This window comes from Paenibacillus oceani (assembly GCF_014705615.1).
In the GTDB taxonomy this organism is placed as follows: Bacteria; Bacillota; Bacilli; order Paenibacillales; family NBRC-103111; genus Paenibacillus_AB; species Paenibacillus_AB oceani.
Genome location: NZ_JACXJA010000014.1, coordinates 115,344 through 230,686, shown reverse-complemented (window position 1 = coordinate 230,686; position 115,343 = coordinate 115,344). Strand labels below are relative to the sequence as shown.

General features: G+C 54.6%; 117 protein-coding genes and 2 pseudogenes (2 of these 119 cut by a window edge). 14 read left to right on the top strand and 105 right to left on the bottom strand.

The genetic code is table 11. From position 1 onward, the window contains the following. The 56 genes from proS to IDH45_RS12165 all read right to left on the bottom strand — a co-directional run. Positions 1-257: the beginning of a proline--tRNA ligase gene (gene proS, locus IDH45_RS12440; protein ID WP_190927984.1), read on the bottom strand. The gene continues 1,192 nt to the left of window position 1, outside the view; the window shows 257 of its 1,449 coding nt (coding positions 1-257); its start codon is at positions 255-257; its stop codon lies beyond the left edge, outside the window. A gap of 310 nt (positions 258-567) precedes the next feature. Continuing rightward, the gene (gene rseP, locus IDH45_RS12435) at positions 568-1,827 is read right to left on the bottom strand and encodes an RIP metalloprotease RseP (protein WP_397327047.1); all 1,260 of its coding nucleotides are present in this window, start codon (positions 1,825-1,827) and stop codon (positions 568-570) included. Positions 1,828-1,972: 145 nt separating this feature from the next. Beyond that, positions 1,973-3,118 carry a 1-deoxy-D-xylulose-5-phosphate reductoisomerase gene (locus IDH45_RS12430; RefSeq protein ID WP_190927982.1) on the bottom strand — a complete coding sequence of 382 codons (1,146 nt, stop codon included), beginning with the start codon at positions 3,116-3,118 and terminating at the stop codon, positions 1,973-1,975. Between the two features lie 30 nt (positions 3,119-3,148). Continuing rightward, on the bottom strand, positions 3,149-3,949 hold the full coding sequence (locus IDH45_RS12425) for a phosphatidate cytidylyltransferase (protein WP_190927980.1): 801 nt from the start codon (positions 3,947-3,949) through the stop codon (positions 3,149-3,151). Positions 3,950-3,976: 27 nt separating this feature from the next. Beyond that, positions 3,977-4,741: an isoprenyl transferase gene (locus IDH45_RS12420; RefSeq protein ID WP_190927978.1), complete on the bottom strand. Its 765-nt coding sequence runs from the start codon at positions 4,739-4,741 to the stop codon at positions 3,977-3,979. A 73-nt stretch (positions 4,742-4,814) separates the two neighbouring features. Then, complete coding sequence (frr, locus tag IDH45_RS12415) at positions 4,815-5,369, bottom strand: ribosome recycling factor (RefSeq protein ID WP_190927976.1); 555 nt, start codon at positions 5,367-5,369, stop codon at positions 4,815-4,817. After that, positions 5,369-6,097: a UMP kinase gene (gene pyrH, locus IDH45_RS12410; RefSeq protein ID WP_190927974.1), complete on the bottom strand. Its 729-nt coding sequence runs from the start codon at positions 6,095-6,097 to the stop codon at positions 5,369-5,371. Before pyrH ends, frr begins: the two co-directional genes overlap by 1 nt. A 124-nt stretch (positions 6,098-6,221) precedes the next feature. Next, complete coding sequence (tsf, locus tag IDH45_RS12405) at positions 6,222-6,872, bottom strand: translation elongation factor Ts (RefSeq protein WP_190927972.1); 651 nt, start codon at positions 6,870-6,872, stop codon at positions 6,222-6,224. A gap of 311 nt (positions 6,873-7,183) precedes the next feature. After that, positions 7,184-7,882: a 30S ribosomal protein S2 gene (gene rpsB, locus IDH45_RS12400; RefSeq protein ID WP_190927970.1), complete on the bottom strand. Its 699-nt coding sequence runs from the start codon at positions 7,880-7,882 to the stop codon at positions 7,184-7,186. A gap of 192 nt (positions 7,883-8,074) precedes the next feature. Further along, positions 8,075-8,287 carry a hypothetical protein gene (locus IDH45_RS12395; protein ID WP_190927968.1) on the bottom strand — a complete coding sequence of 71 codons (213 nt, stop codon included), beginning with the start codon at positions 8,285-8,287 and terminating at the stop codon, positions 8,075-8,077. A gap of 128 nt (positions 8,288-8,415) precedes the next feature. Continuing rightward, positions 8,416-8,922, bottom strand: coding sequence for a hypothetical protein (locus IDH45_RS12390; RefSeq protein ID WP_190927966.1), 507 nt, complete (start codon positions 8,920-8,922; stop codon positions 8,416-8,418). After that, entirely contained in the window at positions 8,915-9,481 is a 567-nt protein-coding gene (locus tag IDH45_RS12385) for a DUF6115 domain-containing protein (RefSeq protein ID WP_223836584.1), read from the bottom strand. The genes IDH45_RS12390 and IDH45_RS12385 overlap by 8 nt, the downstream gene beginning before the upstream one ends. Before the next feature lie 212 nt (positions 9,482-9,693). Further along, entirely contained in the window at positions 9,694-10,020 is a 327-nt protein-coding gene (locus IDH45_RS12380) for a hypothetical protein (protein WP_190927964.1), read from the bottom strand. A 74-nt stretch (positions 10,021-10,094) separates the two neighbouring features. Further along, positions 10,095-11,501, bottom strand: a complete 1,407-nt coding sequence (locus IDH45_RS12375) for a DUF342 domain-containing protein (protein WP_190927962.1) — start codon at positions 11,499-11,501, stop codon at positions 10,095-10,097. A gap of 28 nt (positions 11,502-11,529) precedes the next feature. Continuing rightward, positions 11,530-12,315 (bottom strand): FliA/WhiG family RNA polymerase sigma factor, encoded by a 786-nt coding sequence (locus tag IDH45_RS12370; RefSeq protein ID WP_190927960.1) that lies wholly within the window; start codon positions 12,313-12,315, stop codon positions 11,530-11,532. 16 nt (positions 12,316-12,331) lie between these two features. Then, entirely contained in the window at positions 12,332-12,757 is a 426-nt protein-coding gene (locus IDH45_RS12365; RefSeq protein ID WP_190927958.1) for a hypothetical protein, read from the bottom strand. Positions 12,758-12,759: 2 nt separating this feature from the next. Beyond that, on the bottom strand, positions 12,760-13,251 hold the full coding sequence (locus IDH45_RS12360) for a chemotaxis protein CheD (RefSeq protein ID WP_190927956.1): 492 nt from the start codon (positions 13,249-13,251) through the stop codon (positions 12,760-12,762). Continuing rightward, positions 13,248-13,868, bottom strand: a complete 621-nt coding sequence (locus IDH45_RS12355) for a chemotaxis protein CheC (RefSeq protein ID WP_190927954.1) — start codon at positions 13,866-13,868, stop codon at positions 13,248-13,250. The genes IDH45_RS12360 and IDH45_RS12355 overlap by 4 nt, the downstream gene beginning before the upstream one ends. 7 nt (positions 13,869-13,875) lie before the next feature. Beyond that, positions 13,876-14,337 carry a chemotaxis protein CheW gene (locus IDH45_RS12350; RefSeq protein ID WP_190927952.1) on the bottom strand — a complete coding sequence of 154 codons (462 nt, stop codon included), beginning with the start codon at positions 14,335-14,337 and terminating at the stop codon, positions 13,876-13,878. Between the two features lie 15 nt (positions 14,338-14,352). Beyond that, positions 14,353-16,410: a chemotaxis protein CheA gene (locus IDH45_RS12345; protein WP_190927950.1), complete on the bottom strand. Its 2,058-nt coding sequence runs from the start codon at positions 16,408-16,410 to the stop codon at positions 14,353-14,355. Positions 16,411-16,511: 101 nt separating this feature from the next. Further along, a complete protein-coding gene (locus IDH45_RS12340) occupies positions 16,512-17,624 on the bottom strand; it encodes a protein-glutamate methylesterase/protein-glutamine glutaminase (RefSeq protein WP_190927948.1) in 1,113 nt (370 codons plus the stop codon). 47 nt (positions 17,625-17,671) lie between these two features. Beyond that, positions 17,672-18,544, bottom strand: a complete 873-nt coding sequence (locus tag IDH45_RS12335) for a MinD/ParA family protein (RefSeq protein ID WP_190927946.1) — start codon at positions 18,542-18,544, stop codon at positions 17,672-17,674. Continuing rightward, positions 18,544-19,830, bottom strand: coding sequence for a flagellar biosynthesis protein FlhF (flhF, locus tag IDH45_RS12330; protein ID WP_190927944.1), 1,287 nt, complete (start codon positions 19,828-19,830; stop codon positions 18,544-18,546). The genes IDH45_RS12335 and flhF overlap by 1 nt, the downstream gene beginning before the upstream one ends. After that, positions 19,827-21,860 (bottom strand): flagellar biosynthesis protein FlhA, encoded by a 2,034-nt coding sequence (gene flhA, locus IDH45_RS12325; protein ID WP_190927942.1) that lies wholly within the window; start codon positions 21,858-21,860, stop codon positions 19,827-19,829. Before flhA ends, flhF begins: the two co-directional genes overlap by 4 nt. Next, positions 21,857-22,969, bottom strand: a complete 1,113-nt coding sequence (gene flhB, locus IDH45_RS12320) for a flagellar biosynthesis protein FlhB (RefSeq protein ID WP_317891196.1) — start codon at positions 22,967-22,969, stop codon at positions 21,857-21,859. The genes flhA and flhB overlap by 4 nt, the downstream gene beginning before the upstream one ends. A gap of 26 nt (positions 22,970-22,995) precedes the next feature. Further along, positions 22,996-23,790 (bottom strand): flagellar biosynthetic protein FliR, encoded by a 795-nt coding sequence (gene fliR / locus IDH45_RS12315; RefSeq protein WP_190927938.1) that lies wholly within the window; start codon positions 23,788-23,790, stop codon positions 22,996-22,998. A 9-nt stretch (positions 23,791-23,799) separates the two neighbouring features. Next, complete coding sequence (gene fliQ, locus IDH45_RS12310) at positions 23,800-24,069, bottom strand: flagellar biosynthesis protein FliQ (RefSeq protein WP_190927936.1); 270 nt, start codon at positions 24,067-24,069, stop codon at positions 23,800-23,802. A 57-nt stretch (positions 24,070-24,126) separates the two neighbouring features. Next, complete coding sequence (gene fliP, locus IDH45_RS12305) at positions 24,127-24,861, bottom strand: flagellar type III secretion system pore protein FliP (RefSeq protein ID WP_379211607.1); 735 nt, start codon at positions 24,859-24,861, stop codon at positions 24,127-24,129. A gap of 26 nt (positions 24,862-24,887) precedes the next feature. After that, a complete protein-coding gene (locus IDH45_RS12300; RefSeq protein WP_190927933.1) occupies positions 24,888-25,532 on the bottom strand; it encodes a flagellar biosynthetic protein FliO in 645 nt (214 codons plus the stop codon). A gap of 29 nt (positions 25,533-25,561) precedes the next feature. Beyond that, entirely contained in the window at positions 25,562-25,924 is a 363-nt protein-coding gene (locus IDH45_RS12295; RefSeq protein WP_190927931.1) for a response regulator, read from the bottom strand. 22 nt (positions 25,925-25,946) lie between these two features. Further along, positions 25,947-27,266 (bottom strand): flagellar motor switch phosphatase FliY, encoded by a 1,320-nt coding sequence (gene fliY / locus IDH45_RS12290; protein WP_190927929.1) that lies wholly within the window; start codon positions 27,264-27,266, stop codon positions 25,947-25,949. Further along, positions 27,256-28,254 (bottom strand): flagellar motor switch protein FliM, encoded by a 999-nt coding sequence (fliM, locus tag IDH45_RS12285; protein WP_190928027.1) that lies wholly within the window; start codon positions 28,252-28,254, stop codon positions 27,256-27,258. The genes fliY and fliM overlap by 11 nt, the downstream gene beginning before the upstream one ends. A 30-nt stretch (positions 28,255-28,284) precedes the next feature. Further along, positions 28,285-28,767 carry a flagellar basal body-associated FliL family protein gene (locus IDH45_RS12280; RefSeq protein ID WP_223836583.1) on the bottom strand — a complete coding sequence of 161 codons (483 nt, stop codon included), beginning with the start codon at positions 28,765-28,767 and terminating at the stop codon, positions 28,285-28,287. A gap of 2 nt (positions 28,768-28,769) precedes the next feature. Further along, on the bottom strand, positions 28,770-28,991 hold the full coding sequence (locus IDH45_RS12275; RefSeq protein WP_190927927.1) for a flagellar FlbD family protein: 222 nt from the start codon (positions 28,989-28,991) through the stop codon (positions 28,770-28,772). 92 nt (positions 28,992-29,083) lie between these two features. Next, complete coding sequence (locus tag IDH45_RS12270) at positions 29,084-29,905, bottom strand: flagellar hook-basal body complex protein (protein WP_190927925.1); 822 nt, start codon at positions 29,903-29,905, stop codon at positions 29,084-29,086. A 115-nt stretch (positions 29,906-30,020) separates the two neighbouring features. After that, positions 30,021-30,407, bottom strand: coding sequence for a TIGR02530 family flagellar biosynthesis protein (locus IDH45_RS12265; RefSeq protein ID WP_190927923.1), 387 nt, complete (start codon positions 30,405-30,407; stop codon positions 30,021-30,023). A gap of 12 nt (positions 30,408-30,419) precedes the next feature. Next, positions 30,420-30,839 (bottom strand): flagellar hook capping FlgD N-terminal domain-containing protein, encoded by a 420-nt coding sequence (locus tag IDH45_RS12260; RefSeq protein WP_317891195.1) that lies wholly within the window; start codon positions 30,837-30,839, stop codon positions 30,420-30,422. Between the two features lie 28 nt (positions 30,840-30,867). After that, positions 30,868-32,340 (bottom strand): flagellar hook-length control protein FliK, encoded by a 1,473-nt coding sequence (locus IDH45_RS12255; RefSeq protein WP_190927919.1) that lies wholly within the window; start codon positions 32,338-32,340, stop codon positions 30,868-30,870. A gap of 54 nt (positions 32,341-32,394) precedes the next feature. Next, positions 32,395-33,318 carry a MotE family protein gene (locus IDH45_RS12250; protein WP_190927917.1) on the bottom strand — a complete coding sequence of 308 codons (924 nt, stop codon included), beginning with the start codon at positions 33,316-33,318 and terminating at the stop codon, positions 32,395-32,397. Positions 33,319-33,355: 37 nt separating this feature from the next. Further along, positions 33,356-33,796: a flagellar export protein FliJ gene (fliJ, locus tag IDH45_RS12245; protein ID WP_190927915.1), complete on the bottom strand. Its 441-nt coding sequence runs from the start codon at positions 33,794-33,796 to the stop codon at positions 33,356-33,358. A 4-nt stretch (positions 33,797-33,800) separates the two neighbouring features. After that, on the bottom strand, positions 33,801-35,120 hold the full coding sequence (gene fliI, locus IDH45_RS12240) for a flagellar protein export ATPase FliI (RefSeq protein ID WP_190927913.1): 1,320 nt from the start codon (positions 35,118-35,120) through the stop codon (positions 33,801-33,803). Beyond that, entirely contained in the window at positions 35,113-35,961 is an 849-nt protein-coding gene (locus IDH45_RS12235) for a FliH/SctL family protein (protein WP_190927912.1), read from the bottom strand. The genes fliI and IDH45_RS12235 overlap by 8 nt, the downstream gene beginning before the upstream one ends. Next, positions 35,954-36,970 carry a flagellar motor switch protein FliG gene (gene fliG / locus IDH45_RS12230; protein WP_190927910.1) on the bottom strand — a complete coding sequence of 339 codons (1,017 nt, stop codon included), beginning with the start codon at positions 36,968-36,970 and terminating at the stop codon, positions 35,954-35,956. The genes IDH45_RS12235 and fliG overlap by 8 nt, the downstream gene beginning before the upstream one ends. Before the next feature lie 12 nt (positions 36,971-36,982). Continuing rightward, complete coding sequence (fliF, locus tag IDH45_RS12225; protein ID WP_190927908.1) at positions 36,983-38,569, bottom strand: flagellar basal-body MS-ring/collar protein FliF; 1,587 nt, start codon at positions 38,567-38,569, stop codon at positions 36,983-36,985. A gap of 91 nt (positions 38,570-38,660) precedes the next feature. Then, the gene (gene fliE, locus IDH45_RS12220; RefSeq protein WP_190927906.1) at positions 38,661-38,969 is read right to left on the bottom strand and encodes a flagellar hook-basal body complex protein FliE; all 309 of its coding nucleotides are present in this window, start codon (positions 38,967-38,969) and stop codon (positions 38,661-38,663) included. Between the two features lie 28 nt (positions 38,970-38,997). Beyond that, entirely contained in the window at positions 38,998-39,447 is a 450-nt protein-coding gene (flgC, locus tag IDH45_RS12215; RefSeq protein ID WP_190927904.1) for a flagellar basal body rod protein FlgC, read from the bottom strand. A gap of 3 nt (positions 39,448-39,450) precedes the next feature. Beyond that, complete coding sequence (gene flgB, locus IDH45_RS12210; RefSeq protein WP_190927902.1) at positions 39,451-39,855, bottom strand: flagellar basal body rod protein FlgB; 405 nt, start codon at positions 39,853-39,855, stop codon at positions 39,451-39,453. Positions 39,856-40,080: 225 nt separating this feature from the next. Then, complete coding sequence (gene codY / locus IDH45_RS12205; RefSeq protein ID WP_190927900.1) at positions 40,081-40,860, bottom strand: GTP-sensing pleiotropic transcriptional regulator CodY; 780 nt, start codon at positions 40,858-40,860, stop codon at positions 40,081-40,083. Positions 40,861-40,896: 36 nt separating this feature from the next. After that, the gene (gene hslU / locus IDH45_RS12200) at positions 40,897-42,294 is read right to left on the bottom strand and encodes an ATP-dependent protease ATPase subunit HslU (RefSeq protein ID WP_190927898.1); all 1,398 of its coding nucleotides are present in this window, start codon (positions 42,292-42,294) and stop codon (positions 40,897-40,899) included. A gap of 26 nt (positions 42,295-42,320) precedes the next feature. Further along, positions 42,321-42,860, bottom strand: coding sequence for an ATP-dependent protease subunit HslV (hslV, locus tag IDH45_RS12195; RefSeq protein WP_190927896.1), 540 nt, complete (start codon positions 42,858-42,860; stop codon positions 42,321-42,323). A gap of 263 nt (positions 42,861-43,123) precedes the next feature. Beyond that, positions 43,124-44,452 (bottom strand): FADH(2)-oxidizing methylenetetrahydrofolate--tRNA-(uracil(54)-C(5))-methyltransferase TrmFO, encoded by a 1,329-nt coding sequence (gene trmFO, locus IDH45_RS12190; RefSeq protein ID WP_190927894.1) that lies wholly within the window; start codon positions 44,450-44,452, stop codon positions 43,124-43,126. 82 nt (positions 44,453-44,534) lie between these two features. Continuing rightward, complete coding sequence (gene topA / locus IDH45_RS12185) at positions 44,535-46,646, bottom strand: type I DNA topoisomerase (protein ID WP_190927893.1); 2,112 nt, start codon at positions 46,644-46,646, stop codon at positions 44,535-44,537. A 173-nt stretch (positions 46,647-46,819) separates the two neighbouring features. After that, positions 46,820-47,917: a DNA-processing protein DprA gene (gene dprA, locus IDH45_RS12180; RefSeq protein ID WP_190927891.1), complete on the bottom strand. Its 1,098-nt coding sequence runs from the start codon at positions 47,915-47,917 to the stop codon at positions 46,820-46,822. Between the two features lie 146 nt (positions 47,918-48,063). Then, positions 48,064-48,996: a succinate--CoA ligase subunit alpha gene (gene sucD, locus IDH45_RS12175; RefSeq protein WP_190927889.1), complete on the bottom strand. Its 933-nt coding sequence runs from the start codon at positions 48,994-48,996 to the stop codon at positions 48,064-48,066. Positions 48,997-49,017: 21 nt separating this feature from the next. Next, positions 49,018-50,178 (bottom strand): ADP-forming succinate--CoA ligase subunit beta, encoded by a 1,161-nt coding sequence (gene sucC, locus IDH45_RS12170; RefSeq protein ID WP_190927887.1) that lies wholly within the window; start codon positions 50,176-50,178, stop codon positions 49,018-49,020. A 313-nt stretch (positions 50,179-50,491) separates the two neighbouring features. Then, positions 50,492-50,749: a hypothetical protein gene (locus IDH45_RS12165; protein ID WP_190927885.1), complete on the bottom strand. Its 258-nt coding sequence runs from the start codon at positions 50,747-50,749 to the stop codon at positions 50,492-50,494. A gap of 230 nt (positions 50,750-50,979) precedes the next feature. On the opposite strand from IDH45_RS12165, the gene IDH45_RS12160 reads away from it, so the two are divergent. Together IDH45_RS12160 and IDH45_RS12155 are read left to right on the top strand one after the other, a co-directional pair. Continuing rightward, positions 50,980-52,539: a YifB family Mg chelatase-like AAA ATPase gene (locus tag IDH45_RS12160; RefSeq protein WP_190927883.1), complete on the top strand. Its 1,560-nt coding sequence runs from the start codon at positions 50,980-50,982 to the stop codon at positions 52,537-52,539. A 154-nt stretch (positions 52,540-52,693) separates the two neighbouring features. After that, positions 52,694-52,882, top strand: coding sequence for a DUF2524 domain-containing protein (locus tag IDH45_RS12155; protein ID WP_190927881.1), 189 nt, complete (start codon positions 52,694-52,696; stop codon positions 52,880-52,882). Between the two features lie 78 nt (positions 52,883-52,960). Here IDH45_RS12155 and IDH45_RS12150 read toward each other — a convergent pair whose 3' ends face one another. The 14 genes from IDH45_RS12150 to IDH45_RS12085 form a co-directional block, all read right to left on the bottom strand. Then, positions 52,961-53,341, bottom strand: a complete 381-nt coding sequence (locus IDH45_RS12150; protein WP_190927880.1) for a YraN family protein — start codon at positions 53,339-53,341, stop codon at positions 52,961-52,963. Further along, positions 53,338-53,649 (bottom strand): EscU/YscU/HrcU family type III secretion system export apparatus switch protein, encoded by a 312-nt coding sequence (locus IDH45_RS12145; RefSeq protein ID WP_190927878.1) that lies wholly within the window; start codon positions 53,647-53,649, stop codon positions 53,338-53,340. The genes IDH45_RS12150 and IDH45_RS12145 overlap by 4 nt, the downstream gene beginning before the upstream one ends. Further along, positions 53,646-55,496 (bottom strand): hypothetical protein, encoded by a 1,851-nt coding sequence (locus IDH45_RS12140; RefSeq protein ID WP_190927876.1) that lies wholly within the window; start codon positions 55,494-55,496, stop codon positions 53,646-53,648. Before IDH45_RS12140 ends, IDH45_RS12145 begins: the two co-directional genes overlap by 4 nt. 80 nt (positions 55,497-55,576) lie before the next feature. After that, positions 55,577-56,191, bottom strand: a complete 615-nt coding sequence (locus IDH45_RS12135) for a ribonuclease HII (protein ID WP_317891194.1) — start codon at positions 56,189-56,191, stop codon at positions 55,577-55,579. 171 nt (positions 56,192-56,362) lie between these two features. Then, on the bottom strand, positions 56,363-57,262 hold the full coding sequence (gene ylqF, locus IDH45_RS12130) for a ribosome biogenesis GTPase YlqF (protein ID WP_190927872.1): 900 nt from the start codon (positions 57,260-57,262) through the stop codon (positions 56,363-56,365). 31 nt (positions 57,263-57,293) lie between these two features. Then, positions 57,294-57,983 carry a signal peptidase I gene (gene lepB, locus IDH45_RS12125; RefSeq protein ID WP_190928023.1) on the bottom strand — a complete coding sequence of 230 codons (690 nt, stop codon included), beginning with the start codon at positions 57,981-57,983 and terminating at the stop codon, positions 57,294-57,296. Between the two features lie 196 nt (positions 57,984-58,179). Next, complete coding sequence (rplS, locus tag IDH45_RS12120; RefSeq protein WP_190927870.1) at positions 58,180-58,518, bottom strand: 50S ribosomal protein L19; 339 nt, start codon at positions 58,516-58,518, stop codon at positions 58,180-58,182. 183 nt (positions 58,519-58,701) lie between these two features. Continuing rightward, positions 58,702-59,442, bottom strand: coding sequence for a tRNA (guanosine(37)-N1)-methyltransferase TrmD (gene trmD, locus IDH45_RS12115; protein WP_190927868.1), 741 nt, complete (start codon positions 59,440-59,442; stop codon positions 58,702-58,704). Then, complete coding sequence (gene rimM, locus IDH45_RS12110; protein WP_190927866.1) at positions 59,442-59,966, bottom strand: ribosome maturation factor RimM; 525 nt, start codon at positions 59,964-59,966, stop codon at positions 59,442-59,444. Before rimM ends, trmD begins: the two co-directional genes overlap by 1 nt. Positions 59,967-60,186: 220 nt before the next feature. Next, positions 60,187-60,417: a KH domain-containing protein gene (locus tag IDH45_RS12105; protein WP_190927864.1), complete on the bottom strand. Its 231-nt coding sequence runs from the start codon at positions 60,415-60,417 to the stop codon at positions 60,187-60,189. A gap of 21 nt (positions 60,418-60,438) precedes the next feature. Further along, a complete protein-coding gene (gene rpsP, locus IDH45_RS12100) occupies positions 60,439-60,711 on the bottom strand; it encodes a 30S ribosomal protein S16 (RefSeq protein WP_190927862.1) in 273 nt (90 codons plus the stop codon). Positions 60,712-60,744: 33 nt separating this feature from the next. Next, the gene (gene ffh, locus IDH45_RS12095; protein ID WP_190927860.1) at positions 60,745-62,127 is read right to left on the bottom strand and encodes a signal recognition particle protein; all 1,383 of its coding nucleotides are present in this window, start codon (positions 62,125-62,127) and stop codon (positions 60,745-60,747) included. Between the two features lie 50 nt (positions 62,128-62,177). Beyond that, entirely contained in the window at positions 62,178-62,528 is a 351-nt protein-coding gene (locus IDH45_RS12090) for a putative DNA-binding protein (protein ID WP_190927858.1), read from the bottom strand. Between the two features lie 111 nt (positions 62,529-62,639). Continuing rightward, positions 62,640-64,400 carry a hypothetical protein gene (locus IDH45_RS12085; RefSeq protein ID WP_190927856.1) on the bottom strand — a complete coding sequence of 587 codons (1,761 nt, stop codon included), beginning with the start codon at positions 64,398-64,400 and terminating at the stop codon, positions 62,640-62,642. A gap of 135 nt (positions 64,401-64,535) precedes the next feature. Here IDH45_RS12085 and IDH45_RS12080 point away from each other — a divergent pair, with 135 nt between their 5' ends. Continuing rightward, positions 64,536-65,450, top strand: coding sequence for an AraC family transcriptional regulator (locus IDH45_RS12080; RefSeq protein WP_190927855.1), 915 nt, complete (start codon positions 64,536-64,538; stop codon positions 65,448-65,450). A gap of 164 nt (positions 65,451-65,614) precedes the next feature. Here IDH45_RS12080 and csaA read toward each other — a convergent pair whose 3' ends face one another. From csaA to IDH45_RS12015, 13 genes are all read right to left on the bottom strand, one after another. Then, positions 65,615-65,965 (bottom strand): chaperone CsaA, encoded by a 351-nt coding sequence (gene csaA / locus IDH45_RS12075; protein ID WP_190927853.1) that lies wholly within the window; start codon positions 65,963-65,965, stop codon positions 65,615-65,617. 229 nt (positions 65,966-66,194) lie between these two features. Then, entirely contained in the window at positions 66,195-67,187 is a 993-nt protein-coding gene (ftsY, locus tag IDH45_RS12070) for a signal recognition particle-docking protein FtsY (RefSeq protein WP_190927851.1), read from the bottom strand. A 44-nt stretch (positions 67,188-67,231) separates the two neighbouring features. Continuing rightward, on the bottom strand, positions 67,232-70,804 hold the full coding sequence (gene smc, locus IDH45_RS12065) for a chromosome segregation protein SMC (protein WP_190927849.1): 3,573 nt from the start codon (positions 70,802-70,804) through the stop codon (positions 67,232-67,234). Positions 70,805-71,500: 696 nt separating this feature from the next. Then, positions 71,501-72,199, bottom strand: a complete 699-nt coding sequence (gene rnc / locus IDH45_RS12060; RefSeq protein ID WP_223836581.1) for a ribonuclease III — start codon at positions 72,197-72,199, stop codon at positions 71,501-71,503. A gap of 95 nt (positions 72,200-72,294) precedes the next feature. Beyond that, positions 72,295-73,533 carry a beta-ketoacyl-ACP synthase II gene (gene fabF / locus IDH45_RS12055; protein ID WP_190927847.1) on the bottom strand — a complete coding sequence of 413 codons (1,239 nt, stop codon included), beginning with the start codon at positions 73,531-73,533 and terminating at the stop codon, positions 72,295-72,297. A gap of 141 nt (positions 73,534-73,674) precedes the next feature. Continuing rightward, positions 73,675-73,908, bottom strand: coding sequence for an acyl carrier protein (gene acpP, locus IDH45_RS12050; RefSeq protein ID WP_138877913.1), 234 nt, complete (start codon positions 73,906-73,908; stop codon positions 73,675-73,677). A 108-nt stretch (positions 73,909-74,016) separates the two neighbouring features. Then, positions 74,017-74,757 (bottom strand): 3-oxoacyl-[acyl-carrier-protein] reductase, encoded by a 741-nt coding sequence (gene fabG, locus IDH45_RS12045; RefSeq protein WP_190927845.1) that lies wholly within the window; start codon positions 74,755-74,757, stop codon positions 74,017-74,019. A 14-nt stretch (positions 74,758-74,771) separates the two neighbouring features. Next, the gene (gene fabD, locus IDH45_RS12040; RefSeq protein WP_190927844.1) at positions 74,772-75,725 is read right to left on the bottom strand and encodes an ACP S-malonyltransferase; all 954 of its coding nucleotides are present in this window, start codon (positions 75,723-75,725) and stop codon (positions 74,772-74,774) included. Positions 75,726-75,766: 41 nt separating this feature from the next. Further along, entirely contained in the window at positions 75,767-76,753 is a 987-nt protein-coding gene (locus IDH45_RS12035; protein WP_223836580.1) for a beta-ketoacyl-ACP synthase III, read from the bottom strand. Continuing rightward, entirely contained in the window at positions 76,750-77,757 is a 1,008-nt protein-coding gene (gene plsX, locus IDH45_RS12030; protein ID WP_190927842.1) for a phosphate acyltransferase PlsX, read from the bottom strand. The genes IDH45_RS12035 and plsX overlap by 4 nt, the downstream gene beginning before the upstream one ends. Continuing rightward, entirely contained in the window at positions 77,741-78,337 is a 597-nt protein-coding gene (gene fapR / locus IDH45_RS12025; RefSeq protein ID WP_190928017.1) for a transcription factor FapR, read from the bottom strand. Before fapR ends, plsX begins: the two co-directional genes overlap by 17 nt. A 248-nt stretch (positions 78,338-78,585) precedes the next feature. Then, positions 78,586-78,759 (bottom strand): 50S ribosomal protein L32, encoded by a 174-nt coding sequence (gene rpmF, locus IDH45_RS12020; RefSeq protein WP_190927840.1) that lies wholly within the window; start codon positions 78,757-78,759, stop codon positions 78,586-78,588. Between the two features lie 23 nt (positions 78,760-78,782). Further along, positions 78,783-79,307: a YceD family protein gene (locus IDH45_RS12015; protein WP_190927838.1), complete on the bottom strand. Its 525-nt coding sequence runs from the start codon at positions 79,305-79,307 to the stop codon at positions 78,783-78,785. Between the two features lie 125 nt (positions 79,308-79,432). Here IDH45_RS12015 and IDH45_RS12010 point away from each other — a divergent pair, with 125 nt between their 5' ends. Beyond that, the gene (locus tag IDH45_RS12010; RefSeq protein WP_190927836.1) at positions 79,433-80,692 is read left to right on the top strand and encodes a nucleotidyltransferase; all 1,260 of its coding nucleotides are present in this window, start codon (positions 79,433-79,435) and stop codon (positions 80,690-80,692) included. Between the two features lie 59 nt (positions 80,693-80,751). On the opposite strand, the gene IDH45_RS12005 is transcribed toward IDH45_RS12010, so the two are convergent. Beyond that, positions 80,752-81,876, bottom strand: coding sequence for a SepM family pheromone-processing serine protease (locus IDH45_RS12005; RefSeq protein WP_190927834.1), 1,125 nt, complete (start codon positions 81,874-81,876; stop codon positions 80,752-80,754). A gap of 108 nt (positions 81,877-81,984) precedes the next feature. Here IDH45_RS12005 and IDH45_RS12000 point away from each other — a divergent pair, with 108 nt between their 5' ends. Then, entirely contained in the window at positions 81,985-83,289 is a 1,305-nt protein-coding gene (locus IDH45_RS12000; protein WP_190927832.1) for a hypothetical protein, read from the top strand. A 158-nt stretch (positions 83,290-83,447) separates the two neighbouring features. Here the strand turns inward: IDH45_RS12000 and coaD are convergent, their stop codons facing one another. The 3 genes from coaD to IDH45_RS11985 form a co-directional block, all read right to left on the bottom strand. After that, a complete protein-coding gene (gene coaD, locus IDH45_RS11995) occupies positions 83,448-83,945 on the bottom strand; it encodes a pantetheine-phosphate adenylyltransferase (RefSeq protein ID WP_190927831.1) in 498 nt (165 codons plus the stop codon). Between the two features lie 62 nt (positions 83,946-84,007). Next, on the bottom strand, positions 84,008-84,571 hold the full coding sequence (rsmD, locus tag IDH45_RS11990; RefSeq protein ID WP_190927829.1) for a 16S rRNA (guanine(966)-N(2))-methyltransferase RsmD: 564 nt from the start codon (positions 84,569-84,571) through the stop codon (positions 84,008-84,010). Positions 84,572-85,256: 685 nt separating this feature from the next. Then, entirely contained in the window at positions 85,257-86,012 is a 756-nt protein-coding gene (locus IDH45_RS11985; protein WP_190927827.1) for a DUF1906 domain-containing protein, read from the bottom strand. Positions 86,013-86,230: 218 nt separating this feature from the next. Here IDH45_RS11985 and IDH45_RS11980 point away from each other — a divergent pair, with 218 nt between their 5' ends. Both IDH45_RS11980 and IDH45_RS11975 read left to right on the top strand, forming a co-directional pair. Then, a complete protein-coding gene (locus IDH45_RS11980) occupies positions 86,231-86,470 on the top strand; it encodes a hypothetical protein (protein ID WP_190927825.1) in 240 nt (79 codons plus the stop codon). Positions 86,471-86,677: 207 nt separating this feature from the next. After that, positions 86,678-86,884, top strand: coding sequence for a hypothetical protein (locus IDH45_RS11975; protein ID WP_190927823.1), 207 nt, complete (start codon positions 86,678-86,680; stop codon positions 86,882-86,884). Positions 86,885-87,105: 221 nt separating this feature from the next. Here the strand turns inward: IDH45_RS11975 and IDH45_RS11970 are convergent, their stop codons facing one another. The 10 genes and pseudogenes from IDH45_RS11970 to IDH45_RS11930 all read right to left on the bottom strand — a co-directional run bounded on the left by IDH45_RS11970 (position 87,106) and on the right by IDH45_RS11930 (position 92,864). Continuing rightward, positions 87,106-87,642, bottom strand: coding sequence for an HAD family hydrolase (locus IDH45_RS11970; RefSeq protein ID WP_190927822.1), 537 nt, complete (start codon positions 87,640-87,642; stop codon positions 87,106-87,108). 48 nt (positions 87,643-87,690) lie between these two features. Further along, on the bottom strand, positions 87,691-88,335 hold the full coding sequence (locus IDH45_RS11965; protein ID WP_190927820.1) for an HAD family hydrolase: 645 nt from the start codon (positions 88,333-88,335) through the stop codon (positions 87,691-87,693). A 39-nt stretch (positions 88,336-88,374) separates the two neighbouring features. Continuing rightward, positions 88,375-88,917, bottom strand: a complete 543-nt coding sequence (locus IDH45_RS11960; RefSeq protein ID WP_223836579.1) for a DUF4269 domain-containing protein — start codon at positions 88,915-88,917, stop codon at positions 88,375-88,377. 72 nt (positions 88,918-88,989) lie between these two features. After that, positions 88,990-89,508, bottom strand: coding sequence for an NUDIX hydrolase (locus IDH45_RS11955; RefSeq protein WP_190927817.1), 519 nt, complete (start codon positions 89,506-89,508; stop codon positions 88,990-88,992). A gap of 222 nt (positions 89,509-89,730) precedes the next feature. Further along, on the bottom strand, positions 89,731-90,210 hold the full coding sequence (locus tag IDH45_RS11950) for a hypothetical protein (RefSeq protein ID WP_190927815.1): 480 nt from the start codon (positions 90,208-90,210) through the stop codon (positions 89,731-89,733). 24 nt (positions 90,211-90,234) lie between these two features. Then, positions 90,235-90,627 carry an NUDIX domain-containing protein gene (locus IDH45_RS11945; RefSeq protein WP_317891197.1) on the bottom strand — a complete coding sequence of 131 codons (393 nt, stop codon included), beginning with the start codon at positions 90,625-90,627 and terminating at the stop codon, positions 90,235-90,237. A gap of 27 nt (positions 90,628-90,654) precedes the next feature. Beyond that, positions 90,655-91,140 (bottom strand): class I SAM-dependent methyltransferase, encoded by a 486-nt coding sequence (locus tag IDH45_RS11940; protein WP_190927811.1) that lies wholly within the window; start codon positions 91,138-91,140, stop codon positions 90,655-90,657. Between the two features lie 13 nt (positions 91,141-91,153). After that, positions 91,154-91,392: pseudogene (locus IDH45_RS35420) on the bottom strand (DUF3024 domain-containing protein). A 154-nt stretch (positions 91,393-91,546) separates the two neighbouring features. After that, the gene (locus IDH45_RS11935) at positions 91,547-92,068 is read right to left on the bottom strand and encodes a GNAT family N-acetyltransferase (protein WP_190927809.1); all 522 of its coding nucleotides are present in this window, start codon (positions 92,066-92,068) and stop codon (positions 91,547-91,549) included. Positions 92,069-92,375: 307 nt separating this feature from the next. Beyond that, the gene (locus IDH45_RS11930; RefSeq protein WP_190927807.1) at positions 92,376-92,864 is read right to left on the bottom strand and encodes a hypothetical protein; all 489 of its coding nucleotides are present in this window, start codon (positions 92,862-92,864) and stop codon (positions 92,376-92,378) included. Positions 92,865-92,930: 66 nt separating this feature from the next. Here IDH45_RS11930 and IDH45_RS11925 point away from each other — a divergent pair. Beyond that, positions 92,931-94,079 (top strand): annotated as a pseudogene (locus tag IDH45_RS11925) (IS3 family transposase). Between the two features lie 1,643 nt (positions 94,080-95,722). Here the strand turns inward: IDH45_RS11925 and IDH45_RS11920 are convergent. The 5 genes from IDH45_RS11920 to IDH45_RS11900 all read right to left on the bottom strand — a co-directional run bounded on the left by IDH45_RS11920 (position 95,723) and on the right by IDH45_RS11900 (position 101,169). Next, positions 95,723-96,028 (bottom strand): hypothetical protein, encoded by a 306-nt coding sequence (locus tag IDH45_RS11920; protein ID WP_190927805.1) that lies wholly within the window; start codon positions 96,026-96,028, stop codon positions 95,723-95,725. A 104-nt stretch (positions 96,029-96,132) separates the two neighbouring features. After that, complete coding sequence (locus tag IDH45_RS11915; RefSeq protein ID WP_190927803.1) at positions 96,133-96,435, bottom strand: hypothetical protein; 303 nt, start codon at positions 96,433-96,435, stop codon at positions 96,133-96,135. Next, positions 96,432-98,507 (bottom strand): beta-galactosidase, encoded by a 2,076-nt coding sequence (locus IDH45_RS11910; protein ID WP_190927801.1) that lies wholly within the window; start codon positions 98,505-98,507, stop codon positions 96,432-96,434. The genes IDH45_RS11915 and IDH45_RS11910 overlap by 4 nt, the downstream gene beginning before the upstream one ends. Before the next feature lie 60 nt (positions 98,508-98,567). Beyond that, positions 98,568-99,875 carry a twin-arginine translocation signal domain-containing protein gene (locus IDH45_RS11905; protein ID WP_190927799.1) on the bottom strand — a complete coding sequence of 436 codons (1,308 nt, stop codon included), beginning with the start codon at positions 99,873-99,875 and terminating at the stop codon, positions 98,568-98,570. A 19-nt stretch (positions 99,876-99,894) separates the two neighbouring features. Continuing rightward, positions 99,895-101,169, bottom strand: a complete 1,275-nt coding sequence (locus IDH45_RS11900; RefSeq protein WP_190927797.1) for an ABC transporter substrate-binding protein — start codon at positions 101,167-101,169, stop codon at positions 99,895-99,897. Positions 101,170-101,492: 323 nt separating this feature from the next. On the opposite strand from IDH45_RS11900, the gene IDH45_RS11895 reads away from it, so the two are divergent. The 6 genes from IDH45_RS11895 (at position 101,493) to IDH45_RS11870 (ending at position 110,058) form a co-directional block, all read left to right on the top strand. Beyond that, positions 101,493-103,802: a helix-turn-helix domain-containing protein gene (locus IDH45_RS11895; RefSeq protein WP_190927795.1), complete on the top strand. Its 2,310-nt coding sequence runs from the start codon at positions 101,493-101,495 to the stop codon at positions 103,800-103,802. Positions 103,803-104,052: 250 nt separating this feature from the next. After that, positions 104,053-105,693 carry an ABC transporter substrate-binding protein gene (locus IDH45_RS11890; protein ID WP_190927793.1) on the top strand — a complete coding sequence of 547 codons (1,641 nt, stop codon included), beginning with the start codon at positions 104,053-104,055 and terminating at the stop codon, positions 105,691-105,693. Positions 105,694-105,717: 24 nt separating this feature from the next. Beyond that, positions 105,718-107,016, top strand: coding sequence for an alpha-L-fucosidase (locus IDH45_RS11885; RefSeq protein WP_190927792.1), 1,299 nt, complete (start codon positions 105,718-105,720; stop codon positions 107,014-107,016). Positions 107,017-107,036: 20 nt separating this feature from the next. Continuing rightward, on the top strand, positions 107,037-107,855 hold the full coding sequence (locus IDH45_RS11880; RefSeq protein ID WP_190927790.1) for an SDR family NAD(P)-dependent oxidoreductase: 819 nt from the start codon (positions 107,037-107,039) through the stop codon (positions 107,853-107,855). Then, positions 107,852-108,880 (top strand): ureidoglycolate dehydrogenase, encoded by a 1,029-nt coding sequence (allD, locus tag IDH45_RS11875; RefSeq protein ID WP_190927788.1) that lies wholly within the window; start codon positions 107,852-107,854, stop codon positions 108,878-108,880. The genes IDH45_RS11880 and allD overlap by 4 nt, the downstream gene beginning before the upstream one ends. Beyond that, positions 108,877-110,058 carry an ABC transporter substrate-binding protein gene (locus IDH45_RS11870; RefSeq protein ID WP_190927786.1) on the top strand — a complete coding sequence of 394 codons (1,182 nt, stop codon included), beginning with the start codon at positions 108,877-108,879 and terminating at the stop codon, positions 110,056-110,058. The genes allD and IDH45_RS11870 overlap by 4 nt, the downstream gene beginning before the upstream one ends. Positions 110,059-110,446: 388 nt before the next feature. Here the strand turns inward: IDH45_RS11870 and IDH45_RS11865 are convergent, their stop codons facing one another. The 3 genes from IDH45_RS11865 to IDH45_RS11855 all read right to left on the bottom strand — a co-directional run. Continuing rightward, complete coding sequence (locus IDH45_RS11865) at positions 110,447-113,677, bottom strand: family 78 glycoside hydrolase catalytic domain (RefSeq protein WP_190927784.1); 3,231 nt, start codon at positions 113,675-113,677, stop codon at positions 110,447-110,449. Beyond that, positions 113,674-115,068: a sialate O-acetylesterase gene (locus tag IDH45_RS11860; RefSeq protein WP_190927782.1), complete on the bottom strand. Its 1,395-nt coding sequence runs from the start codon at positions 115,066-115,068 to the stop codon at positions 113,674-113,676. The genes IDH45_RS11865 and IDH45_RS11860 overlap by 4 nt, the downstream gene beginning before the upstream one ends. Positions 115,069-115,172: 104 nt before the next feature. Continuing rightward, positions 115,173-115,343, bottom strand: the 3' portion of a protein-coding gene (locus IDH45_RS11855) for a hypothetical protein (protein WP_190927780.1). Its footprint extends 1,746 nt past the window's final position; the window shows 171 of its 1,917 coding nt (coding positions 1,747-1,917); its start codon lies beyond the right edge, outside the window — the gene reads right to left on this strand; the stop codon is at positions 115,173-115,175.

Here is a 115,343-nt window from a genome sequence, read left to right as displayed (position 1 = left end):
TCTTTCTCTTTCTGAAAGAAGCTCTCCGGAATGAACAGCGGGAAGTAAGCGTTGCGGTGGCCGGTTTCTTTGAACTTGCGGTCCAGCTCGCGCTGTATATGTTCCCAAATCTCGTAACCGTCGGGACGAAGAACGACGCAACCGCGAACCGGCGAATAACTCATCAGTTCCGCTTTGCTGATCGTGTCGAGATACCAGCGGGAGAAATCTTCGGCTTGAGGCGTAATTTCTTTAACAAATTGTTTTTCTTTGGACATGAGCGACTGGGCCTCCTGAGGGCTTTTTTGTAAAAAAAGCCTGCTTCGTAAGGATAAACTGAGCTTTTTGAAGAAAAGCTGGCGTCTTAAAGATAATCGGAGCTTTTCGTAAAAAAGCTGCGTCGTGAAGACGATGGAAAGTGACTCTATTACGCCATTTTAGCATATCTCGGCTTGATCGTCATAAAAAGCTTCGTGAGACCAAAGATAGCAATAAATGGTCTTCCAGTTTGCCGCTAAACGTAAGGTAGTGCCCGCATTGCCGGAAACCGGCAACAGGACACAATCGCTTGTGTCCTGCCGGATGGCCTCAGCCTTTGATCAAGCGCAAAATGTCGTTGTACGTAACGGCAATCATGAGCAGCATCATCATCGCAAAGCCAACGAAATGGACCATGCTCTCCCGGTTCGGATCGACCGGCTTTCCCCGGACTGCTTCGAGGCCGAGAAAAACAAGTCGGCTGCCGTCCAGTGCAGGGAACGGCAATAAATTGAATATCCCCAAATACAAGCTAAAGACCGCACACCAGAACGTATACTGCGGAAGGCCCGCTCTTGCATGCTCCCCGGTAACTTCAACAATCCGGACAGGACCTCCGAGATCGTCGAGCTTAAACTGTCCCGTGACTAGCATCTTAAATCCGATCATGATTTGCTTTGTTGCCTCGACCATATTGTTCCAGCCGCCCGACAACGCCTCTCCGATCGTCGGATTTCGCGAATCTGCGGTCATGCGTATACCGACTGCCACGGTATTCCCTCTTAATTCCGGGGTTACTTGAAGTTGCTTTTCAGCACCGCCCCGTATTACTGTCCAATCCATCTTTTTGTTCGCCGAATCTCGGATGAGGCCCATTAACTCGGTCCGTTCAGGGCTGATCTGCTGCCCATTTACTCGGGCAATGATATCACCCGCCATCAAGCCCCCTTTTAATGCAGGGGAATCGGGCTCGACGCTCTCAATTTTGACGTTAGTCGGCATCCCCGCCAAAAACAAGACAGTCATGAACAAAACGAATGCCAAAATGAAGTTCATGAGCGGTCCCGCGAATATCGACAACGCCCGCTGTCCGACCGTCTTGCTCCCGAACTGCCGGTCCCAAGGCGCGATTTGCGCTTCTTTCCCTTTTGTGATCATAAACGCGGCGGGATGTACCGCATAGGTTAGCTTCTCCCCGTCTACATCCAGCTTCACGCTGAGCTGATGCTCCAGGTCGATCTGCTCTACCGTTCCTTGCACCACACCCGTCCTCTGATCCAGCTGATCGAGGTAAATCCGGCTTACGCGTCCTTGCTCGAGGCCGACGGCGATCGTCTGGCCCGGCTGAATCTGGACAATCTCCGGATCTTCGCCCGCCATCCGTACGAAACCGCCGATCGGAAGCAAACGAAGCGTGTAGCGAGTCTCCCCGCGCGTGAATGAAAACAGCTTAGGACCGAAACCAATAGCGAATTCGCGCACGAGAATACCGGCCCGTTTCGCGAAGTAATAATGTCCCCATTCATGGATCGTCACAAGTACGAAAAACATAAGCACAATCTGAAATATGACCTGAGGTGACAACAGCATCTTCCTCCCGCGGCGCTTATCCCGTAAAGCTCGGGCTGCGATCGTATCGCAGTTTCTTGTTTCAGCCTGTACTAAGATTAACATTATTCTTTACTATAATACAAGCTAGCCGCAAGGATCAGAACCTGAAGTCGGAGGTCTTTCCCTACACCCGTATTTCACCGGCAGCCAGGCGGGCCCAGCTGTCCGCTTCGTCGATTTCTTCCAGAGCCGGAAGCCGGACCGGCTGATGGCGCCCGATCACCGATTCGATCACTTCCTCAATGCCGAGGAACGTGATTTCACCCGCCAGAAACCGGGCTACGGCGACCTCGTTCGCCGCATTAAAGACCGTCGTCATCGTTCCACCCGTTTTTCCGCATTCAAAAGCCATGCGCAGGCAAGGAAAACGATCGAAATTCATCGTACGGAAATGCAGCTTGCCAAGCTCCGTCAAATCGAGAGACTGAACGGGAGAGACGTACCGGTCCGGATATGTAAGCGCATACTGGATCGGAACCCGCATATCGGGAAGTCCCATCTGAGCGATGATGCTGCGATCCTCGTATTCGACGAACGAATGGATGATGCTTTCCGGATGGATAAGCACCTCGATCTGGTCGTACGCAAGCCCGAACAGCCAGTGCGCTTCGATAACCTCCAGCCCTTTATTGACCATCGTAGCCGAATCGATCGTTATTTTCGCTCCCATCGACCAGTTCGGATGGGCAAGCGCTTCCTGCACCGTAACGTTTGCGAGCTGCTCCCGCGTACGGTCACGGAAGGAACCGCCCGAAGCCGTCAGAACGATCTTCCGGACCGACTTCACCGATTCGCCGTTTAAGCATTGAAAAATCGCGGAATGCTCGCTGTCTACCGGCAATATTTGCACGCTTCTGCGTTTCGCCGCAGCCGAGACGAGATGCCCTCCGCTCACCAGCGTTTCTTTGTTGGCGAGACCGATCTGTTTCCCGGCTTCGATTGCGGCTAGCGTCGGCTTTAATCCCTGGCTTCCGACAATCGCCGTGACGACTATATCCGCATCGTTATGCGCAGCCGCCTCGATCAGCCCCTGCTCCCCGTACACAACGGCCGTTCCGGCTGGAAGGCGGGGGGCTACCGCATCTGCAAGCTCCTTCGAGGAAACGGATACCAGTTTAGGCCGGAATCGGTTCGCTTGCTCGACCAGCAGATCTCCGTTCTGCCCCGCTGCGAGCGCTTCGACTTGAAACTGCTCGGGATAGCGGGATATGACGTCCAGTGTTTGCGTGCCGATCGATCCGGTGCTGCCCAGCAAAGAGATTCGTTTCATACTTCTATGGCACCTCCGTTAAATGGCCGGTTACTGCGGGATAAGAGACAGCAGGTGGACGAACGGGAAGACGATCAGCCAGCTGTCGCAGCGGTCTAGCACGCCTCCGTGCCCCGGCAGGATAGCGCCGGTATCTTTAATATTGCGGATTCGTTTATAGGCGGACTGGATCAGATCGCCCATCTGACCGACGACCGCGATCGCGAGCCCGAGACCGATGGCGCTTCCCCAAAACAACAGAGCAGGAGCATATAAAGAAAAGCAGAGCGCGGCAATAATTGAGACGACGATTCCTCCCAAAGCTCCCTCCACCGTTTTTTTGGGGCTGATGGTAGGCCACAAGGGACGCTTCCCAAAAGCGCGCCCTGTGAAATAAGCACCCGTGTCGGACGCCACCACGCATACGAACAGAAGCAACGTCCAGTAAAGGCCGTTCGTGCCCAGAAGCGTCGCAATCATGTAATGAAAGCCTGTACCGATATACAAAGCGCCAAGCAGCACGAGCGCGATCTGGTCGATCGTCACTTTGTTTTTGGATATAACCGTCACCGCGAACATGAGAAATAGAGCCAGCCACGCCGTCGATTCATAGGAGAGTGCCTTCCACTCGGCAAATTGCTCCTGCTCCCAAGGAAACGCGATATACAGCGTAGTTATGTATCCGAGCAACGTAATTAAGCGTATTTGCGGCTGACCGTTCATACGCGTATATTCGAAATAAGCGACAGCTGCGAGCAGCAAAATCAAGGCGGTATAATAAAAACCGCCTAGAACGAGAAATAGTAAAAACCCGGCACCTGCGACGACGCCGGTAATAATTCGTTGTTTCAAACCGATTTCCTCCGTCCGAAAAACGTGCTACAGGCCTCCGTACCGCCTAGCCCGGCGCTGGTATTCGCCGATCGCCTGCATCAGATGCCGCTCGGTGAACTCCGGCCAATAAATGTCGGTAAACCAAAGCTCGGAATAGGCCATCTGCCATAACATGAAGTTGCTGATCCGAATTTCTCCGCTCGTCCGGATGATCAGGTCGGGATCAGGCAAATTGCCTGTAAGCAGCTTGCTGGAGAGAATCGATTCGGATATGTCCTCTTCGTTCAGATCTCCCCGCTTCACTTGCTCGGCGATTTCACGGACGGCATTTACGATTTCGTGGCGGCTTCCATAATTGAGCGCAAAATTAAGGATAAGGCCGTTGTTGCCTTGCGTTCGTTCGATCGCCGTTTCCACCGCTTCCAGCGTGTGGCCGGGAAGCCCTTCCTTCCATCCGGTCAGTCGGACCTGAACGTTTTTCTCGACCAGTTCATCGAGTTCAAGCGCCAAAAATTCCTGAGGCAGCTTCATCAAAAAGTCGACTTCTTCGCGGGGACGTTTCCAGTTTTCCGTGGAAAAGGCGTACAGTGTCAACACTTTAACTCCCAGTTCGTCCGCCGCGACCGTAGTCCGTTTTACGGCTTTCATGCCCGCATGATGCCCGGCGATGCGGGGCAAGCCCCGTTTTTTGGCCCATCTGCCGTTTCCGTCCATAATAATCGCGATATGACCCGGAATATTGTCCGGCTGCAATTGCCCGATATTGTTTACGCTCCGGTCGGATTGCGCCTTTTTGAAAAGATGGAACATAGTACCCACACACCCCTGTTCGAAGCGAACACAAAAATCCCCCTTCGATACCGGGGGGCCTTGATCCCTGCTGTTACACTTCCATAATCTCTTTCTCTTTGGCCGCCAGCACTTTATCCGTTTCAGCAATGAACTTGTCTGTGGATTTTTGAATATCGTCCTGATGACGGCGGGATTCGTCCTCGGAAATCGTCGTTTTCTCGAGTTTTTTAATCTCATCGTTAGCGTCGCGCCGAATATTGCGGATCGCCACTTTCGCTTCTTCGCCATATTTCTTCGTCATTTTGACGAGTTCCCCGCGGCGTTCTTCCGTAAGCGGTGGAATGCTTAGACGAATCGCACTGCCGTCGTTGGAAGGAGTAAGACCCAGCTCCGACTTTAAGATCGCCTTCTCGATCGCGCCCATGGAAGACTTGTCCCACGGCTGAATCATAAGCGTGCGGGAATCGGGCGTATTAATGTTCGCAAGCTGATTGACCGGCGTCATCGAACCGTAATATTCGACTTGGATGCGATCCAGCAGAGCCGGGGTGGCGCGTCCTGCGCGCAGAGCAGCCAGTTCTCTTTTGAGCGCTCCAATCGCTTTCTCCATACGTTCTTCCGCATTTTTCTTAATGGACTGCGGCATCAATGTGCACTCCCTTTCACAATCGTTCCGATTTTCTCGCCCAATACGGCCCGTTTAATATTTCCGCGTTCGGTGATGGAAAATACGAGCAAAGGAATATTATTATCCATACAGAGCGACGATGCTGTTGAATCCATTACACCCAAGTTTTTGTTGAGCATCTCCATATAAGTGAGGGTTTCGAATTTCTCGGCATTCGAATCTTTGAACGGATCTGCGCTGTAGACGCCATCCACTTTATTTTTGGCCATAAGGATAACTTCCGCTTCGATCTCAGCCGCACGGAGCGCTGCAGTCGTATCCGTCGAGAAGTAAGGATTGCCGGTTCCCGCTGCAAAGATAACGACGCGGCCTTTCTCGAGATGGCGAATCGCTCTGCGGCGAATGTATGGCTCCGCTACTTGCTGCATCGTGATCGACGTTTGAACACGGGTCGGAACTTCGATTTGCTCCAGGGCGTCTTGCAGCGCCAGCGAGTTCATCACCGTTGCCAGCATCCCCATGTAGTCCGCAGTAGCCCGATCGATTCCTTTGGCACTGCCGGCGATGCCTCTCCAGATATTGCCCCCACCGACGACGATAGCCACTTCCACGTTCAATTCGTGTATATCTTTCACCTGAGCAGCGATTTCTGAAATCATGGCGGAGTCGATTCCGTATCCTTGTTGACCAGCGAGCGCTTCCCCGCTAAGCTTCAACACCACTCGTTTGTACTTCGGTCGTTCCAATATGGTCTCCTCCTATGCCGGTTCCGTTAAAAAAGAAGGAACACGCTGTATCTGTGTTCCTTTTGTCGGGCAGTTATGGGACAACCAATACCGAATCTCTGGTATTGGTTGTCCGGACGCTACCTTATTGTTTGACTTGAGCCATAACTTCTTCCACGAAGTTGTCTTGCTTTTTCTCCATACCTTCGCCGAGCTCATAACGAACGAAACGGCGGATCGCGATTTTCTCGCCGATCGTAGCCACTTTTTCATTCAGCAGCATGCTGACCGTTTTGTCCTGATCCTTAATGTATGGCTGCTCGAGCAAGCAGTATTCTTCGTAATATTTCGAAAGACGGCCTTCTACCATTTTGTCGACGATATGAGCCGGCTTGCCTTCGTTCAGAGCCTGGTTTCTCAAAATTTCGCGCTCTTTGTCCAGCGCCTCTTGCGGAACTTCCTCACGACCTACGTACAGCGGGCTTGTAGCTGCGATTTGCATCGCGATGCTGCGGACGAATTCGCGGAACGAATCCGTATTGGCAACGAAGTCGGTTTCGCAGTTGACTTCGACAAGCACGCCGATCCGGCCGCCTGCATGAATATAAGATTCCACGAGACCTTCGGTTGCGATGCGGTCGCCTTTTTTAGCTGCTGCGGACAACCCTTTCTCACGAAGGAGCTCGGCTGCTTTTGTCAGATCTCCATTTGCTTCTTCCAAAGCTTTTTTGCAATCGAGCATACCTGCTCCGGTTTTTTCGCGCAATTCTTTAACTGCTTGTGCCGATACTGCCATTTCCGTCGTACCTCCCTTAAATTACCCCGTTCTGCCCGGAGTTGTAAACGATCGAATATTTCTCTTTAAAAGGTTGTTCAAAAAGTCCACTTTTGATCACGATGCTGACCAGGAAGCCTGTTCGACATCGAATATGGAATTCAGCCGGAACTTCCGGTGCTCACGTAGCTTTCACTACGCTCCGCTCCTCATTTCCTTGCTTCATCCCATCTTCTCGGTGCTGAAAACCGGACTTTTTGAACTCGCACTTTAAAAAAAGGGCGGCGAGAGGTTATATAACCTTCTAACCACCCTTTCGTTGTACCGATCAATTAAGCTGTCGTTTGCTCGCCTTGATGAGCTTCGATAACGGCGTCGGCCATTTTGCCTGTCAGCAGCTTCACGGCGCGGATCGCGTCGTCGTTGCCCGGAATGACGTAGTCGATTTCGTCCGGATCGCAGTTCGTGTCAACAATACCGACGATCGGAATACCCAATTTGCGTGCTTCAGCAACTGCAATGCGCTCTTTACGCGGGTCGATAACGAACAGCGCGCTTGGCAATTGCTTCATATGTTTGATGCCGCCGAGGAATTTCTCCAGGCGTTCCATTTCTTTGCGGAGAATGATAACTTCTTTTTTAGGAAGCAGATCGAACGTTCCGTCGCTTTCCATACGATCCAGCTCATGCAGACGGTTAACCCGTTTTTGGATCGTGGAGAAGTTCGTCAGAGTGCCGCCGAGCCAACGCTGGTTGATGTAGTACATGCCGCTGCGCTCTGCTTCTTCTTTAACGGAATCTTGAGCTTGCTTCTTCGTTCCTACGAACAGGATCGTGCCGCCTTCTTCAGCGACCGATTTTACGAAGTTGTACGCTTCTTCCACTTTTTTGACCGTTTTTTGCAGGTCGATAATGTAAATGCCGTTTCTTTCGGTGAAGATGTAACGATCCATTTTCGGGTTCCAGCGACGGGTTTGATGACCGAAGTGTACCCCAGCTTCCAGAAGCTGTTTCATGGAGATTACTGCCATCTTCACACACCTCCTCTAAATTGGTTTTGGGTTTCCTCCGCCAGTCGCATCTTTCTTTGAGACTCATCTCCCGGACAGGAGCGTGAGCACCTTCAAAGAAATTGAATGGCGTGCGTGGTTTAACACCGTCAATTACTATACCATATCCGAAATAGGGTTTGCAACCGAATCCGCTAGCTTTCGACAAAGCGGCTAAAACCTGCCCGTTCTGGGGCGGCCGTCGTCCGACTCGGCAATCTGGACACGCTCCACATTGCGCAAATGAATCAAGTCCCCTTGCTTGCCGAACCACCCGTCGCGGTTATGCGTAATGCTCATCGATACTTGCGAAAAAGTATCAGCCTGAACTTCCATCTGGTGGCTTCCTCCGCCGATAAAATAAAAATGAACGGTATACACAGCCATCGTACATCCTCCTCCCGACTTCACCTTCCTACCCTAGCGGTTCGACGCGAGCTGCGGATTTCCTGCTTCAGCCCGCTCCCGGATCGTACGGCGAATAGACCGGATTCGCTTGCAAGGCGAAAAACGGTCTATGGATTCGCTATCGTTATCCTTGAAATAATATCGTCCACCGAGGCGCCGCCCTCAAACGAGTACGACCCTGCACGTATGCGCGTCGTTAACTTTTTGTCCCGCAAAGCGGTGACAAAGCCGTTCGAATCCGCGATCAGATTCGCTTTGAGCAGCATATCGGCCACATGATATGCGTTCATCTGCTCCGTAATGTACACCGAGCTTACCGTTTTCGGCGGAACCTGCTGCGGAACCGGCTGTGCGGCGAGCTTCGAGCGTTCTTCCTCGGACGCCTTCTGACGGATCGCTTCGATGTCTTTGTCGGAGTACGTCTTCTGGTCTTTAGGAACAACCTTGTAGTTCAGCTTGTCCGCCTCGGCCTGAAGCTGATCGACAGCGACGGGGCCCCCTTGCCGGATCGTGCGGTTTTCCATCTCGTCCACCTTGAACATCAGCTGCAGCATAACCGCTCCGGCGATGAGGCCGATCCCTAGGCCGTACACGAAACCTTTATTTTTAAACACGGCTCTGATCCTCCTGCTTCGCGAGCTGGATGATCAGCATAACCTCGCCTTTGTTCATTTCCAGCTTCTTGGCGATATATTCGGTCGATTTGCCCTGCTCGTATAACCGGAAAACGTCGGGATACCGATCGCGGATACTTGCGGGCACCGGTTCCGGCTGAACGGCCGGTTCCTCGGCCTGCTGCGCCAAAGGAGCGGCAACCGTAAGGGCGTCCAGGACAGGAGCTTCTGCGCCGGCGGCAGCCGGGACTGGTTCTTTCCGCATTCGCTGGTCCAGCAGGATGCTTAATTGCTCGTTAACCGCTTTATTTTGCTGTTCGAGCGCTTCGATCCGGCCGAGCAAAGTCGCGGTATGGGCTTCGTGCTCTTGTTTCATCCCGGAGACGAGCCCGAGAAGCTGCTTATTCTCCTCTTCCAGCTCTGCGGAGAAAAGCTCCATCGTGTCTTCGATTTCTTTCATTACATTCGTCTGCTTTGCCGCGGGCTCTTTCTTCGGAACAAGCTTCGCATAGACGATGAGGACCAATCCGAGCAACACGATATACAACCAGGGATCCATGCTGCTTGTTCACCTTCTTCTGACCAATTATAAGAGGTTGTTCATACAAGTCCACTTTTGATCACGAAGCCGATCAGGAAGCCTGCTCGACATCGAATATGGAATTCAGCCGGAACTTCCGGTGCTCACGTAGGTCCCACTACGCTCCGCTCCTCATTTCCTAGCTTCATCCCATCTTCTCGGTGCTGAAAACCGGACTTTTTGAACTCGCATTATAAAGAAAAATCAATATGATGTCCCTTGTACGGATGACCGCTCCCAGGGGAGCTTCCGGCCTGATTATTCTTGCCTGTATTGGACTTGGCGCCTGAACGGTCCCTTCTTCCCTTCGAGCCTCTCTGCTGGTCGTCTCGGATTTGCGGCTCCGCTGCCTCGTCCACTTTGGCGCTTTGCTGAAGCTGACGTTCCTTTTGTTCCGTCGATTTGGCAGCCAGCGCCGCCTGATCATACATCGGCTTTTGCGACAACTGGTTTTGCACGCTGGCCGCTTCGCTTGTGCGCGGTATCGCGATTTGCATCTCAACTGATCTAAGGCTCATGCTTTCCCCTCCAGTGCGGAGTATTGGCTTTCTGTGGGCCGTGGACGCCTTCAGTTCAGGCTGTACGGGAGAAGTTACCCGTTAGGCAGCATCGATATATCGCCTTCGGAGTACATGAAATGGACTCTGGGCGTAGCGTCCTTAACAAAGCGGGTGTATCGGCCGATTACGATTTTCGTCCCGCCGTATACCATGGAGATCACTTCCACCTTGGCGCGTTCCGTGTCTTCGAGCGTTTTTTCAATTTCGAGAATGCGCTCGCGGTAAGCGATTTGTTCGTCAGCCGCTTGTTTCTTCGTATGGGACAGCTTGATCCGCATAGCCAACTTCTCAGGCGTCAGCGATCCGGCGGCGGCAAGCTGGTCAAGCAGCGTTAATGCCTTGTCCGTCTTATCCAGACCGTCCTGCACATTTCGAAGCTGCTGACGCAGCGTAGAGAGCTCGTTGCGCAGCTCCGGCAACACGCCGACTTCTATCGCCGTCGGTGTGGACATGGAGTTGCCGATCGTTCGGGCAACCACCTTCTCCCCCGCCTGGATCGTCCCGCCTACGATCAGTCCTTTCGGGCCGGTACAATATACGTGCTGCCCTGCCCGGACTTGGGAGTGCAGGATGCTTTGCGAGACGTGAACGTTGCCTCCAGCCTCGATAACTGCGTCCTGAATAAACGAGCTCTTTAGATTGACGCCTGCGCGAATAACCGCTTTATTATGACCCAGAACACCGGCGCTGATCTCAATCGAGCCGAGGGCTTCCACTTCGGCCCCTTCAACGCCGCCAGTAATGCGGATGTCGCCGGCCGCCTTCACTTTGAAGCCCGACAGGACGTTGCCCCGAATGACGACGGTTCCCAGAAAATCGATATTCCCGATCCGGTAATCGACGTCCCCGTTCACTTCAAATACGGGAAACACGTTGATTTTGTCGTGATCGGTCTTGACGACCATCCCATCTATTGCGGCATAAAGCGCTTTCTGCTCGCCGTCGGCTACGACATTTTTGCCGATTTTGAACCGGCTTTCTTTGCCCGCCTGGCCCGGAATCGGCTCGCCCGTCACCGTCTTGCCGGGGGTTCCTTCCTTGGGAGGAACCCGCTCGGCGATCAGTTGCCCTTTGCGGACGTTCGACAGCCGGGTCACTTCCTTATAATCGACGGTTCCATCCTCTAGCTCCGCCGGTTTTGTCGCTGCTGCATCCATTTCATACAGGCTTCGCACGTATCCGTCAATTCCGGCTCCCGGAAGTTCGCCGGTGGCTATTACGGTTTTGGTCTGAAAGAACGGCTTCGGATCTTGGATGAGTCGATTGACGATATCTGGCTGAATTCCGCTACGCACGTCATTCTTATGAAGAAAAGCAATTATGTCGTTAACCGTATAAAGAAAAGAACCCGGAAGCGAAACGACTTGGATGGAGGCTGACATTTTGTCCTCGGCTAGGCTCACAGTTAATAAGTGGTCCAAAGACTTTTCGGTGGACAATGTGATTCCTCCTTGGTTTTACTTCCCGCTATTGCTGGAGCAATTGATTTTTCCATCTTCCCAGCGATCCTCTCAGCCTCAGCACCGCTTTGGAATGAAGCTGGGAGATGCGCGACGGAGATAACGACATCACTTCCGCAATCTCGCTCAACGAAAGCTCCTCGTAATAAAACAGCGAAACGACGGTGCGCTCCTTCTCCGTCAGCTTATCGATCGCTTTCGCAAGTGACTCCTTCAGAAAAAATTCGTTGACTTTGTATTCGGGGTTTTTCGCCTTTTCATCGACCATCAGCGATAACCGGGTTTCTGAATCTTCTTCCTTAATCGGGTCGTCGAACGAGCATACCGTCGTAATCGAGATTTCCTGGAGCATCTGCTGAAACTCCTTCTCGCTGACTTCCAAATAAGCGCTGATCTCTGCATCGGTCACAGAGCGCAAGTAGTGCTGTTCGAGCTTCTGATAGGCATCCTCGATTTTTTTGGCCTTTTCCCGGACGGACCGCGGGACCCAATCTCCCTGCCTCAGCCCGTCGATGATCGCGCCGCGAATGCGCCAAGACGCGTACGTCTCGAACTGCAATCCGCGTTCGTAGTCAAACTTCTCGATCGCGTCGATCAATCCCATTATACCATAGCTCGATAAATCGTCCCTAGAGACGGTTTTGGGCAATCCGATGAGGAGGCGGCCGACCACATAATCCACGAGCGGCAAATAATGCTCGATCAGCGCCTGCTTCGCCGAAAGCAAACCGTCACTTTTCCATTGTTTCCATACGCCGATATTGGACAAGGGGGATTGCTTCAGTGCAATCATTCCGCACGCACTCCTCTTACTTTTCTGTCAAATGCCTTACGGCTTGCGCCAGCTCCTGAGCTTCCGTCTCCTGCACCGTGGCCAGTTTCTTGGGCTGAAGCGGCACAAAAGGTTCCGAATCGGAGCGGTTTAACTGTTCCTTCAACATTTCGTTTAATTGGTCCTGATCGTCCGGAGTCGCCGTATCCACCGTCTGGCCGACGGGTTCGTCCGGAAGCTGCGATTCCATAGGCTGCCCGGAATCCGAAACGGGCTGCGGCTTCAACCCGATGAGCGTTCCCAGTATCCAGCGCAGCGCGAAGGCTGCAACGAATATAATGAAGAAACTGTAAACGCTGCTCATCAGCGTCCGCCAAAAAAAGTTGTATTCGATTGAAAGGATAAACGTCAGCGCAAAACCGAGCGTTCCTAAAACCAGGTTCCATCGATACGATCCGATCATAGCTACAGTTCCTTTACTCCTTGTTGTACGGTGCGCAGGACGAGAACTCCGGTGTCCGTATGAAACTCGATCGTCCGGCCGAAGTTGCCTCCCGTATCCTCCGCCAGTACCGGTATGGAAAACAGTTTGAGTTGTTCCTTGCAGGATTCGACATTGCGCGGCCCGATCCGCATCGTGTCGTTGGACGTGCTAAACGCGAACATCTGAGCGCCGCCGGCCATCTTCGCGACGAGCCGCGAGTTGACCGCACCGAGATTGAGCATTCTTTTCACCATCTCGGGGATTGCCGTGTCGGCGTATTTGGCGATATTAAGACTGCCTTCCTTGGCAATATCCGAGGAAGGCAGCATGACGTGGGCCATACCGGCCACCTTCGCCTTCGGATCGTAAATCGTTACGCCTACGCAGGACCCGAGCCCGGTCGTTTTGAGAACGCCCGTTCCGGTCGTTACATTTAAATCAGCCATTCCCACCTTTATGAGCAGTTCGGTCATTCCACGGGTACTCCCAACGCTGTAAAAATTTTGTGGAACGACTCGGGATCGGGCACGAGGAAAAATCGTCCTTCTACGGCGTCGCTGCCGTCAAAAAACTTCGTATCGATAAACAAAGCCTTGTCCCCCATCTCCCCGTACTGCATAAGACCGTAGCTGATTACGGCACCCAGCATGTCGATCGCAAGCGAGGGGACGGAGGGCGACATGTTCAGCTTCGTGAAGTCCGCGAGCGAAGACAAGTACGATCCCGCCAAAATATTGCCGATTTCGTTCAAGGCAGACAGTTCCATCTCCGAATACTGCTCTTCGTCCTCCACTTCGATTCCCGCCAAGTTTTGAAGCAGCAGCTTGGCTGACGATTGGGTCAGTATGAAGAACATATTGCCCGGAGCTTCGCCGGTAACCCGCAGGAAGATGGCGAGCACGATCTGCTCCGACCCGCCAAGCGCTTCGATAATATCTTCGAAAGGAAGCATGTTGACTTGGGGCACCTGCATGTCGACAGGTTTATCGAGCAGCTTGGACAACGCCGTCGCAGCGTTGCCCGCACCAATATTTCCGATTTCTTTAAGAACGTCAAGTTGATAGTCTGCGATGCTGCCAAATTCTGTCATAGGTCGTTTAGTCTCCAAGCTGTTCCAGCTGTACAATCTCCGCTTTATTCAGCACTTCCTCCAAATTAAGCAGCACTAGCAGCCGGTCGTCCTTCAGCTTGGCAAGCCCGTGCAAATATTTGGCCCGGATTCCGCCGACGATCTCCGGAGGCTGTTCGATTGCATCGCTGTCCACATCGACAACGTCGTTCGCCGTATCGACAATCATCCCGACTTCCAGGTCTTTGACGGCTACGATAATAATCCGCGAGTTGTCAGTGTAATCGGCCTCCGGCAAATTGAAACGGCCGCGCAGATCGATAACAGGAACGACGACCCCGCGCAGATTGATAACTCCTTTGACAAATGCCGGCGTTTTCGGCACGCGCGTCAACGGCTGCATCCGTTCGATCGTTTTGACCTTATCCACTTCGACGCCGTACTGCTCATGAGCAAGCGAGAATACGATAACTTTTAACTCTTCTCCCATGATAGGTGCCTCCTTTTATTTGATTAACGCGTTCGGATCGATAATAAGCGCGACTTGCCCGTCGCCCAGTATCGTCGCTCCGGATACGGCGAAAAGATTCGTCAAATATTTGCCTAACGATTTGAGCACGATTTCCTGCTGACCGATAAATTCGTCCACCATGAGTGCGGCCAGCTTGTCCCCTTTGCGGATTACGACGATCTCCGTCTCCGTCTCATCGTCTTCCGAGTAACTCGTAACTTCAAACAACTTGCTGATAGAGAGCAGCGGAATAAACCCTCCGCGAAAATCCATCATTTTGTTGCCGTGTACGCTGCGGATGTCCTCTTTTTGAATGACGGCCGTCTCTACGATGGAGGAAAGCGGAATCGCATATTTCTCGTCCCCAAGACGAATCAGCATCGCCGAAATGATCGACAGCGTCAAAGGAAGCTGTACCGAAAACTTCGTGCCCGCGCCAGGCTTGGAATCAATCTGTACGTGGCCGCCGAGCGACTCGATTTTCGTCTTGACGACGTCCAGCCCGACGCCCCGGCCGGATACGTCCGATATTTTGTCCGCCGTACTGAATCCGGCGGCGAATAAGAGCCGGTACACTTCTTCGTCCGTTAACGTCTTGGCCTGCTCCGGCGTGACGATTCCCCTTTTCAGCGCGGTAGCGAGCACCTTGTCGCGGTTAATGCCTTTGCCGTCTTCTTCAATCTCGATAAAGACGTGGTTGCCGCTGTGGAACGCACGCAAGTTGACCGTACCCGTCTCCGGTTTGCCGGCGGCGATTCTCTCCGGTACCGTCTCCACGCCATGATCAACGGCGTTGCGCAGCAGATGGACGAGCGGATCGCCGATCTCGTCGATGACCGTGCGATCAAGCTCGGTCTCCGCTCCGGTAATGATCAGATCGACCTTCTTGTCGAGCGATTTGGCCAGATCCCGCACCATCCGGGGGAACCTGTTAAATACGTTGTCGACCGGCACCATCCGCAGCTTCAGCACGATATTTTGCAGATCGCTGCTGACCCGGGCCATATGCTCCACTGTCTCGGTCAAATCGCTTCTGTGAATCTCGCTGGCCAACTGCTCCAGCCGGACCCGGTCGATCAGCAGCTCGCTGAACAGGTTCATCAGGACATCGAGCCGCTCGATATCGACGCGGATTGTCCGCGAGGCAACTGCTCCGCCGCCGCTAGGGGCGGCCTTCGGCGCCGATGCTTCCGGCTTCGCCGCTACCGCCGTCGCTGCAGTTTGCTGCGAGGCTTCGGCGATTTGCGATGCCGCCGCTGCAGACGCCTGAGCCTGCGACTGCTGCATTTTCAGCTTCAGGCTGTTCTCATCCAGCTTCTCCGCAATAACGGACTGGATCTCGCTGATGTTGCCGACCTGCTTCTCCAACTCTTCCTTGCTGAGCTGGGATAAGTAGTAGACGGTGAACGAGTTGTCGAACTTCTCCTTCTCGATGTCTTCCACGGATGGAGTCGATTTGACGATTTCTCCGTTTTGCTCCAGCAAATTAAATACCATATAAGAGCGTGCCGCTTTTAAAACGCAAGTTTCTTCAATCGATACTTGTATGTAATAGACCTGATGTCCGGATTCCAGCGATTGCAGAAGGATCGAATATTGGAACTCGTCCAGCTCGGCTTCAGCCGGCGCGCTTGCCGCCGGGCTCCCGCCGCTTGAGCCGCTTCTTTCGTAATCGCCGGACACGATCGATTTCAGCGTAGCGACGATCGCGCTGACGTCGGCCTGCCCCGTTCCGCCATTAATGATGTCTTCCACCATCGCTTCCAGCGAGTCCAAACTTTTAAATATCGCGTCGAAAATAAACGGGTTCATCGCCAGCTTGTGGTTGCGGACGAGGTCGAGCACGTTCTCCATCTCGTGCGTGAGCGAAGCGAGATCCTCGAATCCCATCGTCGCGGACATCCCCTTCAGCGTATGCGCCGAACGGAAAATACTTTGCACGATGCCGATATCCTCCGGGTTAGCTTCCAGCTTCAGCATATTTTCGTTCATCGCCTGCAAGTGCTCACGGGATTCATCGATAAACATGCTCAAGTATTGATTCATTTCCATTCGTCGTACACCCCCTGTTAACGGTATAGTGTTGCAGCACCCGGTTTGGTGCTGTGCGTTGAAAATGAGTTCCCGCGGCCAGCAGGCCTCTTCCGAGGCACTCAGCTCTGACTTTGTACAAGCTCGTTTAGCTTTGCGGCAATCTGATACAACGGAAGCTGGTGAGTCAGACAGTTCAATTCCGCTGCGGCTCGCGGCATCCCGTATACGACACACGTTTCGCTGGATTCCGCAATCGTGGATACGGCTCCGGCCTGTCTGAGCGCCTGCATCCCTTTAGCGCCGTCACTGCCCATGCCGGTCATGAGCACGATATGGCGCTTCAGCTCCCGGAACGGCAGCAGCGATTCGAATAACATATCGACCGACGGCCGATGGCCGCTTCGGGGATCGTCTTTCGTCAATCGGACTTTGTAACCGGCATCGTCCCTCTTGACGATCATATGCCATCCCCCTGGAGCTATATAAGCAACGCCGTTTCGCAGCCGGTCGCCGTCCGACGCTTCAACTACCCGGATCCGGGATGTCGCGTCGAGACGATTCGCCAGCGATTTCGTGAAATTCGGCGGCATATGCTGAACGATAAGAATCGGAGCGGGAAACTTCTCCGGCAGACCGGTCACGACTTGCTGCAGCGCCCGGGGGCCGCCTGTCGACGTTCCGATCGCAACCAGCTTGTCAATCCGCGAAGCAGGCATCGAATCGATCAGTTCCTTCGAGCCGGCGGAGACGGGCGGCTTCATGGCCGGCGCGGATATGGAAGCCCGATTCGAAGCCGGAGTCTGGCGCGGAGCGGGCATCGCCCTGGACACCCGCGTCTGAACGGCGATCGACAATTTTTCCATCAACAAAGACTTCACTTTAAACAAATCAAGCGAGATCGAGCCCGACGGCTTTCGTACGAAATCGATCGCTCCCAGCTCCAGAGCGGCGATCGTTTCCTTCGCCCCTTCCTCGGTCAAGCTGCTGAGCATAATGACCGGAACGGGATGCTCCGCCATGATCCGCTTTAAAGCTTCCAGTCCGTTCATCTCGGGCATTTCGATATCGAGCGTAATAACGTCGGGATTTAACCGTTTCGTTTTGTCGACGGCTTCCAAGCCGTTTTTGGCGGTGTCCACCACTTCGAACCTGGCGTCCTCTTGAATCATGTCGGTAATAATTTTGCGCATGAAGACGGAATCGTCGACAACCAACACCCTAATCTTGCTCACGAGCCTCACCTCATCCTGATGTCATCGGTATCGCGGTAGACTTGATTTCATTTCAGAAGTTTCCTCATTTTGTTGAAAAAAGCTTTAACACCGCTTTGCTGCTGCGGCTCCGGTGCCATCTGCCCGGTCACGTATCGGCTGACCAGCCGTTCGATGCTTCTCGACGCGGCGCTGCCGGGATAAGCGACGGTAAACGGCGTTTGCTGCTTCACCGCTTTCATGACATTCGGATCGTCCTCCACAAAACCTAGAGTCGGGATGTGAATGCCCAGAAACCGTTTGGCGACCAGACTGATCTTGTCGGCCGTCTGCTTCCCCTCGTGCAGCTCAGTAACCCGGTTGATGACCAGCTTGAAGTCTACTTCGTGTCCGAGCGAATGAACCATTTTAATAATTGCATAAGCATCGGTGATCGCGGTAGGCTCCGGTGTCGTCACTACTATCGTTTCGTCGGCGGCGACAATAAACCGGAGCGTCTCCTTGGACAAGCCGGCGCCTGTATCGAAGATGATGTAATCGACATAACCGTTCAACAGATTGACCTGCTCGGCAAAATAATCGATCTCCGCCTCCGTAAGCCGCATCAAATCGTTGAAGCCGGAGCCTCCCGCAATATATTCCAAACCGTTGCTGCCTTTATTGATAATTTCCCATATCGTTTTCTCGCGTTTGAGCAGGTGGTACAAGCTGTAGGTGGAGTTGATCCCCATCAATACATCGATATTGGCCAGGCCGATATCGGCATCGAACACCAATACCCGGTACCCGCTCTTTTGCAAGGTAAGCGCGAAGTTCAGGGTGAAGTTCGATTTGCCGACTCCGCCTTTGCCGCTCGTGACGGTAAGAATCCGGGTTGATGACGACTGTGGCTCCGCTTGGGAACGAATCAGATTGCGCAGTCTTTGCGCCTGGTCGCTCATCACTCGCGGTCCTCCAGCAGCAGATCGATCAACCGGTCTTCGTTCGTCTCTACGATGTCGTCCGGCACATTTTGGCCGTTTGTGATGTATGACAGCTGCAGCGGGAAATCGTAAAGCAGGTTGACGATCGAACCGTAAGAGTTCGTCTCGTCCATCTTGGTAAACAATACTTTGTCCAACCGGAACTTGGCGAAATTGTCCGTGATCGCCTTCATGTCCTTATACTTCGAAGATAAGCTCAGCACAAGGAACGTCTCGCTTTTGCCCTTGGACTGGAGCAGCGCGTTCAACTCCGATACGTACATCTGGTTGCGGAAATTGCGTCCGGCCGTATCCATAAAGATGATGTCGCAATCCTGCAGCGACTGAAACGCTCTTGCCAGCTCCTGAGGCGAAAACACGACTTCCAGCGGCACATTCAAGATGTTGGCGTACGTTTTGAGCTGCTCGACGGCCGCAATCCGGTACGTGTCGGACGTAATAAAGCCTACTTTACGTTTTTCCTTCAGCACTTGCTCCGCGGCCAGCTTGGCAATTGTAGTCGTCTTGCCGACGCCGGTCGGGCCGACGAAATGAGCGATCCGCGTATCGCTTGCAATCCCTTTGTTATACGGCGTATACAAAATCTGTTTCAATTGCTGCTTGATCAGCTCATAGGCGTACTCGTCGGTTTTCGGAGAAAACTCGCCTTCAAACTCCTCCGCCGCTTTGCCGAGCAGCTTCTCAACCAGATCGGGCGATACCTCGTGCTCAAGCAGCAGCCGCTCGAACTTGAGAAGCCGTTCCGGATATCGGGGTCTTTCTGCGGCTGAAGCCGTCAACCTGCTCATCATCTCTTTCATCGATTTGATCTCGTCGAGCAGCAGATCCTCTTTGCCGCGCTCCCGCACTTCGCGGATCTCTCGACCTTCTCGAACCTCACGGACCGGAGAAGGCCTCGCTACGGGGGGGATCACCGGCTCTTCCATCAACGCTGTTGGGGCGGAAGGAACGGCTGCCGACTTTTTGGCAGCTGCCGCGCTCGCTTCCTCAATCAGTTTGGCCAACTGAGCCCCCGCTGCAGGAGGCGTCTTGAAGGCGGCCGGGGACATCGCCGGCGGTGCCGGCTGAGCTTGACCGGCATCGGTGGCGGCGATGACCTCGATCTTCTTTTTGCCGAACAGGCCGAGAAACCCTCCGGAGCGAATTTCTTTCGTATTCAGAATGACGGCGTCCTTGCCGAGGTCTGTGCGAATTTTTTGCAGGGCATCCGGCATCGAGTCGACCACATATCGTTTTACCCTCATAAATTCACCACCCCTACGCTCTGAATTTCAGCTTGCGGCTCCAGCTCGCTGTAAGACAACACCGTAATATCCTGCATCGTGCGCTCCAGCAGCTGCCGCAAGTACATCCGGATCGTAGGCGAGGCCAGAATGACCGGCTGCTGTCCTTGCTGAACGAGTTTCGTCAGCTGTTCCGATACTTTCTGATGAATCGTCTGGGAAGCGACCGGGTCAAGCGCCAAATAAGAACCGTGCTCCGTCTGCTGAACGCTGTCGGCAATTTTCTTCTCCAGCGAAGGTCCGATCGTGACTACTTTGAGGGAATCCAGACCGTTCGCGTATTGGTTCGTAATTTGTCTCGACAACGCCTGACGGACATATTCGGTCAAAATATCGGGGTCCTTGGTATACGTTCCGTAATCGGCCAACGTTTCGAAAATGGTGACAAGATCGCGGATCGATATTTTCTCCTTCAGCAGCTTGGCGAGCACCTTTTGAATGTCGCCCACGTTCAGCACGTTCGGTACGAGATCGTCCACCAGCGCCGGGTACGTTTCCTTGACGTTTTCGATCAGCAGCTTCGTCTCTTGGCGGCCCAGCAGCTCATGGGCGTGGCGTTTCACAATCTCGGTTAAATGAGTGGCGACTACCGAAGGAGGATCAACGACCGTATAACCGGACAGTTCCGCCCGCTCCTTCATATTCTCATCGATCCACAATGCCGGAAGGCCGAACGCCGGCTCCGTCGTATCGATTCCCGTAATGGAATCGTCGTCGATGCCCGGGCTCATAGCCAAATAATGATTGAGCAGCAGCTCGCCGCGGGCTACCGTATTCCCTTTAATCTTAATGACGTATTCGTTCGGTCTAAGCTGGATGTTGTCGCGAATCCGGATGACCGGCACGACCAGTCCGAGCTCGAGCGCACACTGTCTGCGGATCATAATGATCCGGTCGAGCAAGTCGCCGCCCTGGTTCGTATCGGCAAGCGGAATCAGTCCATAACCGAATTCGAACTCGATTGGATCGACCTGCAGCAGCGTCACGACGCTTTCCGGACTGCGCACTTCCTCAATCTGCTGCTCTTCTACGAGCTGCTCCGTCTCCGCAGCCTTCTGCGACAAATTCCGCTGCATCCGGTAAGCCGCTAAAGCTAGCAGACCGGCGATCGGAGCTGTAGTGAGCAGATGGATCGGGGTGAACAGGCCGAGAAAAAGCACAGTGCCCGCCACAATGTACAACAGCTTCGGATAACTGAACAACTGAGCCGTCAAGTCTGTCGCCAGGTTGCCTTCCGAAGCGGCGCGAGTGACGATAATGCCTGCCGCGGACGAGATCAGCAGCGCCGGAATCTGGCTGACGAGACCGTCCCCGATCGTAAGTACGGAGAACGTCTGTAGCGATTCCATCATGCTCATGTCGTGATACGTAGCTCCGATAATGAAACCGCCGATCAGGTTGATGAGCAAAATAATAATTCCCGCGATGGCGTCCCCTTTAACGAACTTGCTCGCTCCGTCCATCGCTCCGTAGAAATCCGCTTCCCGTTCGATTTTTTTACGACGGTCCTTCGCTTCCTGTTCGTTAATCAGACCGGAGTTGAGGTCCGCATCAATCGCCATCTGTTTACCGGGCATGGCATCGAGCGTAAATCTCGCTCCGACTTCCGCAACCCGCTCAGAACCTTTCGTAATAACGATGAACTGAACGACAACGAGAATAAGGAAGACGACGAACCCGATGACCAGATTGCCCCCGGCCACAAACGAACCGAATGTGCCGACTACGCTTCCCGCTTCCGCTTCACTTAAAATAATACGGGTCGTCGATACGTTAAGCGCCAGCCGGAACAAGGTCGTAATCAGCAGCAAGGTCGGAAAGATCGAGAAGTCGAGAGCATCCTGCGTATTCATCGCAATTAATATAATAATGAGAGCAATCGAGATATTAATGATAAGCAAAAAGTCTAGCAGCATGATCGGAATCGGGACAACCATCATGAGAATGATCCCGATGATGCCTGTTAGGATGATTAGATCTCTCGTCTTCATGGCTTGGTCCTCCTCCCCGGTTGATCTTTGCCTTTCAGCTTATACACGTATGCCAGCACTTCCGCGACCGCTTGAAACAGCTCCGCCGGTATCGATTGTCCGATCTCCACCTGATTGTACAAAGCGCGCGCGAGAGGTTTGTTCTCCATCCGGACAATGCCGTGTTCTTCGGCAACCTCCCTGATTTTGAGCGCGATATAATCCATCCCCTTTGCAATCACTACGGGAGCTTCCGCTTTTTTCGGATCATACCGGATCGCAACCGCAAAGTGCGTCGGGTTCGTGATGACTACGTCGGCCTTGGGAACGTCCTGCATCATCCGCTGCAGCGCCATACGCCTCTGCTTCTCGCGGATTTTCCCTTTGATCAGAGGATCTCCCTCGGTATTTTTGTATTCCTGCTTCACTTCGTCCTTGGACATCTTCAAGTTTTTTTCCATTTCATAACGCTGGTAGATGAAGTCAAACAGCGCGAGAATGAGCAGGAGTACGGCGATTTGGACGCCTAGCATCAGAATAAGCCTGGCCGTATAAGAGAACGTATGGATGACCGGCCAAGACGCCATCTGAATAAACTGATCTTTTTCGTTCCATATCGTAAAAAAGACGACAAGCCCGATGACGGTGAGCTTCAAAATCGATTTCAGCAGCTCCACCAAAGCGCGAATCTTGAACATGTTGGCGAGCCCTTTAATCGGATCGAGCTTGTTGAACTGCATTTTAAGCGTTTCTGTCGTTACTAAAAAGCCAATTTGCGAGAAGGTCGCCACGACTGCCATTACGACGGCTATTCCGAATATCGGTGCGAGCAGCAGCAGTCCCTCGAATATAAGCCGGCCGAATATAATCGAAATATTGTCCGTCGTCATCTCCATGTTGATATAGTCGTAAAACGAGACAACGAACATATTTTCGATTTTGTCCCTCATAATCGTGCCGTATCCGAACAAGAGCAGCATGACCGAAAACAGGATCATCGCGGAAGGAAGCTCCATGCTTTTGGCGACCTGCCCTTTTTTTCGGGCATCCTGCCGCTTTTTCGGGGTTGCTTTTTCCGTTTTTTCACCGGCGAACAGCTGCAAGTCGAGAGGTAACGCAAATCGCGGCACGGTCGTCATTTTCCCCCAGTGCTAAGCTAAGATGGTTCCGGCGCAGTGCCGATTACGTTCACGAGCTGTTCGAGCGCCCGGAACAGCATGCCGAATAAATCCTGAAACAAAAATATAAATCCGGGCAATACAAGAATCAGCAGCAAAAAACCGGCAATGATTTTGATCGGCACGCCTACGACGAAGATGTTGAACTGCGGCGCCGTCTTGGACAAAATCCCGAGTCCCACGTCCGTCAGAAACAATGCGACTACGAGCGGCGCTGACATTTGCAAAGCAAGTCCGAAAACGTCGGAGAACGAGCGAAGCAGAAATTCGTGAACCGCTCCCTGCTGAATGCGGGCGAACAGTTCGTTCGTAAGCGGAATCCATTGATAGCTTTTGATAATGCCGTCGAACAAGTAATGGTGACCATTAAAAGACAAAAAGAGAAGGATCGAGATAATAAACTTAAAATTGCCGATAATCGGGCTTTGCGCGCCGGTCATGGGATCGATTACGTTGGCGATGCCAAGCCCCATCTGAATATCGATGAACGCTCCAGCGATCTGCACGACCGTAAAAAACAAATAAGCGGTGAAACCGAGAAGCAGTCCGACCAGCACTTCCCGAATGATCGATACGACGAACAATCCGTCAATGTCTGCCGGTTCCTTCAGTCCGACAGAGGCAAACGTCAGAAATGCGATTAGCGCCGCCAAGCCGATCTTCCATTGGGCGGGAACGCCGCGGGTGGAGAATACGGGCGATGCGAGCAGAAAAGCGGTAATCCTGCAAAATATAAGCAGCCAGTTGGGCAGAAACGGAATCCATGCTTCCATAAAATCGCCTTACCCTATAAACTTGTACAAGTTGTCCAGCAAATTGTACGTGTAGTCGATCAGTGTTTGTAAAATCCACGGTCCGAACACGAGAACGGACAGCAGGACGATCACAATTTTCGGAACGAATGCAAGGGTCTGTTCCTGAATTTGCGTTGCCGCCTGGAAGACACTGACGATGAGACCGACGACCAGCGCCAAAACCAACATCGGAGCACTGGCCTTCAGCACGGTGTACACGGCTTCTCCGGCTAAACGTATGACGAACTCGGAACTCACCGTACTTCGCTTCCTTTCCTATCCGATTGGTGTCGCCGCAATGTTCGCTTAGCCGTTTCAGACAGGCGGATGAAAACTAAGCAGCAGCGACTTGACGACCAAATACCAGCCGTCCACAAGAACGAACAACAAAATTTTGAACGGCAGCGATATCATAATCGGGGGAAGCATCATCATCCCCATCGACATGAGAGTACTGGCCACGATCATATCGATGACGAGAAACGGAATAAAGATCATAAAACCCATCTGAAAAGCCGTTTTCAGCTCACTGATGGCGAAAGCCGGCAAAAGCGCAGTCAGCGGAGTATCCTCCACCCCTGTAGGCTTTTCCGCCTTCGAGTAGTTCAGAAACAGCATTAAATCTTTTTCGCGCGTCTGCGCCATCATGAACTTTTTGAGCGGCAGCACCGCTTTGTCCAGCGCTTCGGCCTGCTGAATCTCACCCCTCAGGAACGGCTGGATCGCCGTCTCGTTCATCGTGCCAATCGTAGGCGACATGACGAACAAGGTGAGAAACAAGGCGATGCCGATCAGCACCTGGTTCGGAGGCATCTGCTGCGTGCCTAGCGCCGTCCTGACGAAGCTAAGAACGATGACGATACGGGTGAAGCTTGTCATGAGCACCAGAATCGAAGGAGCTAGGCTCAATATCGTGACGAGCAAAATGAGAGTTACCGTATTAGCCGTGCCCGCCGGGCCTTCCCCGTTGCCAATCTCCAGGTTGATGCCTGGAATCGGGAGGGCGGCGTAGGCTGGAGCGGGCGACCAGACCAGCAGCAGGACGATCATCGCCCCCAGAAGAACGAAGGATCGTTTCATGAGTCCGCCTTCCCGTCCGGCTTGTCGTTTTGGCTAAGCAAATCTTCAATCATCTTTTTCCGCCCCGACATATTTTTCATTTTCGACTGGAACACATCCTGGAACGAAGCGGTCATTTCGTCTTCCCGGGCAGGTTCCTTCTTCCGCTTGGTCCATCCGCCAATCAGCTCGCCCAGCTTTTGCATGCCTTGCCCGCTTCCGGTCGAATCGGAAGTGAGGGAAGCCGTAATGATTGCGACTTCCTCCGGGTCGTCGATTCTCTGAATCAGATTGACGTCGCCCCCTACCCCGACAACATAAATGGACCTGCCGATTTCAACAATCTGCACGGACTTGTTCGGTCCCAAAGGAACTCCGCCGAGCGACTTCACCGCCCGCCCCTGCATCCAGCTTAATTTTTTTTTGGATAAAAACTTAATAATCAGCAAGAAAAATCCGATAATAAGAATAAGGAAAAACAGCACTTTCACCATCATTAGAAAAACCGCGCCCGAATCCGCCTGAACTCCGCCAGTGTTCGTCACGCCCGGAAAACTGTCCGGGCCCGATCGGTCTTCCGCGTTTGCAGACGGCACGGCGTACCCCAATACCGGAATGGTCAGGACGGCCAAAGCGGCAAGATGCCTATAGATGCTTTGCAACTTCAATCGTCCCCCCGCTGCCCCAGCCATTATCCTAACGTTTTCTTGATTGCTTCAATAACACGGTCCGCCTGGAAAGGCTTTACGATAAAATCTTTGGCGCCTGCTTGAATCGCGTCGATAACCATCGCCTGTTGGCCCATAGCCGAGCACATAATCACTTTGGCGTTGGCGTCGAACTTTTTGATTTCTTTGAGTGCGGCGATTCCGTCCATCTCCGGCATCGTAATATCCATCGTGACGAGATCCGGCTTCAATTCTTTGTATTTTTCAACTGCGACGGAGCCGTCTTGCGCTTCCCCGACAACCTCATATCCGTTCTTGCTGAGAATATCCTTTATCATCATCCGCATGAATGCTGCATCGTCTACGATCAAAATTTTGTTAGCCATTGAGTAGTCAATCCTCCCGGGATTATTGTAATTTTTGAATGCGGTCCATCTGACTTATGATGTCGGTCACCCGCACACCGAAATTCTCATCGATAACCACGACCTCGCCTTTGGCGATCAGCTTGTTGTTAACCAAAATATCAACCGGTTCGCCGGCCAGTTTATCCAGCTCGATAATCGAACCTTGAGAAAATTCCAAAATATCTTTGATCAGTTTCTTGGTCCGGCCGAGCTCGACTGTAACCTTTAGCGGAATATCGAGCAGCAAGTTTAAATTCGAATCGTCCGGCTGCATCGAGGCGCCCGTCAAATTGCCGAACTGCGCCGGTGCCACGTTAACGCTGCGTCCCGGAATTCCGCCATAGTTTTGCGGTATCGGCGGTTGCTGCGGCGGGTACATCGGCTGCTGATACATCGGCTGCTGGTAAGGCTGTTGATAAGGCTGGCCCATCGGCGGCTGCTGATGCATCATCGGAGGCTGACCGTAGGGATCGTACTGCGGCATCGGCATCTGCGGAGCCATCGGCGCGTGATTGTACCCTGCCATCGGGTCCGGCTCCTGCCTCATCGGCGGCTGTTCATAATGCTGCTGCGGCTCCTGGGCCGGGGCTGGCGGCGAGACCGGTGCCGGCTCAGGCTGAACATCAGTTCCGCCGAGCAGAATGTTGACCATTTCTTTGGAAAAGGAAACAGCGAGCAGCTGCATCAAGGTAGAGTCGATCAAATCCCCAATAATCAGGCGGAACGAGATTTTGACGAACACTTCCTCGCGAGGGAGCTGGTCTTTTCCTTCCCCGTTCGGCAAATCCAAAATGTTGATGCCCGGCGGAGATATATTGACAAACCGATTGAAGATCGTGGACATCGAGGTGGCGGATGAGCCCATCATTTGGTTCATCGCTTCCTGAACGGCGCTGATATGAATATCCGACAGCTCCGAGTCCTCCGCAACGTTGCCGGTTCCCCCCATCATCAGATCGGCGATCACTTGCGCGTCTTTCGTCTTAATGACCAGCAAGTTGATCCCGTCGAAACCGTCCACGTAATTGACGTGAATCGCCACATGCGGCCTCGGAAACTCCCGCTCCAATTCCTCCCGGGCGATGATCGACACTTTCGGCGTCGTGATATCCACCTTTTTCCCCAACAGGGTGGAAAGTGCGGTTGCCGCGCTGCCGAACGTGATGTTGCCGATCTCCCCAAGAGCGTCCTGCTCGATCGGGCTTAAGTAATCGTCAACGGAAGGTGGGCCGTCTGACGACGAAGCGCCGCTGAAATCTTCGCTCGTTTGCCGAAGCAGCGCGTCGATCTCTTCCTGAGATAAATAATCTTTACTCGTCATGTTCTTCTTCCCCTTCGCTGACAATCTCCGTCACTTGAACGGCAAGTTTGTCTTTTACGGTTCCAGGACTTGCTATGAATTTTAACTTTTCCCCTACTTTGATGTGCAGTCCATCGTCAACCGGCTTGTTGAGCGTAATGACGTCGCCCACAGCCAGGTTCAGAAATTCTTTGACGGTAATAACCGATTCGCCGAGCTCCGCGATAACCGGAAGCTTCGCCTTGTGCACGCGCTCCTGAAGTGCTTCCACTTCTTCCGGAGCCCTGCTCTTGCGCTGAGCCAAAAATTGGTGATGCACGGATAATCGCGGCATGATCGGTTCAAGGACTACATGAGGGATACATAAATTGATCATCCCCGTCGTATCGCCGATTTTGGTCGTAAGCGAAATAAGTGCGATCGTTTCATTAGGCGAAACGATTTGCATAAACTGCGGATTCGTTTCGAGCGCTTCGAGTCTGGGAGCCAGATCGATAACCGTTTTCCAAGCTTCCTGCAAGCTCTCGAACGCCCTGCTGAATATCCGCTCGATAATAATCGTTTCGATTTCAGTGAGCGCATTAACTTTAGGAGGAGAGCTTCCAGGACCTCCCAGCAGACGGTCCAGCATCGCAAACGCGACGTTCGGATGCACCTCCAGTACCATCCGGCCTTCGAGAGGTTCGGCCTCGAATATATTTAAAATCGTCATTTTCGGAATTGAACGGATAAATTCGTCGTAAGGCAGCTGCTCTACTTGGACGACGTTAATTTGCACGAAAGTGCGAAGCTGAGCTGAGAAATACGTAGTCAAGTATCGCGCGAAATTTTCGTGTATCCGAGTCAAGCTGCGAATATGATCTTTGGAAAAACGGACGGCACGCTTAAAGTCGTATGCCTTTACCCGTTTTTGGGTTTCTTCTTTTTTGAGCTCCTCGGCGTCCATTTCGCCCGATGACAGTGCGGCGAGCAGGGCGTCAATCTCATTCTGCGAGAGCACGTCTACCAATTCCATCACCCCCTTATCCGCGGCATTCGATTAATTATTCGTGATGTTAATGTCTGTAATATCGACACGCACCAGTTTACCTTTAGATAAAATGGGATTGATTTTATTGATTAGCATCGTGCTGATCAGATCTTGTCCCTTGGAGCCTCCGGCTTGCTCAGCCGTCATATCGGCCAGCGTCTGCAGGATGATCGATCTCACCCGGGTCGACAGCAGTTCGAACTCTTCTTTCGCCTTGGAATCTTCCAGCAAAAAAGCAAAGTTAATTTTCACATAATTTTTGCCGGCCAAATTGGTCGTAATATCTTTGAACTCAACTGTGTTCGCTTTCTCTTCCTTCGCCGACATTTTTCTCGGTTTCACGTTCTCGACGGAGTTAGCCGCTTGCTGGGTCGGGTCGCCGGATTGAGACTTCTTGTCCAAATATTCCCACAAAATAAAACTTGCGAGTGCGATCAGCGTGATCGCGATGAGGATCATGATTAACCATTGCACCATTTTGTTCTTGAACATGACTACGAGCCCTCCGGGACAATATTCTTAGTAGCTACCCTGATCGATCCGGCCTGTTGCATGTAGGCTTTCACCATGCTCACCACGTCCGATACCGTTTCGGTTACGATGAATTTTTTTCCCGTACTCAGCGTAATGAGCGTATCCGGGGTTTCTTCAATCGTTTCGATCAACAAAGCGTTGATCGTCAGCTTACTGCCGTTCAACCGCGTAACAGGTATCACAAGGTTCCCTCCCGAGATATTGCTTGCTTCATCCGCGGTCAGGCGCAAAGGGGAAGAAAAAATCCCCTTCGACGCCCTTCCCGTGTTTCAAATTAACGTTTTAGGCTTAATATTTCCTGAAGCACTTCATCCGACGTCGTTATGATCTTGGAGTTGGCCTGGAAACCGCGCTGCGCTACGATCATTTCCGTAAACTCACCGGTCAGGTCGACGTTCGACATCTCCAACTGACCGGAGATGATGGCTCCGGTGCCCGTCTCCGGATCGTTAGGAATGGAGAATACCATATCTTCAAGCGAAGCGTTTGGCGTCATACGATACAGGTTTCCACCCATTTTCTCAAGTCCCGCCGGGTTAAGCACCTTCACAACGGCGAGCTGCATGCCGTCGATCGGCGCCGAAGTACCGTCTACGTTTACGCCGACAAATTGGCCGTTTTGATCGATAGAGAAAGCTGTAGTCTCAGCCGGATCGATTGCAGCCAGCGGCGCTCCATCAGCCCCTACAACCCGGTACCCGTCCGCCGTCACTACTTGTCCTGCGGCATCCACCTTGAAGTTACCGTCACGCGTCAGGAATATGCCGCCGTCTTCGCCTGCCTGTACCGCAAAAAATCCGTCTCCGTCGATCCGCACGTCGGTTACGACGTTCGTTGTCATTGCACTACCTGGAGTATGCAGCGTGTCGATCGCGGCCAGCGTTACTCCGAGTCCGATTTGCTTGGCGTTGATTCCACCGTTGCCGTCAAGCGGAGCCGTAACGCCGGCGACCGTCTGACTTAAAATATCTTTGAACATCGCGCGGCTGCCTTTAAAACCGATCGTGTTTACGTTGGCGATGTTATTTCCGATGACGTCCAGCTTCGTTTGAAAGCCTCTCATCCCGGAAACGCCAGAGTACAGGGATCTTAACATGCTCGTTCCTCCTTGAGAACTGTAGGAGCCATAGTGGGTATAGCGTTGTTTGTCCGAGCCGCTTCAAGCGGTCCACGGCCCGCGGGCTTCCGGATAGGGCCAGCCCGGATTACGATTATAAAATGACGGCACTGTCGATCTGAGTAAACAAGTTATCTCTCATCGCATCGCCATCGATGGCGGTCACGATCGTTTTGCTTTTGACGTTCACGATCATCGCCATACTGTCCATCAACACTAGCGATTCTTTGGCGCCTTTGGCAGCGGCCTTGTCGATAGCCGACGATAGTTTAGCCAACTGCTCCGGCTTCAGCTCAATCCCCCGCTGCTGCATGCGCAGTCCGGCATGGTGGCTGATGCGGACAAGGCTGTCCCGGAACACGTCCTGAAACGATTTCGTTCCAGCTGGGAGCTGTCCGGTATTCGGTTCAACGCGTTTAGCGGGTGCTGCCGGCGGAATCGCATTCGGATATAAATGTCCGACCGTTATTCGATCTGCCATGGCAAATCCCTTCTAATTTTTAATCTCGACAATGTTTTCAAGCTGGACATCCATACTGTCGACTACGGCAAACTGTTTGCCGTCCTTGATCTTGATCGACTCCACCGTACCGGATTTCACTTCCTGCTCTTTACTTGCATTCGTGTGCGTCCAACTGATCGACTTGCCGATCAGCGAAGAGCTGAACCCGATCGACTGGCGCAGCAGTTTCATCTCGCCGGCCATATTGGTGAGCTGCTCGACCGAAGTAAATTGCGCCATCTGAGCGATAAACTCTTTATCCTGCAGCGGCTGGGTTGGGTCTTGATTGGACATTTGGGCGACCAATATTTTAAGGAAATCGTCCCGTCCTAAATTGCTGCTTCCCGTTTTTTGTTTCTCAACCGCATTTTTGTAATAATAGGTTCCCATCGATACGCCAACGTTGGCCACCCGGAATTCCTCCATTTTGGTGCTGCTTTTATGCTGTGACGTCGAACGATCCGTCTGCAGACTGCGATTTGCGTTCCGTTACGCCTTCCAGCTCAGTCAAGAAATCGACCGGCTCCTGTTCGAAGTCATCCGGTTTTCCTTTGCCCCGGCGATCGGATTGCTGGGACTGCTGCTGTCCGCGCGAATCCTGGAACAAGCCCGGATATTGCGGGTTCGTTTGCGCCACTTCCAGTCTCTCAACCTGCAGCCCCTGCGTAATCAGCAATGTTCTTAGCTGCGACAGCTGGCTTTCCAGCATTTCTTTGCCGTGCGCGGTATCTGCCATAAATTGGGCAACGATATAACCGTTTTGCATCGTAACTTTAACATCGACTTGTCCAAGGTGTTCCGGCATCAGCGTAAGACGAACTTCCGACAATCCGTTGGCACCGGACACTTTCATGCTTCGAAGTACTTGCGCCATCTCATCCGCAAACCGATCCGCATGCACTACAGGTTGCGATTGCTGGGCAGGCTGCTGGTGTCCGGCCGGCTGACGCACCAGATGATTCATCTGCTGCACGGGCGAACCGTTGTCGATGCCTTCCTCCGGTATTCTCGTCTCTGCCGTCATCGGATCAGAAGCAGATTCTTTTCCGGATACGATAGCGCTAAGCTGGTTCTGAACGCCTGCTCGCGCAGCGATTTCCTCCAGACGGCTTCTTACTTCCGCGCCGCGCACCAGAAGGTTTGCCGCAGCCGCCAATTTTACGCCAGCGCCGTCATTTGCCGTTTCCGTCTGTCTGGAGCGGCTATGCTGCGCGATTGCAGGTTGTACGACGGTCTGAACGGTACCAGCGGAAGATGCTCCGACGGTTGACTGCTGGGCTGAACTCGGCATGTCCCCGGCCTTCATCGGGTCCTGACCATTAGCAGCTTGGACGACAGGGGCGAGCAGCCGCTCGAACGCTTGCACGACATGCGCGATTTCCGGCTGATCCGGATTTTGCTTCATCAGTTCTACGAGTGTCTCGAAAGTATGTATCCATGATTTCGCTTTGCCGTTCTGTCCAGTTAAGGAGTCACCTGGTTGCACCAAATCGTCCGGCAACACATTTGTTTGCTGTACGTCCTCGCTAGGCTTCCACTGTTGAATGACCGCTTGCGCCAGTTCCATAAGCGCCAACAATCCGGCCAACAGCTCCTCCTGTCCATCCAGAGCGGTATCCGTGTCCATCGTTCCGAGCCATTGCAGCAACAGGTCACCCGGAAGACTTGTCTCCCCTTCGGCGGCTTGTACAGCTGCCAGACCTGCAAGCAGATCGCTGGCCACCATGTTGGACTGCGCCGGAGCGCCAGCGCCGTTCTGGCCAAGCAGAGCTTGTACGAGCGTACCTGCAAATGGTGTACTGCCTCCCGCGTCGCCCGTACCGGCTCCCGCTGCAGCTTTGGCGGCTATTGCGCCATTCTGGGCCGCTCCGCCTGACGGCATTGAGGTGACCAAATTAAAAGGAATGCTCATATAAGTTTCACCTCCTTTCCTTAGAAGGTCATCGGCTCCTACCGCGTCGCTCGGCTATTCGCTAAGCTTCGCGCTTAACGCGGCCGCCGTCGGCTTCGACGAATCGGATATGGCCGCCAACACCTTGGCTCTTCCGGCGCTGTCCATCGATTTTAATATATCGACAACCCTGGCCGGGTTCGCTGTGTTCATCTCGATCAGAATCGCAGCCGCGCTTTTGGGAACCATCTGCGAGAAGGTTTGGCCGATATCCTCCTTTGTAATCGAAGGCAAAGCTTTTTGCTGTTCCTGCTTATTGATGTCGAGCCGTTCTTGAAGGGCCGCAATCTGCACGTCTTTGGCCGGAATAACATCCTTCATCTGGATCGACGTTTCAGCGGCTACGGCCGGATTCATCCTCTCCAGCACTTTACCGCGGTCCGCCGTCCTCATCTCGCCTAATACGAGCGCCCGCTCCTTCAAGGTCATCGCTTCGAGAATCGGAGCCGCTTTGCTGGGCATCATACCGGCATAGATGGAGGCGAGCTGTTGAATCTGCGCCCGGTATTCCTCATCCGTCTGTGTTTTCGACTTTGTCCTCTCCTCCGCCGTTTCAAGCTGCGCCTTTAAATCCTGGATCGTCTGGTCTTTTTGCTGCGACTGGCTGTTAGCTGCCTGAAGATCGGCCTGCATTTGCGCGAGCTGGGATTTCAACTGCTCGATCGAGGCTGCTTCCCCCGCGGCATTAGCCGTCCCTGCCGATCCGCCCGCTGTCGCATCCGAAGGAAGCGTGATCCGCTCTTTCGTTTTCGGGTCCGGAATGAACGTCTCCAGAACGGGCACTTTGTTCGCCGCCTTCAGAATGCCGTTCATAAAGCTGGAATCGAACATCGCGAACAAAACCAGAAGCAGGACGATCGTAAAAATAATCGGCGTAGCGAAAAACAAAAACCGTTCGAAAGCTCCGTACGAAGATTTTTCCGTGTCCGTATTCGCCATGTAGAGGAGCCTCCTTTCCGCTTATCGGGTAACACGTTCAAATCGTCTGGAATCGGCGGTTCAGCGCAAGCTCGTCCAATTCATCCTGTTCTTTTTTCAGAACGAAGGCGGTGAATTGGGATTGCGCTTTTTCTTTCGCTTTCGTCCATACTTTTTCTTCTTTTAGCTTCTCCGTTAAATATTGCTGTTTCTCCGAAACGTTGGCTTGCGCACGGCCGACATCCTCACATTTGGAATGGATTTGCCGATCCAGGTGCTGCAAGTACAACTGCAGCATTTGCATTTGCGAGATCGTCGTCCTGCGAATGGAAGCCTGCTCCAATTCGGCGGCAAGCCGTCCTTGCTCCGCTCTCAACTCCGACAGCGCAAGCTCCTCCCGCTGCAAATCGGCGATCGCTTCGGACAGCATCCATTCGGCCTGTTCTTTTTGGTTCGTTTTTAAATCGACCAGCTTTTGCAAAGGATACCGGAATCGCATGACCTCAACCTCCGAAATGTTCGATTAATTGGTTTAATGCGTCTTTGTATCCAACTTTTTCACTTGTTTTTTGCTGAAGAAAATCCCATATCGACTGGATGTTGTCTAAGGATAAATCAATTTCCGGATTTGACCCTCTCTGGTACGCCCCAATATTGATTAAGTCTTCCGAATCTTTGTAAATGGAAAGCAAACGTTTCAACCGGTCGGCCGCATTCGTCTGCTCTTCCGGCACGATCTCCTTCATACAGCGGCTGACGCTGGCCAGTACGTTAATCGCCGGATAATGACCTTTATGAGCTAGACTGCGGTCCAGCACGATATGACCGTCCAATATTCCCCGGACCGTATCCGCGATCGGTTCGTTCATATCGTCGCCATCAACGAGCACGGTGTAGAAAGCGGTGATGGAGCCTTTTGGCCCTGTGCCTGCTCTCTCCAGCAGCTTGGGCAAGTTGGCAAATACCGACGGCGTGTAGCCGCGGGTCGCAGGCGGTTCACCGATCGCCAGTCCGACTTCGCGCAGCGCCATCGCATAACGGGTGACGGAGTCCATCATCAGCATGACGTTCAGACCGCGGTCCCTGAAGTATTCGGCAATGCTGGTCGCGATCAACGCGCCTTTCATCCGGATCAGGGCCGGCTGGTCGGAAGTAGCCACCACCACGACCGAGCGGGCTAACCCTTCCGGACCGAGGTCTCGTTCGATAAAATCGAGAACTTCGCGGCCGCGCTCTCCGATCAGACCGATGACGTTCACATCGGCGGACGTATTACGGGCGATCATCCCCATCAAGGTGCTTTTGCCGACGCCCGAACCTGCGAAGATGCCGACGCGCTGACCTTTGCCGAGAGTAAGCAGCCCGTCGATACAACGGACGCCGACACTGATCGGCTCCTGAACCCGCGGTCGCTTGAGCGGGTTATTAACCGAGCTGTTAGTCGAATAATGCGCCATCCGGGTCGGCAAAAAAGATCCATCAAGCGGCTGGCCCAACCCGTCGAGCACTTTTCCCAGCAGCTCGTGACCCGCTTGAACGGTAAGCGGTTTGCCCGTGCTGACGACATCGCAGCCGGGACCGATCGAAGTTAATTCCCCGAGCGGCATAAGAAGCACCTTGTTGTCGCGGAAGCCGACGACTTCGGCTTTAAGGGGCTTGGCCGACTTGTACGGGTAAATGTAGCACACATCGCCGACACTGGCATCCGGTCCCTCGGATTCCACCGTCAGTCCGATGACTTGGGTTACTTTCCCGTTCACGCGAACCGGATCGATATGACGAAGCTGCTCTACATATTTGGCGACATCTGGAAGGCTATTCATATTTATCAGCTCCTTCGCTACTAAGAGCAACGTGAGCCACATGCTGTAATCCTTTTTTGATCTCGTCCAGTTGGGTATCGATCCGGGCGTCGATGCTGCCGAACGAAGAACGGACGACGCAACCATGATCCCGTACGGTCGGGTCCGGAATAATTTGCAGCTCCGCCTGCGAATCGATGGCCAGCATAAGTTCTTCTCTGGCATCCAGGACGAACTGGAAATGGTCCGGCGAGACGCAAAGCGTAATGATTCCTTGCTCCCTGCGGCGCATCAGAACTTTTCGGATCAGTTCAATCGACCATTCCGACTCGAGCGATAACTGCCTTCCGATAATCTTCTCGGCGATCGAGCAGCTCAGCTCAATCAGAAAAGGTTCGGATTCCTGGATCAGCTGGTGCTTCATCCGAACGGCGCTCTCAATAATCGACTGAGCTTCACTTAGCATCAATTCGTATTGCTGGCGCATCGCCGCTTCGGCCGTTTCCATGCCTTCCCGGTACCCTTCGTCCCGGCCCGACTCGCGGCACTCGGCGATCAGTTGCTCATCTTCGGAACGACGCTGCTGCCACCAGCTTTCGATTTCGGCTGCCGCTTCGCTGCGGAGCTTCTGCGCTTCTTCCGATGCTGCAGTTACGACGGAGTCGGCATACGCTTCGGCATCGCGGATGATCCGCTCTTTCGCTTCGAGTGCGGCCGCTTCTTCAGCCGATATGCGCCCCTCATCCGCGGATTCCGCATCTAAACTTGGATCCGGTTCGGAAATTGGCGCGGAAAGTGAAACCTGTATCAACTTTTTATCGTCTATAGGGATATACTGGGTCGCCTTAATGACGTTAGACAATGATATCGTCTCCTCCGCCGCGAGCGATAATGATTTCTCCCGCTTCTTCCAGGCGTCGGATCGTAGCTACGATGCGGGTTTGCGCCTCTTCGACGTCGCGAAGCCGGACAGGACCCATATATTCCATCTCTTCGCGGAACGTTTCCGCCATCCGTTTGGACATATTCCGGAAAATGACTTCGCGAACTTCTTCACTGGCGACTTTAAGCGCAAGCTGCAGGTCGGCATTCTCGATATCCCGAATGATCCGCTGGATCGAACGGTTGTCGATATTGACGATATCTTCGAATACGAACATCCGCTTTTTGATTTCTTCGGCAAGTTCCGGGTCCTGAATTTCGAGCGAATCGAGAATCGTCCGTTCGGTACCGCGGTCTACACCGTTTAATATCTGAACGATTGCCTCGATGCCGCCGGCCGTCGTATAGTCCTGAGTTACAGTAGAAGACAGCTTCTGCTCCAGCACACGCTCGACTTGATTAATAACTTCGGGCGACGTGCTGTCCATCTGGGCGATCCGTTTGGCGACGTCGGCCTGCTTGTCCTGCGGCAGGGAAGATAGAATAATGGCCGCCTGGTCCGATTGAAGATAAGATAATATAAGTGCAATCGTCTGCGAATTTTCGTTTTGAATGAAATTCAATATTTGAGCCGGGTCCGCTTTGCGGGCGAAGTCGAAAGGACGTACTTGAAGCGTCGCCGTCAGCCGGTTAATAATGTCCATCGCCTTCGAGCTGCCGAGTGCTTTCTCCAGAATTTCCTTGGCATATTGAATGCCGCCCTGCGAGATGTATTCCTGGACAAGACAGATTTGATGAAATTCGGCTAGGATCGCTTCCTTTTCCGCACTATCCACCTTTCTTACATTGGCGATTTCAAGCGTCAGCTGCTCAATTTCTTCTTCGCGCAAATGTTTAAAGATTTGGGCGGATACTTCCGGCCCGAGGCTAATCAATAAAATGGCAGCCTTTTGTCGTCCTGTTAAGCCTTGCTGGACCGCTTTCGCCACGGAAGTCCCCCCTTAATCATCTACTAGCCAAGTGCGCAGCAAATTGACGAACTCTTCCGGCTTTTTCTTGGCCAGACCTTCAAGCTGCTTGCGAACCTGGTTCTCGTTGCCGACCGTTTCGATATCGATCGTTGGCATCTCGACCTTCGTTGGTGCCGGCAATTCTTCCTCGACATAATCCAGCTCTTTTTGCTTTCTGCGGCGGAGCATATACCCGGCAGCTCCGGCAAGCGCCATCGCGGCCAACCCGATTCCGCCCCACATCCAATAATTAATACCGGCTTGCTCGGTCGCTGCCGTTGCTGCGAACGGTTGGGCGAACAGCGTTACTTTTCTGGCAATCTCCTCTGCCGTATACGTCTGACCGCTATCAGCAAGCGATGCCGATACGATGCTTGCCAGCGTCCGTTGGATGTTGTCTCTCATTTCCTGTGTCAAGGAGTTCGGGTCATCTTTGATCGGCGGTTCGATGCCGACACTAATCGACAAATCTTTAACGACAAACGGACTGGATACGATATCGTTCGTAATCCGGTTCACTTCGAAATTGACGATTCGGTTCGTTTCTTCCGACTGCGATTGTCCGGCCGCATTTTGCCCGCCTTGGTAGGTCGGAACGTCCGTCGTACCTGTCCCCGGCACTCCGCCGTTGGCCGCTCCGGAATTGGTGGCCGACTTGTTGTTCTCTTGCAGGCTGATTTCGATTCCCCGGTTGTCTACCGTATTGACCGGCGAAACCAGATTTTGCTTGCTTGTTTTTTGATCGAAGTTAAGAGTGGAGATTACGCTGACAACGACTTTATTCGGAGCGTAGATTTTGCCCAGAAGACTCATTATGTTTTTTTGCAGCTCGTTCTGGAACTGATTTTTCACCTGGAACTGCTGTTGAATTTGTCCGGCCGCTCCCGCAACCGCCCCGTTCGTCTTGGAATAAGGCAGCGGTTCCCCGTTCTGGTTCGAGATAGTAATATTCTCATATTTCAGTTTCGGAATCGTCTTGGCGACCAGATTATACATCGTATCGATCTGGGTTTGATCGAACCGGTACCCGTTCTGGATGTTCAGTACGACCGATGCGGTCGATTCCTGAGGGTCTGTCGTAATAAACGCCGTTTCCTTCGGTACCGTGATCAACACCTTGGAGCTGGCTACCCCGTTGATCTGGTTAAACATTTGCTGAATTTCGCCTTGTACGGCATTGATCAGTTTGACGTTAAATTCGTTATCCGACATCCCGAACGTATTGCTTCCGGCAAATGCCGCGTAACCGAGCGATCCGCTGTTATTCAGCCCTTGCGATTCTACCTCCAGCTTGATCGATGCTGCTTGGCTGGCCGGAACCGCGATCGTTTTACCGTCGGCGCCTAATTGATAGGGTACTTTCGAATCATCCAAATATTTTTTAATGCTCGCCGCATCGTTTGGCTGCAGGTTGGAGAACGCCGTGACGTATTCGGTTTTTGATAAATTGACGGAGGTCAATATAATTACCGCGATCAGAATCACGACGGTACCCAGCACCATAAACTTTTGATTTTTGCTCAGCTGCTTCCAATACTGAGTCGTTTTGTCTCGATATTGGACAAGTGTCTCGTTCACTATGTCACCCCGTCCGGGAATCTGCTGCGATTGCTGGTGTGTTTCTGAATGCTTCTATGAAGTTCGCAATCTTTCATAAATCTATGTACGATCAGATCTGTGTTCTCATAATCTCCTGGTAAGCTTCAATAACCTTGTTGCGCATCACGACCGTCATTTCCAGACTAAGGGCCAACTTCTCGGCCGCAATCGTCAGCTGGTGCGCATCAGCGATTTCCCCGACGATAAATTTATCGTTGAGCGTCTCCACAGTTGTCTGCTGTTTGTTCAGGTTGTTCATAGCATCGTTCAGAAACGAGCCGAACTGTTTGCCGATTTGAGCCGCTCCGGCTTCGCCGTTTGTTTTGTCGCTTAAGGAAACGAGCGGTTTTTTGGGTAAAAAGCCAATTTGTTCGATCATGCAGCGTCCCCCCGATTAATGAAATTATCTATTTCCCGATCTCCAGCGCTTTGGAGACCATTGCTTTCGTAGCATTTAGAGCCGTGACGTTCGCCTCATACGAACGGGTCGCCGACATCAGATCGACCATCTCTTTTAAAATATCGACATTCGGCATCTGCACATAACCGCGCTCGTCGGCATCCGGATGAGTAGGATTATATACCTGCTTGAACGGGGCCTCATCATCGAACACCCGGGATACTCTTACCCCTTCGCCCGTCAAATCCCGCATCGACTGATTCAAGTATTGCGAAAAGGGTGCCTGCTCCTTCGCTTCCATCGTCACCATTTTGCGTTGATAAGGCACCCATCGGCCGTCCACCAGCTTGCCGCGGGTCGTATCCGCGTTCGCCATATTCGAAGAGATGACGTCCATCCGAAACCGCTGGGCGGTTAGAGCGGAAGCGCTAATGTCGAAGCCGTTAGTCAATTTCACTTATCATCTTCCTCCATTCAATGCGGTTCTGTAGTGCTTCAGATCGGAATTGACCTGGCCTACGATAACGTTGTAACGAAGCTGGTTTTTGGCGAGCAGCGCCATTTCGTAGTCGATATCGACGTTGTTGAGGTTGTTGTTCATCAATGTTGTTTCGTCAGTGACCACTTTCGGAGCGACTGGCGCCGCCGGAACCCCGATCGGAATGTGCCGCGGATCGGTCCTTCGACCCTGGAGACTGTTTTTTATCAATTCCTTCTCCAGAAGCTCCTCGAACTGCACATCGGACCTTTTAAAATAAGGCGTGTCGACATTTGCCACATTGTTGGACATCACTTTTTGTCGAAAGGAGGCGGCGTCCAACGTACGTTCCATTAGCCCTAGGCTCGGAGTGTCCCAAAAAGCCATTCCATTTTACCCACTTTCCCGTGAAAAGTTTTATGTAATGTTATTCTTCACGCCTTTGTCGATTCCTTCTTTATTCGACTTCTTTACTAAAAAAAATAAAGAATTTGTCTAAATTTGTTGCATACGAACCATATATATATTCTATCTATACCGAAAAGTTTACAATAAGCAAAAAGCCCTATCTTTAGGAAGACAGGGCTGTTTTTATGGCGTCTGCCGGCCGCTTTACGCTCTGGCGTTGGCTACGCTTTGGACAAGCTGTTCATTTAATATTTTGATATAGGTCCCCTTCATCCCAAGCGAACGCGTCTCGATCACTCCCGCGCTTTCCAGCTTGCGCAGCGCGTTCACGATCACCGAACGGGTAATTCCGACTCTGTCGGCGATTTTGCTTGCGACGAGCAATCCCTCTTTTTCCTTCAGCTCTTCAATAATATGATCGACGGCCTCCATCTCGCTGTACGACAACGAGTTGACCGCCACTTGCACAGCCGCCTTGGTACGCGCGTCCTGCTCGATTTCTTCGGCGTGCTCGCGCAATATCTCCATGCCTACAATGGTCGAGCCGTATTCGGCCATAATCAAATCGTCGTCGATAAAGGAATTGCCGCTGCGCGTCAGCACAACCGTTCCGAGCCGGTCTCCCCCTCCGATGATCGGGATGATCGTTACGTGAGAATTGTCGAAAAATGCATTTATTTTTTCGGTAAACATCTGATAAGGACTGTCGGTCTCCCCGTTCGAAGATGTCTCCTCGATTCGTTTCAACACATTGTTATATTCCTCGGGCAGCCTGCGGTTCAGTACGATCATCTCGTGCATCGGCTCCGACAACGGCTCGCCGGTCGTCGCGTATCCGAGTATTTTGCCTTTTCGGCTGATGACGTATACGCTCGCTGCAATCAGATCCCGCAGCACTTCCGACATCTCCATAAAGCTGACGGCATTACCGGCAGCCTTCTGCAGCAATCGGTTCAAACTTCTTGTCTTGCTCAATAAACTCATAGCATAAGCCTCCCGGTGTATTGCAGAACATGCGCCCTACAAAATGTATTGGCTCAGGTCGCGGTTCTGCGCGATTCCAGCCACTTTCTCTCGCACGTACTCGGGCGTAATTTCGATATGGTCAAGCGTGATGTCCGGCGCTTCGAACGACAGATCCTCAAGCAGCTTCTCCAAAATCGTATGAAGTCTTCGCGCTCCGATGTTGTCTGTATTCTGGTTGACTTCCGCCGCGATTTTGGCAAGCTCCGCGATCGCTTCGTCCGAAAATTCGACACGAATGCCTTCGGTTTCAAGCAGCGCCGTATATTGCTTGGTCAGCGCATTTTGCGGTTCTTTCAAAATAAGAACGAAATCGTCCTGGGTCAAATTCGTCAGCTCGACGCGGATCGGGAACCGTCCCTGAAGCTCGGGGATCAGATCGGACGGCTTGGCGATATGGAACGCGCCTGCGGCGATAAACAGCACGTAATCGGTTTTCACAGGTCCGTACTTGGTCATGATCGTCGAACCTTCTACGATAGGTAAAATATCGCGCTGCACGCCCTCGCGGGACACGTCGGGGCCGCCCCCCCGGCCGGAGCTGGCGATTTTATCGATCTCGTCGATAAAAATAATGCCGGTCTGTTCCGCTCGCTTGACCGACTCCTGCACCACTTCGTCCATGTCGATCAGCTTTTGCGCTTCTTCCTGAATCAGCGCCTGACGGGCTTCCTTGATCGGCAGCTTGCGCTTTTTCGTCCGTTTCGGCATCAGGTTTCCGAACATTTCCTGCATGTTCATTCCCATCTGCTCGTTGCCTTGCCCCGCAAACATATCCAGCATCGACGGCGCGGCATCCTCCACCTCGATCTCGATCATCTGCTCCTCCAGCTCTCCGCGGCCCAGCTTCTCCTTCGCTTCCTGACGGCGCTGGATGATATTGTGATCAGTCTCTTCCTTCTCGGCAGCCGGCTGCTGCTGGGAACCGCCGAACAGCATCTCCAGCGGATTGCGCTGCGACTTCGGAGGAGTTGAGGACGGTACGAGAATCGCCACGATCCGTTCGTTGGCAAGCTGTTCCGCTTTATCTTTCACGGTTTCCGTTCTCTCCGCCTTGACCATGCGGATCGACGTTTCCACGAGATCGCGGACCATCGATTCCACGTCGCGGCCGACGTATCCGACTTCGGTGAACTTGGTCGCTTCCACCTTGACGAACGGCGCGCCGACCAGCTTGGCCAGACGTCTGGCGATTTCCGTTTTGCCGACACCGGTCGGACCAATCATCAAAATGTTTTTCGGGACAATCTCGTCCCGCATCGATTCGCTGAGCAGACTTCGGCGGTACCGGTTGCGCAGTGCGATCGCCACCGATTTTTTGGCTTGCTTTTGTCCGACGATATACTTATCAAGCTCCGATACGATTTGTCTGGGCGTCAGAGCGCGATTGTTCATGGAAGTCCCTCCCGGTTATAGCGCGATTATATTTCTTCCACAATAATGTTCCGGTTTGTAAATACGCAGATGTCGGCAGCCGTTTCCAGCGATGCCTTGGCGATCTCGTTAGCGGCCAGATGCGGGGCGTACTGTTTCAAGGCGCGTCCGGCGGCCAGCGCGAAGCTCCCCCCGGAACCGATCGCAAGAATACCGTCGTCCGGCTCGATAATCTCGCCATTCCCGGAAATAAGCAGCAGGCTTTGCGAATCCATGACGATCATCATCGCCTCCAGCCTGCGAAGCACCCGGTCGGAGCGCCAGTCTTTGGCCAGCTCGACGGCCGCGCGAAGCAAATTGCCCTGGTGTTCCTCTAGCTTCGCCTCGAATTTCTCGAACAACGTCACCGCGTCCGCCACGGAGCCTGCGAATCCGGCTATTACTTTGCCCCGGTACAAGCGCCTTACTTTTTTGGCTTTCGACTTCATCACCATGCTGTTCCCGAACGTCACTTGTCCGTCTCCCGCTATGGCGCCTTTACCTTCATGCCTGATGGCAAATATCGTAGTCGCGTGAAAGTCACCCACCGTGATCCCCCCTTATCTGTGCTAACCTGTATACCGCTATACCGCTGCTATGTACGTTCAGGTCCATAAACGGCTTCAGCCGGTATTTCCATTTGCCGGAAACGTCGGAACCCGTATAAACGGCAGGAAACAGCACCAAATGTTCGATCTGCTGCTGTTTCCCGTATTTTGCTAAAAGGTTGTCGTCTGAATCGAAACGAGCTTGCAGCTCCGAAAATGGGTTTCACTTATGAAAACATGTTCATCGTACCATAGCGGAGCTTTTACATACAAGTCAAATTGTGTACATTATATGAAAAATTCTGAATTGTTTGCAGCGCACGTTCGACAAGCAGCTCATTTTTACGTTTTTTGTCGCGAATTTTCTCTCCAAGCGGAGGAAGCAGACCGAAATTGGCGTTCATCGGCTGAAAATGTTTCGGGTCGGTAGTCGTAATGTAATGCGCCATACTGCCAAGGGTCGTTTCCGGCGGCACTACGACGCATTCTTGTCCGAGCGCCATCCTCCCTGCGTTGATCCCGGCAATCATCCCCGAAGCCGCAGACTCCACGTATCCTTCGACTCCGGTCATCTGCCCGGCGAAGAACAGATCGTGACGGCCTTTAAACTGGTACGTCGGATGAAGCAGCTTGGGCGAGCTGATAAACGTATTACGATGCATGACGCCATAGCGGACGAATTCCGCGTTTTCCAGACCGGGGATAAGCGAGAACACCCGCTTCTGCTCCCCCCACTTCAGATGGGTCTGGAAGCCGACGAGATTGTATAACGTTCCTGCGGCGTTATCCTGGCGCAGTTGAACGACGGCGTACGGCAGTTTGCCGGTATGCGGATTAACCAGTCCGACCGGCTTCATCGGGCCGAACAGCGCCGTTTGCTTGCCGCGTCTGGCCATCACCTCGATCGGCATGCAGCCTTCGAAGTAAATCTCTTTCTCGAACTCTTTCATAGGCGCCGTCTCGGCACTGATCAGAGCTTCATGGAAGGCGTCGAACTGCTCCTCCGTCATCGGGCAATTCAAATAAGCGGCCTCCCCTTTGTCGTAACGGGAAGCCAAATACACTTTGCTCATATCGATCGAATCTTTGTCCACAATCGGGGCGGCCGCATCGTAGAAATACAAATATTCTTCGCCTGTGAGCCGCTTCAGCTCGTCCGACAAGGACGGGGACGTCAGCGGACCGGTCGCCACCACCGTAATCCCTTCCGGCAGCGCCGGCAGCTCCTCGTTGCGGACTTCGATCAGCGGATGATTCCGCAGCGCCATAGTCACCTCTCCCGAGAAGCCGTCGCGGTCAACCGCAAGCGCGCCTCCGGCCGGAACCGCATGTTTGTCGGCACAGCTCATGATAAGGGAGTTCATCCGGCGCATTTCTTCTTTTAATACCCCTACCGCATTCGTCAGTCCGTTGGCCCGCAACGAATTGCTGCATACCAGTTCAGCGAATTGATCCGTGATGTGGGCAGGTGTTTTGCGGACCGGCCGCATCTCGTACAACACGACCGGAACGCCCTGGCTGGCAATCTGCCAGGCTGCCTCGCTGCCGGCCAGGCCGGCGCCGATCACCGTTACTTTGCTAGCGTTAGTCAATGGTAAGCTCCTCCTGTTATCACGATCCGCGCTTTACCTGTCCAAGCTCTGCCGCATCATGACAGCAGAGCTCGGGATTCCATCAATCCGCGTCGGTATCGCCGTCGCCGTCCGTTTGCTGCATCTCTTCCTTGTATCCGCAATCCGGACATTGAAGGTGGGAGCCGGATTTGGCGTACTTCTCAACCAGCATGGTGCTGCAGTTCGGGCACGGCTTGCCGGACGGTTTATCCCAGGAGACGTAATCGCAGCCCGGGTACTGATCGCAGCCGTAGAAGATGCGCCCTTTTTTGCTTCGCCGTTCGACGACGTTGCCTTCTTTGCATTTCGGGCAAGTAACGCCAACCTCTTTGACGATCGGCTTCGCGTTCCGGCAGTCCGGAAAACCGGAACAAGCCAGAAACTTGCCGAATCTGCCCATCTTGATGACCATGTTGCGGCCGCACTTCTCACACAAGATGTCGGTTACTTCGTCCTGAATCTCGACTTCCTTCATTTCTTCCTCGGCTACTTCAAGCCGCTTCTCGAACGTGACGTAAAATTCGTCCAGCACCTTGACCCAGTCGACCTTGCCTTCTTCGACAAAATCGAGTTCTTCCTCCATATGGGCGGTGAATTCGACGTTTAAAATTTCCGGGAAAAATTCCGCCATCAACTGGATGACCAGATCGCCGAGCTCCGTCGGGACGAACCGTTTCTCCTCCATCGCGACGTAACCGCGCTTCTGAATCGTCTCCAGCGTCGGCGCGTACGTGCTCGGTCTTCCGATTCCCATCTCCTCCAGCGCCCGGACCAGTCGAGCTTCCGAGTAACGGGGAGGCGGCTGGGTAAAATGCTGCTTCGGCTCGATACCTTGGTTGCCCAGCTTGTCGTCCGGTTGTAGCGGCGGCAAAAACTTGTCGTCCTCGTTCGTACTGCCGTCGTCGTTGCCCTCCACGTACACTTTCATGAAGCCGGGAAACTTCACTTTGGAGCCGGCGGCGCGGAACGTCACATCGCCTGCCTTTATGTCGACGGTCATCGTATCCAACACGGCCGAAGCCATCTGGCTGGCGACGAAGCGTTCCCATACCAGCTTGTAAAGACGAAACTGATCTCGGCTCAAATACCCCTTCATTTCTTCCGGCGTTTTGGCTACGGACGTAGGCCGAATCGCTTCGTGAGCGTCTTGGGCGTTGGCTCCCTTTTTTAAATAAACACGCGGCGTTTCCGGGTAATAATCCGCTCCGTAGGCTTGCTGTATATATTCTTTGGCTTCTTCCTGCGCAACTGGCGAAATCCGGGTCGAGTCGGTACGCATGTACGTGATCAAACCGACCGTGCCCTCTTTGCCGATATCGACGCCCTCGTACAGCTGCTGCGCCACCTGCATCGTTTTGGCCGCCCGGAAATTCAGCTTGCGGGCCGCCTCCTGCTGCAAGGAGCTCGTAATGAACGGCGGCGCGGGATTGCGCTGACGCTCCTTCTCCTTCACTTCGTTGACCGTGAACGTCTCCTGTTCAATCCGTTTCAGGATGTCCTGGACTTCGGCTTCGCGGTTCAGTTCTTTCTTCTCTCCGCCGATTCCGTAAAATTTCGCCTCGAACGCCGAACCGTTCACATCCAGCATCGCCGTGATCGACCAATACTCTTCCGGAACGAAAAGCTTGATCTCGTTCTCGCGGTCGATAATAAGCTTTACGGCGACGGACTGCACGCGGCCGGCCGAAAGTCCCTTCTTTACCTTTTTCCACAGCAGAGGGCTGATTTTGTAGCCCACAAGGCGGTCCAAAATACGGCGCGCCTGTTGAGCGTTCACCAAATCCATATCGATAGGCCGCGGCTGCTTGAATGCATCCTTCACCGCTTGTTTCGTTATCTCATTAAAAACAACACGACAAGGCTCCTTCTCGCTCAGTTCGAGGTAATGCGCCAAGTGCCAGGCGATCGCCTCCCCCTCGCGATCGGGGTCAGCCGCTAGATAGATGTTTTTCACTTTGCGGCTTGCATCTTTCAATTCTTTCAGAACGGAGCCTTTGCCCCGGATCGTTATATATTTCGGTTCGAACTTGTTTTCAACTTCGACGCCGATCTGACTTTTTGGAAGGTCCCGGATATGGCCCATGGACGCTTTCACGATAAACTTGCTTCCCAAATATTTGCCGATCGTTTTTGCTTTTGCGGGTGACTCCACAATGACTAACGAATCCGCCATAGGCTCGCCGTCCTCCCCTCGTAAGTGGCTGTTCCATTGTATGCGTATGCCCGGACCGTTCGTCACCACCGCTATAAGAGGTTGTTCAAAAAGTCCACTTTCGATCACGAGGCCGATCAGGAAGCCTACTCGTCATCGAATATGGAATGAAAACCGGACTTTTTGAACTCGCACTATAAAGCGATGTAAGACGAGCCGGGCAAGGGCGTAATCCTTTTTATCAAAATTAAATTTAACAGAACTGAATGCAAATGTCCAAATTCGAATCCGGATAGCTCCAACAATTCGTCGAACGTTACCGGAACGGCGGTCATCCAGCCGAGCAGTTTTCGCTCGTCTTCGCTTAAGGACGGACCGGGCTCGGAAGCCTCTTTGCGGCCCTCGTTCCCCCGCCTCATCAGGTGCCGGTACTCTTCCAGAACATGGTCCGCGCTTGCGATCATCTTCGCCCCCTGGCGGATGAGCTCCAAAGCTCCCTCGCTTTTAGGCGACGAGATCGGTCCCGGAACCGCAAATACGTCTCTCGACTGCTCCAGCGCCATATCCGCCGTAATCAAAGAACCGCTTCGCGACGCCGCCTCCACCACGATCGTCCCGAGGCTTAACCCGGAGATGATCCGGTTGCGCTGCGGAAACAGGCCCGGATGGAGCTGGGTGCCCAGCGGATATTCCGTCAACAAAACCCCTTTCTTCGTTACATCGTCATACAGGGAAGCGTTTTCAGGGGGATACACCGTATCCAGGCCGCATCCGAGTACAGCGGCCGTCCCTCCTTCTCCCGTCAAAGCTCCGCGATGTGCACAGCTGTCGATCCCGCGCGCCAGTCCGCTCACTACACATACGCCTGCGGCGGACAAATCCCGGGCCAGATCAAAGGCGGCCTTTCTCCCGTACGCAGTAGGAGAACGTGTACCGACAATGGCAATCGCCGCCTGCTCAAGCACGCTCAGATCTCCCTTGCAATAAAGCACCCACGGAGGCTGGGCGATTTCTCTCAGCAGTGCGGGATAATGCGGATCAAGGACCGTGACGATCGATATGCGGCGGCTCGCGTACTCCCCGGCTCTTTTGTCGATCGAAGCTTCGTCGCGAAGGCGCGCATAAACGTTCTCGGCTGCAGTTGCCCTAAGCCCGGCCGCTTTCATCTCCTCCGTGCTCATGTGACGCAATTCCGACCAGGCTCCGGATACGGCCGATTCCAGAAGCTTTATCGATTTCCAGCCAATCCCCTCTAACTCGTGCAATCCAAATAATACCTTACGATCGTTCATGAAGTAAAGCACCTCCTATTTTGTAGACCCGATGGGAACCGGGCATCCTTTGCGGATTTTTGTCGAAAAAACAAAAAACCTTCCGTACCCGGAACCGGGATGCGGAAGGTTGCTTACCTTCATTAAATACATATTATTGTATATATTTATCTTTTAACGGTGCATTTCTCGAGCAGTCCTTTTTCCTCCAGAACGCTGACGAGCGTGGAGCCCATCTCGGAAGGCGTAGGAGCAACCTTGATGCCGCAAGCCTCAAGCGTCGATACTTTCTCTGCAGCCGTTCCTTTGCCGCCGGAGATGATCGCGCCGGCATGTCCCATCCGTTTTCCCGGAGGCGCCGTTTGGCCGCCGATAAAGCCGACGACAGGTTTCGTCATGTTCGCTTTAATCCATTCGGCCGCTTCTTCTTCCGCCGTACCGCCGATCTCGCCGATCATAATAACCGCATACGTATCCGGATCTTCGTTGAACAGTTTGAGGATGTCGATAAACTCGGAGCCTTTAACCGGGTCTCCGCCGATCCCTACAGCCGTCGATTGGCCGATGCCGCGGGTCGTCAGCTGATGAACCGCTTCGTACGTAAGCGTACCGCTGCGGGATACGACGCCCACATGACCTTTCAAATGGATGTAACCCGGCATGATGCCGATTTTGCACTCATCCGGAGTGATGACACCCGGGCAGTTCGGGCCGATCAGACGGGTTTTCTTGCCTTCCATATAACGGCTGACTCGAACCATGTCGAGTACAGGAATACCTTCGGTAATACAGATGGCCAAATCCATCTCCGCGTCGACCGCTTCCATAATCGAATCCGCAGCGAAAGCCGGAGGAACGAAAATGAGCGATACAGTTGCACCCGTCGCTTTTTTGGCTTCGATAGCCGTGTTGAATACAGGCAATTTTACGGTCGTGCCGTTCTCCAGCGAGAACTCGACTTCCGTACCGCCTTTGCCCGGCGTTACTCCGCCGACGAATTGCGAGCCGTACTCGAGTCCGCCTTGAGTGTGGAACTTCCCTTGCGAACCGGTGATGCCATGCGTAATGATTTTCGTATTTTTATCGATCAAAATGCTCATCGTTGTCCATCTCCTCTCGAATTACTTCACCAGCGAAACGATTTTTTGCGCGCCGTCCGCCATCGAGTCGGCCGCCACAATGTTCAGACCGGATTCATTCAGCTTCTTCTTGCCAAGCTCGACGTTCGTACCTTCCAGACGCACGACAAGAGGACGATCCAAGCCGATTTGCTTAGCTGCCTCAATTACGCCGTCTGCGATCACGTCGCATTTCATGATGCCGCCGAAAATATTGACGAAGATGCCTTTTACTTTCGGGTCGGACAAAATGATTTTGAACGCTTCGGTAACTTTCTCGGTCGTTGCGCCGCCGCCTACGTCGAGGAAGTTCGCCGGCTCGCCGCCGTAATATTTGATAATATCCATCGTCGACATGGCAAGACCCGCGCCGTTAACCATGCAACCGATGTTGCCGTCAAGCGCAATGTAGCTCAGGTCGAATTTGGATGCTTGGATTTCTTTCTCGTCTTCTTCGTCCAGGTCGCGAAGCTCCAAAATGTCTTTATGACGGAACAAAGCGTTGGAGTCGAAATTCAGCTTGGCGTCAAGCGCCATCACATTGCCGTCACCGGTTACGACGAGCGGGTTGATCTCCGCGATCGAGCAGTCCTTGTCCACAAATGCGGTATACAAAGCTGTCATGAACTGAACCGCTTTATTGACCAGCGGAGCCGGGATGTTGATCGCATAAGCCAGCTTGCGGGCTTGGAAAGGCATCAAGCCGATTGCAGGATCGATCACTTCTTTGAAAATTTTCTCCGGGGTATGTGCGGCAACTTCCTCAATCTCGGTACCGCCTTCTTCGGAAGCCATCATGACGACACGGCCGGTAGCGCGGTCTACGACCACGCCCACATAGTACTCTTTCTTGATGTCGCAGCCCTCTTCGATGAGTAAACGCTTCACTTCTTTGCCTTCCGGCCCGGTTTGGTGCGTTACGAGTACTTTCCCGAGAATTTGCTCGGCATATGTACGCACTTCGTCGAGGTTTTTAGCCACTTTGACGCCGCCCGCTTTACCGCGGCCGCCTGCATGGATTTGAGCTTTGACGACGACCACCTGGGTGCCGAGAGCTTTTGCCGCTTCGACGGCTTCGTCGACGGTAAACGCCACTTTGCCCTGAGGAACCGCAACGCCATATTGTCTCAGGACTTCTTTGCCTTGATACTCATGGATATTCATTCTCGAATCCTCCTATCAACTGTCTTGGGTGAGTTTGTATGCAAAAAAAGGCAAATTGCCCTCTCCCGACCGAACGTAAAGCAACTCCGTCGATTCGGTGTATCCCCAAAAATGCCCTACTCATTGTATCACGTTTCATCGACACTTTCCTGAATTTTTTGTGAACAATGTACGTTTTTTTGATTAAGACGACAAAAAGACAGCCGGAACGTTAGGAGGCGTTCCATACGCTTAGACATGCAAATAGCGCTGCTCCCGAATTCGGAAAGCTCGCGCTATCGCTAAGGGGCCGGTCTGTACGCGGACCCGTCCTTCAATACGCCGGATTCGTCGGGGAAGCCATTCGGGGCTCGCGCTCCGCCTGCTTGACGAACCGCATCTCATTGCCGGCAAAGCCGCACACGAGACAACCGATCGTCGGCTCGGCATCCTCAACCGGAACGGGATCGGCCATGCTGTAGATTTCCCCGGTCACCGGTTCTTTCATAAACGATTGGGACGTTGTCGCATAAACCCGGAACTTCGTCCGATTTGAACGGCAGTTGGGACAAAAGTACGCTTTTTCCTCCATGTAGTCTCACCTCATTTCCGCTACATTCCAGTATCTCCAATGGATCGGATTTTAATAAAAATGTTGGACCGGGAAGGAAAACGGCGGCGCAGCGGCGAATAACTACTTCTGACAATCTGAGTATATTTCGGTAATACGGACGATAAGGAAGCACCTTTTCCGGCAACCGACCCGCTTGGCCTATCTATGCCCGGTGCGGGTTTTAATTCCGAGAAGAGGTGTTTTTTGTTATGTACGACAACCGGTATGGCGCTTGCCTGCAAGGGATAGACGGTACGATCGTCGATGTGGAGATTGATATTAGCAACGGCTTGCCGTTTTTTCAAATCGTCGGACTTCCGGACAGCTCCGTGCGGGAATCTGCGGAAAGGGTGCGATCGGCGATCAAAAATACGGGAGCCGCCTTTCCGATGGAACGGATTACGGTCAATCTGGCTCCGGCCGACGTCCGCAAGGAAGGCGCCTCGTTCGATTTGGCCATTGCCGCAGGCATCCTCACGGCAAGCGGCCAGCTGTCGCTGCCGGGTCTGGACCGCTGCCTGACGATCGGCGAGCTGTCGCTCGACGGCCGGCTGCGGCCTGTGCACGGCGTGCTGCCGATGGTCGATGCAGCCAGACGCAGGGGGCTAACGAACGTGCTGCTGCCTGCGGAGAATGCGGAGGAGGCCGCCCTGATCGAAGGCATGCGGATCGCAGGCATTCACAATTTGAAGGAACTGCTTCAGTATAGGGGGAACGACCTATTTAAAAGTCTATCGGATTCACGGCGCCCGTCAAAAGATCAATTGCAGCCGCAGTTTGTCGAAACATGGGCCGAAGATTTTGTCGATGTATGCGGTCAGCATCAGGCGAAACGCGCTCTAACGATCGCTGCGGCCGGGATGCATAATCTGATTTTCGTCGGACCGCCAGGCTCCGGAAAAACGATGCTGATCCGCAGGCTGCCCTCCATCCTCCCCGTCTTGTCGGAGGAGGAATCTCTTGAAGTAACGAAAATCTATAGTGCTGCCGGCCAGTTAAAGGACCGCACGACGCTGATCCGGGCAAGACCGTTTCGCAATCCGCATCACACCGTATCGATGGGCGGACTTGTCGGCGCAGGCAGCGTTCCGAGGCCGGGCGAAGTCAGCTTGGCCCATCGCGGCGTCCTGTTTCTCGACGAGCTGCCGGAATTTCCGCGGAATGTGCTGGAGGTGCTGCGTCAGCCGATCGAAGACCGGCGCGTGACGATCAGCCGGGCGAAAGCGGTGTTTACGTTCCCAACCCATTTTATGCTGGCGGGTTCGATGAATCCGTGTCCGTGCGGATTTTATGGCTTCTCCGGACCGGCAGCGGCCTGTTCGTGCAGTCTGCCTCAAGTTCAGCGTTACCGTTCCCGAATATCCGGCCCTCTGCTTGACCGGATCGATATTCATGTGGAGGTTCCGCGCATCGATTTCGATTCGATGAAGCGGACGGAGGGCAACGTCTCCTCGGAACAGATCCGCCAGTCGGTGGAATGCGCCATGCTGCTCCAGGCGGAGCGTTATGCGGGCAAGGGAATCCGGTTTAACGGCGAGTTGTCCGGCCGCTTGCTGCGTGAATACTGCCGGCTCCCCCCGGACGGAGACAAGCTGCTGGCCGAGTCGTTCGAAGCTTTAAGCTTAAGCGTACGGGCTCACGACCGCATTCTCAAAATAGCCCGAACGATTGCCGATCTGGACGGCAGCGGAGCAATCCGGACGGCACACCTCGCCGAAGCGCTTCAATACCGCTGTCTCGACCGAAGTATGGAGGACAAATTCGGATGATTCGGGTGTAACGTGATTTCCGTTCGTCGCGCTTTTACGATTATCCGGGCCGACATCGATGCATAATAGTGTTGCACCGCCCATTACCGTATGAGCCAGCCCCTTCTGCGAGGCTTGCTGGCTGCACGGGCAATACGACACTATGGAGGCTACTATGCTGGATCAATTGGAAAGCAACTATAACTGCTCGAACGCCGGCGAAGATTTGCACAACCTGTTGCAGGAGGCGGAGCAATTGCGCAGCCGCAGCGGGGCATCACCGGAAGATCAGGAGCATCTGAACCGAATCGAAAATCAGATCCGGTTTATCCGCAACAAATGCTCCATTCCCGGCGAAGGCTGATCGCATCGCCCTCAGCCTTACGAAAAAGCCGTCGTAGACCGGAACCGGTCTTGACGGCTTTTTCCCTTACGTATTCCATTAAAAAGCGTATGGAATGTGATTGATTCGGTGCAGCTCCCCGCCGGTCGTAAACGCGACCGCAATGACGTCATACCGCGTCTTTCTATCGAAAGCCCGATTGCGGTACAAGTAAACATTCGCCGTCTCCCGTACCTTGTTCCGTTTGCGGGCGTCGACGGATTCCTCCGCCGTTCCGAACGTCCCGGTATCGCGGCGGGAACGCACTTCCACGAAAACAATGACTCCATCCGTCTCCGTGATCAGGTCAAGCTCCCCGCTCGGACAACGCCAGTTCCGTTCCAGTATCCGGTACCCTGCCGCTTCCAGGTAAGCGGCGGCTGCCTCTTCCCCTTTGCGCCCCAGCGCACGTCTGCCGTCTGCCATTCTTCCGCCCGTCATTTCGCTTCTTCCCTTCCCGCCTTGGCGCGCGAATCGGTCCGGTACACGAAGCTTAATATTTCGGCGACCAGCTGGTATAGCTCGGGAGGGATTTCCTGCTTCAGATCCAGCTTGGACAACACTTCGACGAGCGACGGATCTTCCTGCAGCGGGACGCCGTGCTCCTTCGCCTTCTCCATGATCGTCTCCGCGATGTGGCCCTTCCCTTTGGCTACGACGACTGGGGAAGTGTTCTCGCCGGGCATGTAGCGGAGTGCTACCGCTTTTTTGATGCTGCTGTTCCGATCCTTCTTATTGTTTCCGTTCATACTTTCACGTCCACACCTTTATACGGCTTTACGCGGAATCCGGATGCTGCCGCAGCTCTGTCTGGATTCAAGACGGCCATACCAGAGGAGTCGGAATCCGCCTGCGCGGGCTGAGGAAAAGGGCTGCATTTAAGCGCCATGAACTGGTATCCGTTCTGCCTTAGCCCGTCTTCAATCTCATCGCGGTACTGCTGGAGCAGCGGTCCGAGAAACGGCATATCATTATGCACCTGCAGATGCACTTTTTTATCGAACACCTGAACGTCGACAAGAGTCAAACCAAGCGTCTGCATGTTCAAGTCGAACAGCAGCCGGCAATTTTGCGCGTCGATTTCCCCCCGTTTTCCTTTTCTCGACTGGACGTGAATCGCGGCCGTCTGCTCGCCTCCTTCATGACGCACCGGCAGCAATAAAGTGACATGGCTGAATACGGACCCCCGGTCGGGCGATAACAGCAGCTGCTGCCCGGTAATTTGCTGCAAAGTCTGCTGCGCTTGCTCGCGTAAAGGCTCCGGTGCGGAGCTCGAACTGATCACCTGCAGCAGGACGCTTTTGAGGCTGTCAGCCGCCGCGTGACGGCCCGGATCGGATGGAACGGCTCTAGCCTCCGGTTCCTGCGCTGCAAGCCGCACAGAGGCCGGGTCGTGCGTCATAGGCGTTCCTCCCGGCTTCGGCTCCGCCTTCTCGATCGCTTTGGCGAGCTGATGCTCGTGATCCATGCCTACCGCCTTCAGAACGCGCGATATCCAATTGTCGTCGGCTCTAGCTGCCGGCCGGCCGGAGGAGGACGGATCGTGCTCTACGTATGGTTGGGGCGCAGCGGGAATTGCGGACGCGGCCGGATTCGCCGCTTTGGGGATAGCCGAATCCCGGCTTACAGCGGCTTCCGTCCCTGCTGCCGTCCCCGGCGCCCTCCCGTCCCCGGCTTGTCCTGCACCATTTGCCCCGGTTGCAGCACCTCCGCTTCCTGGACCCGAAGCCGGCACCGCCGTAGAGGCAGCGCCCACACTCTGCGACCATGGAATCGGCTCGCGTGCGGGAGCATTTGCCATTCCCGGCGCCGGATTCGCCGCAGATGTCTGCGGTCTTGCCGGCACGTCCGGCGCGGCTTGTTCCGCCGGCAGCGCCGCCGGCACAGTCGACGCAGCTGCCGGCATACGTCCTGCCGCCTCGCGGACTTGGCCGATCGCCTGCTGCAGCTTGTCCAGAAGCGGCTTCAGCTCTGCGGCCGTACCGCTTGCGGCAAGCGTGCGTGACGCTTCCGAAGCTCTCGCCTCGAGTCCGTCCAGCCTCTCCTGCAGCGCCGGACCGAACATCGCCTCCCGAAGGCCGGCTACCGTTTCCCGGGATAAGGGCAAATTCCGGTCGTTTGCCACGACAGCCGCTTCCAGCCATTGATTGGCCGGAACCTGGGCAGGCGCCTGAGTCATGATTTTATGAAACGATTGCAGATTCGCTTTCGTGGGAGGCACATCCGCCTGCTGCAGTTGCTTCGCCAATTCTTTCAGCGCAGGCTGGTCTTTGGAAGGAAATCCTTTGACAAGCTCGGACAACGCCCCTTCATCAAGCGGCAGCGCCGACCCGTTTACCGGCTTCAGCACCAATTGGCTGCCGTTCGAATCGGGCATCACCTGCAGAAACGTCACTAATCCCTGGCGCAGTGGAATTTCCAGCTTGGCCCTCATATGGACCCCGCCTATATTAACAATCGCATCCTGCTCACCGAGCAACTGCAGCACCATGCCTTTGACGATTTGGCCGACTTTCAGCTCCAGCGATTTGGCATCTGCCGCCGGCTGCATCTCGCCAAGCAAATTCCGCATCATTTGACCGATCTGCATGCTCATATCGCCGACTCCTTTACCGTCATATCTGTTTCTTATGTATATCGGCTTGATACGGATTTATTGTTAATAGGCCTATGGAGTCAGAACAGCTCCAGTTGCTCGTTTAACAACCCTTTCAAAAACGTTTTGCGGTGCAGCGGGCAAGCCCCGTATTCGAGTATCGCTTCCCTGTGCGCTTTCGTAGCGTATCCTTTATGCGCAGCGATTCCGTATTCGGGAAATTCCATATCCCACTGAAGACAGAGGCGGTCCCGGGTTACTTTGGCGATGATCGAAGCGGCCGCAATCGACTGGCTAAGCGCATCCCCGTGTATAACCGCGAGCTGCCGGATCGAGCTGTCCACCTTCTCCGCATCGACCAGCAGATAGTCCGGCACGACCGATTCGCTTAGCTGCTCCAGCGCCTTCTTCATTGCCAGTCTGGCCGCCTGCTTAATGTTGATCGAATCGACTACCGAAGCGCTCACGCAGCCGATCCCGATCCCGAGCGCCCGCTCCGTAATGATCGGATACAGCTCCTCGCGTTTTTTCTCGCTTAACTTTTTCGAATCGTTAATTCCTTCAATTTCGCAGCCCTCCGGCAAAATCACCGCTGCGGCAACTACGTCGCCGAACAGACAGCCGCGTCCGACCTCGTCGATCCCCGCGACGAACCGGATGCCGCTTTGCCATAAATCGCGTTCATATTCCAGCACCTTGCGTTCCCCCATGATCGGTCGTTTGTATGTTCCATTGTACCGGGAATACGGACAAGTGGGAAGACCGCATCTGATCCCTCCCGCAAAATCCCCCTATACATTCGCTGGAAATCGCTCAGCCTAAATCCCCCGGTAACGACAAAAAAGCACCCTCGGGCGGCGTAACGTTCAGCCGTCAAGAGTGCTTGTCATATACTGCATCTGATTCGGGCTTTCCAGACTGATCCGGCCCAGCTTACCGCCTCGCAGATCCCGCAGGATGACCATCGACGCCTTCTCCAGGTTGATCGTCCCCCCGCTTTGCAGGCAGCCCCGCTTGCGGCCGATCCGTTCCATCACGTCGACGAACGCATTCGGCTCCGACTGTCCGGACGGAAGCTCGTCCAGCTCGTACCGCTGCTGCAACTCGCCTGGATACCCGGCAATCAGAAACCGGATCGCATGATACGCCACATCTTCCACCTGCAAAATCTGATCGCTGATCGACCCGATCGCCGCCAGCTTGTAGCCCACCTGCTGATCCTCGAACTTCGGCCACAATATCCCCGGCGTATCGAGCAGTTCCAGATCCCCGCCTGCCTTGATCCACTGCTGCCCCTTCGTCACTCCCGGCTTGTCTCCGGTCGCCGCAATATGCTTGCCTGCGAGACGGTTGATCAAGGTCGACTTCCCTACGTTCGGGATACCGACGATCAGCGCCCGTACCGCACGCGGGTTCATTCCTTTGCTGAGCTGCTTCTCGATCTTGTCCTTCAGCGCATGCTTCGCCCGCTCCGGGATGGCCCGTACGCCCTCGCCCGATACACAGTCTATCGGCAGCGCCTCGATGCCGATGCCGGCAAAATATTGAACCCATTCCCGGGTAACGCTCGGATCGGCCAAATCCGCTTTGTTCAACAAAACGAGCCGAGGCTTGTTCATCAATATTTCATCGATCATCGGATTGCGGCTGGAGAGCGGAACCCGAGCGTCCAGCAGTTCGATCGCAAGATCAATCAACTTCAGCTTCTCCTGGATTTGCCGCTTCGCCCGCGTCATATGACCGGGAAACCATTGGATCGTCGCCATGCCGTCACCTCCCGACTGTCCGTTCATTTCTTTAATGAATCCATTGCCAATCTTTCACCGGCCAAAAAACGATATCCGCCCGCCCGACGATATTGTCAAACGGCACAGGCCCGATCATCCGGCTATCCGTGCTGTCCGAGCGGTTGTCCCCCATGACGAAAACGGTCCCTTCCGGAACTTTGGATTCCGGCCAGTTCAGATCGTTATACGTTCTGCCCGATTGCTTCGCTTTCTCTATAACATCCCGCAAAAACGGCTCGTCCACCGCTTGTCCGTTAACAAAAACGGTATCGCCCTGCACTTTAACGGTCTCGCCCGGGAGCGCCACTACGCGTTTGATGAAATCTTTATTGCCCGGAGCGTGGAACACGATCACTTCGCCGCGTTTCGGCTCACGGAACTTGTACAGCAGTTTGTTGACGATAATTCGCTCGCCGGTGTGAAAATTCGGTTTCATCGACGGGCCGTCCACGATGTAGGAGCCGAACAGGAAGTAGCGGATCAAAAAGGCGAGCGCGAACGCAATCAGCAGCGCCTTGGTCCATTCCCACACTTCGTTTTTCGCTTTCGCGGCGGCGGTGCCGCCGGTCTGCGTCGCTGCTTGGACGTCGGCCCCATCCGTTTCACGTGCCGGCTCAACTTGTCCATTCGCCGGCGGCGCATCGCTCCGGTTCAGGCCCTCTTCGGCGCTTGCCGCTTCCGGAGCTGTGGAGCGCTCCATGTCTGAATCCGACTGCTTGCTCTCGTCCGGCATATCGTTTGCATTCGCTGGAACCGGACGTTTCGCTTGATCGTTATCGCTCATAGCCTCCCCCTTCTGCTCCGGAATTACGCTTCCTTCTGCATGGTACTGAAGTCGTCCTATCTCTATTCGGGTAAACGAAAAGGGACTTGTTTGCGACAAGCCCCCATTCCGATTAACGAATTTCTTGAATTCTAGCTGCTTTACCGCGCAGTCCGCGCAAGTAGTAGAGCTTCGCGCGGCGAACTTTACCCCGGCGAGCCACCTCGATTTTCTCGAGCTTAGGCGAATGCAGCGGGAATGTTCTTTCCACGCCTACGCCATACGAAACTTTGCGAACGGTAAACGTTTCGCTGATTCCGCCGCCACGACGCTTGATCACAACACCTTCAAACAGCTGGATCCGTTCGCGCGAGCCCTCGATAACCTTAACATGCACTTTCAACGTGTCGCCTGGACGAAAGCTTGGTACTTGACGAAGCTGTTCTTGCGTAATTTCACGTAAAAGATTCATAGGTTGACTTCCTCCTTCCACTCAGATGTTCGTACTCGCTCCGAAAGCCCTATATGGCTGACATCATGGCGCGCAGAGGACCACCGAACTAAAAACTACAACAGGTGATATTTTACCATACCCGCCCTAATGAATGCAAGCAACTCTTCTAAAATATCAATTGAAAGCTCTAGCTTTCCCCCGCTACGACTCCGGCTCACTCCGCTGCTTCTCCAACCACGCCCGTTCCTTCGGCGTCAAGTCGGCATCCTCCAGCAAATCCGGCCGTCTCCTCAGCGTCCGGAGCAGCGACTGCTCGCGTCTCCAGCGGGCTATGTTGTCGTGATGACCGGATAACAGCACGTCCGGCACCGGCCACTCCCGAAACTGAGCAGGCCGCGTATAATGCGGATATTCCAGCAGCCCCGTACTGAACGAATCAGTGACAGCGGACAGTTCGTTGCCGAGCACGCCGGGAAGCAGTCTGACGACGCTGTCGATCACAACCATCGCCGGCAGCTCGCCGCCGGTCAGCACGTAGTCGCCGATCGAGAGCTCGTCTGTGATCAAGTGCTCGCGAATCCGCTCGTCGTACCCCTCGTAGTGTCCGCAAACGAACACGAGATGGCTTTCCCGCGACAATTCCTCCGCTTTGCGCTGTGTAAACGTTTCGCCCTGCGGGCACATGAGAATAACCCGCGGGCGATCTCCTCCGGGCGGCGCCAGCTCTTCCACGGCGCTGAAGATCGGTTCCGCCTTCAGCACCATGCCTCCCCCGCCGCCGAACGGGTAATCGTCCACCGTATTGTGCTTGTTGTTCGCATAATCGCGAAAGTTAACCGTTTGCAGCGAAACGATTCCTTTATCCCGCGCTTTGCCCAATATACTCGAACCGAAGACGCCTTCAAACATACTCGGAAAAAGAGTCAGCACCTCAATCCGCATCAGTCGATCAAACCTTCCATCAGATGAACCCGGATCCGTTTCGCTTCCACATCCACGTCGAGAATGACGTCGTCAATGACCGGCAATAATACCTGCTTGCCTTTGGGACGTTCGACGACCCACACGTGGTTCGCTCCGGGAGCCAGTATTTCGCTTACCGCTCCAAGCTCTTCCCCGTCCTCTGTAACGACGGTGCAGCCGATAATCTCATGATAATAATATTCGCCTTCGTCCAGCGGCTTCCGCTCTTCTTCGGCCACTTTCAACTCCCAGCCTTTGTAAGGCAGTACTTCATTAATGTTAACGTGCCCTTTCAGCTTGACGATATACACGTTTTTGTTGAGACGGGCCGACTCCACCTGAACGGCCATACGATCGGCTTCGTTCTGTGGGTTTACCACGATCAGCCGGCTGCCTTTGGCAAACCGTTCTTCGGGAAAGTCCGTTTGCGGCACAACTTTAAGCTCTCCGCGAACGCCGTGCGTATTGACCACTTTACCGACACTGTACAGTTTTCCGCTCATCCATGTCCCTCCATGTAACCGGTATTCATTTGTATATTCCGAGCTTTCGAAGCAGAGCAGGACAGCGGACAGCGGACCGCCGTCCTCCGGATTTGGAAAAAGGGCTAGGCGCGAGCGGCCTAACCCTTCCTGCCTGCAGCTTGCGCTCCCGTTCCAACCGTTATACTTGCCGCATAGCGGCTGGAACGGAAGGCAAACGGAAGCGAGTCCGCTTCAAACGTCAAGAGACGATTTCCACGGACACGCGTTTGTTTTGTTTCACGGCCGCCGATGTGACGACAGTGCGCAAAGCTTTGGCGATACGCCCCTGCTTGCCGATCACCTTGCCCATATCGGACGGATGAACGGACAGCCGGTAAACGATCTCGTCTTTCTCCTCGGCTTCGTTCACGACGACATCTTCCGGATGATCAACCAACGCCTTGGCGATAACGGTGATCAAATCTCTCATAGCAACCTCCAAATCAACAGATTACTTCTGTTGTCTGATTTGGTGAAACTTCGTCATGATTCCGGCTTTGCTGAACAAGTTGCGAACCGTGTCGGACGCTTGCGCGCCGTCTTGCAGCCATTTCAACGCTTTTTCCTCGTCGATGGTAACTGCAGCCGGTTTCGTCAACGGATTGTACGTACCGATTTCTTCGATGAATCGGCCGTCACGCGGGGAACGGGAATCCGATACAACCACGCGGTAAAAAGGAGCTTTATGAGCGCCCATACGTTTCAAACGAATGCGAACTGCCATTTGATTTCACCTCCCTTGCAGAATAGACCCGGTTTAGCCGAACGGAAACTTGAAGCCTCCGCCGCCTTTGCCAAGTTTGTTTTTTAAGTTTTTCATGCCTTTCGGACCGCCGGGTCCCATCATCGACGAGAACTGCTTCATCATTTTGCGCATATCGTCGAACTGCTTGATGAGACGGTTGACGTCCTGAATCGAGGTGCCGCTGCCTGCCGCAATCCGCTTGCGTCGGCTCGCGTTCAGCAGCTCCGGCTTGCGTTTCTCTTCGGTAGTCATCGACTTGACGATGGCGACGACGCGTCCCATCTGCTTGTCGTCGACCTTCATGTCTTTCATGCCCTTCATCTTGTTCGCTCCGGGCAGCATATCGAGCAGTTGGTCAAGCGGTCCGAGCTTCTTCACCTGCTCCATCTGTTCCAGAAAATCTTCGAACGTGAACTCGGCGTTGCGCATCTTGCGTTCCATCTCGGCCGCTTTGTCCGCGTCGATGTTGGCCTGCGCCTTCTCGATCAGCGACAGCATGTCGCCCATGCCGAGAATCCGCGACGCCATCCGCTCCGGATGGAACGGCTCAAGCGAATCCATCTTCTCCCCGAGCGAAGCGAACTTGATCGGGCGTCCGGTAACGGCCTTGACCGACAAGGCGGCTCCGCCTCTCGTATCCCCGTCAAGCTTCGACAGAACGACGCCGGTCAGCTCCAGCTGGGCATGGAAGCTCTCGGCGACATTAACCGCTTCTTGACCTGTCATCGCGTCGACGACCAGCAGCGTCTCGTCCGGCTGCACCGACTCGACGATCATCTTCAGCTCGTTCATCAGTTGGTCGTCAATATGCAGCCGTCCGGCTGTATCGATGATCAGGTAGTCGTTTCCGTTATCCTTCGCGTGCTGCAAAGCGCCCTTGGCGATGTCGACCGGGCTTGTCTGATCCCCGAGCGTAAACACCGGCACTTTGATCTGCTCGCCGAGCACCTGAAGCTGCTTGATCGCCGCAGGACGATAAATATCGGCAGCGGCAAGCAGCGGGCGATGGTTCTGCTTCTGCAGCAGCTTGGCCAGCTTACTTGAAGCCGTCGTCTTACCCGCGCCCTGCAAGCCTACCATCAAGATGACTGTCGGCGGCTTGTTCGCCTTCGCCAGCTTGCTTTGGGTGCCCCCCATAAGCTCGGTCAACTCTTTGTTTACGATATCGATGACGACCATGCCCGGAGTAAAGCTCTTCAGCACTTCCTGGCCGATCGCCTTCTCCTTCACTTTGGCGATAAACTCTTTGACGACTTTGAAGTTGACGTCGGCTTCAAGCAGAGCAAGCCGCACCTCGCGCAGCGCTTCGTTCACGTCGTCCTCGGTCAGTTTTCCTTTGCCCCGCAGCTTGGTCAGCACGTTTTGCAAACGGCCGGTCAATCCTTCGAATGCCATGGTCATCCCCCCGCTTCATCCGTGGAGTTGTAAAATCGGTGTTGCATCGTTCAATCTATATTGTACAGCTTTCGCACCAGCTCTTTCAATTCGCCCGGTAGGGCGGACGTTTCGCCGGCGAACAGCGCTTCGATCCGCTCTGCGACCTGGCGGCGCTCCTCGTGCTTGCGGAGGAGGCCCAGCTTCGCCTCGTAATCCTCCAGCGCCTGTTCTGCGCGCTTGATATGTTCGTATACCGCTTGGCGGCTTATCTCATATTCCTCGGCTATTTCGCCGAGCGAATAATCGTCGTGAAAGTACAGACCGAGAAACGTGCTCTGCTTGCCCGTCAACAAAGGGCCGTATATGTCAAACAGCATGTTGATCCGGTTCGTCTTGCTGAGCGCCTCTTCGCTTGTCACCTGCGTCACTCCCTCTGTTAAGGAAAACACCTTTACAGCGACAAAACTAATCATAGCGGGTAGGCGATGCGTTGTCAAGCATTTTACCTTGTCAGAAAAAAAACAACCCGGTCATTCGACCGGGGCAAACACTTTATTCAGAAACGGATTCGCCGTAAATTGATCAGCTTGGTAAATGAAGATGCCGTCCACGCCAAGATTCGTGTAATGATCGATATACCGCAATAGATCTTGAGGGGAGTGAGCCATACACAAACTGCCCGCCCTTGGGTCGGAAGCTACGGATCGTTTCCACCCGTCGATGCAGCCGTACACCTTGGCGGCCGTCCCTTTGCACATCGCTACGAAATGCTCCACCGGCGGGAACGGCTCGCTGGTTGCCGAGTTGGAAGGTACGATCCCGTCTACGTATCCGTGTTCCACGCTGATTTGCATCGCCCTGAAATAATGAGCCTGATCGGCCGGAATCCGTACCTTCAGCTCAAGCGGCCGGCCCGTATCCGCCGACTTGCGGTTCAATCGCTCTTTCGTTTGCCGCAATATGTACACGATCGATTCCGCGGTCTGATTGCCGAAGCTCCTCATATAGTCCAGGAATAAACCGTCTATATCGTAATTGTCGACCAGCTCGAACAGGATGCGCAGCGCGTACTCGCGCACTTCTTCTTTGCCGTAATCGAACTCCCCCCCGGACAGCAGTCCCGGATTGCTTTGGGAAAATCGTTCCGATACGGCGGGAAGCCACAGGTAAGGCCGGTTCATTCCGACGTTGGCGGTCAGCCGTACTCCTCTGCCCTTTGCATAAACAACGGTTTCCGACAAAATATCGCAGTTGTTCGCCAGCTTGACCGGATCGTCGATAATCGTATTTTCATCCGTTCGCGCGGGAGTGTCCAGCCTTTGCAAAAAGTGGCTGTGGTGCAGCGACTTCATCCCGATCCGGACCGTTTGACAAGTGATCTCCCGGGGCTTTAAGCGCAGAAACTCCTCCAGCATTACCCCGTTCATCGTCGCGCCGTCATGGAATCCATGGAGGGAATAGCTATAAGGTTCGTAATACAGGATAAGCTCCGGAACAGGCTTCCTGACCGAAGAAACGTCCGCATTCCGGGATTCGGCTGCGGGAACAAGCTTTACATACCCGATCTTCCCCGCCTGATGATGCTCCACGAGCGTCTCTTTCAGTTTGGCCAATTCAAGAACGCTTCCGTCCAGCTTATGCCGTTTCCAGTAAATTTCTTTATTCGCTTTGCCGTTAAAGCTGCTTTCCAATAAGTCCATACTGTTGCCCGAGGTGACGATTCGGGAAAACGGCTCGGCATCAACCCGTACCAGCTGTCTCAAGCCTCCTGCCGGCAGGCCGAAATAAATATCGTACTCTCCGGAAGCGGGTAAAGTCATCGTCGCATACGGTGAAAACTCGTTGCGCAGCACGCCGAACGACCGCCCCTCGCCCCCGTCTGCAGCCGAAACGTCCGTTCCTTCAGCCGGATACACCCAATCTCTGCAGTATACGACTCCCCGGTCCGACAATTCGACGGATTCGGAATATTCGTGAATACCGTCTATCGCGACGACGATCAGTCGGACGGACACCGCGCCGCAGTATGTGCCCAGGTTCAAATAACTGTTCCAGTAAAACCTCGGCTCGGCTTGGCCGCTTAACCGGACGATCCCCTTGGATACAGCCTGGCTCCATAAGTACCCGTTTCCGTTCAGTACCGTTTCCGTATCCAAGCCGGGGTATAGGCTGGCCGCTTTCCAGTTTAAACCGTCCACACTGATCCGCATCTCGCACGAGATCAGTCCTTCTACGCCGCCCAGCTTAAGTTCCACCAAGTTATCGTTTCGTTGCACGATCGAACGAATCATGTATACCTCTCCCCTTCTGATCATTTCATAAGGCTGTCGCCGCGGAAAACGGATATTTACGCCCCATGCTCCGTCCGTTATGATAAAGTCAACGAACTTCAAGCCCCCCCATAAACCGAGCTGGAGTTGAATCAGGTGCAGGAGCCAAGCCGTCATGAGCCGTGCGAGCCCGTCAAAATTACTGTGGAAGCCGGAACCGTGCTCTTCGAGGTCGGTCTGGACATCGGCTTTTTTCGCCCGGACGACTACGACTGGGACCAGCAGTTAAGCCATAATCATGCCGACTTCGAGATCCATCTCGTCCAGTTGGGCAGGTGCGTCATGCTCATCGAAGACCAGCAGCACGAGCTGCCGGAAGGTACGTACTGCGTCATTCCGCCCGGAACGTATCACTCCCAGTTGTCCAACAAGCACGATCAGGTGCGCAAAATATGTTTGCGCTTCCACTATAGAGCAGCTGCTGATCGCAATAGCCAAGCCCGCAATCCGGAAGCGGAAACGTTCCTGCAGGTGCTGAACGGGATGACCTTCTACAAACAGACGGATTCGTCCGGAACCCTGCAATCGCTTATGACCGCTATAAAACGGGAGCTGCTGGAGAAGCCGGTCGGCTACAGAGCGAAAACGATAAGTTTGCTCGCCCAGCTGCTGATCGATCTGATCCGCACCGCTCCGCATGCTCCTGCCGAGGAGTACAGACAGGCTGTACCTTTGAACCCGGATGATAACCGGACCGGGCTGATCGATGCTTACTTCGCCGCGCACTATAACGAGGCGGTCAAGGAGGAAGAGCTAGCGCGCCGGCTGAATGTGAGCACCCGTCAGTTGCACCGCATCTTAAATGAGCTGTACCGCACGTCCTTTCGCCGAAAGCTGCTGGAGACCCGGATGAAAATTGCCATGGAGCTGCTCACAAACACGGACCGGCCTGTCCATGATATCGCGGCTGCGGTCGGCTATCAGTCGCCGGGAAACTTCCATGCCGCGTTTAGACTGCATGTCGGCATGACTCCAACCGCCTATCGCAAACAACAAAACCCAAAGGATTAAGCTCCTTTGGGTTTCATTATAAAAACGAGTCTGCGGCGCGGCAATACGCCGGTCAGACGTCTTTTCGGAAATGATGTCTGAACGTCAACATACCGGCGTCTCTCGCTTCTTATGCCTCCGGTTACAGCACTTTCGCCCCACGAAGCGTTGGTGTTGGTTCCAGGTTACGCGACCGGAGTGCCGTTAGCGACAGGCTCGTCCGGGCGGAGCAGGACGACATCCCCCTCGCCGGGTACGCCGCCAAGAACAAGCACTTCCGATACGAAGCCGGCGATCCGCTTGGGCGGGAAGTTCACAATTGCCGTCACTTGCCTTCCTACCAGCGTTTGCGGCTCGTATCTGGTAGTAATTTGCGCGCTAGTCCGCTTTATGCCGAGCGGTCCGAAGTCAATCGTCAGCTTGATCGCCGGTTTGCGGGCTTCGGGAAAAGGCTCGGCCGAGACGACCGTCCCGACCCGGATGTCGAGCTGCGCAAATTGTTCGTAGTTTGCAGGCGTTGTTGATTTCGTTTCCATGCTTACATCCCCTTAGCTGTGAAAAGTGTGCGTATACCGTTTATCTTCCCCTTAACTGCCGCTGCAGTCAATGGATAGATCCGTTACAACGGTTTTGTCCTTTGTCGTGACTATCCGCCGAGGTGCTGCCGAAAACGACAAAAGGCCCTGCCGGAAGGATAAGACGACCGTCTTTTCCCGTCCAGGCAAGGGACCTTAAGGAGCAATACCTGTTTCGTTGTTAAATCGACTACGCCTCGTTAGCCGTTTCTTTCTGGATTAAACCGGCAAATAACGCGTGAACGAACTGCTCGGAATCGAATTGCTCCAGATCATCGATCTTCTCGCCGAGCCCGACCAGCTTGACCGGAATGTTCAGCTCGTGACGGATCGCGATGACGATCCCGCCCTTGGCCGTTCCGTCCAGCTTGGAGAGCACGAGACCGGTGACGCCCGTTTTCTCGCCGAACATTTTCGCTTGCGACAACGCATTTTGTCCTGTCGTCGCATCGATGACGAGTAAAGTCTCGTGCGGCGCGTCCGGGATTTCCCGGCGGATCACCCGGTATATTTTGTTCAGCTCGTCCATCAGGTTCGATTTGTTCTGCAGACGGCCCGCCGTGTCGCATAGCAAGACGTCGACGCCCCGCGTCTTCGCCGCCTGGATCGCGTCGAACATTACCGCTGCCGGATCGGAGCCTTCTGAATGCTTGATGACATCGACGCCGGCACGCTGGCCCCATACTTCCAACTGGTCGATCGCCGCCGCCCGGAACGTGTCTCCAGCCGCAAGCAGCACTTTTTTCCCTTCCGACTTGAAGCGGTGGGCCAGTTTGCCGATCGTCGTCGTTTTGCCGACGCCATTGACGCCTACGAACAAAATAACGGTCATTCCGCTTGCCGCCATGTTCAAGCTGCTGTCTTCGGCCCCCTGCATCATACCGACGAGCTTCTCCGACAATACCGGCTGCAAATCCGCCGGATTTTCCAGCTTACGCTTGCGCACTTCGGCACGAAGCTCCTCGATCAGCTCCATTACCGTGTTGACGCCGACGTCGGCCGAGATCAAGATTTCCTCAAGCTCCTCGTAAAACTCCTCGTCGATTTTTTTCCGCCGGAGAACGAGTTCCTCCACCTTTTCGACGAAAGCGGAGCGGGTTTTGCTCAGCCCTTCCTTGAACTTGTTCGTAACCGTCTCCGCCTTCGAGGCGATGCTGTCGCGCAGCTTCTTAAAAAAACTCATCGTTTCCCAACCGTCCCTTATCAATATCGTCCAACTGCTCCGCCCTAAGCGGTCATTACGTCTTCGTCGTCGAGCCGCACCGATACAAGCTTCGATACGCCCCCCTCTTCCATCGTGACGCCGTACAGCACATCCGCCGTCTCCATCGTGCCTTTGCGGTGAGTAACGACGATAAATTGGGTTTGTCCGGCAAATTCACGCAAATATTCGGCAAACCGGCTGACGTTCGCTTCGTCGAGCGCCGCCTCTACCTCGTCCAGCACGCAAAACGGCACCGGCTTCACGTGCAGGATCGCAAACAGCAGCGCCATCGCCGTCAGAGCGCGTTCTCCGCCGCTTAGCAACTGCAAGTTTTGCAGCTTTTTGCCGGGAGGCTGAGCGACGATTTCGATGCCCGTATCAAGCATCCGTTCCGGCTCAGACAAGATCAGATCGGCGCGGCCGCCGCCGAACAGCTTGACGAATACGCCGACGAACTGCGAGCGGATCGCGTCGAACGTCGTCTTAAACCGTTTGGACATCTCTTCGTCCATCTCGCGAATGACAAGATACAGCGCCGTTTTCGCTTCCACCAGATCGTCTTTCTGGGCGGAGAGAAACTGAAAGCGCTCATTGACCCGCTGGTATTCGTCGATCGCGCCTAAATTGACGTCGCCCAGCGCGGAAATTTGCCGTTTCAGATCCTTCACTTCGCTTTGTGCCGCAGCGACGTCTTCCGGTACCGGATACCGCTCCTTGGCCAGCTCATAGCTCAGCTCGTATTCTTCGGCCAGTTTTTTGAGCAGGTTATCAAGCTCGACGTCGAGGCGGGCCACACGCACTTCCGTCTGGCGAAGCTGTTCCTCCACCTGCTTCAGCTGGGTGCGCTGTTCCTTCGTCAAGCTTTCGCCTTCCTCCAGCTTTTGCACCCATTTCGCCCGCTCCGCCCGCTTGTAATCCATCTGCTCGGCCGCTTCCTGCTTTTTAAGCCGCAAATGATTGAGCTGCTCGATCTGCTTGACCGTCTCGGCATCGTTGGCGTCCAAATCCTGAATGATTTGCTGCAGCAGCTTTTTGCTCCCGCTCCATTCGCGCTGCGTCGCCGTCAAGTCGTCCTCGAACCGGCGCAGCTGATCTTCGAGCGACTGCTTCTCCTGGCTGACGGAAGCGGTTTTCACCTTCAGCGAGGTGAGCTGCACCTGCAGCTCTTCCTTCGCCGACTCCTTCGCCTTCCGCTTCAGCTCGGCATCGCGAATCGCCTGCTGCAAATCCGCCTCTTCCTGCCGCAGCGCCTCCAGCGACAGCGTCGCCGCCTGCTTCTTCTGCTCGTACTCACTGCGCTCAGCCGTTAGCGCCGCATGGTCTTGCGAGTACAGCACCGTATGCTCGGCCGCATTTTTCCCTTCGCTGTCCAGCTGGCTCAGCTGAGCGCGAAGCTGCTGCTCCTCGAGCCGCTGCCGCTCCCCGAGCTGGCGAAGCTCGTCCAGCGTCCGGTTTCCTTCCGACAGCTCGCGCCGCAGCTGCTCGAGCTTTTTGCGAAGCTCGGCCAGCTGCCCTTCGGCGGTGCGGATTTCCTTGTCCATCTCCTCAATCTGGCGCTGACGACCAAGCAGGCTGGACGACTTCTTCTGCAGGCTTCCGCCCGTCATCGAGCCGCCCGGATTAACGACGTCGCCTTCCAGCGTGACGACCCGGTACCGGTATTGGCAGCGGGCTGCAATCCGGTTCGCTTCCTCCAGCTTCTCCGCCACGATGACGTTGCCGAGCAGGCTGGACATAATATTGTCGTATTTGGCGTCAAAACGCACCAATTGCACAGCAATCCCGACAAAACCGTCCATCCCGGTCACATTCGACTTCTCATGCTCCGGAATCGATCTTCCGCGTATGACGTCCAGCGGCAGAAACGTAGCCCGGCCCGATTGTCTGCGCTTTAGAAAGGCGATCGCTTCCCGTCCGGACGCCTCGTTTTCGACGACGATATTTTGCAGGGCGCCGCCCAGCGCCGTCTCGATTGCGGTCTCCACTTCGGCCGGCACGTGCACGAGCTCCGCTACCGCGCCATGTATCCCTCTGAGCCCGTCCGAGCGGCTTTTCGCCTTGAGCACCTCTTTGACCCCATGGGCGAAGCCGTCGTAATCGTTCTGCATCTCGCGCATCGTGTCCCGCCGGGAAACTTGCGCCTCCAGCTTCTGCTCCCATCTGCGGACCGTCTCTTGCGCCTCGCCGAGCAGTTCCTGCTTCGCCTTAAGCTCCTGCCCGAGCTCGACGAACCGGTCGCGGCCCGCCTGCAGCTCCCGGGCCAGCTTCCCGGCCGCCTCCTGCAGTTCCCCGCGCTTGCGGACGATCTGCTCATGCTGACCGGACCATTTGGCATGTTCCTCCTCCAGCCGGTCGATCCGCCGAGCGAGCGATTCCAGATTTTGCTCCGCATAGCGGATTTCGTTACGCGCTTGGGCAGTCCGTCCGAGCGCCTCCAGCAGCTCCCCCTTGAGGTCTTCTTCCTCAGCGCTGCTAACCCCGCCGGCGACGCCAAGCAGCCGCTCTTCTTCCTCCGTCAGCTTGGATCTCAGCTCGTCTACTTCCAGTTGAAGCGCCGTATATTTGTCCCGGTACGCGGCAGCCTCCGTCCTCTTGTCGCCGATCCGCTTCTCCTGCGCCTCGATCGTCTGCTCCAGCTGACTGCGGTTGCTGCGCAAGTTTTTGTCGCGTTCCTTATATACTTCCCCCTGTCCTTCGCATTTCTCGAATTCCTCGCTCAGGCGCAGCACCGTCTCGTGCAGCCGGTCGATCTCCTCCTCCAGCCGTCGCGCTTCCATCCGTTCCTTCTCCAGCAGCGCGTCATGCTTGCTGACGATCGTGGACAGTTCCAGTTCTTCTTTGCGCAGCACATTTTGCTTCTTGCTGGCTTCCGACCAGAACTGGTGAATCTGTTCGATCTGATGGACATACATTGAGATTTCGCTCGTTTTCAGCCGCTCTTTCAACTGCTTATAGCGGATCGCCTTCTCCGACTGATCGCGCAGAGGCTCGATCTGATCTTCCAGCTCGGATACGAGATCGTGGATGCGCAGTAAGTTTTGCTCTGTGTCGGCCAGCTTTTTCTCCGCTTCTTTTTTACGGGATTTATATTTGACGATACCGGAAGCTTCTTCGAAAATACCCCGCCGGTCTTCCGACTTCGTGCTTAAAATTTCTTCAATCCGACCTTGTCCGATAATCGAATACGCTTCTTTGCCGATTCCCGTATCCATGAACAGCTCGGTTATATCTTTCAGCCGGCACGCCTGCTTATTGATAAAATATTCGCTGTCCCCGCTGCGGTGGATGCGCCGCGTCACGGTGACTTCGTTAAAGCCGAGCGAAAGCGATTCGTCGGAGTTATCGAGCGTCAGCGAAACTTCGCCGTAGTTAACCGCCTTGCGGGCGTCGCTTCCGGCGAAAATGATATCTTCCATCTTGCCGCCCCGAAGCGAGCGCGCGCTTTGTTCCCCGAGCACCCAGCGAATCGAGTCGGATATATTGCTCTTGCCGCTGCCGTTTGGCCCTACTACGGCAGTAATGCCCTGGACGAACTCCAGCTCCGTCTTGTCGGCGAACGACTTGAACCCGGCCAGCTCCAAACGTTTCAAAAACATAGCTTCACCTCAAACTATTCAAAAAAATGGTCACGGCTCTTATGTACGGTTTATGCCTTAAATCTGATGAGGTCGACACGGTGTATTCAACGAAACCGCAAGCTAAAGCCTATTCCATTCATCAAACCCGATCTCTTCCTTGCCCTTCAGCCGCTTCAACGGACTTTGCCGTTCCACTCCACTCTCCAATGCCGCCGCTGCGGACCTGCAGCCTACCTTTCATTGTAGCATATATGCCTTAACGCGAAAATCGCCCGCTTTCGGCTCTGTCAAGGTTGGTCAGGGCGCGGAGGTTCGAGCCGACTGTCCCGCTGAGGACACCTCTCCCCCTGCGATCCGGATAAGGGTCATTCGGTACCGTTATTTCGACGACGCTTTCGTATTTCCAGCCGAGCCGCGGCGTTCCGGCAGCCGCACAAGGCAAGCTTACTCCGGCTCCGGCCTATATCGGCTTCCCGAATAGCGGTTTCGAACAACTCTTATCGCTCCATCATGCGGAATAAGCACAACCACTTTGCTTCTTTCGAAGCGAAATCCCGCCGGACCGAAGAAAAACAACCCCACAACGTGGGGCTTTAGCTTCGTTGCGTTTATCGGATACTTGGTGGAGAGCCCGTCCATGTATAAGTTCCATTCGTGAAAAAAAAGCGGCTTTCGCCGCTTGTTCCCGCATAGTGCCGCCGCATCCGTTGCGGGCTACGCTTTGGGCGCGGAGGTAAGTTTGGCGAGCGCCTGAGAGGCGGCCCGCTGCTCGGCATCCTTCTTGGAACGCCCAAGGCCGGAGCCCAGCTTCTGATCCTCCATCCACACCTCGGAGACGAATTCCCGGTCGTGAGCGGGACCCCGCTCTTCCACGATCCGGTATTCCACCGTCCCCATTCCGCGCTGCTGCGTATATTCCTGCAGCTTCGTCTTGTAGTCTCCCGACAGCACCATCGTATCCTGAGACAAGTACGGGAACAGATGCGTTTGCAAAAATGCACGCACCGCGCCGAGTCCCTGATCCAGGTACAACGCTCCGACGAAAGACTCGAATACGTCCGCAAGCAGCGCCGGACGCGACCTTCCGCCGGTCAGCTCTTCCCCTTTTCCGAGGAAGACGCAGGAGCCGAAATCGAGCCTTTCGGCAAACTGGACCAGCGACGGTTCGCACACGATCGCCGCCCGGTGCCGGGTCAGTTCGCCCTCAGGCCGGTCCGGATAGGTGTTGTACAAATATTCGGATACCGTCAACTGCAGCACGGCGTCCCCCAAAAACTCCAGACGTTCGTTATCCCGTATATCGGCCGAACGCTGCTCGTTTACATAAGACGAATGGGTAAACGCCTGTTTCAACAGCTTCGGTTCGCGAAATTCGATTCCTAAATCGGCTTGCAGCCTTTTTAATGATCTCAACGGAATTCACCGCCCCTCGTGTCCGGAACCGGTAATTAGAATGTTGCGTCCGTCAGGCGCCGTTATCCGGGAGTGAGTGTCGTCACTTGGAGATGTTACTCCTCGAACTTCTTCAAAATAATCGTCGCGTTATGTCCCCCGAAACCGAACGAGTTGGACATCGCGATGCGGACGTCCGCATCTCTTGCAACGTTCGGCACGTAATCGAGATCGCACTCGGGGTCCTGGTTGTCCAAATTGATGGTTGGGGCGATTTTGCCGTTATGCAGCGTAAGGCCGGTAATAACCGCTTCTACGCCCCCGGCTGCGCCGAGCAGGTGTCCGGTCATTGACTTGGTTGAGCTGACGGCTACCTGATAAGCATGGTCGCCGAGCGCTTTCTTGATTGCAGTCGTCTCCGACTTGTCTCCGACCGGCGTTGAAGTACCGTGCGCGTTAATATAGTCGATCGCGCTAGGCTCCAGTCCCGCGTCGCGAATCGCGCGCGACATGCATCTTGCGGCGCCTTCCGGGTCCGGATCGGTCATATGGTGAGCATCTCCGCTCATCCCGTAGCCGATCACTTCGGCGTAGATGCGGGCCCCGCGTTTCTGCGCATGCTCCAGCTCCTCCAGAATGAGGATGCCGGCGCCCTCGCCCATAACGAAACCGTCGCGGTCGGTATCGAACGGACGACTCGCCTTCTCCGGCTCGTCGTTGCGGGTCGACATGGCGCGCAGCGCGCAAAATCCGGCCATGCCGGTAGGACGGATCGTCGCTTCGGCTCCGCCGCATATCATGACGTCCGCTTCGTCGCGCTGAATCAGCTTGTACGAATCGCCGATCGAATGCGTCCCGGTTGCGCAAGCCGTTACCGCCGTGCTGTTAGGCCCCTTGGCACCGAACAGCATCGAGATTTGTCCGGAAGCCATATTGGCGATCATCATCGGGATGAAAAACGGGCTTACCCGCTTCGGGCCTTTGTCCAGCAATATTTTATGCTGCTCCTCCCAAGTTCCGAGACCGCCAATGCCGGACCCTACGTATACGCCGCAGCGTTCCGGATCGGTGTCCTTCTGAATATCCAAATTCGCATCTTTCATAGCAAACTGACTGGCGGCTACGGCAAATTGCACGAACCGGTCCATGCGGCGGGCTTCTTTTTTATCCATATACTCTTCCGGATTAAAATCAGCGATTTCCGCAGCGATGTGAGTCGTATATTCACTCGTATCAAACGCCTGAATGACCGAAACACCGGACTTGCCGGCCATCAGGTTATTCCAAAATGTATCCAGATCGTGTCCCAGTGATGACATGACGCCCATCCCGGTAATGACGACTCTCCGTTTCATGAGTTCTCACCTCTTCGACAAATGGACGGTTAATAGGTTGCTGCTGTATTCGGAGTCTCCGGCGCCGCCGGAGAAATTGTTGGCGCTGTAATGACGAGTAAGTCCCGTTCCTCAGACGAAAACGGGACTTACAACGCTTGTTTAGGTATGAGACTTTATGTATTCTACTACTTCTCCTACGCTTGTAATCTTCTCGGCATCTTCGTCGGAAATTTCCAAATCGAACTCGTCTTCCAACTCCATAACCAATTCGACTACGTCGAGGGAATCTGCACCTAAATCGTCTTTGAAAGATGCTTCGAGGGTGACTTCAGATTCTTCAACCCCTAGGCGATCGACCACTATGCGCTTCACGCGGTCAAAAATGTCGGACATCCGGTTCACCTCCTCCATGGTATTATACGAGAAAAGAAAACAAAATGCCATACCTGTCCGATAACCTTGCAGCTTCGGACACGGAACGGGCGTTTTCGACGCCTCTCCTTACATATACATGCCACCGTCGACATGAATCGTCTGGCCGGTCATGTATGCGGCATCGTCCGAAGCTAGGAAACGAACGACACGGGCGATATCCTCGGGCTTTCCGAGCCTTGCGGCCGGAATCTGCTGCAGCATCTGCTCCCGCTGCTCCGTCGTCAGCTTGTCGGTCATATCCGTCTCGATAAATCCGGGAGCGACCGCATTCACGGCGATGTTCCGGGAAGCCAGCTCCCGGGCGGCCGACTTGGTGAGTCCGATTACGCCGGCTTTCGCCGCAACGTAATTCGCCTGTCCCGCGTTACCGAGCACGCCTACGACGGAGGAAATATTAATGATTTTACCCGAACGCTGCTTCATCATCGGACGCGTTACCGCTTTGATGCAGTTGAAAACGCCTTTCAAATTCGTATTCATAACTTGGTCAAACTCTTCCTCTTTCATTCGCATGATCAGATTGTCACGCGTAATTCCGGCATTGTTGACCAAAATATCCAGCTTGCCGAATTGATCGAGCACCTGCTTGACCATCTCTTCGACTTGAGCCGAGGACGCAACGTCCGCCTTCACTTTGAACGCGCGGCGTCCCAAGCTTTCGATATGGCGCACCACTTCTTCGGCGGCTTGTTCGCTCCCCGAGTAGTTTACCGCTACGTCGGCCCCCGCTTCCGCAAGACTGAGGGCGATCGCCCGGCCAATGCCGCGGGAAGCTCCCGTTACAAGCGCCGCTTTTCCTTCCAACATCGCGATTCCTCCTTTCAAGATGAAGAACGTGCCGCCTGCAGTTCGGTGGCGAGCTTCTCCAGCCCTTCCCGGCTGCCTACGGAGACGACCTGGACTTGCTTATCCACCTTTTTAATCAGACCGGCCAGTACAGTACCGGATCCGATCTCGACGAACGTATCGACGCCTTGCGCGATCATCCACGTTATGCTGTCTTCCCACAGAACGGGCGAGACGACCTGATCGACAAGCAGTCGGCGGATATCGCCGGCTTGAAGCACCGAGTCTGCCGTCACGTTGGCGACAACCGGGATGCGCGCATCCTGCATCGGCACGGCTTCCAGCGTTTTCGCCAACTCGTCGGCTGCGGGCTGCATCAGCGAAGAATGGAACGGACCGCTGACTTCAAGCGGGATAACCCGTTTCGCTCCGGCCTCTTTGCCTCGCGCTACGACGGCTGCGACGCCTTCGGCGCTGCCGGATACGACGATCTGCCCCGGGCAGTTGACGTTCGCCATCTCGACCACTCCGGTCTCGCCGCTCACTGCGCGGCATAATTCCGCAAGCTTCTCCCGCTCCGCTCCGAGCACCGCCGCCATACCGCCTTGGCCGCTCGGAACCGCCCGCTCCATATATTGTCCCCGGGCGCGCACGGTCCGTACCGCATCCTCGAAACTCATCACTCCGGCGGCGACCAGCGCGCTGTATTCGCCCAAGCTGTGCCCGGCTACGAAATCAGGCTCCACGCCGAGTTCGCGCACCGCCTCCAGAATCGCGATGCTGGTCGTAAGCAGCGCCGGCTGCGTGTTGTACGTCCTTTTCAGTTCGTCTTCCGGACCGTTAAAAATAAGTTCGGACAGCTTAAAGCCAAGCGACTCATCCGCCTGGTCAAAGACGCGCTTTGCGCCTTCGTGGCTGTCGTAAAAATCTTTTCCCATACCGACGGCTTGCGCCCCCTGGCCGGGAAATACGAATGCGATTCGTTTCATGGGCCGTATCCGTTCCTTTCGACGCTCTTAAGTTCTTCCTCTTACCAGACCAGCACGGAAGCGCCCCAGGTCAAGCCGCCTCCGAAGCCGACAAACAGCAGCTTGTCGCCCGGGTTAATCCGGTTTTCCCGGGCCGCCTCGGCGAGTGCGATCGGGATCGATGCCGCGGACACGTTGCCGTACCGGTTAATATTAACGACACACTTCTCTTCCGGCAGCTCGAGTCTTTCCAGAGCCGACTGGATGATCCGGATGTTGGCCTGGTGCGGGATCAGCAGATCGATCTCGGATTTGTCGATTCCCGCCTTGACCAGTGCCTCCTCGGCCGCACTTCCCATAATTTTGACCGCAAATTTGAAAACTTCCTTGCCGGCCATATAGATAAACTGGCGTTTCTCATCCAGCACTTCCCGAGTGATCGGGTCCCGGGAGCCCCCCGCGCGCGCCTTCAGCAGCTCGCCGCCCGAGCCGTCCGCCCCGAGGACGAACGATTGGAAACCGCGCCCTTCCGGAACTTGGCCGATCACGACCGCTCCGGCGCCGTCTCCGAACAAAATGCAGGTGTTGCGGTCCGTATAGTCGGTAATCCGCGACAAACATTCGGCTCCGATCACCAGCGCGTTTTTGTACATGCCGCTGGAGATCAGTCCGGAAGCGTTGGCCAATCCGTAAATAAACCCGGAGCAAGCTGCGGACAAATCGAACGCCGCCGCGTTTTTCGCGCCAAGCCGGCTTTGCAGCACGCACGCCGTCGAAGGAAACGACATATCCGGCGTTACCGTAGCGACGATGATCAGATCAAGCTCTTCGGCGGACAACCCCGCATTGCCGAGCGCCTCGAGAGCCGCTTCGTACGCCAAATCGGAGGAAGCCTGCTCCTTCGCCGCAATCCGCCGCTCGCTGATGCCGGTACGGCTGACGATCCATTCGTCGTTCGTCTCCACCATTTGTTCCAATTCTTTGTTCGTAAGCACACGCTCCGGCACGTACATGCCCGTCCCCAAAATGCCTACCGGTATCCCATTCATTCTTTTCCATCTCGCTTCCTGCCGGTTTCCGTTGAAATCGCCTCAACCAGGCGACTCGCAAGGGCGATACGCGCTTGCCGAACCGCATTTTTTATCGCATTTGCATCCGAGGAGCCGTGACTTTTCAGCACGAGCCCTTCAATTCCTAGGAGCGGAGCCGCTCCATGCTCGTTGTAATCCATTTTTTTCTTAAATGCGACCAAGCCGGGCTTCAGAACCGCCGCCGCCAGTTTGCTGAAAAACGAACGGGTAAACTCCGTTTTCAGTACGGAGAAAATCGTCCCTGCGGTGCCTTCCATCGATTTCAGCAAAATATTGCCGACAAACCCGTCGCAAACGAGCACGTCGCAGGCGCCCTGCAGCACGTCGCGCGCTTCCACGTTGCCGATAAAATGAATCGGAGCCTGTTCGAGTAACGGATAGGCCTGCTTGGTCAGCTCATTGCCTTTCATCGCTTCCGTTCCAACGTTCAACAGACCGACGCGCGGCTTCTGAAGGCCGTGCACCTTGTTTCTGTATATGCTGCCCATTACGGCGTATTGCAGCAAATTATGCGGTGAAGCGTCCATATAGGCACCGAGATCCAGTGCCAGGACGCCGGAATCGTCCATCGTTGGCAGCATCGGCGCCAACGCCGGCCGTTCGATGCCGTCAATGCGCCCGACGATCAGCAGCCCCGTCGTCATCAGCGCTCCCGTATTGCCCGCCGAAATCATGGCGTCGGCAGCGCCTTCGCGGATCAATCGCCCGGCTACGACCATCGAGGCGTCTTTTTTGCGCCTGACGGCACGCACCGGCTCGTCATCGGCCGCAATGACATCGGAGGCGTGGTGCACGGTCACGTTGGCCGGCACGGAACCTGTCGGCATAAAAGCGGCGATCTGCGCTTCGTCCCCGACTAGGATGATTTGAACGTCGCTCCACTCCCGCGCCGCAAGCAGCGCTCCTTCCACCGTCGTTCGCGGCGCATTGTCGCCGCCCATGGCATCAATCGCGATTCGCATGCAGCTGTTCCTCTCTTTCGCTCATTTCATTAGCGAATCGATAGATTAAAAAATTGCCCTGGAATACCGTTTCCTCACCGACGTATGTAAAAACTTCGACCTTGGCCTTCCCCTTCTGGCCGGAGATCGACTTCACATACGCCTTCGCTATGCATTTCTCCCCCAGCTTGACGGACCGGATAAACCGGATGTCTGCTGCAGCGGTCAGCGCCATCTCGTTATTAATGACCGCGATCGCAAGCGAGTTGGCCTGAGCGAAAATATGATGGCCTCTGGCGATTTTCGTCCGGGAAAATACGTGCTCCTCCCGGATCTCGAACATCGAGATCCCGCTTTTGTCGAGCTGCAGATCGATTACGTCCCCAATTACCTCATGCAGAGGAAGCGACCGGACCTGATCGTACGTTCTCTCGGCCATCAGCTTCAGACGTTCCCGAAGCTCCGGAATGCCGAGCTCCAGCCTGTCCAGACGTATCGTCTGAATGCTGACCTTAAACGTCCGCGTCAGCTCCTCGTCGGTGACGAACGGGTTTTGCTCGAGTTCTTTTGCCAGCAGCTGCTGTCTTTGGCGCTTCGGCATTCGTTCGATATCGCGCACCTACTTTCAATTCTTCGTACACTTGCAGTTCATTATATGAATCGACGAATCGATTGTTACCAGGTACTAAACGTTAGTATATAAAATTCCCGTCCAAAAAGAAAGGCCCAATCCTGCAAAGCGGGCCCCTCGAACGTCATCCGGGTCGGCCGGCTCCCGTTTCTTCTCCCTCGGAAAAGAAAAAAGCACCTCATCGAAATGAAGTACCTTTTGCGTCCTGCCTGTAATTGTTATTGCTTGACGATCTCTCTACCTTTGTAAGTACCGCAAACTTTGCATACGCGGTGAGCGAGCTTAAGTTCGCCGCAATTGTCGCATTTTACCATACCTGGTACGGACAATTTAAAGTGAGTACGGCGCTTGTCACGGGTGCTTTTCGATGTTTTACGAAATGGAACTGCCATATTCCCACCTCCTTCACAGAGTCTTATTTCTCGTTCCCATTGTCGAACAATTGCTGTAACACGGCCAACCGCGGATCGATGCGCGGTTCCGGTACGGCCGCGGGATCGATATTCAGATTTGCCCCTGTTTCCGGATTCAAGCCTTTGCACTCGGGCATGCACAGCGGAATGTAAGGCAATCCGAGATGAACGCCCTCTTCGACGAACGGAGTCAGATCAACGACGTCTTCCTCCATCACGAACAGTTCGTTTTCCTCGTCATCCCCCTCTTCCAGATGTTCCTTGTCGCGCGTAAATCGTTCCCGGAACGGGATCGTCAGCCGCTGGCCGTAATGGCTCAAGCAGCGCGAGCAAGCGAATTCGACTGGAAGGGTCAACGTCCCGCTCACATCCACGATGCCGGAATCGGCCTTCGCTACCACATCTACGTGAAGCGGGTCGACCCGAAGCACATCGCCTTGACCTTGAAACAGACCACCGATGTCCAAGTCTTCGGTGAACCGGACCTGTCCCGATTTGGAAACCAGATCCCGGATGTTCATTTTCATGTTAATCACTCCAAACAAACATAGACTATTATATCGATTCCATTCCTATTTTGTCAACGTTTTGCGGCCGTGCTATAGTAGAAATATCCAAGAACGCATCCGTAGAACGGAAAAGGAGCATTCCTTTGAAAACGGTCGGTATTATCGTCGAATACAACCCGCTGCATAACGGTCACGTTTATCATTTCCAACAAAGCAAAATCGTATCAGGCGCGGACGCCGTCGTTGCCGTGATGAGCGGCAGCTTCCTGCAAAGAGGCGAACCGGCGCTCGTCAGCAAATGGGCGCGTACGGAAATGGCGCTCCGGATGGGAGCGGACGTCGTCATCGAACTGCCCGTTGCCTATTCTACGCAGCCTGCCGAATGGTTCGCATTCGGCGCCGTCTCGGCTCTCGAAGCTGCGGGAGTGGTCGATTCCTTCTGCTTTGGCAGCGAAAGCGGGGACATCGGCTTGCTGCGTACAGCCGCCAAACGGTTGCACAGCGCCGACCGGCATGCGCCGGATGGCGGGGAAGGACGCTTCCAGGAAGCGCTGAGGTCTCATTTGAAAAACGGGATCAGCTACCCTCACGCTTATGCGGCCGCAGCGGCCGGCTGCTTGGGCGATCCATCCGGGCTCGACTGGCTCGCCCAGCCGAACAATACGCTCGGACTGCATTATTTGCTCGCGCTCGAGCGGCTCGGAGGAACGATGACGCCGTATACGATCAGCAGACAAAAAGCCGGCTATCATCAGACGGACATTACGGACGAGCAGATCGCCAGCGCCACGGCTCTCCGCAAGCTGCTCGCGGATGAAGGCCGCGCCGAAGCGCTTCGCCCGTTTGTGCCGGATTACACGTGGACGATCCTGAAGCGCGAGCTGGAGGCGGGACGCGCTCCGGTAAGCTGGGATTGCTTTTACCGCGTCTTGTTCGCCAGGCTTGCCGTAACCGCTCCCGCGGAGCTGACCGGCATCGGGGAAGTGACGGAAGGGATCGAGCACCGGATCGGGCGTGCTGTAGCAGACGTGCAGCCCGACCTGGGAGACCCGTTCGGGCAGTTAATGAACAACCTCAAGACGAAACGGTATACCCGTACCAAGCTGCAGCGGACGATGACCCGCATTTTGCTCCATCACCGCAAGGAAGAACTGTCCCCCGAGCTGCTCGGCCAAGGCGTTCCTTACTTGCGCGTGCTCGGCTTTTCCGCGCAAGGGCAAGAGCTGTTAAAGCAAATGCGGACCCGCTCCGCGGTCCCGGTAGTGACGAAGGCGGCCGCGTTCCGGCATCCGTTTCTGGAGCTCGACATCCGGTCCGCGACTGTTCACGCTTCGGCCTTCCGTTCTCCGGCGAAAGCGGAGTTATGGCGCGATTACTACGAGCCGCCCCTTCGTCTTCCATAAAATACGCGGCGCACCCGGCAGGACTTGTATCCCCGCAGGTGCGCCTTCGCAGAAACGGTTTACGATTTCGGATTCAGCGTTTCGAGATAATGCACAGCTTCCTCCATCGTGGCGACAGGGACGACCTTCATCTTCGTCCCGATTTTTTGCGCCTGATCCGCCGCATCGGATGCGTTCGGTACGTCGGCGCTCAGATTGCATTCGCCCTTTTTCCGGTCAGCCGGGGCGAAGAAGATGTCCGCCTTCTCCCGATCGGCCGCCACGATTTTTTGCCGGATGCCGCCGATCGAGCACACATTGCCCAACGTGTCCAGCGTGCCGGTCCCCGCGATCCGGTAACCTTTCGTTAAATCCCCGGGAGTCAGCTGGTTGAGGATTTCCAGTGAAAACAGCAATCCGGCCGACGGCCCTCCGATTTCTCCGGCATTGATCGTAACCTTCTTATCCCCTTGCGCAGGTACAATCTCAAGCAGCTCGGCCGTAGAGATGCCCAGACCGATCCGGCTTTCCCCGCCCGCCGCTCCGGGTTTGCCGTTCGCCGCGTCGATCGCGTTCAAATCCTTCAGCGTTACCGCTACCTTCTTTTCCGTCTTCCCCCGTTTAATCGAGACCTCGACCGACTCGTCCGCTTGATGCCGCTTGATTTCGTTGACGATATCCTCATGCTTGATGACCGGTTTCGTCCCAACCTGGATAATGCGATCCCCCGGCTGCAAGATACCGTGCGCCGGATATCCTTCCACCGCCTGCATGACGAGCACGCCTTGGGATTCGATTTGGTACGGGATATTGGCCTTTTTATACGCCGCCTGAATGGCGTTTCCTTGGGAATCCAGCATGACATATTCTTGACGGGTCGAATATTCCTGCTCCGAGCTGCCTCGCAGCACTTCCTGCTTTTTGCGGATTTCCACATTCGGATTCAGTCTGGCGGTGAGTAAACTTAAGATGCTGGACCGTCCCATCGTCACGGTAGTCAGCATAAACGTCCCGTTTTCCTCAGGGTCGCCGTTCGTCACGCTAACCATCGGCTTCAGTTCTTCCGCCGTTCCCGGCTTGTAGATGTAATACGGAACCGGAATGAAATAAAACGCATAGATAACCGCCAGCGTAATAAGAAACGTGGACAGAAAGCTGCGCGTCCATCTCAGCTTGGCTCGTTCTCTGTGGTGATCGTACATCATCCGTGTGCTCCCTCCGGTCAATCGCCCCGCCGTTCTCGGAAGAGGCTTGGTCTAAAGCGCCGCCGCTTCGCGTAAACATGGTAGCACCATCGTTTGGAGGCGATTCACATGCAACTCGGGACGTTTCACGCGAGAAGCCGCGAATTCACCGTCGTGCTCGCCGTGCTGACGGCCGTGCTCGTGCTTTCCATACTATTATTTCCGGAACGGGCTTTTCAGTCCTCGCTTGGAGGATTAACGATCTGGTGGACGATCGTATTCCCTTCGCTGCTTCCGTTTCTGATGCTAAGCGAGCTGCTGTCCGGCTTCGGCGCGATTCGCGGCCTCGGTACGCTGCTGGAGCCCGCCACCCGGCTTCTGTTCCGACTTCCCGGCATCGGCGGCTGGGTTCTCTCCGTCGGGACTGTCGGCGGTCTTCCGCTTGGAGCGGATGCGGCCAGCAAGCTGCGGCTGGAAAAGCGGGTCAGCCGTGAAGACGGCGAACGCTTACTCGCGCTCTCGCATGTGGCGAGCCCTTTTTTTATGCTGACCGTTCTCGGAGCGGGATTTCTTCATAGTCCCGAGGCGGGGGCCGCAATCGCGATCATTCATTATGCCGCCGCGATCGGTATGGGCGTGCTGATGCGCTTCCTGTGGCGGACACCGCCCGGCGGCCTCCCGGATGCCCCGCTTTCCGGTACAACTACTGTTTTACAAACCAAACGGAAACCGGTTCGCACCAGAAATTCCCTTCTCATTCGCGCGATGTCGGACATGCACGCCGCTCGTCTCGAGGATGGCCGCTCTCTCGGCAAGCTGCTCGGCGATTCGGTCTCCAATGCGATCCAAACGCTCATGATGATCGGCGGTACGATGATCGTGTTCTCCGTGCTGCTCGGCGTGCTGGACACGGCCGGCATTGTCGGTCTGCTGGCGGACGTCGTCTCTGTGGCGGTCCCTTCGCTGTCGTCCCCGGCGGATTCCGTCCGAAGCATGTTGTCCGGGCTGCTCGAGCTTCATATCGGAACGAACCGGCTGAGCGCTTCCGGAGGTATGCCGGATGCCGCTACAGCCGCACTGATCGGTGCCGCGCTCGCCTGGAGCGGAGCCGCGGTTCATTTGCAGGTACAAACCGCCGTTCGTCATACCGACTTCCGGTACGTATCGTTTCTGCTGTCCCGTCTCCTCCACGCCGGCTTGGCCGTTGTTCTGACCTTCGTATTATGGCGGCCGTTAACGGGCTGGTTGTCCCGGATACAGCCCAGCTTTTTGCCGGAAAGCGGAGCCGATCCGGTTCAGCCCGTAACGCTGGGCGCCTGGAGCCTGTGGGCGGCTGCCCCCTACCGGATGCTCGACCTGGCGCTTGTCCTTGCCGGACTCGCCGCCATGTCCATCGCGCTCTCGGTGCTGCTTCGTTTCCGAAAACCGTCGTAATTGGCTTTGGACGGGCGCCATTTTCAACATATTCATAGCGATCTAGGACATTCTGAATGTAGAAAAGCTGCCGCTTATACAGGGTCATTCGACCAGGAAAGGCGACGTGGGAAAGAGTTCGTTGAGAAGCTTTCTTCTAAACAATCGGCAAGATCAGCTTATGTAAACTTCACCCTCAACGCCGCTTCCACCTCGGCCGGGACCAGATCGGAAACCGGACCGTGAAAACGGGCGATCTCTTTCACGATACTGGAGCTGAGATACGAATATTGAGGGCTTGTCATCATAAAAAACGTCTCGACTTTGTCGTTCAGCTTGTGATTAAGCGAGGCCATCTGCATTTCCGATTCGAAATCGGACACGGCTCGCAGCCCCTTAACGATTACATTTGCCTGCTTGGCCGCCATATACGTAATCAGCAGTTCGCCGAAACTGTCCACTTCAACATTAGTCAATCCTCGGGTAGCTTCCTCAAGCATCTGCTTGCGCTCCTCGACAGTGAATAGCGGACTCTTCTTGCTGTTATTCAGAACGGCCACGATTACTTTGTCAAACACGTTGGCGGCCCGGTGAATGATGTCCAGATGTCCGAAGGTAACCGGATCGAAGCTGCCCGGATATACGGCTACCGTATAATCGTGTTTAATTGTAGTCATATCCTCATCTCCTGATGGCGCTAAAATTAGACTGTTTTTCGGAAGGTGAACACTCGCATCAACTATGTCGCAGGGGCGACCTTGTCGTATACGGATACGGCAATTTCACCGTACTCCACTCGTTTCCGGAGCGCCAGCCCCCCGATCTCATCGGCATAACGGTTGACTGCATCGTGCTCCACGACTGCTATTGCCTTGTCCGCCAAAAGACCAAGCTCCTGCATGGAATGGAGCAGCTCTTCGATCGCCGTCATTTTGTACGGAGGATCGAGGAAAATAAGCTCAAACTGCAAATCCCGCTTGCTCAGCGCTTTGATCGCCCGAGACGCGTCGTTCCGGTACACTTCCGCCTGTTCCGATAGCCGGGCCGCCTGCAAGTTCGCCGCGACAACTTCCACGCTTTTTTTGTCGGCGTCCACAAAAACCGCCCGTTCCATCCCCCTGCTGAGCGCCTCGATGCCCAGACCTCCGGTGCCCGCAAACAAATCGAGCACATTTCCTCCCGTAAAATACGGCCCAATCATACTGAAAATGGCTTCCTTCACTTTATCCGTCGTCGGCCGCGTTCCCATGCCGGGAACCGCTTTAAGCGGTCTGCCCTTCGCCGACCCCGAAATGACTCTCACGATCGTTCCCTCGTTTCTCCCGCTTGCGGGCACCTTTATGTAAATGGCCGGCCGGCCCGTCGTTGGATTCCGGCCTCCATAGCGGTTTTGCTGTAGCTATCGTATCATATTCTGCAAAAAAACCACAAAAATTTTGAGCCCGCCATGTATATCTTTTGGTTCTGCGGGCCATATTGAAGCTATCGACATTCACAAGATGTCGTAGACAACCGCGGAGAAGACTTACGTTTCCCCATAAGCTCTTCGTCCGGTTTCTCCTCTCCCATGAGGGGGTTCGCGCAAGCGGCCCCCAAAGACTATGATCCGCCCGGCCTTGTGTGGGGCGGTTTTTTTGTTGTACCTCTCTTCATGGTTTAGAGTCTTGTGTTAGTGTATTCAGCTATAGTTATCGCATTAACAGTGGTACGCATAGCACCATGGCTCGGTCCACCTTAGGGCTTCCCTCTTCCGTATTCTGGAAAACTCCATTTTCCACCATACCTACACTCCGGTTTGTCCTTCACTTCTCGTACTACACTTGTCAATCTTATTTCGGTACTAAATCTAAACAATGTCAATCCCTGTTTGAAATATGTAAACATGCAGCAATCTCAGTTTTGTTGTAAGTTATAAAAAGAGTGCGCGCAGACTATCCGCACACTCTCTTTTCGTTGTAGAATATTCAACGGCTTAGACCCCATTTTAGTCACCCATTATAAATCTGCTCCGGCTGTCCCGAAGCTTTACGAAGCTCGTTGGCGAGCTGGTTGCGGCGGATTTTGTCGGCATCCGACGCTTTATCGAATTCATGGGCCAAAAAACGCTCGATGATCTCGTTGGCATCCTCCGGTTTGATCATGTACGCCAAAGTATTCCACCACCCTTCTTCCCCATACGATTCGTCCAGATCGACCATGATCCCGTTGATCAGCATCCCCTGTCCGCTTGGACCGTTATCGTATTGATAGAGATGGATTCCGATTGCAACCTGCCCCCTGCTCCAGGCATACGTCTGCCAAAACTTCGAGCACGCTCCTGCGGATCGAACGGCCTGAACGACCGCATACGATCCGTATACGCCTGTATCATAGGCGGGGGTCGCTTCATTTGCACCACGAATATAGTCTATGATCGTAGTCATTTGTGAAGGCTGGGCATCGAAGTCGACGGCAAAATAAATCGTGCTTCCTTCAGGCTGACCTACCTGCTTCGCAACTTGAACGGCCGTTTGCCCGTCTGCCCGTCCGGCGTTCCGTCCGCCGAGCGCCCGGTTTGCGGTCGTTTCGAATACGGACACGATTTGCAAGCCGGCGGCGCTGATCAGGTCCGCCTCCGATTTTTTTAATGCTTTCCAGCTTGTTAAAGGAACGAGGTACCGGCAAACGAAGGCGTAGCCATCCCGCTTAAAGGCTGCAGCCGTCGCTGCGGTTAACGGTGTTGCACAATCGAATCCTTGTGCCATCTCGGTTCACCTGCCTTGTCCTTTTCTGTACCATATGCTGCAAACGGTACGCCTGCACTTGGCAAGTGACACGATGTATCTCTACAAAAAGGCGGATGCCGGGCCGAAACGAATAAAAAAATGTTCTCTCGTCCCGAAAACCGGGCGAAGGTACAGTCGAAGCGGCTCCCCGCTTCGTATACTATGGTGAATCTCCACACTGGAAGGAGGAACATGATATGTCTTCTCAAGGTTTCCATTGTCCGACCAAAGCGATATACGATCCGCCCAGAGTTGTGTACCGCAATCACTATCATCCGCAAATCGTCCAGGTCGTTCATGCTGTCGAGGTGGTGAATCGCCATCATTGTGTGCCGGTGTATCAACATGTCTATACTTGCAGTGAGCGGGATGAATTTTGCGGGGAAATGGCGAATGTAAATATGGCTCGAAATACGCGTTACGGGGGAAGAAGATAAAGGGGAGCGCCTTCGTCGGAGCGATGAGCTCCGGCGGAGGCTTCGTCTGTTTTTCGCTGCATGCCCTCCTTGCGGCCGTCAAAACGCACAAATTCCGCTTGTGCCTGGCGCTGAATGTACGCTCCCGTTCACAATCGGCCGCATCCGCCTGCTCCCGAATGGGATATAATGATTATGCAGTCATCCGATTATGGGGAGGAATTCCTGTTGTCACTCGAAGCGAAGTGTATGACCTGCCGAAAAGAGTACCGCCTGGAAGCGAGCGATCCGTATTACCCGAAACTGAAAATGAACTTGACCAAGCTCTACATATGTAAGTCCTGCAGCACCGCTATGAAAGAAGAAGCGATCAGCTCCACCGGCCTGAATCCCGGTATGCTCGACCCGAAAGGGCATGACAAGCTGGTGCCTTGACATGCATCGACCTTGTATAGTCCACATTTCCCCAGTGTCAGTCCCACGGGAACGTCCCCCTTTCCAAACGAAAGGACCTCCAATTCCACGGTAAGGTGGAGATCGAGATCCTTTTTCTCAAGGAACACGGGTCCTAAGGGGGCTCAAAAAATTGCAAAATGACTTTGCAGGCAGCCCTCGGTGCAGGCTGTACGTTTTCCTTTTACACAGCGGTGCCTGTCCTACTCCAAAAAACCAAGCAGCTCCCGCATCGATTGAATATGTCCGATGGACGGAACTTCTCTTCGCACAAGCTCCGCCACTTTTGCGTTATACGCCAGAAAAGCGACTCCGCCTCCCTGCGCCGCTTTCCCGTCGATCCAGGAATCGCCGACAGACAGCCACTTTTCGGGGCGAATATGCGGGTAATGCGCAAGCAGCGCGGCCACTCCGGAGAACGGATACCGGCCATGAAGCCTCTCCAGCAACTCGGGCACATGCGGCTCCAGTCCCGCTCCCGCCATCCCCGCCCGTTCCCCTTCTACGACGATCTCCCATACCGTTTGATCGAGCGACGGCGTCATCCCGGGCGTATTGCGAGCCGTCTCAATTAAGGTGGCGATCGTATGGTCGCCGACCGGGAAACCGGGAGGGAGCAGTTGTTCCTTGCACAGCAGAGCGAACACTTCACTTTTAATTTGCGGGAAGTCTATAGACGATTTCAGCAACGTATTATCCATATCGAAAATAATAGCTTCGTAAGGCAAATCCGGCTTCATTGCTCACCCCCGCTCCTTCCTGGATGTATCCGTTTCGGTTAGCCCGTCCTAGTCTTTCAGAAAGTCAATCAGTTCCGCGACCCGGGTAATGTACATATCGGGCGTCGTATCAAAACGGTGTGTCTGCACATGCTCCAGCCAGTGAGCTCCGATCGTGAACACGCCCGCCCCTTTGCCTGCACGCATATCCGCCTCGCTGTCGCCGATAAACACCGTCTCCTCCCTAGTGCCGCCAAGCGCGTTCATCGCCGTTAGTACCCCTTCCGGGTCCGGTTTGGGGCGCGTCATCTCGTCGCCGGATACGGTTACGTCAAAATACCCGCCCATCCCCAGCTTTTCCAAAGAGATATCCAGCGCCGCCCTTCCTTTCCCAGTAACGATGCCCATCCGGTGTCCGCGCGCCTTCAAACGTTCGAGAAGGCTGTTGATTTCGGCATTGGGCTTCACCATCCGGTCGTGCTCCCGGACGTAGCAATCGTAGAACAAACGGACAGCATCTTCTGCAGAGTCGCGGTTTCCCAGATTAAGCCGGATAATATCGGCCTCCGTAGGACCGAACATCGCCACCACCTTAGAGGCGCTCAGCGATTTCCCGTCATACTTCGAGAACGCCTCCCCGATCGAATAAATACACACCGGCAGCGTATCCGCCAACGTTCCGTCAAAATCAAAAAGAATCGTTTTATAGTTCATCTGCATGCTCGCTCCCGTCAAGAGTATACAAACCCAACATTATCTACCTGCAAGCATTTGAATCAAACGTTCATCCGGCTCCTTCGCAAGCTCCAGCAGCGCCTGATAGGGGTCACCCTCGAGCCCGAAATAGTCGGCGAAAGCCGGCTCCGTCTTGAGTCCGGCCCGTTTCTTGGCCAGAACGGCGATCCTGACAGGGTCTCCGAACAATTGTAACAGACGCGCTTCCACAACCATATGGATAAATCCGTTCTGTCGCTCCACTGGAGTCTGCTCTCCATAAATCTCAATCGGAAGACCGTCGCAGCAAAAACGTACCACCGCCCGCTCGGCACGTGGAGGCTCCGCACTTCTGTAGGAGTAGCCGAACATCTCGTGATGACCGAATACCTCTCTAACTGTCTGCTCAAAATATGCGAAATCTTCCACTTCGCACGCGATGTCCAGGTCGCTGCCCGGAATATCGATTGCGATAGGGATCGTGCCGACCACCGCAGGCCGAAAAGGCTTCAGCTTCTCAAGCAAACCGTACGATCTGATAATCCGGGAAGCGTTCCGCTGGACCTCGGTGCCTCGGCTCATGTGTGTAATAGTTGTCCAGTCTACCATCCCGTAGTGAGTGAAGCCTCCTCTCGGATTACCTGTTGCTTCATCTTAGCAGCCTTTCCTAATAACCGCACCGGCTAACACCGGCTCCATTTGTCTGCGCTCGTAAGCAATGACTTTGTGCTGGTGAAACACACAATGGTGAACATAGCAAGAATCATCTTCGAGTACGGTCCTTAAATAACGCGGAATAATCTCCCCCATACCGAAGTTGTGATCCGACAGCACCCACTCGATCTCCTTCCAATCGAGCAGCCCTTCTTCCATCTGGACAGGAGTCGGGTAAGCGAGCGACGGCGGCAGCTCAGTCATAAATACATGCATTCCTCCGCGCGGTGAAACGTCCGACTCCCAACTGACAACTCCTTTGTACGCCACATCGGTCAAACGAATGCCCGTTTCCTCCCATGCCTCGCGCAAAACTCCGGCCATCGGGGTTTCTCCGGCTTCGAGCTTGCCGCCCACTCCGTTCCACAGCCCTTTAGCCGGTGCCGAATTGCGGTTCAGCAGTAAAATCCGGCTGCCTTGTCTTATAAATAAAATCGTATACCGGATAAATTCGTTCATAGCAGCTCCCTCGAATACAGCAAAATTCCGTCTCGCCGCCGCCAGCCGGTTCCGGACCAGTAGCGGTGCTTCATTTCCCGGATGTCCATCTTGTGCGCTGGGCCCCTTACATCTTCGTTATTATTTTAAAATAGTGCATGATCTTGTTCAGCCGCCGCCGGAACCGTCTCATAAGGCTTGTCCTCCCGCCCGGCCGACAGAGAAGTACCCTGCCGGTCTTGATTAGGATGAAACCATACTACTCGAAATGACCCACATGGCGATCCTGTACATCCCGCCAATACCTGTGGAAGCGATCAACAAAACAGCGGGCTTCTGCCGATGCACCCGATACGTTTTTCGAACCGCTGCAGTAAAAAAGAGGATAAGCAAGCTGAAACTAACGAGGAGGGAAACTCCCGGCCGGATCGCTGGACCAGGCAGGATCAGGTTTTGAACCGAGACGAAGGAAAGATAGATGCACATCGTAACCGAAATCCACCAGCCCCACCTTTTTCCCCTTAACACGCCAACCGAACCGGCAGCCAGCACGACGCCCGACACGAAGCTGAGCAACAGGAGCCGCTGGCCGGCGGACAAATCCCAGGTTATGAAATGGTGCAAAACCCCGTTAAACCCAAACAGAATGAGGAGCCACAAACAAATGATAACTTGGAGCCCTGCCGCCAGCCTGACGATCCGGACCGGGTCGATTCCGTTCATAGGACGCCCCTCCCTCGTGATCCTTTATTCCAATATAACGCTTTGCCCCGTTACAATCGACTGAATGATCGGCAGATGGGTTTCGGCTATAGGGAGTTGATGCAGTTGACCGACCGGTATAAATCGCACCTCTTTCGACTCTTCGCTGCACCCGATTTCCGAGAAAGGCTCGACTTCTACCTCATATGCAATCGTTATGATCCGTTTCACATTGCCGTCCGGAAAAGCGGCGATTCTGGAAGGGTCCGAAAACGTCCCGAACAGCTTTACACCGTGCACGGTTAAGCCCGTTTCTTCCTTAACTTCCCGGTGTAGCGCATCCGTTAGCGACTCGTGTTCTTGCACGCCCCCGCCAATGATCGCCCATCGGTCGCTGTCCGACCGTTTTTCCAGCAAAATACCGTCATCACGTCTGATAATCGGACTACTCCGATACTGGTCGGCTTATTGGGCCGCGGAGCATGTTCGTTTTGATAATAAAATCTGGCTTCTCCCAAGCGGAATCCCCCTTAGCCTGATTTGTATGTCCGGTTTCGGCGATCCATGCTTTCGCTTTTCGTTTACGGAGCTCGTTTTTGCCAAATCCCCGAGATCCGCCAACCGGAGGTCCAGGTTTGCCCGAACCCCATAGTGCTCGCCATACTCATGCAGCTTGTTCAGCGCCGATTGCAAAATATCGACGCATACGACTTTTCCGCCCCGACCTTGCAGCCTGCTTGCGATCGGGATACTGTTACGGCCGACTCCGCAGCCAAGGTCAAGAACGGTTATGGGGCCGCCGGACGAAGTCACCAAAGCCATCGTTTCCATGACCGCTCTAACCGGCTTATGCAACCAAGAACCCGGTTCGAACAGCTTGTACTCCTCGTAGCAGGCTTCGTGGTAGTCGCGTTCTTCCTGACAAATCCGCTCTATTCTAGCGCTCTCCATAAAGTGCGCCCCCCTATTTCCAAAATAATCCTTGATTATTTCGGTCTACAGCCTGCAATTGGAGTTCGAAGTCGTCTTCTGGAATGATCTCATCGACAAGATGCCACCGATCCTTTCCTCGAACAACGTTACGGAATCACCGCGGATCTTGTAGTTGAGTTTCACTTGATCCCTGGCATGTTTGGGCACTTTTTGTTCCATGTAACTGTCCAAAATGTTCTCAATTCTCTTTTTAGTAAACGCGTCCAGCATCTGGGTTCACCTTTACTTTTCCATAGTAATTTCTGGGGATTTGGGGAGAGAAGTCCGATACTAAGCCTTTCTACTGCTGCATGCGAATAGTAATGAATACACGAAACTGTAGCAGATCATATGTATGAAAAAAACGATGGTGAAGGGTTTGGTGTTAAGCTCTTTCCGCCGTCTCTTTCGCGAACAAATAAGTCCGGAGGTTCCGGTTTCGGCTGTTGATATATTCTTTTTCCAAAGTCATCCCTAGCTTCTCGGCCACTCTCCGCGAGGCGTGATGATCGATTGGCATATTGGAGCAAATTCTGTGCAGTCCGAGATGGACGAAACCGTAGTCCAATATCGCCTGTGCCGCTTCATATCCATACCCTTGATGCCAATAAGGGGAGTAAATGATGTATCCGAGATCGTTCTCGGTCGTACCATCCAGCTCAGCTTTCATGATCCCCCCGTCGCCGATCACTTCGCCCGTTTGCTTCAGCTCGATGACCGCCCTTCCAAATCCCCAGCCTGCATAACTGTCCAAGCTTCTGCGAATCCAGCCCGAAGTCTGCTCCTCCGTAAACGGCGAAGGCCAAAACTGCATCGTAACCGGATCGCTGAGTATGCGGTGGATGGAGGCAAATTCCTCTTTCTCGTACGGTCTGATCCACAGTCTTGCGGTGTTGATGAGGTCCATAACGGCTCTCCTTCCGGATCGTTTGGGATGCTTTTCTCTGGCCTTGCGATTTGCTTTACCCTGCAGACGAGCATTGGAGTAAGCTTTGGATCACCGCTTCATTCCCTGCATAATCCAGCGTTTTCATCCACTTTAACCCAAAGGCAGGTTTGCTGCAAGACATTAGTACGAGCAAAGTTCTATGCTCATGCCAAAATTGGGACATAGCTTCAACACGCGACTTCAGCGCTTTCCTTCCCATTAAAAAAGCGCCGCCTTTCTTTGTAATCGAAAGGGGCGACGCTTACTCATCTATATCGTCGAGATGTTAACGGTAATACCTACCATCCTGATGAATCGATCCTTCACTGATGCTTGGTCCTTTCTCTAAGATAACAAAGTGGGAAATCGGCCCCGATCCTTCTTTTCCGAGAAGAACTCCTAATGCGATCTTATCTTTCAAATTCTCATCTTTTATCGTGTAAATGGGGCATCCCGGTTGAAATGTCAGAGAGTCAACATTTTCAACCCTTTCGAATACGCCAATCCGTTTGACAAGACCAATCTTTTCGCCCAACAATTCTGGGTCTAGCTTTTTTCCTGTATCGAAATAGTAGAAACTCTGATGTACCACAAAAACGTCCCGACGCACCTTGACTTCGGGTATAGAAGGTATTGCGCCGCTATGATTTGGTGGGTTTGGGAGTATATTTTCGCTATTGGTATCATTGTGTTTTGTTTTGAGAAGCCCTATCACGATTGACAATACGCTAATAAATGCAAACGTAATTACCCAAGTTCCGCTGATTTTAGTCATTCCAGTTTCACAGCTACTATAATGCTACATAGAAACTAGACAGTAAAAAAGGAGTTTCTTAGTTGTATGACGACCAGCAGAAGGAAGTTTACACCCGAAGAAAAGGCACGTATTGTACTGGAAATTCTGAAGGAAGAAAAGTCAGTTTCACAGCTCGCTTCCGAGCATGGCATTCATACCAATGTCCTCAATCGGTGGAAATCAGAAGCGATCCAGAACCTCTCGCAATTGTTCGTCGATGATCGAAAAGGCATCACGAAAATGAAAAACGAATATGAACATCAGATCAACGAACTCTACGCCGAGATTGGAAAGCTGACCAGTCAGTTGTCGTGGCTCAAAAAAAAATCTGGCCTCTAACCTATCACGCGAGGAACGTATCGACCTTTTGGAATGGGATTGCCCCGAGCACGCGATCATCGTTCAAGCCGATCTGCTGAGCCTGAATCGCTCCAGCCTGTACTACAAGCCGGTTCCTCCCTCCCCGGAGGAAATTCGCCTCAAACACCGGATTGATGAGCTTTACACGCAGCATTCGTTCTTGGGCTACCGGAAGATTGCCGCGATTATGAACAGGGAAGGAGATGAAATTCATAAGAATACCGTACGGCGCTACATGCGAGAAATGGGGCTCATGGCCATCTATCCCGGCCCGAACCTGAGCAAGCGCGATCTGCAGCGTCGGATTTATCCTTATCTCCTCCGGAAGCTGCTCATCACACAGCCGGATCAGGTGTGGACTGTGGACATCACGTATATCCGGATGAAGCACGGCTGGATGTACCTATACGCCATTATGGATTGGTATTCCCGCTACATCGTAGACTGGCAGTTGGACCAGAGTCTTGAAATCGAATTCGTTCTGGAGACCATGAAACGGGCACTGGCGCGGCGTAAGCCGGGGGTTATCAACAGTGACCAAGGCAGCCATTTTACAAGTCCACAGTATATCAATCTGCTGAAAGAAAACGAGGTTCAGATCAGTATGGACGGTAAAGGCCGTGCAAAGGACAACATCGTCATTGAGCGCTTCTGGCGCAGCCTCAAGTACAACGAGGTCTACATCAACGACTATAACAGTCCGCGAGAGACGAGACGTGGTGTGGAAGGCTACATCCATTTGCACATCACTATCTGCCGCATCAGTCTCTGCAAAACCATACGCCGGCTACTATGTATAACCGGGACGCTATCCTGTTACCCACATGTGAATGATCAAAGAAAAAACATGGCTCCCGCGCCTTCGCTTGGGCTACGTCTTCCACCTGTGGACATCGACTTCACTGGTAGTATCTATCAGAATTCCCAACTCTGAAAGATTAACTGCTTGCCCCTTCGGGGCGATGTTAACAAACATTGTGCATTATTTCACACCTTAAAAATCTAAAAAAACTGTCTTGACATCTTGTAGCACCATATCCTCTCTCTTCAATTACTACTACTACTAATAAAAGTACCCCCATATATGGTCAATGTTGCGATATTGGGAAACAGGAATAAGAGAGAGGAGCATCATAGTGTAGTGGACTTGCTTTCGAAAAGGAAACCTCAACGAAGCATCAACTAAGTAGACGTAAATACAATTTTACTATTTTGGGATAAGTATTTTTCTCATGAGTTAAACCAGAATGGGCTATGGATTTAAAGCCTTTAATCCTATAGATCAACCTGTGCCGACCGGAGCTTCAATGACCATTAATTTTTAATCACGTTGCCGGCCGCGAGTGTAAAAACGCAGCAATGTCAAAAGCCATTTGAACCTGGTGTGTGCGAATCTAGTTGCTGTTATAGTGAGTGGGAAGCCTGTTTTCAAAAATCTCAAAGAGGAGCTCGGCTCGACTTTGGGAAAGATATGGCATGGATAATGTAAGGACCTGGCTCCGTAAAGGGCGTGATTGGTACGTTGCCCGGATTCGCATGTAGCTTGTTAGTTATTCCCTTCTTTGATTGGGACAACAGAAAAGGCATCCCGAACGGCCATAAAGAAAATTTTCATTTTAATCCGAGTCAGAAATCTCCCTGATTTTGCTGTCATGTCCCGATCCAGTCACGCTGGTGGAGGTTTAAGGCTCGTAATTGCATATTCTGAATCCTTCCATTGCAGGTGATCCAAAAGCGTACCTGGCTCGATCTGATCGTAAATCGGCGTCAAAACCGACAGAAACCCGGTCGTACGGCTGATTTTCTCCGGCACGTCCAGGCGCACGACTGATCGGATGAACGACTGCGCCAGCTCGGGATCACTGCATGTATTAGGCACCATGAGCGCATTGGCGACGGGACCGGTACCGGATTGAAGCCGGTGACTTCACGGCGCAAAATCTCGGCTTCGATCGTCGTCGTCACTGACAGGATTTTCCCTGTTTGTTGTTTATCAACTTAAATACGAACTTCTATAACCGCTTTAGGTGACTATTTGTTTATCTTGTTTATTTGCTGGAGTTGTTCATCCCAAGACATGGCCGCGCTAGGATAAATGTCATGGTGCCAAGAAGAGAGAGAATTGCCGTTAGGCGAGCGGTTATAAATAGGCTTATAGTGCCGGATCGCGGCACTATAACCACCTGTTAGGCTTTCAACCAATTTTCCTGCAAAAAACTAATACGTTGTTGGGTAATTACCATTATAACTAATCTACCCATTTGGATATGCAATCAATAGAATGAGCCGATAGAATTTCACTAATCTGCTTCTGCCGCCAGGCTGCCCTCTTCGGCTTGCTTGACCAAAGCCGTCAGCGACTTCAGCGTTTTCTTGTAGTTTGAAGCGGCTTTGCGGGCGTTGGCCGCCGAGACATGCTCGCGTCCGTCCCAGTCCCGGAATGGTTATCGAGATTTTCAGCCAGCCATTCGGGCCTGTCAGGTGCAGATCGAGACTGGCTGCGGCCTGTTTTTGTAGCGGACTTTAATCGACTGAGCCGTTTCCGCTGGCAGGCTGGTCATCCACAGCCATTCCAACTGCAGCAGCTTGTCCGGACCCGGGAACTGCTCGCCGGTAAATCCGAATAAGTCATATGTGCTAAACCGCCGAAGCTGGGGTAGGGCCGACAAGATCTCCATGCCGGTCAAAATGCCGGGCCTGCCCCATAGACGCAGTTCATGCAGCTCAGAGAAGCGGTGTACGACGGAAGCCAAGTCGAGCTCCCCGATACCGATTAGATGCAATGCAGCCAGCCTCTCTAGACCGCTGAAAACGGGCAGTTGCGCCATCCCGATACGGAGACTCGGAGACGACGGGCCGATTAACGTGAGTTCCTCCAAATCCGGGTTCAGTGTGTCAGCTGTTCCAGCCCGCGGGTCCGAATCGTAAGACGGTTCACGCGGCAAGCGCTAAGATCAAGCTCGCTATTCCCGGAATGGCACACTTGAAGCTCGTTGATGAACGGATTGCCTGCGAGGAACGCGAGCAGCGACTCGCTTACCATATCGTCGTGAATTCGTGTAAGGCAAGGCAGCTTCTCCAGTTCCGCAGGCTGGACAGTTCCCGGAAGGGCGAAGGAGATAAAGCGGTTCGGATGACCGGACTGTTCAGCGTTGTTGAGCGTACGCAGGCTGCTCTGTGAGGCATTCAACAGTTCCCGGACGGCTCCCAGAAATACACCCGAACCGGCGCCTCGCCTACGGACAGCTCCAACAGTTGTCCGGCGGCAACCGGATAGTCGCGCTTGTCATGCAGGTCGCGAACGATGCCATCCGCATCAAACCGGATACGGGCCGAAGCGGCTTCGTCGCCGTAATGAATCAGTACGAGCACTTTGCCGCGCTCGTGCTCCAATTGCCGCAAGCGCAATGTCCAGTCGCCGTTTTGCAGCTCTGCGCAGCGAGGGACAACGCCCGCAATCAGATGACCCAGCCACTTCTTCGAAGCTTCCGGCTGATACACGAAGTAGTGCTGGAAAAGCAGCGTCCCGATCCGCAAGGCGCAACCCGCCCCTACTGCATACCGGGTTGCCGCAGGACGTCCGTCCCCGAATGCGGCGATCGCCCGGCTATGCTCCCCGGCTCTCAAAGGCGCCCGATAAAACCAGCCGTCGAACGTTCGGCTCCCGCACTCTCCGAACAACGCGATCGGTCCGGAATCGATCTCGACATCCTCCACCCGGCAGCCAAACAGCCGCTCAGCCCGCTCCGTCGCCCCTTGATCCAGACGGCCGTCGGCATCTTTCCAAGCCGGGAGACCGTCCGCGATAACCGTCCCGCCGCGCTCGGTGAAAGCTTGCACGACTTCGAGCTCCCGCTCGCTCATGCACACGATATTCGGCAAGACGAGCAGCTTCGTATGCTGAAGCGCTCCGGGCTCCAGCAGCAGGCTTTCGTTGATGAAATCAACCTCGTACGACAAGTCCGAGAATAACATATACGCGCCTGCCGCGGCATCCGCATACATGTTGCGGTTGCGGGGCGAAGCCGCTTCGCTCGTCTTCCCTTCCACCGTTCCCAAAGCCCACGTTTTCTCGGAATAGTAGACGGTTACCCCGGCACGCTCCGGCGACGTCCCGGCAAAAATAGGGTCATGCTCCTTCAAGAAGGCGCTTACTTCCCGGGCCGCATCGAGCCGCGGGGACGGCTCCTCCAACCGGTTGAGCATCGCCCATTCTCCGGCTTCCCAGCCGTTGTTGCGGGCATTGAAGCTCCAGAATACGACCGCCTTGGCGCCCGAAGCGATGCCCTCCCACATCCACCGGCGAATCGTTTCCCGGCCGGGATTGTACGGGATGCCTCCGGAAAACAGCGCCATCCCCCCCTGCAGCTCGGTTACCCAAAATTTGCGGTCCGGGTCCGGAGTAGCCGACTTCATCAAGTCCGCGAAAAACGCAACGGATTGCCCCCATCGCTCGACCGGAAAACGGGTCGAATGATGAACCGGATGGGCCGAGCAGCCCAAAAAATCGACAACCTCCCGCTCCCGCCAAATCGACTGCCCGCTTGCATGAAGATCCGATTGCAGCGCATGCGGATTGACATGGATCGGATGGTCCGGATCGTGCAACCGAATCCGGTCTCGGATCTTCCGCAACTGCGCGGTCAAATTGTCGACCGAGAAGCGAAGCCAATCAAGCCATTCCGCATAAATTTTAAATTCGGCGGCGTTCGGATTACCGGTCAATGCCGAGGAAGCGAGCTCTTCAAAGCTCCCGAATTGATGAAAGTACGCCCGATTGACAAGGCTGATGTCGTCGTCGTAGCGGTCTCGCATAAACCGGATGAAAGCCCGCACACTGTTGTCGTTTCGGGAAATTTTGCGACTGGCCTCGTTCCACAATATCCATGAATCGAGGCTCGGACGATCCCGGTATCTCGTCACAAGCCGGTCGATATAAGCGGCGCTCCGTTCGAAATAATGTTCCGCATCCAGATCGGCATACGATTGCGGCCCGCCCGACAGCTTCATCCATCCGGGCGGACTTACGGACATGAGCGTAGGGACAACCCCCATCCGTTGCCGGTCGGCTTCGTCGAAGCAGGCATCGTAATTGGCAAACTCCCATACCCCGGGTCGCGGCTCCACATGATCCCAAAATACGAACAGCCGAATGAGCTCAAGTTCGTGGCGCTTCATCAGACGCACCAGGCTGCGAACTCGCTCAGGACTGTCGTCTTTATTGATAAACAGCTGACTTCCGATGCGTATCGATTGGGGCATCGTTTCTCTTCTCCTTTTTCCACTTCTGTCGCCTATGTGAGGGTTCCCCGGCGCGCCGGCCTACGAATTCGGCAGCAGCTGCTGCACGATCGCTTGCGCCGCGCCGATTCGGGTAATGCGCATCTCCGCGACACGGGAGTCGACAAACGGCCCGAACGTCCCCGTATCTCCGAATAAAACGATTCCGTCCGGAGGAGTCAACGTAAAGCCGGGCGTGTTATCCAGCTTGAATACGACGATCGTGTCGCCGATTCCCATGTAGCTGATGAAAGCCAGCTTCAAGTTCCGGGTACTGCCGCTCGAGTTCGTGACCTGATACACGCGGGCGCCTTCGAACAGGAGCGAGCCGGAAGCCGGAAAGTCCTGGGTATGGACGATTTCCTGACGCCGGGCCGCATTGAAATACAGCGCATTGCCCGACGAATACCAGCCTCCCGCCCTTCCGGTAATGATATCCGTTTCATTATTCGGATTGCGCGTAAAAAACAAGTTCGCGTTGCCGTCCGTGTCGAAATTCCGGTTCGCCAGTCCGATGGCGGAAGCTTTCACATTGGACTCGGAATAAATATGAAGCTCGTTGTAGCGGCCGCCTCTTTGCTTGAAGCCCACACAGTTCCCTTCCGTCGACCAGTCGATGACGTTATGCATCGACGGATTGCCCGGTCCGCTCGGCGCCTTGTTGGGCCTGATGTCGAATCCGATCTCGCAATTGTACGATCGGCCCTGCAGACGGCAACCGTTCGTATTGCCTGGTCCGACCCCTTCCATCACATAGCCGTACACGCACGACTCGGCAAAAATCCCGCTTAATGTCGCGGAATTCCCGTTTTCATGGTATACGCCGTGCAGTCCTCCTTTCAAGGTAACGCCTCTCGCCTCGAATAATTGGGCCGTTTTCAAATACAAGCATGTTTTCGTGGCGGGGGTGAGCAGCAAGCCGCCGTCTATTTTGCACAGCCGCTGCGTCACCTCGATCAAGGCGTCGTCCGCGCTTCCCGGGTCGAGGTATAAGATCGTTCCCCACCGGCTGCCCAGATCCAAATAGATGCCTTGGCTGTTCAGTGCGATAGTCCGCGCAAACGTATAAGTCCCTCTTACCGTGACCGTCAAATCGCCATCGCTTATCGCTTCGGCAAGCGCCGCTTCGATCGCATCGCTGTTCACTTCGGGAGCGGCGGACGGGCTCGCCCCGAATTCGCGGATATCCCGGATGGCATCCGTATGCCACGCGGCGTTGCCCGACACCCATCGCGACACCGAATCCACGCTTCCACGCGCGGTCGTTACCCCTACTCCCATTGCGGCACCGGCTGTTCCCAATGCCGCCAATAACTTGCGCCGGCTGATCCGGCTGCTGCCATTTGCCATCAGTATCGCCTCCCGATTGTTATTTTTTCATTTCTTCGGCTATTTTCAGATTCGCCAGCTCGTTCGCATCCCGCAATGCCGTGTTGATATCTTTTCCGTTGTTGATCACTTCGGCCAACGCCTTCTCCAGGAAAGACTGCGCGATCGGGTCATATTCCGTCACTTTGTACAGCGGCGCCGACTTCTGCCTGAAGATCGCTTGAACGTTTTTGCCTTTCAACGTTTGCAGGTTGGCTCCGAACGTTTTCTCCACATCCGGATCGACGAGACTGGAAATGTAGCCCTCCTTGTTGATCTCCATCTGCACTTCCTTGGACGTAATATAGGCGATCACTTGAAAAGCGAGCTCCTTATGCTTGCTGAGCGACGAGATGCTCAAATTTTGCGAGTCGACTTGGTACGATCTCCCCGGCGCTTCCTTGTAGGTCGGCAGCGTGACCATATCCCAATTCATCGGCGTGCCTTTTTTGTGCATGTCTTCAAAATTGCCGAGCACGTTCCAGAACGTTTGCATGGCGACCGTCCCTTTGTAAAAATCGGTCAGCTTCTTGCCCCGTTTATTGCCTGGAATCGTGTAAATCGTCTTCAAATTGTTAAACGCCGTCACAAATCCTTCCGCTTCCAGGTTGGCCTTGCCCGAAGCGTTGACAAAAGGCAGCGATAATTGCGATACCCCTTCATAGGTACCGCTGGCGTCCATTCCCCTGTATTCCACGCCGCCGTCCGTTCTCGACAGCTTGCGGGCAAGCTCGGCCGCATCGTCCCAAGTCATCCCATCCTTCGGATAAGCGACGCCGAATTTATCGAATAAATCTTTGTTGTAATACAATACGCCGAAATTGCGGTAGATTGGAAGAGCATACAGTTCTCCGTTCGCTCCCCACATTTTGATCGCGTCCATCGCAAGCGGATCAAGCTTGCTTAAATCGAATTTATGCGACTTGACCAAATCGTTCATATTGTAAAGCAAATTCATATTCAGCAAAGGGGCATACCATGGCGTGCTATCGTAGATCAGATCCGGAAACGTCCCGGCCGCTACGAGGTCTTGCGGGAATTTGCCCGGCCCGCGCAGGATCGGGTCCAACGTAATGTGCGGGTATTTTTTGTGGACGGCATTGATCAGGTAATCCTGAATCGGATATACCGACGGCATGTACAACGACAACGTGACCGGTTCTGGACGATCGGGCTGCTCCCCGACCGGGGCAGGCGTCGCGGCTTGCTTGCCGCAGCCGGTCGCCAAGACGGCGAGCGATGCCGCCAACGATACGGATATCCCAAAACGTTTCATACGATTCCCCCATATGTTCATATTCGTCCGGATCAAGCATGATGATCCGATATCGGAGCCAGCGGCCTTGGATTGTCCCGGGGGCGCTCCTGTCTCTCCAACCCGGCACGTCCGATCCTCTTTATCGCTCCTCCCTCTGCACCGAAATATACACAGCATCCGTTTTTCGTGTAAATACGAACGTTTTGCCGGCTGTGCGATTTCCTATAAAGCGTATATTCCTTTTTTCGGCGATGTGCATATTTTGTTATCCGATTGTGCCCTTTAGGAGTTGTGTTATAGTAGGGGTGTTAGCGGGAAAGCGTTTTCCGGAGGTGCTCGAAATGAATCGGTCGAAACAAGATCAGTCGCTTTTTTTCAAATTTATGATCCCGTATATGATCGTCCTGCTCATTCCGCTTCTGATCGGTCTGATCACATACCGGGGAACGGTCGAGATGATTGAAAAGGAAGTCGTGAACAACAATATGACGCTGCTGCGGCAAAGCAAGGAAACACTCGACCGCAGATTGGCCGAGGTGGAAACGGTATCCAATCAGATGGCGACGGACACGCGTGTGATGCAATTCCAAACGATACGCGAGCCGTTCGAAGGCGCCAATACATACCGGGTCATGGAAACGCGCAAAGGGCTGTACGATTACGGCTTGTCGAATCATTTCATTTCCGGCTCCTACTTGCTGTTCAAGCGGAGCGGGCTTGCTTTATCGTCCAAATTGACGTATACGCTTCCCGACTTTTTCAATCATGTGCTCACTTACCCGGACATGGACTATTCGGCTTGGTACAGCCTCTTGCTGGACCGGCATTACAATAAAACGTACTTGCCCGCCAGACAAGTCGTCCTAAGCGGTGAAGCCCGCTCGATGGTGACGTATGTCCAATCGCTCGGTTATCCCGGCTTCGAGCAAGGAGCCGTCGTTACACTGATTCGCAACGAAGAGATTGTCAAGCTGTTGAGAGGACTGGACGTATCCGACGGCGGCTGGGCTTACGTTGCGGACGACAAAGGACAAATGATCAGCTATGTCGCTTCCCGGAAAGATCAAACGCCGGAAAGAATCGAAACGCTCGCCGAGGAAGGCGCCTACCTCGACCCGGCTTCCGGCATGATGGTCACGTATACGACATCCGAAGCCAACAAATGGACCTATGTCGTGGTGCAATCTCCCCAAGTCGTGCTTGGAAAAGTTCATTACATTAAAAAGCTGACGATTGCGATCGTCTTCGCCGCACTTGCACTCGGCTGTCTGATCGCCGGGCTGCTCGCTTACCGGAACAGCCGGCCGCTCCGTTCGTTGATGCGGACCGTGCACGAACGTCTTCCCGCCGAGTCGCCCCGCACCCGTGACGCGTATCGGCTGCTGCACCATTCCTTCTCGGCTTTGCTCGACCGAAACAAGGAACTCCACTCGACCCTTGTCGAGCAAGCCCCGTTATTGCGCGCATCGTTTTTCGAACGGCTGTTCAAAGGAGAGTTCGGCAATGAATCGGATACAGACACCGGTTTCCGGCATCTTGGCCTTCGGCTGGAGGGCGGGCTGTATGCGGTCGGCCTCGTTCGCCTCGGTGGCGAGCCTACAGAGCGGACGACCGATTTGCTGCATGAGCTGTCGGCAAGCCGCCTGAGGATCAAAGATGTATTCGCCCAATTGGCCGATGGGACCGGCTACGCGCACGATATGGAGGACGACAAGCTGGCGCTGCTGTTCATCGGCATGCACGACGATGAGGAGCGGTTCCGGGACGAGATCGACCGCCGGCTCTCCTCGCTTCGCCGCAACTTAAAGCTCGGCGTCCGAATCGTATTTGCGGTAGGCGGAATATATCGGACCTTGCCGGAAGCGGCGCACTCATATGAGGAGGCGCGACAGGCGCTGTACATCCATAAGTGGGACAGCCGGGCAGACGTCATCTGGTCCGGGGACTGTCCGAATACGGCACTCGGCTACTACTACCCGGCCGACACGGAGACGAGACTGTTCCATCTCGTCAGAGCCGGGGAAGACGAAGAGATGCGCAAGCTGTTCGACTGGCTGTACCGGGAAAATTTCGTCGAGCGTCAACTGTCGATTCCGATGCTGCGGCTGCTCGTTCACGATGTCTCCGGCAGTATCGTCAAGCTGCTCGACCAAGTCCAGGTAGCGGAGGAGGAGGTCGGCTTTTCCGTCAAATCGATCGTCGACCATACGGACAGTCCCGAGAAGGCCGAACGGTATTTTATAGCGCTGTCCGATGTGTTGCAAACGATCTGCGATCGAATCAACGAACGCAAAAAAAGCCACAACGCCCGGCTCTCGGACACGATTGTCGCCATGATCCACGCCGAATACGGAAACGCCGATTTCAGCCTCACCGCCGTCGCGGAGCAGGTAAACCATTCGGAAGCGTATTTGTCGCAGTTTTTCAAAGGACAAATCGGCATAAACTTTTTCGAATATTTGGAAACGGTGCGGATGGAGGAAGCCCACAGGCTGCTGTCCGATTCTGGGGGCCTTGCCGTTCGGGAAATCGCCGCAAGAGTCGGCTACAGCTCGTCCAATACGTTTTGCCGCGCGTTCAAACGGTTCCACGGCGTCAGCACGACCGTGTATAGACAAGCCGGCCGCTGCAACGAGTACGGAAAAGCATAATAAACGGCCGTCCGATCGCAACAATCGCACAGCATCGCATAAATCGCGTACGCCGATTATAAGAAATTGCACATGCACGAAAATGCGCCTATATACCAAGCGAAGGGGATGTGTCATATTCGACACGAAAGGAGGAACCGTTCGCTGCACTTGATCTGTCATTCCGGAAGCCGGCGGACGTTTCGGACGTTTGTTCGGAGAACGGGACCGGCGCACATGATGGAAAAATAATCGAACAAGGGGTAGTGAAATGAGAGTTTTGCGAACATGCATGCCTTTGATCGGAATAGCGCTCCTGACCGCTATCCTGTCGGGATGCTCGGATCGTCCGCCCGCACCCGTCAGCAACGCTCCCGCCGCCCCAACAGCGGTCGTCGTTAAGCCGGGAGGCGAATATCCGATTGCCGACCAACATGTAACGCTAAAGGTGATGGTCAAGCAAAATCCACTTGTCGAAGATTTTGCGACAAACGCATTTACGAAATGGTACGAGCACAAAACGAACGTCCATATCGACTGGGAGGTCGTGCCCGCCCGGACGGCTTCGGAGACGTTGAGCCATACGCTTTTGAGCGGCGAGCTTCCAGATATCATTCTGGACATGAACATTTCCGAAAATCAGCAAATGATATACGGCTCGCAAGGCATCTTCGTTCCGCTGGGCGACTACATCGAACGATACGGATACGAGACGAAAAAGCTGTTCGCGGAATTTCCGGCGATCAAGGAATGGATCAGCACGCCGGACGGAACGATTTATGCTTTGCCGAAGGTGAATCAATGCTATCACTGCTCGATGCCGCAGAAAATGTGGATATACAAGCCGTGGCTGGACAAGCTCGGATTGGACGTCCCGACGACGACGGAGGAGCTGTACCTCGTACTGAAAGCGTTCAAGGAGGAAGATCCGAACGGGAACGGCTTGGCCGACGAAATCCCGTTATCCGGCTACGCCGGTTTGCCGCTCGATATGTTTATCATGAACGCTTTCCTGTTGAACAATGATCGTTTTTATGTGAAGGACGGACAAATCGACGTTTCCTTCAATAAACCGGAGTGGAAGGAAGGACTGCTTTTTCTGCACAGGCTGTATAACGAGAAACTGTTGGCGCCGCAATCGTTCACCCAGGATCGCGAGCAGTATATGCGGATGGGGGAGCATCCCGGTACGCCGATTTTGGGCGCGGGCGTCTCGATGCATATGGGCATGTTCACTCAATTATACGGTCCGTCCGGCAGATGGAAGGACTACGTGGCCGTCCCTCCGTTGCTCGGACCCGGAGGCGTCCGGTTCGCGGCTTCCGATCCGTTCGGCTTGCGGGCAGGAAACTTCCTGATCACGAAAAGCAATCCGTATCCGGAGATTTCGTTCCGTTGGGCGGACGGACTGTATCGTCAGGAGCATTCGCTCCGGGCATTATATGGCCAAGAAGGGATCGATTGGGAGTACGCGAAGCCGGGCGACATCGGCATCGACGGAAAGCCTGCCCTATGGCGAAGGCTGCTGACCTACGGGCAAGTCGGCAATGTCCATTGGGAACAAACGGGCTTGTTTCTGCGGCCGGAACGGATGTTTCTCGGCGAGAAGACGGACCCGAAGCAGCCTCTCGAGCCGATCCTGTACAACGAAACGAAAAAATACGAGCCGTATGCCCCGGAGATCGGGCAAGTACCTCCGCCGCTTTATTTCCAGACGGACCAGGTCGGCGAGGTGGCGGAATTGAAGAAAACGATCAACGAATACGTCGACCGGATGCTGGCGCGATTCGTAACGGGCGACGTCCGGATCGAGATCGACTGGGACTCCTATTTGAAAACATTGGACAGCTTGAACCTGAACCGGTATTTGCAAATCATTCAGAAAGCGTACGATGAGAAATACGCCAAATAAGCGACATCGGGGGGACAAAACGCGATGCAGCTCGATCCAAAAGCACAAAGCCGATCCTGGTTTCAACAAAGCCGTTTCGGCATGTTCATTCATTGGGGCTTGTATGCGATTACCGGCAGAGATATGTGGTATTACGCTCACGAGGAAGTGGACAAAGCGCATTACGAACGGCTGTTCCGCCGATTCAATCCGACCGATTACGATCCGGCCGCATGGGCCCGGCTCGCCAAACGGGCCGGCATGAAATACGCAGTGCTGACGACCAAGCATCATGACGGGTTCTGTTTGTGGGACAGCAAGCATACCGATTTCAAAGTGACAAACACCCCGTACGGGAAAGACCTGCTCCGGCCATGGATCGAGGCGTTTCGCGCCGAAGGATTGAAAATCGGCATCTATTACTCGCTCATCGACTGGCATCATCCTCACTTTACAGTCGATTTCCTTCATCCGCAACGAAAGCAAGCGGAACATTTGAATAAAACGCGGGATTTCGCCGAGTATCGGCAATACTTGCACGACCAAGTGCGCGAGTTGATGACCGAATACGGCCGTATCGATATTTTTTGGCCAGACTACTCTTACGGGCCGCTAAACGGATCTCCAGGCAAGCAGGCTGCCGATTGGGATTCTCCGGCATTAAAAGCGATGATCGAGGAACTGCAGCCCGGCATTCTTATGAACAACCGGCTGGGTGTCCCCGGCGAGATGGAGTGCGATTTTCTCACGCCCGAACAATACATTCCGACAAAGGACGTCTCGAAGCAGTCGGTCGACTCGAACCGGGCGCCGATGTGGGAAGCATGCGAAACGATCGGAGCTTCGTGGGGGTATTATCGGGGAGATGCCGCGATCAAATCGACGAAAACGTTGATCCGGCATCTCGTCACCTGCGTCGGCAACAACGGCAACTTGCTGCTGAACGTCGGACCGACGCCGCGGGGACGGATCGAGTCCGAATTTGCCGAACGGCTGGAGGAGATCGGACAATGGCTGGAGCTGTACGGGGAATCGATCTACGGGGCCGGCTCCTCGCCATACCGGATTTTCCGCAAAATTTGCCCTGATCTCAATCCGGTGTTTACTCAAAAACAGAACGAAGTTTTCATTCATTTCTTTGACGAATATCCCGCCTTCGACGTCATTGTCGGCGAACTGGGCGGCAAAGTGGACTACGTCGAATTTGTCGGCGATCGGACGGAAATCGGGTTCGAGGATATCGAATTGGACGGGAGAGCCCATTTGAGGCTGAAATTACCGATCATACGGCCCGATCCGTACGATACCGTCATTCGCATCATGCTGAAACCAACCGAAAACTGAACAAGGACGGTGACACCCCCTTGTACAACCAACTGGAGTCCAAGGTCGCGATCGTTACCGGCGGCACGAAAGGGATCGGCGGCGCCTGCACGCGCCTGTTTGCCGAACGCGGCGCGAAAGTTGTTTTTACGAGCCGCAATGCCGAAGAAGGCCGCCGGTTCGAGGCGGAACTGACCGGCCTCGGCTACGATTGCCTATACGCGCAATGCGACGTGCTCGACCCGGACGACATCGCACAACTGTTCGAAGCTGCTGTGCAGCGGTACGGGAAGTTGGATGTGCTGGTCAACAACGCCGCCACCCATATTTCCAAACTGATGCACGACTATACGCTCGACGATTTCGATTGCCTGATCGGCACGAACTTGCGCAACTATTTTTTGCATGCGAAGCATGCGGTCCCGCATTTGAAACGGACGAAGGGCGCGATCGTCAATATCGCCTCCAGCACGGGCAAGGTCGGACAATATGCGGGCTCGCTGTATGCCGCGACCAAGGGCGGCATCATTTCCTTCACGAAGTCGATCGCCCTCGACTATGCCCGCTGCCCGATCCGGGCCAATGCGATTTTGCCGGCTTATGTGGATACCCCTCTGCTGCAAAGCTGGATTCGGCAGCAGGAGAACCCGGCGAAGACGGAGCGGACGCTCGCCGCGTGCCATGCGCTGGGCACGATTTCCTCCTCCGAAGAGATTGCCGCCGTCGCGGCTTTTCTCGCCAGCGATGACGCTTCGACGGTGACCGGGGCGATAATCGATGCGGACGGTGGCGCAACGTTGGAATATTCCCCTGCCATTATCGATTTTCCGGCAGCTGATGCTTGGAGGGAACCGAGTTGAAAACAAAAATCGCGTTCCGCGAGCAAATCGCGGAACGCTGCGTGCACAAGCTGACGGCCTCGGGGGTCGGGAAAGACGAGGCCGAATTCGTCGCCGATGTGCTCGTGCACGCCGATTTGCGCGGAGTGGAGTCGCACGGCGTGATGCGGCTGGAGCATTATATCGCCAAAATCGAAGCCGGCGGCATCAACCCGAGACCGGACATCAAGCTGAGCCGGCCCACACCCGCGCTCGCCATCGTTCACGGCGATGACGGCCTCGGGCATCTCGTGGCCGGAAAAGCGATGGAGACGGCCATTCAACTGGCTCGGGAGCACGGCATCGGTCTGGTATCGGTCAACGGAAGCAGTCATTGCGGGGCGTTGTCCTACTATGTGAAAATGGCCGCTTCCCATCGTCTGATCGCCCTGATGATGGTCAATACGGACAAGCTGGTCGTCCCGTTCGGAGCAGCCTCTCCCTATTTCGGCACGAATCCGCTCGCCTATGCCATTCCCGCCAAGCGGCATCGGCCGATCGTTCTCGACATGGCCACCAGCACGGTTGCGTACGGAAAAATATTGTACGCGCTCGAGAACGGATTGCCGATCCCACCGGGATGGGCCGTCGACGACCGGGGACAACCGACGGAGGACCCGAGACAAGCGCGTGCTTTGCTGCCCTTCGGGGGAGCGAAGGGCTACGGCTTGAGCTTGCTCGTCGACGTATGCGCCGGCCTATTGACCGGCTCCCCGTTCGGGCCGCACGTACCCGCCATGTACGGCGATTATGCCCGTAAACGGGGGCTCGGCCAATTCATCGTGACGATCGATCCCGACAAATGCTCGACGTCCGGCCCGTTTGCCGAACGGGTCGATCAAATGATCGACGAGCTTCGCCGCCTGCCTCCGGCTCCGGGAATCGACGCGGTCAAAGTACCGGGCGAATTGGAAGACGATACGGAACGGGAACGGCTGCGGCACGGCATCCCCGTTCCGGAGACGTTGTACGATTACTTGTTCGACGAGGAGGCGAACCCGATATGAGCGCCTGCACACTAAAGGTCGCCCTCATCGGCGGCCCGGCCTTCGAGCCGTTGTACAAGTCGTTCGAAGCGTTCACGAGACAAACGGGAATCTCCATCGACATCGCTTTCACGGGGACGCATCCAAGCTTGAACCAGCACCTGATGCACGCCTACGAAGCAGGCGAAGGCGATTACGATCTCGTCTCCACGCATACGAAATACGCCCCTTCCCAATTGTTCCTCGAGCCGTTGAACGACGATTTCGAGGAAGCGGAACTGGCCGATTTCGTCCCCGGCGCATTGAGCTTGGCCACCTATGAAGGCAAGCTGCTTTGCATTCCGCGCAATGTCGATATCCGGCTGCTGTTTTATCGCAAAGATTGGCTGAATGAGATAAGGATCGACAAGCCGGATACGTGGGAGCAACTACGCCACATTTGCGAGGTGCTGCACGAACGGGGGATCGTCGGATTCGCCTTTACGGGCAAAGAATCCGGCTTGTTCGGAACGTTTTACGAGCTGCTCGTCTCCTATGGAGGCCGACTGTTCGACGACTCGCTTCAACCGGCATTCGACAGCTCCGCCGGGATTCGCGCCGCTGCCTTTCTGTGCGACCTGTACCGTTCCCGGTTCACCCCTGCGGAGGTGCCGAACATGCATTACGACGAAGTTTCGAACGCGTTCCGAAGCGGAAGTTGCGCGATGGCGGCCGATTGGCCCGGTTATTACGGCTTGTACGGCAATCCCGAAACGTCCCGCGTAAGCGGATTGTTCGATATCGGCTTGCTCCCTTGCGGCCCCACCGGCGATCGCGGCGTATACGCGGGCAGCATGTCCTTCGGCTTGCCGAAAGGAGCGCCGCACAAACAAGAAGCGCTTCGGCTTCTGAAATATGTGACGTCGGCAGACGTGCAGCGGATCGACTTGCGCAACGGTCATGTGCCCGTCAGAAACAGCTTGATGGCGAGGCTGGACGACGACGCCCGCGCCGGGACGCTCGAGTTGAAGCGTCTGACGCTCCTCCGGGAAACGTTGGACCGCTACATGATTATCCCGCCCCGCTTCGAAGCTTACCCGATGGCGGAAGATATTATCTGGGGCCGCATCCGCGAAGCGCTTCTCGGGAAGTTGACTCCGGAAACGGCGGTAACCATGGCGGCCGCAGAGATTCGCGGGCTGAAGCCTGCTCCTCGATAAACCACCTGCGGCAGGGGCCGGGGTTGTCCGGTATCCGGACAATCCCGGCCCCTATCCTCGGCTCCCTGTCCATCCGTTTTTTTCATAAACGCCAGATTTGTAACGTTTTCGCTTCTTCCCGTGCTCTCCGTTTCACCTCCGAATCCGGTGTAAGCTCCTCCTTGGATACGCCGCACCGGTTTTAAGCTTCTCCGATTAAGCAATACAAATCTCCCAGATGGATCACAGATATGAGATCGACCAATCGATCGGCAAGATATTGTTTTCCTGAACCAACAGGTTTTTAGCGTGATCGTCATGATGGACGATCGTAAGAGTGGATGGAGCCGGTAAAGACCAGGGTGCAGCACGGACTGTCACATATGGCTGCACCCGGTGCAAGAATCATTTATAAAACGGTATAAGCCTGAAGAACGGTTGCTGGCGCCGCAAACGTGTAATCGCCCGATCCGACGCGATACACGCAATATTCGCCGGATCGGCGGACGAAGTCGACCCCTTCAGCCTGCGAGGCGGGAACGTTCCCTTCGTATACAGCCGCTTCGTCGTCCGCCGGAACGTGGACTTCGGCTACCGTATTGGCCGGGATGCTCACGTCGAGCACGAGCTTCCGGTCGCGGATGCTCCACGCGCTGACGATCCGGCCGGAGACGCTAGCGTATTCGGCCCGGACGAAGTCAAGTTCGCCACCGGGATGAGGACGAATTCGGAACTTGGCGAATCCGGGTTCTGTCTCGTCCGGCACGATTCCAGCCATATGGCGGTACATCCATTCTCCGACGGAGCCGAGCGAATAATGGTTGAACGAATTCATCGCCGGCGTCTGGAATCCTTTCTCTGCCGTCCAGCCGTCCCATCGTTCCCAGATTGTCGTAGCTCCTTGCAGCACCGAATACAGCCATGACGGGAAGGTGCGATTATGTAGCAGCTTGTATGCGGCCTCCGCCTCTCCCGCATCCGTCAATACCGGCAGCAAATAACCGACACCGACGAAGCCGGTCGACAGATGACCGCCATTTCGCCCGATATTGTCGAGCAGATGCGCGAGCGCCTTGCACGCCATGTCCGGTTCGAGCAGCTTCATATGAAGCGCCAGGACGTAGCCGGTTTGCGTATTCCCGGCAATCTTCCCGTCACTGGTAACAAATCTCTTGTTGAACGCGGCCCGGACGTGCCGGAACAGCTCGCCGTAACGCCTCGCATCGGCCGGCCTGGCAAGCGCCATGGCCGTTTTTTCCATTAACGAGGCACAATAGGCATAGTAAGCGGTTGCCAGCACGTCCTTCGGCGTATCTTCGCCGATCGACAACCAGTCGCCGTAGCCTTCCGCCGGGCGTACGCCGCTCGGGCTTTCCCGTTCGAGGAAGGCCATATAACGCTGCATGCTCGAATATTGCACCTCGATCATGTTACGGTCCCCGTACATGAGATACATCGTCCACGGTATAATGATTCCCGCATCCGCCCACGCCGCAGTCCCGGCGCGCAGGTATCCCCCCACATTAGGAGCGATGTCCGGATATGCTCCGCTGTCGAGCTGAGCATCCGAGACATCAATCATCCATTTCTCGAAAAAGCCGCGAACATCCATATTGTACGAGGCCGTTCCGGCAAATATTTGCGCATCACCGAGCCAGCCGAGTCTCTCATCCCGCTGAGGGCAATCCGTCGGAACGCTGAGAAAGTTGTCGCGCTGCCCCCAAACAATGTTGGCATACAACCGGTTCAGCAGTGGGTCCGACGTATGCAGCGTCCCTGTGGGCGGCATGGCCGAATGGACGACGCGTCCTGTCACCTGATCGGCGTCTAGCTTCTCTATACCGGATATCTCCACGTAGCGGAAACCATGGAAAGTGAAGGTCGGTTCATATGTCTCCTCCCCTTCCCCTTTCAGTATGAACAGATCGGTTTGCTTTGCATTGCGCAAATTTTCGGTGTAAACCGCACCGTCTTCCTGGAGCATCTCGGCGAAGCGCATCTTAATCCGCGTACCCGCCGGGCCGCTCGCCCGGATTTTGATCCAGCCGGAAATGTTTTGGCCGAGATCGATGATATGACTGCCAGAGCGGTGCTTGAGGACGCTGACCGGACTGATATCCTCCACGATCCGGACGCCGGGACCGATCTGCGCCGTCAACTTCTCCGGTTCGACACCCCATTCCTCGACGGGCTCCCAGCCATCGTCCGCGAATCCGGCTTCGTCCCAGCCAGGCATTTCCTTGCGGGCATCGTATATTTCTCCATGGACCAGATCGGCATACTCGATCGGACCTCGGCTCGTCTTCCATGTGCCGTCCGTTATGACCAACTGCTCGGAATCGTCTTCAAACTCGATATGCAACTGCATGAGCAGGCGGGGAATCGTCCCGTAGTGGGCGTTCTCGAACGGGCCGATATTGCCGGCATACCATCCTTCCCCGACGACGGAGGCAAGCGTATTGCGACCGCCGCGAATGAGCGGCGTGACGTCGTAAGTTTGGTACATGACACGCTTGTCATAATCGGTCCAGCCGGGAGCGAGTACGTCGCAGCCTATCGGAACTCCGTTCAGACGAGGCGCATAGACGCCAAGCGCGGAAGCGTACAGCGTAGCCCGGCGAACCGGCCGGTCTGCGGCGAACTCTTTCCGGGCATAGTAGACGTCGTTGCGCCAAGAATCGATTTCCTTTCTCGGCAAGATGAACGGCGAGTCCCATGGGCGTTCCCCCGCCGCTGCCAGTTCGGCCGCAGCCGGCCAGCCCGAGTCGTCGTAATCGGCCGTATTCCATCCGGAACAATTCGGGGCAAATGTCGCTTTCCATGTGCCGTCTGTATCCAACAGACGGGTTTTGCCGTCCGGCCCGACCAGCAATAATGTCCCGATGCATGCTCCGCCCGTCTCGGTCAGCCGCGCCGGATTTTCGACCGAAACAGCCAACACGTTGCGACCATCAGCAAGCTCCTCGGTCAGATCGAGCAAGACGAGCTTGCGGAAGCCGAGTGCTGCCCGGCTGTGGATGAGACGGCCGTTGACGTACAGAAACGGCTTCGTTTCCGCCGAAAACAACAGCATCGCACGGTGGCGCTTCCGTTCCTTCGGCAGCTCGAATAGTCGGCGGAAATACGTTTTCTTTTCCCCGGCGGGAGTATCGGCCGGCAGCGCACGCAGACCGATCCATTTCGCCTGATCCAGATCGGGCACAAGCAGTTCGCCCGGCCGGGGGCCGATCCATTTCGCTTGCCAATCTTCCTCGTCCAACAGTCCCATCGACCAGTACGACGGTTCGCTCCACGGCGATTCGCGGTTCCGCTCATCCCATACTTTCACCCTCCAATAGTACCGGCCACCGGAGGATAGCGGCTTGCCTTCGTAGGCAATGGAAGACATGCGCGAATTCTCCACACGGCCGCTGTCCCACATCTCGCCTTCGCCCTTTTCCACACCTGCGACCGACGAGGACACGATGATCCGGTACCCCGTCTGGGTTCGGGATCGGCCATCCGCCTGCAATTCCCAGCCAAGACGCGGCATCTTCTTCCCGATGCCGAGCGGTCGATCGAGAAATTCGGTTTTCAGCGAACAAGCGGCCATTGCCGCCTTCGTTTCCGATTGTTCCGATTGTTTGGTCATTCCAGTCATAGTTGCTCTCCCATCTCTCTGTTGATGTCCGTTCGAAACGGACTTGCCGGATTCCCCTCGCGGTTTGTAAGCCGGACGATCGGCGCAGCCGCCCATCCGTAGCGAATCCGTACCGGCTCCGCAAGCTCGTCGTGAAGGACCCGTACCGTATCCGGCCCGACGACCTCCGCCCGGGCCGACACGAATCGGCCGTCCTCCCCGCACAGCTCGAATCCGTCGAGGGGCTCCCCTGCCTTGATCGCCAACGCGCTGTCGGCGATATCGAATGTGACGCAAGTACCCGTGCTTGCCGCGTATGCCCGCAGGAGCTCCGGACCGCGTCCGGTTGCACGATCGCCGTACACGATCGCGCCCGCCAACAGCGCCAACCGTTCCACCACCGGTCGTTTCCGCTTCGGATGCAGCTCGCCCCGCTCCTCCAAATCGATCGTGACAGCCATCCCCGTATGGGGAACTTGCTTGGCTGCCAGTCGCTGAGCTTCTCTCACGATCGCCCATTGCTCCGTCCCTTTGTCGTATCCGGGCAGCTGCACGAACAGGAACGGCGCATCCGGCTCGTCCCAACCATCCCGCCAGGCGTCGATCAGAGCCGGAAACAGAAGGGAGTACCGGTCCGCTTTCCCTTCCAGCGCATCACTTTCGCCTTGATACCAAATAAATCCGCGTATCGCAAACGGTTGGGCGGGTATAACCGTCCCGTGATACAGGGCGAACGGCCGGTGCGGATTCTCGTGACTGAGTTTCTCCCTCTCCACAGCTTCCTCCTCGAGCAAATAAGCGAACTCCGGCTGAGCCGCCAATCGCCGCGGAACCCAGCAAGCCGCCTTCGTGCCCGCTCTGGACAGCTGGACGATGCCGATCGGAACATTCAGCCGGCGTTGCAGTTCGATGGCGAAATATACCGGAATGGCGGCAAGGCCGGGCAGCAGCCCGGCAGACAACCGCTTCCAGTCTCCACCCGCGAAGTCCGTTTCCGGGCAATCGCTTGCATGCTCCGCCGCCTTGAATAGCCGGATCGAGTCATGTGAGCCATTCAGTTCCTCGCATTCCCCCTCGGCATGCACACCGCCGATTTCCGAGAACGAGTAACCCATATTCGATTGTCCTCCGGCTACCCATACTTCGCCGACAAGCACATCGCGCGCGACGATTTCCCGTTCTCCGTCCGTTATGCGCAGCTCGTACGGACCTCCGGCTTCCATTGGATCGAGCCGGACGCTCCACCGGCCGCTCTCGGCGATCGCCGACCTGGTTCGACCAGCAAACGTTACGGTCACTTCCGTGCCGTCCGGCGCACTCCCCCAAACTTGTATCTCCTTTCGCCGCTGAATAACGGCATGGTCGGAGAAAAGGCGCGATACCGTCAACGCGTTCTCCCGATCGTCTTTCATCTCAGACCTCCCGCATCCTTTATTAGAGGTTGTACAAACCGCTCCTCATTTCCTAGCTTCATCCCATCTTCTTCGTGCTGAAAACCGGGCTTTTTGAACTCGCACTAATAGGATGTTTCGGCCGAATCGACTACACTACGTTCCAACCAGCCTGTACCGTCGAACAAATATGCGCAAACGATCCGTTTGCCGCCGGCCGAACTGTCAAACGAGGAGAGTACGGCTCCTCCGGTCCCGTTCAAAATACGAACGGTCGGATTGGCGGAGGAGGAGCC

Excerpts from the sequence above, each read along its gene's own strand:
- rseP (WP_397327047.1), bottom strand. The coding sequence starts at position 1,827 with ATGCTGTTGTCACCTCAGGTCATATTTCAGATTGTGCTTATGTTTTTC.
- IDH45_RS12430 (WP_190927982.1), bottom strand. The coding sequence starts at position 3,118 with ATGAAACGAATCTCTTTGCTGGGCAGCACCGGATCGATCGGCACGCAA.
- IDH45_RS12420 (WP_190927978.1), bottom strand. The coding sequence starts at position 4,741 with ATGTTCCATCTTTTCAAAAAGGCGCAATCCGACCGGAGCGTAAACAAT.
- frr (WP_190927976.1), bottom strand. The coding sequence starts at position 5,369 with ATGCCGCAGTCCATTAAGAAAAATGCGGAAGAACGTATGGAGAAAGCG.
- tsf (WP_190927972.1), bottom strand. The coding sequence starts at position 6,872 with ATGGCAGTATCGGCACAAGCAGTTAAAGAATTGCGCGAAAAAACCGGA.
- rpsB (WP_190927970.1), bottom strand. The coding sequence starts at position 7,882 with ATGGCAGTAATCTCCATGAAACAGCTTCTGGAAGCTGGGGTACACTTC.
- IDH45_RS12395 (WP_190927968.1), bottom strand. The coding sequence starts at position 8,287 with ATGGCTGTGTATACCGTTCATTTTTATTTTATCGGCGGAGGAAGCCAC.
- IDH45_RS12385 (WP_223836584.1), bottom strand. The coding sequence starts at position 9,481 with ATGGATCCCTGGTTGTATATCGTGTTGCTCGGATTGGTCCTCATCGTC.
- IDH45_RS12380 (WP_190927964.1), bottom strand. The coding sequence starts at position 10,020 with ATGAGCCTTAGATCAGTTGAGATGCAAATCGCGATACCGCGCACAAGC.
- IDH45_RS12370 (WP_190927960.1), bottom strand. The coding sequence starts at position 12,315 with ATGATTGCACTGAAGCAATCCCCCTTGTCCAATATCGGCGTATGGAAA.
- IDH45_RS12365 (WP_190927958.1), bottom strand. The coding sequence starts at position 12,757 with ATGATCGGATCGTATCGATGGAACCTGGTTTTAGGAACGCTCGGTTTT.
- IDH45_RS12360 (WP_190927956.1), bottom strand. The coding sequence starts at position 13,251 with ATGACCGAACTGCTCATAAAGGTGGGAATGGCTGATTTAAATGTAACG.
- IDH45_RS12355 (WP_190927954.1), bottom strand. The coding sequence starts at position 13,868 with ATGACAGAATTTGGCAGCATCGCAGACTATCAACTTGACGTTCTTAAA.
- IDH45_RS12350 (WP_190927952.1), bottom strand. The coding sequence starts at position 14,337 with ATGGGAGAAGAGTTAAAAGTTATCGTATTCTCGCTTGCTCATGAGCAG.
- IDH45_RS12345 (WP_190927950.1), bottom strand. The coding sequence starts at position 16,410 with ATGGAAATGAATCAATACTTGAGCATGTTTATCGATGAATCCCGTGAG.
- IDH45_RS12335 (WP_190927946.1), bottom strand. The coding sequence starts at position 18,544 with ATGAGCGACCAGGCGCAAAGACTGCGCAATCTGATTCGTTCCCAAGCG.
- flhF (WP_190927944.1), bottom strand. The coding sequence starts at position 19,830 with ATGAGGGTAAAACGATATGTGGTCGACTCGATGCCGGATGCCCTGCAA.
- flhA (WP_190927942.1), bottom strand. The coding sequence starts at position 21,860 with ATGAAGACGAGAGATCTAATCATCCTAACAGGCATCATCGGGATCATT.
- fliR (WP_190927938.1), bottom strand. The coding sequence starts at position 23,790 with ATGGAAGCATGGATTCCGTTTCTGCCCAACTGGCTGCTTATATTTTGC.
- fliP (WP_379211607.1), bottom strand. The coding sequence starts at position 24,861 with ATGATCGTCCTGCTGCTGGTCTGGTCGCCCGCTCCAGCCTACGCCGCC.
- IDH45_RS12295 (WP_190927931.1), bottom strand. The coding sequence starts at position 25,924 with ATGGCTAACAAAATTTTGATCGTAGACGATGCAGCATTCATGCGGATG.
- fliY (WP_190927929.1), bottom strand. The coding sequence starts at position 27,266 with ATGACGAGTAAAGATTATTTATCTCAGGAAGAGATCGACGCGCTGCTT.
- IDH45_RS12280 (WP_223836583.1), bottom strand. The coding sequence starts at position 28,767 with ATGTTCAAGAACAAAATGGTGCAATGGTTAATCATGATCCTCATCGCG.
- IDH45_RS12270 (WP_190927925.1), bottom strand. The coding sequence starts at position 29,905 with ATGTTAAGATCCCTGTACTCTGGCGTTTCCGGGATGAGAGGCTTTCAA.
- IDH45_RS12265 (WP_190927923.1), bottom strand. The coding sequence starts at position 30,407 with ATGGCAGATCGAATAACGGTCGGACATTTATATCCGAATGCGATTCCG.
- IDH45_RS12255 (WP_190927919.1), bottom strand. The coding sequence starts at position 32,340 with ATGAGCATTCCTTTTAATTTGGTCACCTCAATGCCGTCAGGCGGAGCG.
- IDH45_RS12250 (WP_190927917.1), bottom strand. The coding sequence starts at position 33,318 with ATGGCGAATACGGACACGGAAAAATCTTCGTACGGAGCTTTCGAACGG.
- fliJ (WP_190927915.1), bottom strand. The coding sequence starts at position 33,796 with ATGCGATTCCGGTATCCTTTGCAAAAGCTGGTCGATTTAAAAACGAAC.
- fliI (WP_190927913.1), bottom strand. The coding sequence starts at position 35,120 with ATGAATAGCCTTCCAGATGTCGCCAAATATGTAGAGCAGCTTCGTCAT.
- fliE (WP_190927906.1), bottom strand. The coding sequence starts at position 38,969 with ATGATCGAACAAATTGGCTTTTTACCCAAAAAACCGCTCGTTTCCTTA.
- flgB (WP_190927902.1), bottom strand. The coding sequence starts at position 39,855 with ATGGCTTTTTGGGACACTCCGAGCCTAGGGCTAATGGAACGTACGTTG.
- codY (WP_190927900.1), bottom strand. The coding sequence starts at position 40,860 with ATGAGTTTATTGAGCAAGACAAGAAGTTTGAACCGATTGCTGCAGAAG.
- hslU (WP_190927898.1), bottom strand. The coding sequence starts at position 42,294 with ATGAACAATCGCGCTCTGACGCCCAGACAAATCGTATCGGAGCTTGAT.
- topA (WP_190927893.1), bottom strand. The coding sequence starts at position 46,646 with ATGGCGGATTCGTTAGTCATTGTGGAGTCACCCGCAAAAGCAAAAACG.
- dprA (WP_190927891.1), bottom strand. The coding sequence starts at position 47,917 with ATGAACGATCGTAAGGTATTATTTGGATTGCACGAGTTAGAGGGGATT.
- sucD (WP_190927889.1), bottom strand. The coding sequence starts at position 48,996 with ATGAGCATTTTGATCGATAAAAATACGAAAATCATTACGCATGGCATC.
- sucC (WP_190927887.1), bottom strand. The coding sequence starts at position 50,178 with ATGAATATCCATGAGTATCAAGGCAAAGAAGTCCTGAGACAATATGGC.
- IDH45_RS12165 (WP_190927885.1), bottom strand. The coding sequence starts at position 50,749 with ATGGAGGAAAAAGCGTACTTTTGTCCCAACTGCCGTTCAAATCGGACG.
- IDH45_RS12160 (WP_190927883.1), top strand. The coding sequence starts at position 50,980 with ATGTACGACAACCGGTATGGCGCTTGCCTGCAAGGGATAGACGGTACG.
- IDH45_RS12155 (WP_190927881.1), top strand. The coding sequence starts at position 52,694 with ATGCTGGATCAATTGGAAAGCAACTATAACTGCTCGAACGCCGGCGAA.
- IDH45_RS12150 (WP_190927880.1), bottom strand. The coding sequence starts at position 53,341 with ATGACGGGCGGAAGAATGGCAGACGGCAGACGTGCGCTGGGGCGCAAA.
- IDH45_RS12145 (WP_190927878.1), bottom strand. The coding sequence starts at position 53,649 with ATGAACGGAAACAATAAGAAGGATCGGAACAGCAGCATCAAAAAAGCG.
- IDH45_RS12140 (WP_190927876.1), bottom strand. The coding sequence starts at position 55,496 with ATGAGCATGCAGATCGGTCAAATGATGCGGAATTTGCTTGGCGAGATG.
- ylqF (WP_190927872.1), bottom strand. The coding sequence starts at position 57,262 with ATGGCGACGATCCAATGGTTTCCCGGTCATATGACGCGGGCGAAGCGG.
- lepB (WP_190928023.1), bottom strand. The coding sequence starts at position 57,983 with ATGGAGCGCTCCACAGCTCCGGAAGCGGCAAGCGCCGAAGAGGGCCTG.
- rplS (WP_190927870.1), bottom strand. The coding sequence starts at position 58,518 with ATGAATCTTTTACGTGAAATTACGCAAGAACAGCTTCGTCAAGTACCA.
- trmD (WP_190927868.1), bottom strand. The coding sequence starts at position 59,442 with ATGCGGATTGAGGTGCTGACTCTTTTTCCGAGTATGTTTGAAGGCGTC.
- rimM (WP_190927866.1), bottom strand. The coding sequence starts at position 59,966 with ATGAGCGGAAAACTGTACAGTGTCGGTAAAGTGGTCAATACGCACGGC.
- IDH45_RS12105 (WP_190927864.1), bottom strand. The coding sequence starts at position 60,417 with ATGAGAGATTTGATCACCGTTATCGCCAAGGCGTTGGTTGATCATCCG.
- rpsP (WP_190927862.1), bottom strand. The coding sequence starts at position 60,711 with ATGGCAGTTCGCATTCGTTTGAAACGTATGGGCGCTCATAAAGCTCCT.
- ffh (WP_190927860.1), bottom strand. The coding sequence starts at position 62,127 with ATGGCATTCGAAGGATTGACCGGCCGTTTGCAAAACGTGCTGACCAAG.
- IDH45_RS12085 (WP_190927856.1), bottom strand. The coding sequence starts at position 64,400 with ATGATTCGTTCGATCGTGCAACGAAACGATAACTTGGTGGAACTTAAG.
- csaA (WP_190927853.1), bottom strand. The coding sequence starts at position 65,965 with ATGGAAACGAAATCAACAACGCCTGCAAACTACGAACAATTTGCGCAG.
- ftsY (WP_190927851.1), bottom strand. The coding sequence starts at position 67,187 with ATGAGTTTTTTTAAGAAGCTGCGCGACAGCATCGCCTCGAAGGCGGAG.
- smc (WP_190927849.1), bottom strand. The coding sequence starts at position 70,804 with ATGTTTTTGAAACGTTTGGAGCTGGCCGGGTTCAAGTCGTTCGCCGAC.
- fabF (WP_190927847.1), bottom strand. The coding sequence starts at position 73,533 with ATGAAACGGAGAGTCGTCATTACCGGGATGGGCGTCATGTCATCACTG.
- acpP (WP_138877913.1), bottom strand. The coding sequence starts at position 73,908 with ATGTCCGACATTTTTGACCGCGTGAAGCGCATAGTGGTCGATCGCCTA.
- fabG (WP_190927845.1), bottom strand. The coding sequence starts at position 74,757 with ATGTTGGAAGGAAAAGCGGCGCTTGTAACGGGAGCTTCCCGCGGCATT.
- fabD (WP_190927844.1), bottom strand. The coding sequence starts at position 75,725 with ATGAAACGAATCGCATTCGTATTTCCCGGCCAGGGGGCGCAAGCCGTC.
- IDH45_RS12035 (WP_223836580.1), bottom strand. The coding sequence starts at position 76,753 with ATGAATGGGATACCGGTAGGCATTTTGGGGACGGGCATGTACGTGCCG.
- plsX (WP_190927842.1), bottom strand. The coding sequence starts at position 77,757 with ATGCGAATCGCGATTGATGCCATGGGCGGCGACAATGCGCCGCGAACG.
- fapR (WP_190928017.1), bottom strand. The coding sequence starts at position 78,337 with ATGCCGAAGCGCCAAAGACAGCAGCTGCTGGCAAAAGAACTCGAGCAA.
- rpmF (WP_190927840.1), bottom strand. The coding sequence starts at position 78,759 with ATGGCAGTTCCATTTCGTAAAACATCGAAAAGCACCCGTGACAAGCGC.
- IDH45_RS12015 (WP_190927838.1), bottom strand. The coding sequence starts at position 79,307 with ATGAAAATGAACATCCGGGATCTGGTTTCCAAATCGGGACAGGTCCGG.
- IDH45_RS12005 (WP_190927834.1), bottom strand. The coding sequence starts at position 81,876 with ATGATGTACGATCACCACAGAGAACGAGCCAAGCTGAGATGGACGCGC.
- IDH45_RS12000 (WP_190927832.1), top strand. The coding sequence starts at position 81,985 with ATGCAACTCGGGACGTTTCACGCGAGAAGCCGCGAATTCACCGTCGTG.
- coaD (WP_190927831.1), bottom strand. The coding sequence starts at position 83,945 with ATGACTACAATTAAACACGATTATACGGTAGCCGTATATCCGGGCAGC.
- IDH45_RS11985 (WP_190927827.1), bottom strand. The coding sequence starts at position 86,012 with ATGGCACAAGGATTCGATTGTGCAACACCGTTAACCGCAGCGACGGCT.
- IDH45_RS11980 (WP_190927825.1), top strand. The coding sequence starts at position 86,231 with ATGTCTTCTCAAGGTTTCCATTGTCCGACCAAAGCGATATACGATCCG.
- IDH45_RS11970 (WP_190927822.1), bottom strand. The coding sequence starts at position 87,642 with ATGAAGCCGGATTTGCCTTACGAAGCTATTATTTTCGATATGGATAAT.
- IDH45_RS11965 (WP_190927820.1), bottom strand. The coding sequence starts at position 88,335 with ATGAACTATAAAACGATTCTTTTTGATTTTGACGGAACGTTGGCGGAT.
- IDH45_RS11960 (WP_223836579.1), bottom strand. The coding sequence starts at position 88,917 with ATGAGCCGAGGCACCGAGGTCCAGCGGAACGCTTCCCGGATTATCAGA.
- IDH45_RS11955 (WP_190927817.1), bottom strand. The coding sequence starts at position 89,508 with ATGAACGAATTTATCCGGTATACGATTTTATTTATAAGACAAGGCAGC.
- IDH45_RS11950 (WP_190927815.1), bottom strand. The coding sequence starts at position 90,210 with ATGAACGGAATCGACCCGGTCCGGATCGTCAGGCTGGCGGCAGGGCTC.
- IDH45_RS11940 (WP_190927811.1), bottom strand. The coding sequence starts at position 91,140 with ATGGAGAGCGCTAGAATAGAGCGGATTTGTCAGGAAGAACGCGACTAC.
- IDH45_RS11935 (WP_190927809.1), bottom strand. The coding sequence starts at position 92,068 with ATGGACCTCATCAACACCGCAAGACTGTGGATCAGACCGTACGAGAAA.
- IDH45_RS11930 (WP_190927807.1), bottom strand. The coding sequence starts at position 92,864 with ATGACTAAAATCAGCGGAACTTGGGTAATTACGTTTGCATTTATTAGC.
- IDH45_RS11910 (WP_190927801.1), bottom strand. The coding sequence starts at position 98,507 with ATGCCCCAATCGATACGCATCGGAAGTCAGCTGTTTATCAATAAAGAC.
- IDH45_RS11905 (WP_190927799.1), bottom strand. The coding sequence starts at position 99,875 with ATGGCAAATGGCAGCAGCCGGATCAGCCGGCGCAAGTTATTGGCGGCA.
- IDH45_RS11900 (WP_190927797.1), bottom strand. The coding sequence starts at position 101,169 with ATGAAACGTTTTGGGATATCCGTATCGTTGGCGGCATCGCTCGCCGTC.
- IDH45_RS11895 (WP_190927795.1), top strand. The coding sequence starts at position 101,493 with ATGAATCGGTCGAAACAAGATCAGTCGCTTTTTTTCAAATTTATGATC.
- IDH45_RS11890 (WP_190927793.1), top strand. The coding sequence starts at position 104,053 with ATGAGAGTTTTGCGAACATGCATGCCTTTGATCGGAATAGCGCTCCTG.
- IDH45_RS11885 (WP_190927792.1), top strand. The coding sequence starts at position 105,718 with ATGCAGCTCGATCCAAAAGCACAAAGCCGATCCTGGTTTCAACAAAGC.
- IDH45_RS11870 (WP_190927786.1), top strand. The coding sequence starts at position 108,877 with ATGAGCGCCTGCACACTAAAGGTCGCCCTCATCGGCGGCCCGGCCTTC.
- IDH45_RS11865 (WP_190927784.1), bottom strand. The coding sequence starts at position 113,677 with ATGACTGGAATGACCAAACAATCGGAACAATCGGAAACGAAGGCGGCA.
- IDH45_RS11860 (WP_190927782.1), bottom strand. The coding sequence starts at position 115,068 with ATGAAAGACGATCGGGAGAACGCGTTGACGGTATCGCGCCTTTTCTCC.